The 86,959-nt window shown below is 41.6% G+C and carries 83 protein-coding genes and 2 tRNA genes; 36 read left to right on the top strand and 49 right to left on the bottom strand.

Annotation, left to right across the window (positions count from 1 at the left end; translation table 11 throughout):
- From U3A58_RS16140 to U3A58_RS16110, 7 genes are all read right to left on the bottom strand, one after another.
- A partial coding sequence (locus tag U3A58_RS16140) for a polymerase (protein ID WP_323825106.1) occupies positions 1-880 on the bottom strand: 880 nt, incomplete at its 3' end.
- Between the two features lie 346 nt (positions 881-1,226).
- Positions 1,227-2,012: a hypothetical protein gene (locus U3A58_RS16135; protein ID WP_323825104.1), complete on the bottom strand. Its 786-nt coding sequence runs from the start codon at positions 2,010-2,012 to the stop codon at positions 1,227-1,229.
- Between the two features lie 127 nt (positions 2,013-2,139).
- Positions 2,140-3,531, bottom strand: a complete 1,392-nt coding sequence (locus U3A58_RS16130; RefSeq protein ID WP_323825102.1) for a mercuric reductase — start codon at positions 3,529-3,531, stop codon at positions 2,140-2,142.
- Between the two features lie 120 nt (positions 3,532-3,651).
- On the bottom strand, positions 3,652-4,233 hold the full coding sequence (locus tag U3A58_RS16125; RefSeq protein ID WP_323825100.1) for a hypothetical protein: 582 nt from the start codon (positions 4,231-4,233) through the stop codon (positions 3,652-3,654).
- 176 nt (positions 4,234-4,409) lie between these two features.
- Positions 4,410-7,343 carry a S9 family peptidase gene (locus U3A58_RS16120; protein WP_323825098.1) on the bottom strand — a complete coding sequence of 978 codons (2,934 nt, stop codon included), beginning with the start codon at positions 7,341-7,343 and terminating at the stop codon, positions 4,410-4,412.
- Positions 7,344-7,981: 638 nt separating this feature from the next.
- The gene (locus tag U3A58_RS16115; protein ID WP_323825096.1) at positions 7,982-9,715 is read right to left on the bottom strand and encodes an amidohydrolase; all 1,734 of its coding nucleotides are present in this window, start codon (positions 9,713-9,715) and stop codon (positions 7,982-7,984) included.
- Between the two features lie 153 nt (positions 9,716-9,868).
- Positions 9,869-11,956: an FG-GAP-like repeat-containing protein gene (locus tag U3A58_RS16110; protein ID WP_323825094.1), complete on the bottom strand. Its 2,088-nt coding sequence runs from the start codon at positions 11,954-11,956 to the stop codon at positions 9,869-9,871.
- Positions 11,957-12,049: 93 nt separating this feature from the next.
- On the opposite strand from U3A58_RS16110, the gene U3A58_RS16105 reads away from it, so the two are divergent.
- Both U3A58_RS16105 and U3A58_RS16100 read left to right on the top strand, forming a co-directional pair.
- On the top strand, positions 12,050-13,345 hold the full coding sequence (locus tag U3A58_RS16105) for a UDP-N-acetylmuramoyl-tripeptide--D-alanyl-D-alanine ligase (RefSeq protein WP_323825092.1): 1,296 nt from the start codon (positions 12,050-12,052) through the stop codon (positions 13,343-13,345).
- Positions 13,346-13,660: 315 nt separating this feature from the next.
- Entirely contained in the window at positions 13,661-14,338 is a 678-nt protein-coding gene (locus U3A58_RS16100; protein ID WP_323825090.1) for a DUF2461 domain-containing protein, read from the top strand.
- Between the two features lie 73 nt (positions 14,339-14,411).
- Here the strand turns inward: U3A58_RS16100 and U3A58_RS16095 are convergent, their stop codons facing one another.
- The 7 genes from U3A58_RS16095 to U3A58_RS16065 form a co-directional block, all read right to left on the bottom strand.
- Complete coding sequence (locus U3A58_RS16095) at positions 14,412-15,248, bottom strand: Cof-type HAD-IIB family hydrolase (RefSeq protein ID WP_323825088.1); 837 nt, start codon at positions 15,246-15,248, stop codon at positions 14,412-14,414.
- The gene (locus tag U3A58_RS16090) at positions 15,248-15,520 is read right to left on the bottom strand and encodes a hypothetical protein (RefSeq protein ID WP_323825086.1); all 273 of its coding nucleotides are present in this window, start codon (positions 15,518-15,520) and stop codon (positions 15,248-15,250) included. Before U3A58_RS16090 ends, U3A58_RS16095 begins: the two co-directional genes overlap by 1 nt.
- Positions 15,521-15,536: 16 nt before the next feature.
- On the bottom strand, positions 15,537-15,959 hold the full coding sequence (locus tag U3A58_RS16085; protein ID WP_323825084.1) for a hypothetical protein: 423 nt from the start codon (positions 15,957-15,959) through the stop codon (positions 15,537-15,539).
- A gap of 43 nt (positions 15,960-16,002) precedes the next feature.
- A complete protein-coding gene (locus tag U3A58_RS16080; RefSeq protein ID WP_323825082.1) occupies positions 16,003-16,422 on the bottom strand; it encodes a hypothetical protein in 420 nt (139 codons plus the stop codon).
- A 138-nt stretch (positions 16,423-16,560) separates the two neighbouring features.
- Positions 16,561-16,634: transfer RNA gene (locus U3A58_RS16075), tRNA-Ala, on the bottom strand.
- A 48-nt stretch (positions 16,635-16,682) separates the two neighbouring features.
- Positions 16,683-17,303 carry a recombination mediator RecR gene (gene recR / locus U3A58_RS16070; protein ID WP_323825080.1) on the bottom strand — a complete coding sequence of 207 codons (621 nt, stop codon included), beginning with the start codon at positions 17,301-17,303 and terminating at the stop codon, positions 16,683-16,685.
- 12 nt (positions 17,304-17,315) lie between these two features.
- Entirely contained in the window at positions 17,316-17,609 is a 294-nt protein-coding gene (locus U3A58_RS16065) for an ATP-dependent Clp protease adaptor ClpS (RefSeq protein ID WP_323825078.1), read from the bottom strand.
- Positions 17,610-17,662: 53 nt separating this feature from the next.
- Between U3A58_RS16065 and U3A58_RS16060 the strand changes: the two genes are divergently transcribed.
- The gene (locus tag U3A58_RS16060) at positions 17,663-19,105 is read left to right on the top strand and encodes a sodium:solute symporter (protein ID WP_323825076.1); all 1,443 of its coding nucleotides are present in this window, start codon (positions 17,663-17,665) and stop codon (positions 19,103-19,105) included.
- Here U3A58_RS16060 and U3A58_RS16055 read toward each other — a convergent pair whose 3' ends face one another.
- The gene (locus tag U3A58_RS16055; protein ID WP_323825074.1) at positions 19,106-19,444 is read right to left on the bottom strand and encodes an MGMT family protein; all 339 of its coding nucleotides are present in this window, start codon (positions 19,442-19,444) and stop codon (positions 19,106-19,108) included.
- Positions 19,425-20,318 carry a mechanosensitive ion channel family protein gene (locus tag U3A58_RS16050; RefSeq protein ID WP_323825072.1) on the bottom strand — a complete coding sequence of 298 codons (894 nt, stop codon included), beginning with the start codon at positions 20,316-20,318 and terminating at the stop codon, positions 19,425-19,427. The genes U3A58_RS16055 and U3A58_RS16050 overlap by 20 nt, the downstream gene beginning before the upstream one ends.
- A gap of 59 nt (positions 20,319-20,377) precedes the next feature.
- Between U3A58_RS16050 and U3A58_RS16045 the strand changes: the two genes are divergently transcribed.
- Genes U3A58_RS16045 through U3A58_RS16035 form a run of 3 tightly spaced genes read left to right on the top strand, consistent with a single transcriptional unit; the run spans position 20,378 to position 21,985 of the window.
- The gene (locus U3A58_RS16045; RefSeq protein ID WP_323825070.1) at positions 20,378-21,055 is read left to right on the top strand and encodes an SDR family NAD(P)-dependent oxidoreductase; all 678 of its coding nucleotides are present in this window, start codon (positions 20,378-20,380) and stop codon (positions 21,053-21,055) included.
- Positions 21,056-21,064: 9 nt separating this feature from the next.
- On the top strand, positions 21,065-21,523 hold the full coding sequence (locus U3A58_RS16040; protein ID WP_323825068.1) for a nuclear transport factor 2 family protein: 459 nt from the start codon (positions 21,065-21,067) through the stop codon (positions 21,521-21,523).
- A 6-nt stretch (positions 21,524-21,529) separates the two neighbouring features.
- Entirely contained in the window at positions 21,530-21,985 is a 456-nt protein-coding gene (locus U3A58_RS16035; RefSeq protein WP_323825066.1) for a hypothetical protein, read from the top strand.
- 7 nt (positions 21,986-21,992) lie between these two features.
- On the opposite strand, the gene U3A58_RS16030 is transcribed toward U3A58_RS16035, so the two are convergent.
- Positions 21,993-22,415 (bottom strand): META domain-containing protein, encoded by a 423-nt coding sequence (locus U3A58_RS16030; protein WP_323825064.1) that lies wholly within the window; start codon positions 22,413-22,415, stop codon positions 21,993-21,995.
- A gap of 419 nt (positions 22,416-22,834) precedes the next feature.
- On the opposite strand from U3A58_RS16030, the gene U3A58_RS16025 reads away from it, so the two are divergent.
- The 4 genes from U3A58_RS16025 to thrC are packed head-to-tail and all read left to right on the top strand — an operon-like array spanning position 22,835 to position 27,648.
- Positions 22,835-22,957: a hypothetical protein gene (locus U3A58_RS16025; protein ID WP_323825062.1), complete on the top strand. Its 123-nt coding sequence runs from the start codon at positions 22,835-22,837 to the stop codon at positions 22,955-22,957.
- Positions 22,954-25,404 (top strand): bifunctional aspartate kinase/homoserine dehydrogenase I, encoded by a 2,451-nt coding sequence (gene thrA, locus U3A58_RS16020; RefSeq protein WP_323825060.1) that lies wholly within the window; start codon positions 22,954-22,956, stop codon positions 25,402-25,404. The genes U3A58_RS16025 and thrA overlap by 4 nt, the downstream gene beginning before the upstream one ends.
- Positions 25,404-26,342, top strand: coding sequence for a homoserine kinase (locus tag U3A58_RS16015; protein ID WP_323825058.1), 939 nt, complete (start codon positions 25,404-25,406; stop codon positions 26,340-26,342). Before thrA ends, U3A58_RS16015 begins: the two co-directional genes overlap by 1 nt.
- A 4-nt stretch (positions 26,343-26,346) precedes the next feature.
- The gene (thrC, locus tag U3A58_RS16010) at positions 26,347-27,648 is read left to right on the top strand and encodes a threonine synthase (protein WP_323825056.1); all 1,302 of its coding nucleotides are present in this window, start codon (positions 26,347-26,349) and stop codon (positions 27,646-27,648) included.
- 41 nt (positions 27,649-27,689) lie between these two features.
- Here the strand turns inward: thrC and U3A58_RS16005 are convergent, their stop codons facing one another.
- Entirely contained in the window at positions 27,690-28,664 is a 975-nt protein-coding gene (locus U3A58_RS16005) for a polyprenyl synthetase family protein (protein ID WP_323825054.1), read from the bottom strand.
- A gap of 291 nt (positions 28,665-28,955) precedes the next feature.
- Here U3A58_RS16005 and U3A58_RS16000 point away from each other — a divergent pair, with 291 nt between their 5' ends.
- The 5 genes from U3A58_RS16000 (at position 28,956) to U3A58_RS15980 (ending at position 32,978) form a co-directional block, all read left to right on the top strand.
- Entirely contained in the window at positions 28,956-29,459 is a 504-nt protein-coding gene (locus U3A58_RS16000; RefSeq protein WP_323825052.1) for a DUF4199 domain-containing protein, read from the top strand.
- A gap of 63 nt (positions 29,460-29,522) precedes the next feature.
- A complete protein-coding gene (locus tag U3A58_RS15995; protein ID WP_323825112.1) occupies positions 29,523-31,220 on the top strand; it encodes a 1-acyl-sn-glycerol-3-phosphate acyltransferase in 1,698 nt (565 codons plus the stop codon).
- Positions 31,198-32,256: an NAD(P)H-dependent glycerol-3-phosphate dehydrogenase gene (locus U3A58_RS15990; RefSeq protein WP_323825050.1), complete on the top strand. Its 1,059-nt coding sequence runs from the start codon at positions 31,198-31,200 to the stop codon at positions 32,254-32,256. Before U3A58_RS15995 ends, U3A58_RS15990 begins: the two co-directional genes overlap by 23 nt.
- Before the next feature lie 75 nt (positions 32,257-32,331).
- Positions 32,332-32,505, top strand: coding sequence for a hypothetical protein (locus U3A58_RS15985; protein ID WP_323825048.1), 174 nt, complete (start codon positions 32,332-32,334; stop codon positions 32,503-32,505).
- On the top strand, positions 32,502-32,978 hold the full coding sequence (locus U3A58_RS15980; protein ID WP_323825046.1) for a nucleotidyl transferase AbiEii/AbiGii toxin family protein: 477 nt from the start codon (positions 32,502-32,504) through the stop codon (positions 32,976-32,978). The genes U3A58_RS15985 and U3A58_RS15980 overlap by 4 nt, the downstream gene beginning before the upstream one ends.
- A 39-nt stretch (positions 32,979-33,017) precedes the next feature.
- On the opposite strand, the gene U3A58_RS15975 is transcribed toward U3A58_RS15980, so the two are convergent.
- Both U3A58_RS15975 and fbp read right to left on the bottom strand, forming a co-directional pair.
- Complete coding sequence (locus tag U3A58_RS15975) at positions 33,018-34,181, bottom strand: PQQ-dependent sugar dehydrogenase (RefSeq protein ID WP_323825044.1); 1,164 nt, start codon at positions 34,179-34,181, stop codon at positions 33,018-33,020.
- 68 nt (positions 34,182-34,249) lie between these two features.
- On the bottom strand, positions 34,250-35,287 hold the full coding sequence (fbp, locus tag U3A58_RS15970; RefSeq protein ID WP_323825042.1) for a class 1 fructose-bisphosphatase: 1,038 nt from the start codon (positions 35,285-35,287) through the stop codon (positions 34,250-34,252).
- A gap of 57 nt (positions 35,288-35,344) precedes the next feature.
- Here fbp and U3A58_RS15965 point away from each other — a divergent pair, with 57 nt between their 5' ends.
- The gene (locus tag U3A58_RS15965) at positions 35,345-36,613 is read left to right on the top strand and encodes an aspartate kinase (RefSeq protein ID WP_323825040.1); all 1,269 of its coding nucleotides are present in this window, start codon (positions 35,345-35,347) and stop codon (positions 36,611-36,613) included.
- Between the two features lie 92 nt (positions 36,614-36,705).
- Complete coding sequence (locus U3A58_RS15960; protein WP_323825038.1) at positions 36,706-37,830, top strand: Gfo/Idh/MocA family protein; 1,125 nt, start codon at positions 36,706-36,708, stop codon at positions 37,828-37,830.
- 21 nt (positions 37,831-37,851) lie between these two features.
- Here the strand turns inward: U3A58_RS15960 and U3A58_RS15955 are convergent, their stop codons facing one another.
- Together U3A58_RS15955 and U3A58_RS15950 are read right to left on the bottom strand one after the other, a co-directional pair.
- Positions 37,852-38,727, bottom strand: a complete 876-nt coding sequence (locus U3A58_RS15955; protein WP_323825036.1) for a fructosamine kinase family protein — start codon at positions 38,725-38,727, stop codon at positions 37,852-37,854.
- Positions 38,720-39,205: a low molecular weight protein-tyrosine-phosphatase gene (locus U3A58_RS15950; RefSeq protein ID WP_323825034.1), complete on the bottom strand. Its 486-nt coding sequence runs from the start codon at positions 39,203-39,205 to the stop codon at positions 38,720-38,722. The genes U3A58_RS15955 and U3A58_RS15950 overlap by 8 nt, the downstream gene beginning before the upstream one ends.
- A gap of 278 nt (positions 39,206-39,483) precedes the next feature.
- Here U3A58_RS15950 and U3A58_RS15945 point away from each other — a divergent pair, with 278 nt between their 5' ends.
- The 4 genes from U3A58_RS15945 (at position 39,484) to panB (ending at position 43,090) form a co-directional block, all read left to right on the top strand.
- A complete protein-coding gene (locus U3A58_RS15945; RefSeq protein WP_323825032.1) occupies positions 39,484-40,641 on the top strand; it encodes a 3-deoxy-D-manno-octulosonic acid transferase in 1,158 nt (385 codons plus the stop codon).
- Positions 40,642-40,787: 146 nt separating this feature from the next.
- Positions 40,788-41,711, top strand: a complete 924-nt coding sequence (gene rsgA, locus U3A58_RS15940) for a ribosome small subunit-dependent GTPase A (RefSeq protein ID WP_323825031.1) — start codon at positions 40,788-40,790, stop codon at positions 41,709-41,711.
- A 61-nt stretch (positions 41,712-41,772) separates the two neighbouring features.
- Positions 41,773-42,264, top strand: a complete 492-nt coding sequence (locus U3A58_RS15935; protein ID WP_323825028.1) for a phosphoribosyltransferase family protein — start codon at positions 41,773-41,775, stop codon at positions 42,262-42,264.
- 4 nt (positions 42,265-42,268) lie between these two features.
- Positions 42,269-43,090, top strand: coding sequence for a 3-methyl-2-oxobutanoate hydroxymethyltransferase (gene panB, locus U3A58_RS15930; RefSeq protein ID WP_323825026.1), 822 nt, complete (start codon positions 42,269-42,271; stop codon positions 43,088-43,090).
- A gap of 60 nt (positions 43,091-43,150) precedes the next feature.
- On the opposite strand, the gene U3A58_RS15925 is transcribed toward panB, so the two are convergent.
- From U3A58_RS15925 to U3A58_RS15895, 7 genes are all read right to left on the bottom strand, one after another.
- Positions 43,151-44,182 (bottom strand): hypothetical protein, encoded by a 1,032-nt coding sequence (locus U3A58_RS15925; protein WP_323825024.1) that lies wholly within the window; start codon positions 44,180-44,182, stop codon positions 43,151-43,153.
- A 470-nt stretch (positions 44,183-44,652) separates the two neighbouring features.
- Positions 44,653-45,852 (bottom strand): glycoside hydrolase family 57 protein, encoded by a 1,200-nt coding sequence (locus tag U3A58_RS15920; protein WP_323825022.1) that lies wholly within the window; start codon positions 45,850-45,852, stop codon positions 44,653-44,655.
- Positions 45,849-47,135 (bottom strand): glycosyltransferase family 4 protein, encoded by a 1,287-nt coding sequence (locus tag U3A58_RS15915; RefSeq protein ID WP_323825020.1) that lies wholly within the window; start codon positions 47,133-47,135, stop codon positions 45,849-45,851. Before U3A58_RS15915 ends, U3A58_RS15920 begins: the two co-directional genes overlap by 4 nt.
- A 9-nt stretch (positions 47,136-47,144) precedes the next feature.
- The gene (locus tag U3A58_RS15910) at positions 47,145-49,061 is read right to left on the bottom strand and encodes an amylo-alpha-1,6-glucosidase (RefSeq protein ID WP_323825018.1); all 1,917 of its coding nucleotides are present in this window, start codon (positions 49,059-49,061) and stop codon (positions 47,145-47,147) included.
- Between the two features lie 109 nt (positions 49,062-49,170).
- Positions 49,171-49,311: a hypothetical protein gene (locus U3A58_RS15905; protein ID WP_170124565.1), complete on the bottom strand. Its 141-nt coding sequence runs from the start codon at positions 49,309-49,311 to the stop codon at positions 49,171-49,173.
- A 105-nt stretch (positions 49,312-49,416) separates the two neighbouring features.
- A tRNA-His gene (locus U3A58_RS15900) sits at positions 49,417-49,492 on the bottom strand.
- A gap of 76 nt (positions 49,493-49,568) precedes the next feature.
- Positions 49,569-50,912: a dihydroorotase gene (locus U3A58_RS15895; protein WP_323825016.1), complete on the bottom strand. Its 1,344-nt coding sequence runs from the start codon at positions 50,910-50,912 to the stop codon at positions 49,569-49,571.
- A gap of 47 nt (positions 50,913-50,959) precedes the next feature.
- On the opposite strand from U3A58_RS15895, the gene U3A58_RS15890 reads away from it, so the two are divergent.
- The gene (locus U3A58_RS15890; protein ID WP_323825014.1) at positions 50,960-52,333 is read left to right on the top strand and encodes a DEAD/DEAH box helicase; all 1,374 of its coding nucleotides are present in this window, start codon (positions 50,960-50,962) and stop codon (positions 52,331-52,333) included.
- Between the two features lie 106 nt (positions 52,334-52,439).
- On the opposite strand, the gene U3A58_RS15885 is transcribed toward U3A58_RS15890, so the two are convergent.
- Positions 52,440-53,741, bottom strand: a complete 1,302-nt coding sequence (locus U3A58_RS15885) for an amidohydrolase (protein WP_323825012.1) — start codon at positions 53,739-53,741, stop codon at positions 52,440-52,442.
- Positions 53,742-53,892: 151 nt separating this feature from the next.
- Here U3A58_RS15885 and U3A58_RS15880 point away from each other — a divergent pair, with 151 nt between their 5' ends.
- Both U3A58_RS15880 and U3A58_RS15875 read left to right on the top strand, forming a co-directional pair.
- Positions 53,893-54,591 (top strand): SDR family oxidoreductase, encoded by a 699-nt coding sequence (locus U3A58_RS15880; RefSeq protein ID WP_323825010.1) that lies wholly within the window; start codon positions 53,893-53,895, stop codon positions 54,589-54,591.
- A gap of 266 nt (positions 54,592-54,857) precedes the next feature.
- The gene (locus U3A58_RS15875; RefSeq protein WP_323825008.1) at positions 54,858-55,382 is read left to right on the top strand and encodes a peroxiredoxin family protein; all 525 of its coding nucleotides are present in this window, start codon (positions 54,858-54,860) and stop codon (positions 55,380-55,382) included.
- Here the strand turns inward: U3A58_RS15875 and U3A58_RS15870 are convergent.
- Complete coding sequence (locus U3A58_RS15870) at positions 55,379-56,590, bottom strand: ATP-binding protein (protein ID WP_323825006.1); 1,212 nt, start codon at positions 56,588-56,590, stop codon at positions 55,379-55,381. The two genes, U3A58_RS15875 and U3A58_RS15870, sit on opposite strands and share 4 nt — an antisense overlap.
- A 194-nt stretch (positions 56,591-56,784) precedes the next feature.
- Between U3A58_RS15870 and gldA the strand changes: the two genes are divergently transcribed.
- The 5 genes from gldA (at position 56,785) to dnaN (ending at position 61,494) form a co-directional block, all read left to right on the top strand.
- Positions 56,785-57,693 (top strand): gliding motility-associated ABC transporter ATP-binding subunit GldA, encoded by a 909-nt coding sequence (gene gldA / locus U3A58_RS15865; protein ID WP_323825004.1) that lies wholly within the window; start codon positions 56,785-56,787, stop codon positions 57,691-57,693.
- Between the two features lie 2 nt (positions 57,694-57,695).
- The gene (locus U3A58_RS15860) at positions 57,696-57,848 is read left to right on the top strand and encodes a hypothetical protein (RefSeq protein WP_323825002.1); all 153 of its coding nucleotides are present in this window, start codon (positions 57,696-57,698) and stop codon (positions 57,846-57,848) included.
- Positions 57,845-58,564: a gliding motility-associated ABC transporter permease subunit GldF gene (gldF, locus tag U3A58_RS15855; protein ID WP_323825000.1), complete on the top strand. Its 720-nt coding sequence runs from the start codon at positions 57,845-57,847 to the stop codon at positions 58,562-58,564. Before U3A58_RS15860 ends, gldF begins: the two co-directional genes overlap by 4 nt.
- 5 nt (positions 58,565-58,569) lie before the next feature.
- The gene (gene gldG, locus U3A58_RS15850; RefSeq protein WP_323824998.1) at positions 58,570-60,261 is read left to right on the top strand and encodes a gliding motility-associated ABC transporter substrate-binding protein GldG; all 1,692 of its coding nucleotides are present in this window, start codon (positions 58,570-58,572) and stop codon (positions 60,259-60,261) included.
- Between the two features lie 108 nt (positions 60,262-60,369).
- Positions 60,370-61,494 carry a DNA polymerase III subunit beta gene (dnaN, locus tag U3A58_RS15845; protein WP_323824996.1) on the top strand — a complete coding sequence of 375 codons (1,125 nt, stop codon included), beginning with the start codon at positions 60,370-60,372 and terminating at the stop codon, positions 61,492-61,494.
- Between the two features lie 214 nt (positions 61,495-61,708).
- Here dnaN and U3A58_RS15840 read toward each other — a convergent pair whose 3' ends face one another.
- The 4 genes from U3A58_RS15840 to U3A58_RS15825 all read right to left on the bottom strand — a co-directional run bounded on the left by U3A58_RS15840 (position 61,709) and on the right by U3A58_RS15825 (position 65,103).
- Positions 61,709-61,939, bottom strand: a complete 231-nt coding sequence (locus U3A58_RS15840) for a VF530 family protein (RefSeq protein ID WP_323824994.1) — start codon at positions 61,937-61,939, stop codon at positions 61,709-61,711.
- A 54-nt stretch (positions 61,940-61,993) separates the two neighbouring features.
- Complete coding sequence (locus U3A58_RS15835) at positions 61,994-62,380, bottom strand: VOC family protein (protein ID WP_323824992.1); 387 nt, start codon at positions 62,378-62,380, stop codon at positions 61,994-61,996.
- Between the two features lie 166 nt (positions 62,381-62,546).
- Entirely contained in the window at positions 62,547-63,494 is a 948-nt protein-coding gene (locus U3A58_RS15830) for a TIM barrel protein (protein ID WP_323824990.1), read from the bottom strand.
- Positions 63,495-63,588: 94 nt separating this feature from the next.
- Positions 63,589-65,103 (bottom strand): Gfo/Idh/MocA family protein, encoded by a 1,515-nt coding sequence (locus U3A58_RS15825; protein ID WP_323824988.1) that lies wholly within the window; start codon positions 65,101-65,103, stop codon positions 63,589-63,591.
- A 177-nt stretch (positions 65,104-65,280) separates the two neighbouring features.
- Here U3A58_RS15825 and U3A58_RS15820 point away from each other — a divergent pair, with 177 nt between their 5' ends.
- The gene (locus tag U3A58_RS15820) at positions 65,281-66,912 is read left to right on the top strand and encodes a sulfatase family protein (RefSeq protein WP_323824986.1); all 1,632 of its coding nucleotides are present in this window, start codon (positions 65,281-65,283) and stop codon (positions 66,910-66,912) included.
- Between the two features lie 144 nt (positions 66,913-67,056).
- Here U3A58_RS15820 and U3A58_RS15815 read toward each other — a convergent pair whose 3' ends face one another.
- The gene (locus U3A58_RS15815) at positions 67,057-67,815 is read right to left on the bottom strand and encodes an SDR family NAD(P)-dependent oxidoreductase (RefSeq protein ID WP_323824984.1); all 759 of its coding nucleotides are present in this window, start codon (positions 67,813-67,815) and stop codon (positions 67,057-67,059) included.
- Positions 67,816-68,207: 392 nt separating this feature from the next.
- Here U3A58_RS15815 and U3A58_RS15810 point away from each other — a divergent pair, with 392 nt between their 5' ends.
- Entirely contained in the window at positions 68,208-68,936 is a 729-nt protein-coding gene (locus tag U3A58_RS15810) for a lysophospholipid acyltransferase family protein (protein ID WP_323824982.1), read from the top strand.
- Here U3A58_RS15810 and U3A58_RS15805 read toward each other — a convergent pair.
- From U3A58_RS15805 to U3A58_RS15765, 9 genes are all read right to left on the bottom strand, one after another.
- A complete protein-coding gene (locus tag U3A58_RS15805; protein WP_323824980.1) occupies positions 68,923-69,576 on the bottom strand; it encodes a hypothetical protein in 654 nt (217 codons plus the stop codon). The genes U3A58_RS15810 and U3A58_RS15805 overlap by 14 nt on opposite strands.
- A 9-nt stretch (positions 69,577-69,585) precedes the next feature.
- Positions 69,586-70,953, bottom strand: coding sequence for a pyridoxal-phosphate dependent enzyme (locus U3A58_RS15800; RefSeq protein WP_323824978.1), 1,368 nt, complete (start codon positions 70,951-70,953; stop codon positions 69,586-69,588).
- Positions 70,954-71,373: 420 nt separating this feature from the next.
- The gene (locus U3A58_RS15795; RefSeq protein WP_323824976.1) at positions 71,374-73,014 is read right to left on the bottom strand and encodes a putative ABC exporter domain-containing protein; all 1,641 of its coding nucleotides are present in this window, start codon (positions 73,012-73,014) and stop codon (positions 71,374-71,376) included.
- A complete protein-coding gene (locus U3A58_RS15790) occupies positions 73,007-73,723 on the bottom strand; it encodes an ABC transporter ATP-binding protein (protein WP_323824974.1) in 717 nt (238 codons plus the stop codon). Before U3A58_RS15790 ends, U3A58_RS15795 begins: the two co-directional genes overlap by 8 nt.
- Before the next feature lie 66 nt (positions 73,724-73,789).
- Positions 73,790-74,716: an aspartate carbamoyltransferase catalytic subunit gene (locus U3A58_RS15785; protein ID WP_323824973.1), complete on the bottom strand. Its 927-nt coding sequence runs from the start codon at positions 74,714-74,716 to the stop codon at positions 73,790-73,792.
- 2 nt (positions 74,717-74,718) lie between these two features.
- Positions 74,719-75,267 (bottom strand): bifunctional pyr operon transcriptional regulator/uracil phosphoribosyltransferase PyrR, encoded by a 549-nt coding sequence (gene pyrR / locus U3A58_RS15780; protein WP_323824971.1) that lies wholly within the window; start codon positions 75,265-75,267, stop codon positions 74,719-74,721.
- A 34-nt stretch (positions 75,268-75,301) separates the two neighbouring features.
- Positions 75,302-76,924, bottom strand: a complete 1,623-nt coding sequence (locus tag U3A58_RS15775; protein WP_323824969.1) for a transcriptional regulator — start codon at positions 76,922-76,924, stop codon at positions 75,302-75,304.
- Positions 76,925-77,103: 179 nt separating this feature from the next.
- Positions 77,104-77,313, bottom strand: a complete 210-nt coding sequence (locus U3A58_RS15770; protein WP_323824967.1) for an EVE domain-containing protein — start codon at positions 77,311-77,313, stop codon at positions 77,104-77,106.
- Positions 77,314-77,347: 34 nt separating this feature from the next.
- Entirely contained in the window at positions 77,348-77,503 is a 156-nt protein-coding gene (locus U3A58_RS15765) for an EVE domain-containing protein (RefSeq protein ID WP_323824965.1), read from the bottom strand.
- Positions 77,504-77,728: 225 nt separating this feature from the next.
- Between U3A58_RS15765 and U3A58_RS15760 the strand changes: the two genes are divergently transcribed.
- Both U3A58_RS15760 and U3A58_RS15755 read left to right on the top strand, forming a co-directional pair.
- Complete coding sequence (locus U3A58_RS15760) at positions 77,729-79,441, top strand: helix-hairpin-helix domain-containing protein (RefSeq protein ID WP_465038361.1); 1,713 nt, start codon at positions 77,729-77,731, stop codon at positions 79,439-79,441.
- A gap of 69 nt (positions 79,442-79,510) precedes the next feature.
- A complete protein-coding gene (locus tag U3A58_RS15755) occupies positions 79,511-79,798 on the top strand; it encodes a hypothetical protein (protein ID WP_323824963.1) in 288 nt (95 codons plus the stop codon).
- Positions 79,799-79,906: 108 nt separating this feature from the next.
- Here the strand turns inward: U3A58_RS15755 and U3A58_RS15750 are convergent, their stop codons facing one another.
- From U3A58_RS15750 to U3A58_RS15735, 4 genes are all read right to left on the bottom strand, one after another.
- The gene (locus tag U3A58_RS15750; protein WP_323824961.1) at positions 79,907-82,432 is read right to left on the bottom strand and encodes an ATP-dependent Clp protease ATP-binding subunit; all 2,526 of its coding nucleotides are present in this window, start codon (positions 82,430-82,432) and stop codon (positions 79,907-79,909) included.
- An 81-nt stretch (positions 82,433-82,513) separates the two neighbouring features.
- On the bottom strand, positions 82,514-83,140 hold the full coding sequence (locus tag U3A58_RS15745; protein ID WP_323824959.1) for a WbqC family protein: 627 nt from the start codon (positions 83,138-83,140) through the stop codon (positions 82,514-82,516).
- Between the two features lies 1 nt (position 83,141).
- Positions 83,142-83,771 (bottom strand): L-threonylcarbamoyladenylate synthase, encoded by a 630-nt coding sequence (locus tag U3A58_RS15740; RefSeq protein WP_323824957.1) that lies wholly within the window; start codon positions 83,769-83,771, stop codon positions 83,142-83,144.
- A gap of 3 nt (positions 83,772-83,774) precedes the next feature.
- Positions 83,775-84,209 (bottom strand): (deoxy)nucleoside triphosphate pyrophosphohydrolase, encoded by a 435-nt coding sequence (locus U3A58_RS15735; RefSeq protein ID WP_323824955.1) that lies wholly within the window; start codon positions 84,207-84,209, stop codon positions 83,775-83,777.
- 86 nt (positions 84,210-84,295) lie between these two features.
- Here U3A58_RS15735 and mltG point away from each other — a divergent pair, with 86 nt between their 5' ends.
- Genes mltG through U3A58_RS15720 form a run of 3 tightly spaced genes read left to right on the top strand, consistent with a single transcriptional unit; the run spans position 84,296 to position 86,746 of the window.
- Positions 84,296-85,339 (top strand): endolytic transglycosylase MltG, encoded by a 1,044-nt coding sequence (mltG, locus tag U3A58_RS15730; RefSeq protein WP_323824953.1) that lies wholly within the window; start codon positions 84,296-84,298, stop codon positions 85,337-85,339.
- A gap of 2 nt (positions 85,340-85,341) precedes the next feature.
- A complete protein-coding gene (locus U3A58_RS15725) occupies positions 85,342-85,758 on the top strand; it encodes an acyl-CoA thioesterase (RefSeq protein WP_323824951.1) in 417 nt (138 codons plus the stop codon).
- A gap of 4 nt (positions 85,759-85,762) precedes the next feature.
- Entirely contained in the window at positions 85,763-86,746 is a 984-nt protein-coding gene (locus U3A58_RS15720) for a YihY/virulence factor BrkB family protein (protein ID WP_323825108.1), read from the top strand.
- Positions 86,747-86,959: the final 213 nt, after the last annotated feature.

Genomic DNA, 86,959 nt, shown 5'->3' with positions numbered 1-86,959 from the left:
GACACTTGTCCATGTGATCTGGAGTGCCATCACCATCAGAATCCAAAGTCATACCTGCAGAGTTTACTCTTGCTCCAGCTGGAGTGTTAGGCTCTTTATCTAGGTAATCAGGAACGCCGTCACCATCAGAATCTTTCAGCATATCTTTGATACCGTTGATCTGTGTAGCAAGTTCTTCTTTGGTAGCATATTTGTCAGCTGCGATGTACCAGTCAGCATGCTCCTGATTCTTGCCTAAATAGAAATTCAGACCAAGAGTCCCTGTCCACCAAGTTCCGGTAGCATGAACCATTGGGTTTGAGTTAGGCAGAATAGGCTGGACTGGGGCATTATATTGATTTCCATCGAAGGTGTACGTTTGTCTTCCATTGATAATCATGGAAATATCCCCAGTAAGTGCTACGCGGTTTCCTAGCTTTAATTGGCCAGTCAGGCCCGTAATAAAGTTATAAACGTAATCGGGTTGTGTATTGAGGATAGTGTGCTCGTAGCTTAGTCTTCCTGCTCCGGCTCCAAAATGGCCAAGAAATCCTATACTTCTTGTGAATGATTCAAAGTTCATGATCCTACCCAGGTTGGCAACAACCTGAAGATCGCCTCTGAAATAGTTTGTAGTGAAAGTCGGACTATGGTCTTTAGCTTCAGAAAAGGAACCAAATCCTGCATCAGCTTTCAATCCGAATTTTTCATTGAACATATAGCGCACACCGAAATCAAGATGTCCTATATTCAATGTTGGAGATAGAAAACCGGGAGTTAGGGGAGCCATAGATTTATTGAAACCTGCATTCGTTTCAAGTGACCAGCGATTGAAATCATTTTGCGCTAAAACTACATTGGTAAGAGCTAAAAAGATTAGGGTAAGTAACTGTTTTTTCATTTGAGATAAAGGTGATTTTGATGATTTGGCACAACGGTGCAAAATCTGTGCTTATTATAAGGGACAAGTTTGGGAATAAAAAAGCCCAGANTGAGATAAAGGTGATTTTGATGATTTGGCACAACGGTGCAAAATCTGTGCTTATTATAAGGGACAAGTTTGGGAATAAAAAAGCCCAGAGTTTCCGGGCTTTAAGTGGTATGTCACGGCTCTTGAGCGTTGATACTGTTTAGATAGTGGAGGGTCGTTTTTATTCTGCTCATTTAAATCCCCTAAACTTCAAAAATCCCCCGGCATTGCAAGGGTTAATTTTTCAGAACTTTTTAAAATTCTCATGCTCGTAGGTTTAGTTAAATTTAAATGGAGCCGTTGTCCTGTTTTGATAGCCATGGTAACTGATGGCGATGAATAGGACGATGGCTCCGATTAGTGCCGTCCATTGTAACGTCGGGATATTTTCCCAATGTCTTACTGAAATGGCGATCAATGCCCAAACACCTACTGATGCAAATTCCCGCAGGTTTCGAGTAGCGATCATAAAAAGATTTAGGATGACTGCCACGATGATCATTACTATGGCCCAAGTGACCTCAGAAGCACCACCCGTCCAGCCAGCTTTTGTTAGATAGGCTGAGATATTTGCGATAGTCGCCACAGCGATCCATCCACTATAAAGCGCAATAGGCCACCATAGCCAAAAGATAATTGGCCGTGGTGCGTCCCATCTTTCCATATTCGTATTCAAAATGATGATGACGAGACTAGCTAAAATACCTAGCATCACGATGACGCTGATGCCTGTATATTCCATAAGCCACATATAAATCCAAAGTCCGTTTCCGATATTTGCCATGATCAGATAGGGGCCGATTTGGGATAGAAAATCTGAATCTTTGACAGGACTAAATGCCCTCGAAATAAAGAAAATAGCTTGGGCAAAAAGCGCCAAAAATATCAGTCCCCAGATGGAGAAAGCATATCCGGCTGGAGTGAAAAGGTTTTCGTAGTCCGTACTTAAGGAACTAACCGTATTGCCATTTAATCCTTTTGCATTCACCCAGTAATTCCAAAAGATCACTATGATCAGCACGATCAGATTCAGGATAGCATATACTTTATGTGAATTTTTCATGTGTTTATAATTTGTTTTTATAGGTCACATAGCCTGTCCCGTCCCGATAGTTATCGGGATCGATTCGGGAGAATCTCGCATGGTTGATAATCTTGTCACTGCGTGACGCTTGAGTCATGCTCGAGGCCTATTTATTAAGTGGCTTGAGTTGTTGCAAGAGTGTTGGGATTAATTCAGTGACTGTTGGGTGGGTTTGTACGGAATTCATCAGGGATTTATAACTCATTTTGCCATACATGGCTGTCAAAAATGTCCCGATGATTTCATCTCCTCCTGTACCAAACACAGTTGCTCCGAGGATTTTTTCGGAGTCTGCATCCACGATCACCTCCATTTTTCCTTGGGTTTCCCCCTTTTCTTTTGCCCTGGAAATAGCATTCATGGGCATACGGGCAAAGAGTAAATTTTTGCCAGATTCTTTTGCTTGAGAAAGCGTTAGCCCAGCCCGTCCCAATGGGGGATCGATGTATAAAGCATAATTGGTGATCCGATCATCCAGCGTTCTTTTCCGATCTCCAAATAGCTGATCAGCCATAATCTCATAGTCATTATAGGAAGTATGGGTAAAAGCACCTTTACCATTGCAATCACCCAAAGCGTAAATTCCTTCAATATTGGTTTCCAGTTTTGCATTTACCTCTAAGTATCCCCTATCGGTAAGTACTAAACCTGCTTTTTCTGGCTTGAGTAAATCGGAATTTGGGACTCTTCCTGTGGCAATTAAAACTTGAGAGCCACTGATTTTCTTGTCCTTCCCATCTTTTTGGAAGGAAACGGTCACTCCATCTGATTTTTTGTTTTTCCCTTTAAGACAATTGGCTCCGCAGATTACTTTTATCCCTTCGTTTTCCAGTACTTCCCGGACTAATTCTGAAGTATCTTGATCTTCTTTGGAAACCAGATAATCGCCCATTTCCAAAACGGTAACCTTAGAACCCAAACGTTTGAAAATCTGGGCGAATTCTAGCCCTATATAACTCCCTCCAATAATAATGAGGCTGTCTGGTACCTTCTCAAGTTGAAGAATTGAAGTGTTGCTGAGGTAATCCACCTCTTCAAAACCTTCCGGAATTCTGGTTCTAGCACCTACGTTAAGGAATATTTTGTATGACTTAAGAATTCTAGACCCGACTTTCAGCCTGGTTTTATCTATAAATGTGGCAGTACCGCGGATCATCGAGATTTGAGGTGAATCACTCAATGATTTTCGAATACCTATCCTGGATTGGTTGACCAGTTTGTCTTTTCTTTTTTTTATGGCTTTTAAATTTACTTTGGGCTGTTTGGGTACTTCGATTCCCAAGGTATGCGCGTTCGAAATTGCCCAAGCAGCTCTAGCACTTGCTACATAGGCTTTGGTGGGCGTACACCCTGTATTGACACAGGTGCCTCCCAGCGCGGCTTTTTCCACTATGGCCACTTTCCATTTTTCTCTGGCTAAGGCTAGTGCAAGAGGATTTCCAGCTTGCCCGGAACCAATAATTATGGCGTCAAAAGTTTCTACTCTGTCTTCAATCATATTCAAAAAAGGTTTATTGGGAGGACTTCATTTCTCTAAAAGTTACAAACAGAAAGCCAAACACAAAAGAAGGAGCCTGATATCCAGACTCCTTCTTTAAGTATTTACCAAATCATGTGTTTAATTTCTTGAAGCTATCCAGTTCCGCACATTTCCATGAAACTCATTGATGGCTTTGGTATGAAAATATGGATAGATGATTTTGTCTCTTAACCAGGACCCGCTACGGTAAAATGTCTTATGTGAAACCTCGGTCTTTCCATTTGAAAGTGAAGTGAATCGGATGAATTGTGAACCCTCAGATTTGGAGTTTTCCAGATAGCAGATTCGGATTAGCCCTTTGCTTTTATCAATTTCCATCACTTCATGACCTACTTGAAGTTTGATAGTGCCTTTGAAAACATGAAGGTTTAGAATAAGCAGCTGACCTTTGCCCATTCCTCCTGAATAGATTTGCCCCGGAAAGACTTCTTCTCCAGTTTGCCTTGAGTACAGGCGATGGAAATGAATCATCCGACCACTCCATGCTTTTTCAGGAGAAATATTGACATAGCCATCCCAGACGTTGTCGAAATCCTCATCGTAAAGGTAAGTTTCCAGATGCTGGTGATAATTGGGATCGGTATCCTGGTAACAGATGGAGCTTAGCTTTCCGAAATCAATTGGTGAATTAACAGGCTTTTCTTTGTTGGGTTCTTGCATGGATTGTAAAGATTCGCTTTTGCGAAATGAGAGTTAAAGAAAGTCAAAGTGAGTCTATTCCCAAATCACATGGTGATAATAGGGATACTTCGTGCTAGGGAAATCTATGATTAAATTCTTTACAAAGCACATTAAAGCAAAAAGAGGAGCCTTTTATAGCTCCCCTTTGGCTTTGATTAAAATGCTCTGTTTTCCAGATGTTTTTCCAGATCAATTTTGTCAATACCTTTTGACATCCATTCTGGAGCATCTGCCCCTTTGAGATGATGGTCAAAGAACTCCATCATTCTTACCGAGTAATCTTTCCGGTTTTCTAGTTTGCCCAAGCCATGGTTTTCTCCTTTGTACTGAACCAAAATTACTGGCTTTTTCAATCGTCTTAACGCGGAGTAATATTCTATTCCTTGAGTGAAGTCCACAGCTCCGTCCTTATCATTATGTAGCATCAGAAGTGGTGTAGTTACATTTTTCACATGGTACACCGGGCTATTTCGCTCATAAGCATCCCAGTCTTCCCAAGGACCGCCAGTAAATCTACCCTGAGATGCTTCGAAGATCGACATGTTTCCTCCTCCCGAATTCCAATAGATCAAATCGTACATGGAAATCAGATTAGTCAAAGGTGCACCTGCAGCGGCTGCTTTGAACATGTCTGTCTGAGTGATCAAGAATGAGGTCTGATAACCTCCCCAAGAGTGGCCGTGGATTCCGATGTTGTCTTCATCGATTACCCCTGTTTCAATTGCAGCTTTTACACCAGGAATTACACACCATACTGCGGACATTCCTGGGTCATCCATGGTATAGACAATGTCTGGAATAAAGACAGCATACCCATTGCTGGTATATAGGTTAGGGTTCCAGCCTGTGCCGCTGAAGCCAGGGTTTACCCAGTTGTGACGGGTTTGAGAAAGTTTTTCATAATAGTAAACTAACGTTGGATATTTTTCTCCTTCTACATAATTGGCTGGAAGGAAAAGCGCACCTTGAAGTGTATCGCCCTTGTCAGATACATAGTCAACCAGTCTTGTCCCTGATGACCAAGCATAATTTCCTGCGTCAGGAGCATTTTCGGTCACTTGTGTAGGTGAGGAAAGGGATGCGTCTGATACATAAATCTGATCAGGCTCATTGAATTTCTCCTTGTTGAAGAAATACACCTCAGTATTCTCAGCTTTTTTCAAAGAGCCAACGCTGGCATCCTCCCAGATTAGAGGCTTAGCCCCAGGCTCTAGTCCCTTTTTAGAAGAGCTTATCAGCGAAATACCACTTTTTTTAGTCCATTCGCCATAAGCTCGGATATATAGCGGCTTACTGAGATTTATGCCTTTTTCATCTGGATCAAGAGAAAAGCGGTATTGATATCTGATTTTTTCTGCTCTACCATTTTGGGTCAAATTCACGGCTTTGACTTTTCCGGTCACCGGCACTTGCCAGATATCCCAGCCGTCATTTAGCAACACATACTGACTATCACTACTCCAGCCAAGCGAGCCTTGCAGTGGCTTTGTTACATTGTGATCATCATCTTCATTCACGAAAGTAACTGGCAAACTGCCCGTAAGATTCGTTTTTTCTCCAGCGGCAATATCATAACTATAATAGTCGCCATCGTATCCGTAAATCAACTTCGTGCCGTCTGGGGAGCCACGGGGATAGGAAGTATAGCCTGGAAGATAAAAGTTAGTGAAAAGCGTCTTTTTATCTCCTGTTTTGAGATCTACAATATAGAAATCTCGATAGTTCTGTCCATCCAAATTGCTTTGTAATTCATAGGCTTGATTGTCAGAACCAATAGCATATTTTTCTTTGTCAAGAATGCTCAGATCCCTCATGGTACTATCCTGAAGCTGTATATGCTTGCCGACAGCCACATCATATAGGGCATAGAAGCTGTAATTTTTATCCTGATTTTCCAGCACTTGCTGACGGGATTGAAGACGGCTGTCTTTCCAGTGCCAGATAGTCATGTCGGGTTTGTCTGCATCATTATCTTTTGGACTTACTTTTCCAGAGTCCAGTTTCGAAAGTGCTTTCTTTAGGTCAGCAATGGAATTCAATGAAGTATCGGCCATGATTTTTTTCATGACTTCAGTCTCTGCAAGCTTCACCGAATCTTTGTCCAATTCCTTTTTTACCTCTTCCTTTTTTTCTAAAACCAATGGATGAATACCGTAGAAAAGTCTAGTCAAATCTTCTGACCACATAGGTTTGCGATTTGGACTGATTGTATATTCTTTCGAAAATCCAGTAGAATCTTTAGCCGGATCATAGACTGTCACCTGAGGACTTGGTAAATTTTTTACACCAACTAATTTGCCCTGATCCTGCTTGTACTTTTTGTCTTTGACCATTTTCAGAGCTGCGAAAGCATCCCCCTTTTCCGTCCAGTTGATTGATTTGTAGGTGGCCTTGTCGGAGTCGAGTACAGTTGTGCTACTGTTGGTCAGGTTCATTAGATAAATTCCATTTCCTGATTGATTGGCTGCATCTACCGTATATGCCAGGTAATTTCCACTTTTGTTGAAAGAGAATTCTGCCACATTACCGATATTTTGAGCTTTTTCTGAGTTGAGGTTGTAAATCAGGAGATCTGAACCTTTAGCATCACCGCCACCATCTTTGGTCAGATTCACTGCCAGGTGAGTGGCTGCTTCTCCATTGAAGGAGAAATTGCTGACGTTTTCAAAAGTTTTCTTATCGTCATTATCGTCTGAGCCAAGTTTTATAAGCGTAACCTTATCGTGAAGAGACTTTCCTTTAGATTTTTCATTGTCTTCCTTTTCCTTAAAAGTCGGGTATTCTTTGAATGCGATCCACTTGCTATCCTCGCTGAATTCAATGGAAGGGTAGGAAGTGAATCCAATTTTGAAAGTCTGAGTGGAATCTGGATCACTTACATACTTTAGAATCACTTCTCCATCAGCTTCCAGCGCTACCATCCCGTAGGCGATCCATTTGCCGTCTGGTGAGATTTTGAAAGTTCCACTGTTCATGTATTTCCAGGTAGGAATGTCTTTCCAAGTCATCGGCTTGGCCGCTTCATCTTGGGCAATTGCCAGATTACTGATCAGGCAAAAAATCCAAAAAAAGTTAAAGAGTCTTTTCATGTGATTATAGTTTAATTTTCAAAGGTCATAACCTGTCCCGTGACGAAGGAAACGGGATGGAATCTCGCATGGTTGATAATTATCCCAGCGTGTGCCACTTTGGGTCATGCTCGATTTCCTAGTTGTTTCAGTTTAGGATTGTAAAATAAGTTTTTTTGAAAGAACTCGGGGGTCAATTTGATGGAAGACTACTCAAATGGGATGAAAAGATAGATTCAGGGTTTAGCAAAAAGCAAAAAGTTTCAGATATTAGGATCTTAGTCCTCTGGGATAATTTTAAAGGTTCAATAATAGGCTAATGGTCAAATCCTGTTGCTCGCCAATACCAATAACCTCCTATCAAAAAAAACAATATGCATGTCACTGATAAATAATAGAGAATGTCCCACAATTTAATTGACCCTTTAAACTGAATGTTTTTAATACCTACATAAAATGACAATACAAAAAAAATGAGTAGCATGGCATTGCTTAATACATAACTTAGAACACTTTCTGAATTCCATCTCAAATTTGTTTCAATAAAACCTTGCGCAGTTCGGTAAGACTCGGGGTCAAATAGTATAGCAATAGTATCAAACAACAATAGAGAAGAATATAATCCTACAATTACTATAAAAAGGTAATTTAGTATTTGCTCAATAGTTCTCACTCCTTGACCCATTTTCAGTTTTGCTATAAACAATATTCCCTCCAACCACGGTCATCGCTACTTTAGTATCAAGTATTTTATCCTCAGCAATTTCCATAATATTTTGATCAAAAACAGTAAAGTCAGCTGCTTTTCCAACCTCAATTGAGCCTTTAAAATCCTCTTCAAATTCTGCAAAAGCCCCATCCAAAGTATACGATTTCAATGCTTGCGCTCGGGTCATTTTCTGATCTCCTTCGTAGCCGCCTTCAGGAAGTCCTTGCAAAGTCCTGCGGGTAACGGATGCATAAAAGGAAGGGATAGGATCAACAGGCTCTACCGGCGCGTCTGTTCCGTTGGTGACTACAGCGCCGGATTGTATCAATTTCTGCCACACGTAGGCGCCATCGATAATCCGCTTTTCACCCAATCTGTCAATCGCCCAAGGACGGTCAGAGCTCAGGTGAATAGCCTGCATAGCAGCAATGACTCCTAATTCTCCAAATCTGGGAATGTCGTCCGGATGGATATGTTGTGCATGTTCGATTCGGAATCTCAGCGCTTTTGAATCAGAGTGATTAGCGAATGCAGCTTCATATCGATCAAGAATTTCCTGATTTGCCCGATCCCCGATAGCATGGGCACAAACTTGAAAGCCAGCTGGGATCGCTTTAGCAGATACTTCGGAAACTACTTCCATTGGCAAGGTCTCATGGCCACGATGACCTGGACGATCTGAATAATCTTCCAACAACCAAGCGCCTCTTGATCCCAGCGCACCGTCACAGTTAAGTTTAATTGATCGGACTGTCAGCATGTGATCGGCAGTATCTATCATCGGCCCTTTTTTATACCATTCTTCCAAAAGAGCTGGTTGAGTGCCTGTAAGCATTACGTATTGACGGATAGTAAGCTTTCCTTCGTTTTTGAATTTTTGGATTAGGTCAATGGTTTTTTGACCTGCACCAGCGTCGTGGAAACTTGTAATTCCCTTTTCATTCAATTCTTTCAGTGCCAAAGTCAATGCCTCCTCAGCTCTCTCTGGAGTCTCAGCTGGAATCAATCTTCCGACAAGTCCCGCCGCTCTTTCAGAGAGTATTCCTGTAGGATTTCCCAATTCGTCGAGAATGATTTCCCCACCTTCTACTTCACCTGGTCTTTCTCCTTTCAGGTTACTGATCCCAGCAAGTTCTAGTGCTTTGCCATTGGCAAAAGCTGCATGGCCACTTGCGTGGGATAGGTAAACAGGATTGTCGGGAGACACTTTATTCAGTTGGTCATTAGTCTGAAAGCCTTTTACCATTTTTTCAGGCTTTTCGATCCATTTGTCTTGATGCCAGCCACGACCTGTGATCCAGTCTCCTGGTTTTGCTTTGGCTATAGCCTCAGCTACTTTTTCTACCAGTTCGTCATAGGTATTCACATACATCAGATCCAGTTCTAGCTTATTGTAGCCAATTCCCATTAAGTGTGCATGAGATTCGATGATCCCGGGAGTCATGGTATTTCCTTGCAGATCGATTACTTCGGTAGATTCAGTCTTGTGCTTTTCAATCTCTGCTACAGATCCCACGGCTAGGATCATTCCGTTTTTTACAGCCACGGCTTCCACTATGGGCAGCGCTTCATTGACGGTGTAAATAATGCCATTGGTAAAAATCAAATCGGCAGGTTCATCCTTTTCAGAAGAGCAAGAAAGGAGTAATATCCCTAAGATTGCGAGTAAGTAGAAGTTTTTCATGTGTTTATAATTGATTTTTATTGGACACATGGAATCTCGCATATTTGATAATCTTCCCTCTGTGCGACGCTTGAGTCATGCTCGATTTCATGGATTTATATTTCAACCCGAAACCTACCTCATTTCAAACAATCCAAAAAGCTAGTCCTGTAATTAGCGCATCAAGATTTTAGCTGACCGGGTTACTTTTCCATCAATTTCCAGAAATAAAATATATAAGCCTGGAGTTAAAAAGCCTGCTTGAATCTCCACAGCCTGATTTGCAGGCACATCAATTTCACTTAGTATAACTTGCCCCAGTGAGTTGATAAGTTGAGCTTTTGCGGTAGCGTTTACGATGACTTTGATCGGGCCATCTGTGGGATTAGGGTATATTTTGAATTGATATTCCCCAGCAGGAATATCAGCAGAATCAGTTGCGGTTAGGTAAATCAAGCCTCCGGCACGAGTGCCAAGTACTAAATCACCGGATCCTCCAAAAGGTGAATCGACTAAGGTGATCCATGTATTTCTTCCGAGTCGGGTAGGGATTCTTTCCTCACCAATTTGAACTAGCACTTCAGTACGTGTGTCCGAATTCATGAAGTCGGTAATTTTCACAAGTAGGCCATTTTGATCAATCGCATATAGATTGGGGCTGGATGAATTTTCTACTGCTACTGACAGATTTCTAGTTGCAGGATTATCTACAAATCCCAAAAAGTTGGATTCCTCCAGGCTTGCAGTGTAGGAAGTAAAATCAAAAGCATATAGGTCAAGGCTACCATTTTGTGCAGCAACCAACATATAATCCTCTTGCTGGTAATTAAAAAATTGCAGATAATCTCCCCTTTGAGGGGAGTATCCAGCTATCGAAATAGGATCGGAGGCTTCTTTCAAAAGATCGTAAATCAGCTGAGATGGAATGTTGTTTTGATACACAATTCCTGAGGCTAATAAATTTGTTTTTCCAGCCTTATCTCTATAACTGATGTACTGTGCGTCCAAAAGATTAAGTGAGGATAGTTTTACGTTTTCAACTGCCTGTTTGGTCAATTTTCCATCGACCATTCCAAACGAAGTTAACCTAGACTTCACCAGTCCCTTTTCTGAATGGATATTCGATGTAACCAGAAGCTCACCCAGACTTTTATTCCCCAAAAAAACAGGCCTTGCGTTCTCCCCCAAATCAATCATCTGGTCTTGTAAGAATTTATAGTCAGCATTACCCTGATTATCAATTTTCACGATTGAATGGGAGAAATCAATACCGAAATTGAAGGCGGTTTCGCTGGTGTTTAAACTAACGATTAAGTCATCTCCAATCAGCTGACCTACATGAAAAATTGGAAACTCCGGAAAGTTACCGTATCCGGGAAGGGTATTGGTAAAACTAGTGAAAACCGGATTGCTCGAACTCCCTGAATTAGGTAGAAAATAAAGGACATTGCACTCGTCACGTCCCAAGACTAAATCTTCTATTCCATCACCGTCAAAATCCTGATATAGAATAGAATGTCCGCCGGCATGCAAAATCCGGTTGCCATCATACAGTTCTTTTCTGGAATTCAGATCTTGGCCTTCACAGGTTTTTCCAAAGGAAATTTCACCACATCCACAGAATTCAAAGTTTCCCCAGTGATCCAGCCCAAAAGCAAAACCATCAATATCCGCAGTTCCTTTACGCTCCATGCTGGTGTTTTTGTAAAATTCCATGTAATCACCTCCGGCAAAATTAAACAGTACCAGATCCAGATCTCCGTCACCGTCCAAATCCTGGATCAAAGGAATGTCCAGATTATTCGTTTGAATATTGCCTGAACCGTCTAATTTGAGGAAGTTTTGAGCGAGCTCCCACGAAATGATTTTGCCTGTGGATGTGTTTCTATAAGCTTTAATTCCAAGGGCGGTAGAGGTGAAAAGATCCTTTTTCCCATCCCCATCGAAATCTGCCAACACCAGAAACCCATTGATGTCCGCTGGAAGTAAGTAGCTTAATTCTGGTAAGTGATTTACCTTTTCTCCGTTTTTTTCGAAAACCAGCAGTTGTCTAGAATTGATGTCCCAAGTCACCCATTCCTCTATTCCATCTGACGTAAGATCTATAGTTTGAATCTGTGCAGAATTAATCCCGCCGGTAAAAGGAGCCGGGCGTAGAGCGCCTTCGATTTCCACTTCTGGGTGCTGGTCAATTCTAAAAATTTCTTGCGCGTTCATCTGAATGCTGATGATGAGAAAAATGAAAATCCAGAATTTGCGCATGGAATGGTAAAAGGTAAGACAAATTAATACGGCAGTCTCAGTTCAAAGATGTGAATGATTCCTTTATTTTGGGAATTAATTCCTTCCAAAACGATGAATATTTCCATTTTATATACGCTATTCAAAAATAGTACAGGAGTCAGTACAGACACTCGAAAGATTGAAAAGGGTAATTTGTTTTTTGCGCTGAAAGGGCCAAATTTCGATGCTAATTCTTTCGCACCTGAGGCGTTGGAAATGGGCGCGTCAGTAGTAGTGATCGATGAGGTCAAACATTTTGTGGAGGACGATGAGCGTTATTTTTTGGCAGAAGATGCGCTGAAGATGCTTCAGGATTTAGCCAATTATCATAGAAATCAACTAAAGATTCCAATTATTGGCTTGACCGGTTCAAATGGGAAAACTACCACCAAAGAGCTGATGAAGGCTGTTTTGAGTAAAAAATTCAAAACTGCAGCGACAGTCGGGAATCTAAATAATCATATTGGCGTGCCATTGACTTTGCTTGCTATAGGAGAGGATGATGAAATCGCAATCGTGGAAATGGGCGCTAACAAGCCCGGTGATATAGCCGAGCTTTGTCAGATTGCCGAGCCTACCCATGGCGTCATTACTAATATAGGGCGGGCACATCTGGAAGGCATGGGTGGTCCGGAGGGAGTATTGAAAACCAAAACGGAATTGTTCCAGTTTTTAAGGGAAAATGAGGGGACTGTGTTTATTAATTCACAGGATACTGTTTTGATAAACGTTGCTAAGCGATTTGAGAAACCTGTACTTTACCCTTCGAAAGGTGATTTCTGTGAAGTAAGATTCGAAGAGGCAAATCCCTTTGTCAAATTCTCAACAGAAGGAAGCGAGCAGGTATTTCAGAGTCATTTGATTGGAGCGTATAATTTTGGGAATATTGCAACGGCACTGACTATCGGGAAATTTTTTGGAGTAGATATTAATACGGCCGCTCAGGCAATTGTGACTTATCGCCCTTCTAATATGCGTTCTCAATTGATCGAGAAACGCAGCAATCTGATTATTCTGGATGCTTACAATGCCAATCCATCCAGCATGGAAGTAGCTATCCGGACTTTTGGACAGATGACTGGGAAGAAGCATAAAATGTTGATTATCGGAGATATGTTCGAATTGGGAGAGCATACTGAAGCCGAACATGCGCGACTGGGAGAAATCATCAGCGAATACGAAATTGATAAGGTTTGTTTTACCGGTCAGTTGATAGTGTCTGCTTTAGCGAAGTATCCAAAAGCATTGTATTTTCCTGATCCTTTTTCATTTAGAAATTGGCTTGAAGACAGTCATCTGGAAGATTTTATGATATTAATTAAAGGCAGTAGAGGAATGAAATTGGAGGGATTGGTCGATTTTATCTGACAATGTCATGGAAGTTTATAGGTAGGGGTTCTGGGCCATATAGAATTGTTTCACAGACTATAGAGCTTTCACTCTAGGTATTTTCTATAACCTGATTGCTGTTAAACCTGTTACTAGCTATTGCCCTTGCTCTTACTTTTTTGCTGTTCAGTCAAGTGTTTCGACGATGTGTAGTGAAAGCGTTTTAGTCTTGACTACTGGGTTTTTCAAGTTAATTTAAGAAGAATTCCTTCATTGTTGAAATCAATTTTGCTTCAATAAAGTTTACTTTCAAGTCTGCCTACAAATCTCACCACTCACCATAATACATTTAAAATGCGTCCTTACTTGCCTTTCCTCGCCGCCCTCGCCGAACATAATTCCAAAGAATGGATGGATGCCAATAAGAAATGGTACCAGGAAACTAAGTTAGAATTTTTAGAAGATGTTGCCGTGCTACTCAAAGGAATTGGGGAATGGGAACCAGAGCTTTTGGTATTCAAACCCAAAGACTGCGTCTTTAGGCAAAATCGAGATATCCGCTTTTCGGCTAATAAAATGCCTTACAAAAATAATTTTGGAGCCTATTTTTCACCCAAAGGGAAGAAATCAGAAGGGCCAGGTTATTATCTGCAGATTCAGCCTGACAATTCATTTGTGGCTGGGGGAATCTGGATGCCAGTGGCTGAAACATTAAAGAAAATTAGAAAAGAAATTGATTACTCAGGAGCCGAACTCGAGAAAATTGAAAGTGATTCAGCTTTCAAGTCATTATTTGGGAAAATAGAAGGGGAAAAACTCAAGACCAGTCCCCGGGATTATGAGGCTGATCATGAGTTTATTGAGTATCTGAGATTGAAGAGTTTTACGGTGTCTTCGAAAATTTCAAATCGGGACATTGAATCAGGAAACTTCATCAATATCGCATTGGATGGCTTTCAGAAAATGAGACCTCTACAGGTCTTTTTGACGCAGGCTATCGATGAGGTGGAAGATGGATCTGGCCTTTTATAGATTTTAGTAGCTAGTATCAAGAAGCTAGAGGGGAGAATGTAGAATTAAGAACCACGCGTTTAGAGCAAATACCTTATAAATAAGAATTAATCTCGAATCTCGAATCTCTGATTTTCTCTAAGGTTGCGGCGACTCCATCTTCTTTGTTATGGTGCGTGATTTCGTTAGCGACAGCCTGTACTTCCATTCGGGCATTTTCTACAGCCACACCCCATCCTACAGATTGAATCAGATCGATGTCATTATAATTATCTCCAAAAGCGACCACTGATTCTAACCCAAAGTCATAGGCATGCTCGAGAATTTTCTTTAAGCCAGTAGCTTTGGATATGGCCTTCGGGGCAATCTCCAGATAGGTATCACTGGAGCGATAGAGGTGCAAGTCAAGGGAATGTTCAAAATGTAATTCTCCGAAAAGCCAGGATATTTCTTCATTGGTTCCCATGCACATCACTTTATGTGCACCTGAATTACCTTTTGACCAGAGATTTACCACATCCTGACCTGGTAGCCAAGTACATTCAACTTTTGTATTTCTAACTTCTCGCTGGGACCAGTAATCATCTTTTTCCTCATACCAATTTTCACCCTGATACAAACTAACATGGATATCAGTTTTATGAGTGAGTTGAAGGATTTTGGTAACCAAATCCACCGGAATGCTTACATCTTCCAAGACTTCACCTTCGGCACTCAATACATAACCACCGTTGTAACTGATCAAGGGCTGAGGAAATCGATTCATATCATGAAGCAGATGCCGCATAGCATCAGGCATACGGGAACTGGCAAGAATCACTGGAAAGCCCTCGGGTAAGTCCGCAACCACGGCTTTGAGACGAGGCGATAGATCACGCACTGAATTGAGGAGTGTCCCGTCAATGTCGGAGCAAAAAGCTTTTATCTTCATTAGTCGAAGTCAGACCAGTTTACATCATTTGCAAAATTGGCGAATACACCAAAGCCAATCACAGCAATAAAAATTATGACTGCGGCAAAAATAATGAGCTTAACAATTAATTCAGCCTTAGCCCAAGTTGCCTTTTCTGGATCAGTGTTTTTGTCTGTAGCCCAAATTATGAGCATGATCAGACCGATCAAAGGAAGGCGTTTGACGAGCACTGCAATTATCCATTCTCCCAAAGAGGTTGGCGGGTTTTTGTATTCGTTTGGTATTTCCATGAGTAAATAGGGTTAGTTAAAAGTCTTTTGTGTCAAACATATACTCCTGCATAGCAACATTCTCAGGATTAGTAGGATCCGTTTGGATAAACTGAACAGTAATTTGTTGATATTCTTCAGCATTTTCAAAATCACGAAGGTAAAGTTCTGCGCATTTACGGGCAAGGATTTCTGGTTGATTTCCTAGGATCAGCGGATCGCCATTTTCCAGTTTAAGATAAATGGTAGAAGTGGTGGTGTCATTCGAAGTTGATTTGCTGAGATTAACATTCATTCCTTGGAATTTACCCAGCATTCGAATTTCCTCTGATGGCATAAACCCTTCTCCCATCATTGCTTCCATCCCCTTGAAAGCAAATTTTGCAATGTTTTCAGGATTACATGAGCAGGAACTTATAGTTGAAAGTAAAAAGAGTAGGATAAAAATACGGTTTCGCATGATGATTCCAGTTAGGATTTAGGTCAGGCGAATTTAAACATTCTTAAGTAGATCTTTTCGAAATGACTAAAATGACGCGTTTGTCTTCGGTTTTATGAGGGTTATTTAGATCCGGATAAGGGATGGCATCGATCAGTTTTGCCCTGTATTCTGAGGTAGAGAACTCATCTGGAAATCCACTTGCATTTTCATTGGTGCTAAGTTGCAAGTCCAGGTTCTTTCCATCGATTTTAAGCTGTGCGTCAATGATGATCATTCCAGCCCAAATGCATTGCGCTCCGTTAGGACATCGAGAATCCTGAATGTCTAAAAGTGTGATGGAAATGTTTTTAGGACAGTTTTCGAGCGTTTCATTGATTGCTATTTCAAATTCTTGTCCAACGTCAAATCCATTGCAGGCAATCTTATCATCACAAGAGAAAAGTAAGGAAACTGATAGAAATAGAATCAATAGGTTACGCATCGCGATTCGATTAAGTATTAGCTCAAAAGTATAGCGTATACGGATATTAGGATGGGAGCGCTACAAATCATTCTGTATTAAAAGTGAAGGTGGGTTATAAATACAAAAAGCTCCACATTTCTGTGAAGCTTTTGAAAGTGGAGAATAACGGATTCGAACCGTTGACCCCTACACTGCCAGCGTAGTGCTCTAGCCAACTGAGCTAATCCCCCTTTTGGTTTGCAAATATAGACCTAGGTTTTTGCTGTGCAAAGGAAATTTTACTCGGTAGCGTAATTAATTCGAGTCATGATACTGCGGCCAAGTGTGACTTCATCAGTGAATTCTAATTCTCCTCCTACAGGTATTCCCCTAGAGATAGAGCTTACCTGAATGCCTTTTTCCTTCAGTTTCTTTGCAAGATAGAAAGAGGTGGTATCGCCTTCCATGGTAGCACTCAGTGCTAAAATCACTTCTTGAATAGGTTCCTTTTGTGCAGCAAAATCTACTCTGGTCAACAAAGATTCGATCTTCAATTCTTCTGGCCCAATCCCCTGGATTGGTGAAATTACTCCTCCTAGCACATGGTATTTTCCCTGAAACTGGTTTGTATTCTCTATTGCTAAAACATCACGAATATCCTCGACCACGCAAAGAATAGAACCGTCTCTTCTATGACTTAGGCAAATGCTGCATTCTTCTGCATCAGAAATATTGTGACAGGTTTTGCAATACTGGATGTCAGTTCGCATACGGGTAATCGCCAATGCCAAGGCTTCAGTATTTGCTTCGTGCTGCTTCAGAAGGTGAAGCGCAAGTCGAAGTGCAGTTTTCTTACCGATTCCAGGAAGTCTGGATATTTCAGTGACAGCATCTTCTATCAGTTTGGAAGGAAAATTCAATTCTATGTGGATTTAAACTATTGCGGCTTGTATTCCGGCATCTAATATAGCTTCACACATAGGTTTTAGCTCTGTAATACTGCCTTTTTTTACCGCGCATTTTCCCTTGTAATGGATGGTGATTGTGCATTGCTCGGCCTGCTCTATGCTGTGCTTGCAGACTTTCATGAGAATCTTGGTCACATGATCGAATGTGTTGAATTCGTCATTGTACACAATCAGGTCATTGGATTCGATATCTATCAATTCCTCCACCAGAACTTCTGATTCTTCGATATACGGAAGTGGCTCGTTTGAATGATTCATTTTGCAAAATTAAGAATATTGGACAACTTAGCGAACCCACTTCAATACGATTTATGAATTCACAATTGGTCCTACTGGTAATCTGTTGTTATTTTTTACTGCTATTTCTTATTTCCTGGTTTACTTCCCGCAAGGTTTCCGCCGATACCTTCTTTACAGGAGATCGCCAATCACCTTGGTTTTTGGTGGCTTTCGGGATGATAGGCGCATCTCTTTCGGGGGTTACCTTTATTTCTGTTCCTGGTGAAGTCGGCAATACTAACTTCTTTTACTTCCAAGTTGTTTTGGGTTATACGCTAGGCTATTTCACCATAGCCAAGGTACTTCTCCCGCTTTACTATCGATTGAATTTAGTATCCATCTATTCTTACTTGGATGACAGATTTGGCTTTTGGTCTTATAAGACTGGGGCCTTTTTCTTTATTCTCTCAAGAACTTTGGGTTCATCCATCCGAGTGTTTTTGGTTGCGAGTGTCTTACAGTTGATCCTTTTTGATTCCTTAGGCATTCCGTTTTGGCTTTCTGTGCTGATTACGGTTGGCTTGATCTGGCTTTATACCCACCGTGGAGGCATCAAAACGGTCGTGTGGACGGATACCTTGCAAACGTTCTTTATGCTAGCCGCTGTGGTGGTTTGCGTGATTATGGTGGGAAATGAATTGAACTATGACGGGGTGAGTGATTACTTCAAAGCTGTTTCCAATGATCCTCGATCCCAAATTTTCAATTGGGACTGGAAAGCCGGTACCAATTTCTTTAAGCAGTTTATCTCCGGAGCATTTATTACTATCGTGATGACAGGGCTGGATCAGGATATGATGCAGAAGAATTTGACCTGTAAGAATATTGGCGATGCGCAGAAGAACATGTTCTGGTTTACGACTATTTTAGTCTTTGTGAATTTGCTTTTCTTGGCTTTGGGCGTGTTGCTTTACCTCTATGCGGAGACTCAGGGAGTACAGCTTCCAACTAAAACGGATGAACTTTTCCCCCTGTTAGCCACTCAATATTTCTCACCCTTTGCGGGAATTGTGTTTGTGCTGGGTATTACGGCGGCGGCTTATTCCAGTGCCGATTCTACGCTTACAGCTTTGACTACCTCATTTTGCATAGATTTTCTTGAAATAGAGAAAAGATATCCTGCGGAAAAGCGCGTGTCAGTTCGAAAGAAGGTGCACCTAGTATTCACCTTTGTGATGTTTTTGGTGATTATGGCTTTTTACTGGATCAATAATCAGAGTGTAATTAATTCTGTATTTGTGATAGCGGGATATACTTATGGTCCTTTGCTTGGACTGTATGCTTTTGGATTATTTACCAAGTGGCAGATTAAAGATAAATTCGTTCCTTACCTCGCTGTGTTTGCACCCGCGTTGACCTTCGCTATAGCCTACAATTCAGAGAGATTGTTTTGGGGTTACAAATTCGGTTTCGAAGCGCTAATCTTGAATGGGCTGATTATGTTTGTTGGGTTGTATTTGTTAAGAAGGAAATAATCAAAGCGCCAGCTCTACCTCTGGATTCCAGAAGACTTTCTCGAAGTTCTGAACTTTGTCTTTCACTATTTTCACACCTTCCTTTTCGAGCAATTCCTGCATCTCAGTAGCTGTGGAAAAATGCCCTTTTCCAGTCAATAATCCCTGACTATTTACCACACGATGGGCAGGCACATCAGCCATCGTATGGGCAGCATTCATGGCATATCCCACCATTCTGGCACCACTTTTTATCCCAAGATAATGTGCAATGGCTCCGTAGTTGGTGACTCTTCCGTTCGGAATCAAACGGACCACCTGATAGACTAAATCGAAATAATTAGGCTTTTCGGGTTTCATTAGACCAGTTGATCAAGGCTTGGTTGATTACTTTTCTTACGTTGGATTCAGTAGTCTTTTCGCCAGACTTAATTGGGAATTGGTAGCGGACAATGATACTTTCTGGCTTTCTTTCGATCACATTCAGCTGGGCACCATCTACAAAGACAAGCTCCGAAAAATCAGCTAAAGAGTGGTTGAGTTGGCTTTCTAATTCATTCAATTCAATTTTGGTGTAGAAGGGTAATTCCGAGTCGAAGATCATTTGATGTGAATTGTTTTTGGAGTAATTCACCACTTCTGAGGTCAAGGCTAGGGTATTTGGGACAATGATTAGCTCGCCCGTCTCACTTTTGAGCACCATATTGATCAGCGTGATATCGCGAATAAAACCCACGTTTTTCCCAATCAAGATCTTATCTCCTATCTCCAGCTGATCTGAAAACATGATGATCAAGCCATTCACAATATTGGTGATGTAATCCTTGGTGAGTAGGGCTATTGCAGCTGCGACTATGGTGATGCTGGTGAGGAATTTTAATGGCTCAACTCCAAAAAGCAACATCAGTCCTACCAAGATGACTATTACGTTCATCAAGGTAGCAAGTCGATCAATACCTATCACGAAGTTTGGTTGCACTCTTGATTCTTCGGTTCTTTTAAGATAAAACTGAAGCGTGATAATGCGGGCAAGGGAGATGATGAGGTTTCCACTGAGGAGAAAAATCAACGCGCGAACCACATTAGCGATGATTGCATACCGCTCAAAAAGTGGTGTAAGCCAAGTATTTGATTCAAAACCCACAATTAAAATCAAAAGTAAAACCAGCTTTAATAGGAAGTTTCTTCTTCGCTTGTTTTCCTGACTCTTAATGATGCTTTTGAGTTGATTCATATCGTTTTTGAAAAATTAAGCCTAATTTTAACAAATATCAGAAAGAATTTTGGAGTAGTATGAGCAGAAATATCATTATCACAGGAGCAGGAGGAAATCTGGGTTCAGCAGTTGTAGAGAAGTTTGCGCGCGAAGGATACCACATCATTGCATTGGTTCAGCCAGGCAAAGACTATGATTTGGAAGATGCTGATGATATCTACGAAGTGGATGTAACCGATGAAAAGGCCGTTTCTGAATTCATTAAGGAGTACCATTTGCAATATGGAAGTGTGGATGCATTGGCATTTTTGGTCGGTGGTTTTGCTATGGGAGGAATAGCAGAAACTACCCATTCAGACTTAGAGAAAATGTTTATGCTGAATTTTTTCTCAGCGTTTCATTTAGTAAAAGGCTTTTTGCCAGTCATGAAAAAGCAAGGCAAAGGCACCCTGCTTTTTGTAGGAGCAAGACAAGCACTGCAATTGGAGGATGCTGGGGTTGCTTTGGCCTATTCCCTGAGTAAAAAGCTTGTAATCTCTCTAGCTGAAATAGTGGGAGAAGAAACCAAGAATACACCGATCAGATCACATGTTTTTGTCCCTAGTATTATAGATACTCCTCCTAATCGCGAGTCAATGCCAGAGGCTGACTTTAGCAAATGGGTTCATGCAGATGAGATCGCAGAAACAATGCACTATGCAGTAAATACCCATGCGCTTCGCAATATGACATTCAAACTTTATGGAGAAGTTTAAGCTGCACTTATGAAAATAAAATCTTTTTTACTCACGTTATTCGCCTTCTTGATGGCAATTCCTGCTTTTTCGCAGTCAGAAGAAAATGCTGTAAAAACCGTAATCGAATCTCTTTTTGATGGGATGAGAGCCAAAAATGGGGATCAAATTGCTTCAGCTTTTTCAGAAAATGCAATCATGCAGACCATAGAGACAACTGGCGATACTGGTGTGGTAAAAGCAGGTTCAGTTGCTGATTTCGTCAATGGCATAGGAAGTCTTCCTACAGAGGCGAAGCTTGACGAGCGAATCACCGACTACCAAATCAATATTGACGGCCCGATGGCGACAGCCTGGACACCGTACGAGTTTTATTTCAATGACAAATTCAGCCATTGCGGCGTGAATTCCTTTCAATTAGTAAAAATGGCCGAAGGCTGGAAAATTATTTACATCATCGATACTCGCCGAAACGACGGCTGCTCCTGATAATTTATGAATACGTTTAAAGAAAAAGTTTATCAAACTGCGATTGCGCAGGTGAAAGAGAAAATCAACCTATTGAAAGCTGAGCGCAAGGCGATCAATGATGGAATCTTGGAGGACACAAAAAGTAGCGCAGGGGATAAGTTTGAGACTGGCAGAGAAACGATGTCCCGTGATCTCATGACTGTGGAGAATCAGCTTAAGCAAGCGAATTTCGAATTCGACGAACTGTGCAGATTCCAAGCCATCAAAGAGCCATCGGCTACCGTGCAAGAAGGCAGTCTAGTTCAATTAGGAATTGATAACTATCTGATTTCCATTAGTCTAGGTCAATTGACTGTGGATGGCCAAAAGCTTTTTATGCTGAGTAAAAACTCACCGCTTGGAGAGGTTTTAGTCGGGCGAAAAAAAAATGAGCAGGTAGAATTCCGCGGAAAATCTATTCTTATCACTGAAATACTGTAATCCTCACTTAGTCCCTTCTGGGTACAAAACTCATCAACTCGGTGGATCCATCGAAAAGGGTGAGTTTGTCCTGCCCTATTTTCAAATCTCCTACTTTGTCCAAAGCTGAGAGGAAGTCTTGCTCTCCAGTGCCGGGGCACAGTTTTTTGGTCTTAGCGCCAGGGTCAAGCTTGATACCAGTGCCCTCTAATGAGAAATTCCCCGAGAAATTATTACAACCTGTGAATCCAGCGAGTTTCCCGTCAGCCAGAAAGCTCAAAGTAGGAATGCCACCAGCAAACTGGTTCATATTTAGTCCAGTGCCCCTAAGGGATGAAAGAGCCCAATTGTTTTCAGTCAGTAAGCCTAGCGGGTTAATGGGCTTGGTACTTCCACAGCTCACGAAAAGCAAGAAAAGAAGTCCAAAGGATATGGTTTTAATAGCTTTCATTTTTACCAAGGGTTAATGTTCAACTAAATTAAGTGATTTGATTCCAAATTCAATTTTGTCTTTGGTTCTCACGGACAATGATTCTATTCGATCGTCAGGTTTTGGTGAAATTGTTGAGTTATTTCTAATAGAGTTTCCGTTTTTTTCGAAAAACTCTAATGGTTTGTTTGGCTAATAGAAATTTTGGCAGTAAGATTGTCTTGTCAATTGTCCAGTTATGGTATTTGCAGCAAAAATCTCTTTAGACATCAATCTACTTCCAGCCATGGAAGCGAGAGCCTGCACCACTTTTTCTATGACGACATGGATGGGTACCACTATTACGGGGTGATCCCGTTTCAATTTATAAAGTATCCGCCCCCGAGGCCTTTAGTAGGTCTATTTTAATTTCCCAGTAATTAATTCCAGAAGTATTATTTATGAAATCGAGCATGACTGAAGCGTCACACAGAAGTATGATTATCAACTATGCGAGATTCCATCCCGTTTCCTTCATCACGGGACAGGTTATGACCTTTGAAAAGAAAATTATCAACATATGAAAATCATCAAGTTCGGTGGCTCGTCCGTAGCGAACCCAGAAAATATACAGCGAGTATTCTCCATCATTCAGGACAAACTCAAAGAGCACGAAATCGCCATTGTTTTTTCCGCTTTTGGTGGAGTCACAGAGAGTTTGCTAAAGATTGCTCAGTTGGCCAGAGAAGGAGATGAGGCGTATAGGGACGTGCTTCAAACGCTTGAAGAGAAGCATTTGACGATTGTGCGTCAACTCATTTCTGTTCAGAGCCAATCCACGGTGATGACTTTTGTGAAGGTGAGATTCAAAGAACTTGAAGATCTATTCCACGGTATCTACCTGATCAAAGAGAACTCGCCTCGCACGTTGGATTATGTGGCGAGTTTTGGGGAACGGCTGGCGGCATTTATCCTGGCAGAGTCTATGCAGGGTCAGGGGTTGAAAACCCAGTTTCTCGACGCCAGAGACGTTATTCGCACTAATGATAGATTTGGACAGGCAAAAGTTGATTTTGAAGTCACTAATGCTGCGATCAAAAATTATTTTGACAAACATGAGGGAATCAAGGTCGTTACTGGATTTATAGCTTCCACAGCTAAAGGCGAGACGACTACGCTTGGTAGATCAGGGTCTGACTACACCGCAGCGATTTTGGCGGCAGCGCTGGATGCAGAGAATCTTGAGATATGGACTGATGTCTCAGGAGTGCTAACTTCAGATCCGAAGTTGGTTTACACTGCATTTACCATTCCTCAGCTGAGCTACAACGAGGCGATGGAGCTATCGCATTTTGGGGCAAAAGTGATTTTCCCCGCGACCATGCAGCCTGCTATGCGCAGAAGTATCCCGATTTACATCAAAAATACCTTTGAACCAGAAAATCCCGGTACCCTCATCAACGGTGATGTGAGTCCAGGAGCTTTGATCAAAGGAATAAGCTCTATACCAAACGTGTCTATTGTGACTGTACAAGGAGCTGGAATGTTGGATTCAGTAGTCGGTACAAGTCGCGTCTTCAAAGCATTGGCAGAGGCCAAAGTTAATATTTTGCTGATCTCACAAGCCTCTTCGGAGCATAGCATTTGCCTAGCAATCAAGACTCAAGAATCTTATTTGGCAAAGGAGGCAGTAGAAAAAGAGTTTTACTACGAAATCAAGTCAGGTGAAATGGATCAGGTAATCTTGCTGCATGACTTGGCTACCGTAGCAGTAGTCGGTGAAAACATGAAACACAACCCAGGTGCTTCGGGACGAATGTTCCGCGCATTGGGTAGAAACAACATTAACGTAGGTGCAATTGCACAGGGAAGCTCGGAGTTGAATATCTCAGCGGTGATTCCTCAGCCTGATTTGCAAAAAGCGCTGAATGCACTTCACGAGGCATTTTTCCTCTCTGAGAACAAAGTGCTTCACGTATTCTTAGTGGGTACAGGACTGATTGGTCAGGCTTTGATCAAAATGATTGCCAATCAGCAGCAGAAACTACGTGGGGACAATGAGCTGGATATCCAAATTCACGGGCTTGCAAACAGCCGATTTATGGCATTCCATGAGGATGGCTTTGATCTTAGCAACCCATACGAATTGAGTGATTCAGACACGAAAACTGACCTCAGCAAATTCATCAAAACCATGGAAGAGATGAATTTCTCCAATTCGGTATTTGTGGATTGTACTGCAAGTCAAGATGTGGCTGGGCTTTATACTCAAATCCTGGAAGCTAAAGTGGCTATTGTCACTCCAAATAAAAAAGCTAATTCTGGCTCCATGGAGCAGTATAGATCGTTAAAGAAATTGGCGAAAAAACGAGGTGTAAAATTCCTGTATGAAACCAACGTGGCAGCCGGTCTACCTGTAATCAATACACTTCAAGACTTGATGCTAAGTGGAGATAAGGTGATCCGTATAGAAGCGGTACTTTCCGGTTCTATGAATTATATTTTCTCTGAACTTGAAAAAGGTGACCCTTTCTCTGAAGTGGTGAAAAAAGCAAAGGAACTGGGATTTACTGAGCCAGACCCAAGAGATGATTTGAGCGGAATGGATGTGGCTAGAAAGATCTTGATATTAGGCCGCGAAGCAGAACAAGATTTGGAGTTTGATTCCATAGACATTCAAAGCATGGTGCCGGATGATTGTCAGGATTTAGGTTCTGTTCCTGAGTTTTTTGAAGTACTGAAAACGCACGATAAAGATTTTGCAGCAATGCTTAAAACTGCTGAAGAGAAGGGAGAAAAGCTTCGCTTTATGGCGACTTTGGAGAATGGTAAAGCTAAAGTTGGATTGAATTCACTTCCTATTTCACATCCATTCAGTGGATTGGGAGGAAGCGATAATATGATTCTATTGACTACTGATAGATATCGTGATAGACCCATGATCATCAGAGGTCCAGGTGCTGGTGCAGACGTAACTGCTGCAGGAGTATTTGCAGATGTGATTCGTATCGGTAACTACACTAGAGAATAATGTTGCGCTCCGTCAAAGCTTATGCCCCTGCAACTGTCGCCAATGTGTCCTGTGGATTTGATATCCTTGGTTTTGCGATTGATGCGATGGGCGATACAGTAGAACTGGTTCTGAAAGATGAGCCGGGATTAGTTGTCGTTTCCATAGAAGGAGACGGCGGGAAACTTCCACTGGAAGCAGAGAAAAACACCTGTGCGGTGGCTATTCAAGCCATGTTGGAAGAATTGGATTCCAAGGTGGGTATGAATATTTACCTGACAAAGGGTTTGCCTTTAGGTTCAGGAATGGGTTCAAGCGCGGCAAGTGCAGTAGCGGCATTAGCAGCTGCCAACCGGCTGTTGGGGGATCCATTTGAGAAGAAAGAGCTTTTACCCTTTGCGATAGCGGCTGAAAAAGTAGCTTGTGGAGCAGGGCACGCGGATAATGTCGCCCCAAGTTTATTGGGAGGTTTTGTTCTGATTCGCGATTACCATCCGCTGGATGTGATCAAGCTTCCAGTTCCAAATGGTCTTTATTGTACGTTGTTGCACCCACATTTTGAGCTGAAAACGGCAGATTCCAGGTCAGTGTTGAGAGATCAGATCCCTATGAAGTATGCGACGATTCAGTCAGGAAATGTGGCGGGATTAATTGCGGGATTATATGAAAGTGATTTTGAATTGATTTCAAGATCGCTTAGGGATGTGATCGCAGAACCTTATCGTGCAGTTTTGCTTCCAGGTTTTTACGAAGTCAAAGAAGCTTTGAAAGCAGCCGGAGCGCTCGGTATGGGCATTTCTGGCTCAGGACCTACACTATTCGCTCTTTCCAGGGGAAAAGAAACAGCAATTGCGTTAGCTAAAGCAGCTGAAAAAATCTATCAAGGAATTGGCTTGGGCGTAGATGTGTATTTCTCTGAAATCAACACCAAAGGCGCTTACGTTATTGAAGAAAAATAAACTTATGAAGTTTTTTAGTACGAATAATCCTGCACATCAAGTCAATCTTGCCGAAGCGGTGATCAAAGGTCTGGCACCAGATCAGGGGCTTTATATACCTTTGGAAATCCCTGTTTTACCAAAAGAGCTTTTGGATAAATTTCCAGAAATGAGTTTTCAGGAAATAGGCTATGAAGTAATTGGAGCTTTGTTTTCGACTGCCTTAAGCGAAGAGCAGATGAAGGAGTTAGTAGATCATACGCTGACCTTCGATGCGCCTCTGGTGAAGGTGGAGGAAGATGTGTATAGCTTAGAGCTTTTTCATGGCCCGACGCTGGCATTTAAGGATTTTGGAGCGCGATTCTGTTCCAAATTGATGAGTATGTTGATGGCTAAGTCCGATCAGAAAGTAAGGGTGCTTGTCGCTACTTCAGGAGATACGGGAAGCGCAGTAGCCAATGGGTTTTTGGGAGTGGACGGAGTAGAAGTGATCATCCTTTTTCCGAAGGGAAAAGTAAGTGAGCTCCAGGAAAAACAATTTACTACCTTAGGACAAAATATAACGGCACTGGAAGTAGATGGCGTTTTTGACGATTGCCAAAAGTTGGTGAAGGACGCATTTTTGGATGCGGATTTGAATACTAAACTTTTGCTAACTTCAGCAAATTCTATCAATGTAGCACGTTGGATTCCGCAATGCTTGTACTATTTCTATGCTTTTTCCAGGCTGCCAAAAAACGATAAAAAAGTAGTGTTCGCTGTTCCGTCGGGAAATTTCGGGAATTTAGCTGCTGGGATTTTAGCACAAAAAATGGGCTTGCCTATTGATCAATTTGTAGCTGCAACAAATGTGAACAAAGTAGTTCCAGACTATTTGAATGGAGCCGATTTTCTTAAGATGTCCTCGATTGCTACGATAAGCAATAGTATGGACGTCGGGAATCCGAGCAATTTCCCTAGGTTATTGGCCTTGTATGGAGATGATGCCAACGTATTGAAGGATAATGTGAAGGGTTTTTTCTACTCCGACGAAGAAACAGTTGAAGTGATGCAGGCTGTCAAAAAAATGGGTTACACGCTCGACCCTCACGGAGCGGTTGGATACATAGGTTTGAAGGATTTTATGACTGCCAATGCTGGGTTCCAAGGCGTATTTTTGGAAACTGCACATCCAGGTAAATTCCGGGAAACTGTAGAGAAGGCACTGGACTTAAAGTTGGCTTTGCCAGAACGACTTGCAGCGTTTATGGACGGAGAGAAAAAAGTGGAAGCTTTGGAAAATGACTTTGAGGAGTTTAAGGTGTATTTGGAGGGCTTAGAAGCTTAAAGTCAGCCGCTTAACTAGTGAAAGGGAAAGGGACTAGATTTCTATTTCTTCCTTTCAATAGTGTAGCTGACCAGTCCCACCAAGGATGTTTTGTAGGATGATTCTGGAAAAGTATTCAAGATATCGAGGGCTTCCCTGTAAAACCTGTCCATGATGGTTTTTGCGTATTCAAGACCACCGCTTTTCTTCACAAAGCTGATCACTTGGTTTACTGCTTTTTTATCTTCGCTGCGACTGCGGATGAGGTGGATGATTTTCTTTTTCTCTAACCAGTCTGCCTTTTGCAAAGCAAAAATAAGAGGAAGCGTCATCTTCTTCTCTTTAATATCTATGCCGACAGGTTTGCCGATTTCATCTTCACCGTAGTCAAAAAGATCGTCTTTGATCTGAAAAGCCATACCGACTTTCTCACCGAATTCCCGCATTTTGACTATAGTTTCCTCATTGCTTTCGGTGCTGGATGCACCTACAGCACAGCAAGAGGCCAACAGGCTGGCTGTCTTTTGACGGATGATGTCGTAGTAAACTTCCTCTGTAATATCGAGTTTTCTGGCTTTGGCAATTTGAAGAAGTTCGCCTTCAGACATCTCTTTAACGGCATTAGAGACTATTTTTAGCAGTTTAAAGTCGCCATTGTCCACACTCAACAGCAAACCCCTGGATAGGAGGTAGTCACCTACGAGCACTGCGATTTTATTTTTCCAGAGGGCATTTATCGAGAAAAACCCACGCCGGTAATTTGCATCATCGACTACATCATCATGTACGAGAGTAGCCGTGTGCAGCAGCTCAATAAGAGCGGCACCTCTATGGGTAGAATCGTTTATTCCTCCACACACACCTGCACTCAAGAAAACAAACATGGGGCGCATCTGCTTGCCTTTGCGCTTAACAATGTAATTAGTAATGTGGTCGAGTAGCTTGACCTTACTTTTCATGGAGTCCCGAAATTTCAGTTCAAACTGAGCCATTTCGTTCTCTATTGGTACTTGTATTTGCTTAAGGTCTGGTTTCATCCGGTCTTTGATGCTGTAAAAATAATACCCTTTCTCTCATGGGCAAGGGATTCATAGCCTAGGTGTAGCAATCAATTGAAAATGACGTTGATTTTAGGAAATCGAGCATGACGCAGGCGCACAGGGAGGAATGATTGTCGAACATGACGCAAGCGTCACACAGAGTGATGATTATAACCTGCGAGGTTCCACCTGCCAGACGGCAGTCAGGTGTGACAATAGAAACAAAATATAAACTCATAAAATTATGTATTTTGGATTCCTAATTATGAACCCTGAAGCCAAGAAACTATGAAAAACATTAAGATTGAAATCAAATGGGCATTGATCTTTGTAGTCATGATGCTTGCCTGGATGGTGATGGAAAAGTCCCTAGGCTGGCATGATGAAAAAATAGCAGATCATGCCGTGTTGACCAACTTGGTGGCCATACCCTCTATTGCGATCTATATTTTTGCACTGTTGGACAAAAGAAAGAATTTCTATCACGGTGTGATTAGTTATTATCAGGGCTTTATGGCAGGTTTGGTGATTACTCTCATTGTGGCGATTTTGAGCCCGCTTGTTCAATACATCACAAGCGAATTTATTACTCCTAATTTTTTCACCAATGTTATTAATTATTCTGTGAGTATAGGCGAAATGACTCAGGATAAAGCTGAATCCTACTTTAATTTGCAAAGCTACATGATCATGTCCGTAGTAGGAGCTTTAATTATGGGGATAGCTACCTCAGCTGTTGTGGCTGTTCTTGTAAAGTCGAAGTCAAAACCTTCTGCTTTTTCTCCCAAGTGATCAGTCGTAGTAAAAAGGGCTTTTTCACTATCTTTGATTAGATTTTTAACAAAAACCAGCCACTTGGAGGAGAAATACATCAAACATAAATACGAGCCGATTCACCCCAGCAAAGAGGAATGGCCTGTAGTGAAGCTGGCGAGAGAACGGAAGGAATTTGTGAAGAAAGTGGCGGATCTATCAGAAGACAGAATTCTCAACCTCACTGGCAACCATCCTGAAATTCTCAAGGAAGAGTTAGAAACGACATTATACCGGGAAAAGCTCCGAATCAAGCAGAATCCTTGGGTAGTAGATCCTGATGATGATGGGTCTTTTTGGAGTGGAGTAAAATCTTCCTTGGTGCAAATCAGTACTGAAACTGTAAGAAGTAAAATTAAAAGCTTTCAGGCTTATAAAGCAGTTTTGAATAGTATTACAGCTCGCTATGCAGAGGAGATTGCTAGTAATTTCAAGGCGACGCATTATAAATTCACTCGCTCAGTAGTTACTTACGGCTTTTCTAGGTTGCTGAATGCGGCCAGAGTGAAAGGTTTTAAATCTATTTTCAGTAATCAGTACACGCTTCAGGATAAAATCCAGATTACTGGCGAAACAGATCAGTTGCGTGATCTGGCGACTAAAGGGACTGTGGTGATGGTTCCTACTCACTTCAGTAACCTAGATAGTATTTTAATAGGCTGGGTAATATCAGTGTTGGGTTTGCCTCCATTTATTTATGGAGCAGGATTGAATCTCTTCAATATTTCCATTTTCGCTTACTTCATGAATTCACTTGGAGCTTACAAAGTGGATAGAAGAAAGAAAAATCTGATGTATCTGGAGACGCTGAAGACTTATTCCAAGGAAGCTATTCAGTTCGGTTGCCACTCTTTATTTTTTCCTGGAGGTACCAGATCCCGAAGCGGGATGATTGAATCGAAGCTCAAGCTGGGACTTCTAAGTACTGCGATAGAAGCACAGCGGGCAAATTTTGAGAATGGGGTAAATAATATTTCAGGAAAGATTTTTATCGTACCGGTTACGATCAATTATCACTTTGTGCTGGAGGCTCCAAGTTTGATCCGTGATCATCTCAGTATCACAGGACAAGAACGATATTATAAGGAGAATGATGAATTTTCTAATTCATACAAAATCTCAAAATTTCTGATCAAGTTTTTTACTAAAGGGTCTGATATCTCTGTTTCTGTAGGGAAAGCTATGGATGTGCTGGGTAACTATGTAGATGAGGACGGAAGAAGTCTGGACAAGCATGGTAGAATAATTAATACGCGGGATTATTTTATTTCTGACGGGAAAGTCTCAGTGGATAATCAGCGGGAGGAAGAGTACACCAATATGCTTGGCAAGCGCATCGTAGAGGAATTCCATAAAATCAACCGCGTATTTAATTCGCATTTGGTGGCTTTTGTGGCTTTTGAAATGATCAAAAAGCAAAACAGAAAGCTAGATTTGTTTGATTTGTTAAGACTTCCCGAGGAAGAGATTTCCATTCCATACGAGGACTTCAAGGCGAGTTGTCAGCTCGTTTTGGACAAAATCAATGAGTTGAAGTCTCAAGGTCATATCAATACTGCGCCGCATCTTTATCTTGATATGGACGAAATCGTCAAGCGAGGCATGGAAAACGTAGGAATGTACCATGCCAAACGCCCAATTATTCAAGATAAAAATGGAGATATAGGCACGGATGATATGAGCTTACTTTATTTTTATCATAACAGATTAGCAGGATATGGACTCGAAAAACTCTACTAAATCTAAGTACATCGGTGTAATCGGAGTGGGAAGCTTTGGGGCAGTAATTGCAAATATTCTGGCTGCCAAAAATCCAGTGATGGTTTATGCGCGAAAGCAGGAAGTGGTGGAGGAAATCAATACCACTCATACTGCTCAGGGAAAAGCACTGAGTGACAATGTAATTGCTTCAAATGACCCGGAGCAACTTTGCAATAGCTGTGATGTGCTCTTTTTCATGGTTCCATCAGCTGGATTCCAGAATGTGGTGAGAACTTTCTCTCCTTTTCTTTTTCCATATCATTTGATTATTCATGGAACAAAAGGTCTTTGTCTAAATCTCAAAACAGGAGAAACGCTAGAGACTGTCAAGAGAATCAAACGAAGCCAAATCTTAACTATGAGCGAAGTGATCCTTCAGGAAACTGTCGCTGTACGTGTGGGATGCCTAGCTGGCCCTAATCTTTCTAAAGAACTATCCCAAGGCCAACCCGCGGCTACTGTGATCGCTAGTAAATACAATGAGGTGATCTTGGAGGGACAGAGTCTGTTGAGATCCGAGAAATTCCAGGTTTATGGGAATTCGGATATTATCGGAGTGGAGATCAGCGGAGTGTTGAAAAACATCATAGCGATTGCCTCTGGAGCATTGGCTGGATTAGGATTGGGTGAAAATGCCAAAGGACTTCTGATCAGCCGAGGAATGGTGGAAATGATTCACTTGGGCAATGCACTCGGTGGCAGTATCAAATCTGTGATGGGCCTAGCAGGCATAGGTGATTTGGTGGCTACCTGCAATTCGGTTCATTCCAGGAATTTCACCGTAGGATATAGGCTTGCCAAAGGAGATTCGCTGGACACGATTCTGGGGGATATGGAAGAGGTAGCAGAAGGGATTAATACCGTGAGGATCATCAAGGCTTTTTTGGAGACAGCAGATCTTCGGGCACCGATCACAGAGAATCTTTATCGGGTTCTTTTTGAAGATTTGGAGATTGAAGAGGCGCTTCAGTTTTTGATGAAATATCCTTTTAATGTGGATGTGGATTTTGTGTAAAAAAGTAAGATGATAAAGTATGCTGTTTCATTTCAGATTTTCATTTGATATCTTAAAGTGATGGAAATTAGATTTTTGACAAAAGAGGAAAGCAACGGATTTAGGAAGAAGGAGTTTTTAGCCCTTTCTGGTGCTGAGCGTTTTAAAGCATTTTTAGCGCTGAGCAGAAAAATAAATCTGTTGTTTCCTTCAAAGTCTTCTTTCAAAGAACGCACGAAAGGCAATTTCATTCTTGAAAGAAAAAAATGAATCAAATTTGGCAAGAAAATATTAGCGGATTTATTGAGCTAGCAAATAAGCATGAAGTGAAAATGTTACTTGTAGGTGGAGGTGCTGTTAATTTTCATGGATATCAAAGACACTCGGCTGATGTAGATTTTTGGATTAAAACTGATCAAGAAAACCTTGCAAAACTGGTTGCAACCTTTAATGAAATGGGATTTGAGATTGAAGAATTCCCAGTAGAAGTGAGGGATCAAATGAAGAATATTTCCGTGAAGTTTACACCGGAAGATCTGGACTTGGAATTGATTACAAGATTTGAAATTGGTAAAACTTTCGATGAAGCCTATGAGAGTGCCGATGAAGTTGACATTGTTGGCTTCCCTTTAAAAATGTGGAAGGTGCTAAACTATGAAGATTTAATTGAAAGTAAATTGAGGGCTGCTCGGGCTAAAGATTTATTGGATATTGATCAGTTAAAAAAAAACAAAGCTCTCTGAAACTTCAGAGAGCTTTGTGCTTATTTACTCATTAGGAGACTATCTAATCGGGATAAGCTTCACCATCAATCCAGTAGCTTGAGTGATTGCATAGATATAACCTTCTGGACTTTGAGATACCTGACGTACCCGACCAAAATCCTGAAGCATTATTTCCTGTTCACCAGCGGAAGATCCGTCCATGTCCACTCTATTGATATGCATTTTGGCTAGTGCTCCAATCAGGATATCACCTTTCCAGGCAGGGTATTTATCTGAAGTGACCATAGTCATTCCAGCTGTAGCAATAGATGGAACATAATAAGTCAAAGGCTGCACCATTCCTTCTTTTTCCTGAATATCCGAGATTGGCGTATCATCGTAGTCAATACCCCAAGTAATTACTGGCCAGCCGTAATTATTTCCTTTTTCGATCAGGTTTAGCTCATCGCCTCCTTGAGGGCCATGCTCGGTTGCATACAATTTGTTGTTCTCCTTATCGAAGTACATTCCTTGAGGATTTCTGTTTCCATAAGTCCAAATAGAGGCAACAGCTCCTTCAGTACCTACAAACGGATTGTCAGTCGGGATTTTTCCGTCGTCATGAATACGGTGAATTTTGCCATGAGAATTGGTTAGATCCTGTGCGTTAGTAGGCATGTCTCCACGCTCTCCGCTGGAGTAGTAAAGGTATCCGTCATTGTCAAAAACTATTCGGCTTCCCAAGTGTCTGCCACCTTTCCAAGCCGGCAGAGATTGAATAAGTTCTTCTTGATTAGTTGCGGTATTGCCTTCCAATTTAAACCTCATGATCGTAGTAGACGAAGTGCTATCAGGCATTGGTTTTCCGTAGGAAATATATATCCAGCCGTTTTCATCATAATTCGGATGAGCTGTTATATCCAAAAGTCCAGATTGGCTTACTGTCCAAACTTCTGGAAGTCCTTGGATTTTTTCTCCGGTATATTTGTCGTCTTTGAATATAAGTACTTCTCCTTTTTTCTCAGTGACTAGCATCCTGCCATCAGGAAGCCAGGTCATGCCCCAAGGATTTTCAAATTCTGTATAAAGGGTGTCAACATTGATCAACATTTTCTCAGTTTGCACTGCATAAGTTTCGTCGATTGGCTCGACAACTTCCTCTTTTTTGGGTGAGCAAGATGCCCATATAGAGACGGTCGCAACCATGAGAGCAATAGGTAGGTGGGGTTTGATATTTTTCATAGTCAGTTATTTAATCCCGCAAGATAAAAGACATCTTTCGAATCCTGAACCTTTTTTACACGAAGTAATTAAGAAATAGTCTTTTCCGCAAAGGAGGACAAGAAGGATTCCGCCTCTTTTACCATATCAGAAGAACCTATTAGAAGTGGAGTTCTTTGATGAAGCGAGGACGGCTGGATCTCCAAAATCCGTTGAGTTCCATCCGTCGCCATTGCTCCAGCCTGTTCGGCAATAAGTGCCAGAGCATTTGCTTCATACAACAAGCGTAACTTACCAGAGGGATTCTTTTTGGTGGCAGGATATAAGTAAATACCTCCTTTCAGCAGGTTTCTGTGAAAGTCTGCGACTAAAGAGCCTATGTATCTTGCAGAGTATCTTCTTTCCTTACATTTTTCTATATAAGCCTTAAACCCGTCTTCCCAGTCCTTCTGAGTTCCTTCATTTACCGAATAAATTTCTCCGTTCTTTGGAGCCTGAATAGCAGGGTGGGAAAGAAAAAATTCGCCCAAAGACTGTTCGTAAGTAAATCCATTTACTCCGCATCCAGTAGTATAGACCAGCATAGTGGACGATCCATAAAGCACATAGCCCGCCGCTACCTGCTCGGTACCTGCCTGCATGATGTCTTCCTTTTGGATTGGACTGCCTGCAGGAGTTTTTCTTCTATAAATTGAGAAAATCGTCCCAATACTGATATTCACATCGATATTTGAACTGCCGTCTAAGGGATCAATTGCCACTACATATTTACCGGAGCTATTCTGCAAATCAATCACAGCATCTTCCTCTTCAGAAACTATGGCACAGACTTCGCCACCTTTACTCAAGGCACGCATAAATCTGATATTTGCGATTACATCTAGTTTCTGTTGCTCTTCACCTTGTACATTGACTTGACCAAAAGCTCCTCCGATATTTGAGAGTCCAGCACGGGTAGTTTCTCTATTTACTATCTTGGCGGCTAGTGCGATATCGCGTAGTAGCTGGGATAGTTCGCCTGAGGCAAATGGGAAATCACTCTGTTTGAGTTTGATGAATCGGTCTAAAGTAGTACCGACAGCGTAAGCCAAGCCACTTTGGTCAGGCTGGTAGGGTAGGATTTTCATATATTGGAATAGTTCAATTGGTGATTTATTACTTTTGAAAAGTAAGTAAATATTTTCATGACAGAAACTCAAATTTATAAATTTGGAGGGGCATCCGTGAAAGATGCGTCTGCAGTTAAAAACCTAGCTATTATTCTGCGTAATCGATTGCGGATTAATTTTGTGATTGTGGTTTCGGCCATGGGGAAAACCACTAATCACTTGGAAGGAATTCTTTCACTCAAATTAGCCCAGGAGGATTATTCTAGGAATAGTTCAATTTTAAAAAGCTTTCATTTAGCTATTTGTTTGGTGTTATTTCCAGTGGGACATGTTATTTTTGCTAAAATCGAGAATTACTTTATCCAGCTCCATCACGAACTGAACCGACCTCTTTCCAAGGAGAATTACGATGAGTTTTATGATCGGATTATCGGTTTTGGCGAGCTACTTTCTTCGAGGATTGTAATGGAGTATTTGTGTGCTCAAAATTTGCTAGTGCTTTGGCAAGATGTCCGGGAGCTGATATGTACGGACAGTGATTTCCGCTTTGCAAAAGTAGATTGGGATAAAACGAGAAAAAATTGCCAGTCCCAACTGAAGCCAAAACTTGAACAATACTCCGTTTTGACTCAGGGCTTTATAGGAGCCGATAGTGCAGGCAGACCTACTACGTTGGGACGAGAAGGGTCAGATTTTACTGCTGCGATTTTGGCTGCCAGTCTGGATGCAGGATCAGTGACTATCTGGAAAGATGTGCCCGGTGTATTAAATGCAGATCCAAAGATTTTTAGCGACACCACTCTTTTTACGGAGCTGGATTATCAACAAGCTGCGCAAATGACTTTCTATGGCGCGTCTGTTATTCATCCCAAGACGATCAAGCCATTGGCAAATACCGGGATTCCGCTTTTTGTCAAATCTTTTCTTAATCCCGATGAGCCTGGGACGAAGATCTATTCTGCAGCTAAGGCGATAGCTGTACCTTGTTTTATCCTAAAGAAGGATCAAATTCTGGTCAGCTTTAAGGTGACTGACTTTACATTTATAGAGGAGAAGCACATGCATCAAGTATATGAACAATTGCAGAAGCTAAAGCTACGAGTGAATATGCTACAGACTTCAGCGATTACCATTTCTATAGTGATCGACTCCCAGTCATTCAAGCTGGAGCAGTTGCTTTCTGAACTTAAGGGAGATTTTGAGATTAGGTATAATGAAGGACTAGAGTTACTCACTGTCCTTCATCCGGATTTGGATTCTATACCAAGTTTATTGGTAGGCCATGAGGTTTTGCTGGAGCAAAGTACCCGAAACACAGTTCAGATCGTCCGAAGGATAAAATAGGCTTTATGGAAGTCATTTGTAAAATAACGAGGGTATTTGGTCAAAAATCAATATTTTCAGGATATCCAAACTCAATAACCTAAACCTTACCTATGAAAACAAGAAGATTATTTTTGCAAAAAGCCAGCCTTTCTGCTATGGCATTATCAATCCCTGCCTTTAACCCCCTTTCCGCTATGACCAACCCTACAAGCTTACATTCCAAAGATTCCAAAACACTCCGGGTAGCCATCATGGGACTTGGAAGCTATGGCACTCGGGTAGCAGAAGCGATTCAGGATTGCAAAAGAACCAAGTTGGTAGGAGTGATAAGTGGTACCCCATCCAAAGTGGTGGCTTGGCGGGAGAAATATGACATTCCAGAGAAGAATTGCTACAACTATGAAAATTTCGATGCGATAAAAGATAACCCAGACATTGACGCAGTCTATGTCATCACCCCAAATGGCTTGCACAAAGATCAGGTAATCCGGGTAGCGAAAGCTGGAAAGCATGCGATCAGTGAAAAGCCTATGGCAGTCAACGCGGAAGATGGACAAGCTATGGTAGATGCTTGTAAAGCAGCAGGGGTACAGCTTTTGGTTGGATATAGAATGCACTTTGAGCCAAATACCTTGGAGGTGATACGAATGCGCAAAGCAGGTGAATTGGGAGAAATTCGATTTTTCCAAGGCTTGAGTGGCTTTGTGATTGGAGATCCAAACCAGTGGCGATTAAACCCTGTTTTATCGGGTGGAGGAGCCATGATGGATATAGGTATTTATTCGATAAATGGTGCCAGATATATGATAGGCGATGAGCCGACGTGGGTGACAGCTCAAGAAGTAAAAACCAATCCTGTAAAATTTAAAGAAGGGATAGACGAGACCATCACGTTCCAGCTTGGTTTTCCAAATGGAGTTGTTGCTTCATGTCTATCAACTTACAATATGAATAATCTGGATCGGTTTTACCTAAATGGGAGTAAGGGTTGGGCAGAGATGCAGCCTTCCACCGGCTATGGTCCTATCAAAGGAACAACTCATAAAGGGCCTCTTTCACAGCCGATAGTAACTCATCAGACTGTGCAGATGGATGAAATGGCGGCTATTATTTTTGATGGGAAAAAGCCTGAAGTGCCTGTAAATGGAGAAGAGGGCGTGAAGGATATGAAGATTATCGATGCGATTTTCAAAGCGGCCAAAACAGGGGAGAAGGTATCGCTGAGACTGGGTTGAAATCATTGATGGCGGAATGGCCTATCTTACAAATCGATTGATTGTTCGTTCGATTCCTGGAAGGTAGGCCGTGCCAAATAGATTTAAATGTACCAGCAGCGGGTACAGATTATACAGGCCTATTCTGTTTTCAAAATCCGGTTCTAATGGGAGGATTGATTCATAAGAATCATAAAATTTGGAGTCAAACCCTCCGAAAAGACGACTGAAAGCCAGATCCATTTCCCTATGTCCAAAATAAACAGCCGGATCAATTAAGCAGGGCTGGCCATCTGCTGTGCTTATTACGTTCCCTGACCACAAATCTCCATGGACTAAAGATGGTTTTTCTTTGGGGATGTTTGCTTCCAGTTTAGGGTAGATTTCCTGAAATCTCCTTAAAAATTCTAAAGGAATCAGCCGGTCAAAATATGCTTTTCCCAGCATAGGCTCTAGTCGCTGCTCAATATAGAAGTCAACCCAATTACCTGTTTGGAGATTTTTTTGATGAAGTGAGGCAATGTAGTTATCATTTCCTAGCCCGAATTCATTGTGATGTGTCAGGTGGAGATGGGCTATGCCCAAACCGAGATTCTCCCAATAGTCGAGTTTATACCTACCAGCAGAGACAAATTCTGACAGTAAGAAATTGTAATCTCCTATTCTACCGCATCCATACGTTTCGGGAACTTTCAATAAGGTGGCATTACGTAGTAAATCTAATCCTTCCGACTCTTTCAGGAGAATATCTCTTTCGTGATCGAGATTCATCTTTAGGAAAAAAATCCCCTCACTACATTCAATTCGTACACCTTGATTATGATTTCCGGCAGCAACCAGCGAGGCTGATTTTAATTCTGCCCTAGCGCCTAGGCTTTCAAAAAGTATGTGTTGGTAGATCTCGCTCTGCTCATGCATAGGGCTGATGAGTAGCTTTGACCTGAGCTAGGAAGCAGTCAAGCGCCTTGTCCAAAATCTGATATATTTCCTCAAATCCTTCTTCTCCCCCGTAATATGGATCAGGAACAGGCATTCCCTGTGTTTCAGCTACAAAATCACGCATTAAATGAATTTCTTTGTCCTCAAACCCGTATCGGATTTTTAAATTATTTAGATTTCGCAAGTTGTTTTCATCCATTGCCAGTATATATTCGAAATCTCTGAAATCCGTGCGATTCACTTGTCTTCCACGATGATTTAAAGGGAGATTGTACTTTCCGGCGCATTGTATAGTTCGCTCATCGGGTAATTCACCAATATGAAAATCAGAAGTCCCGGCACTATCACATTTGAATTGTGCCTGCATGCCTGCTTGCTTGACCTTACTATTAAAAATAGCTTCAGCAAGTGGAGATCTGCAAATATTACCCAGACAAACAAATAAAACTCTAATCATATTATTTTAACTCTGAACTTAAAAAGTTTATAAAAAACGAGGGTTTTGAAAGTACCTAATTTTCAGGAAAAATGCACGGCGTAGTTTGTGTTTTTTTATGAAACACCTTCAAACCTGTATTTTTATTTATCCTTTGCCAGGGAATTACATGCGAATGAGACTATTTCCAGTCAAATGGCTACTTTTGACAAATGAAATGGATTTATAGAATCGGGATAATTTTTGCGAGGATCCTTCTGCTGCTAGGCGGACTCTTTATCCCCAAAATTAGCCATTTCTTGACAAGCAGAAAAAATCTATTTCAGGGACTTTTAGCATTTAGGAAAAAAAATCCAGGTAGTCTGGCTTGGTTTCATGTAGCATCTTTAGGTGAGTACGAGCAGGCTAGGCCTGTGCTCGCTGAGCTTAAGCGAGTTCAACCTGCTCAGTTAGTGGTCGTTAGTTTTTTCAGTCCTTCGGGGTATGATAATGTGATCAAAAAACCACAAACAAATGTGGATTTTATCACTTATTTGCCACTGGACGGTAAGACTTTGGCTACACGATTTGTAGAAACCCTACAGCCTAGTCTAGCTTTTTTTGTCAAATACGACCTGTGGTATCATCATATCATGGCGCTGAAAGTGAGAGAGATACCCCTCTTTCTTTTCTCGGCATCTTTTCGTCCAGATCAGATTTATTTTATGCGAGATGGCTTTTTCAGAAAGATCCTATTTCAATTCGACCATATTTTTACCCAAAACAAGAGTTCTCTTGACTTACTAAAATCAATCAATTATCAACAGACCAGTATAGCTGGGGACACTCGCTATGACCGAGTGGCGGAGACGGCGAAGAATTATAGGGAGTTCCCGGCATTGGCTAGCTGGGTCGGTGAAAGACCTACTATTGTAGCTGGCTCGGTGTGGCAGGAGGATATGGATATGCTGATTCCTTTGATAAATGCACATCCAGAATATCGATGGCTCATTGCTCCGCACGATTTGAATCCAGAGCCGATGAATCGATGGGCGGATCAGTTATCTTTAGCTGCTGCTAGGTATTCTCAATGGGATTCGGAACAGTCTCCAGAGGTGCTTTTTATTGATAGTATTGGGATGCTAAGTTCATTATATCAATTTGCCAAGGTAGCTTATGTGGGAGGTGCATGCGGTAAAGGGCTTCATAATATCTTGGAGCCACTGGGGTTCGGGGTTCCTGTGATTTTTGGCAAATTGGTAAAGTCTGAAAAATTTCCTGAGGCATCAGAAAGTCAGGCCAAAGGATGTGGATTTGAAGTCAGCGATGCAGAAAGTTTGAAGGTGGTTTTTGCTAAATTGGAAAAGCCAGACTTTTATCAATACAGTGCAGATTCAGCCCGGGATTGGGTGCAAATGAATCGTGGCGCAGCAGCGAAAATTATAAGAAAAGTGGGGAAACTAGTTTCAGAGGTATGAAATTGAGCAGGACAAATAGGCTCACACAGTGCGATGATTATAAAAACCTGTGAGATTCTCCCGATCCGCCGCGGCGGACGGGACAGGCTATCCCGTTTCCTTCGTCACGGGACAGGTTATGACCAATAAAAATCAATTATAAACACATGAAAGGAAGAGTGATAAAATCTACCGGTAGCTGGTATTTGGTTCAGACCGATGGAGAAGTCGTTTCTTCCAGATTAAAGGGGAAATTCAAGCAAGACGATCTTAAGCTGACCAATCCTATTGCTGTGGGAGATTGGGTAGAATTGGCAAAGGAAGAGAATCAGGAGACTGCTGTGATTTCGGATATTTTACCCCGTGAAAATTATGTGATCCGGAAGTCCACTCGAAATCAGCATTTTTCTCACATCATCGCCAGTAATCTAGATCAAGCAATTCTTGTAATTACCATGAAAAGTCCACGGACATCCTTGGGTTTTATTGATCGGTTTTTGGTCAGTACAGAAAGTTTTAGAATTCCTGCCATTTTGGTAGTGAACAAAATGGATCAAATGTCCGGTGAAAAGGCGGAGGACTGGCTACTGGATATTCATGAGATCTATGAGCCTTTGGGCTACCAGGTATTGGAAGCGTCGGCATTGAAAGAGGAGAATTTGAAAGAAAAATTCAACCCAGTTCTAGCTGGAAAATCCACCTTGATTGCAGGACATTCAGGAGTGGGGAAATCAACTATGCTTAATGCGTTGGTTCCCCAAGCTGCACAGCATACCAAAGAAGTTTCCGGATTTACATCCAAAGGTGTACATACTACTACTTTTGCAGAACTTTTTTCCTTGGAGAATGGTGGTGATTTGATCGATACACCCGGAATCAAGGAGTTTGGGATACTAGATATAGATGACAATGAGCTGTCACATTATTTCCCTGAAATGAGAAATTGCCTCGGACAATGCAAATACAATAATTGCCAGCATGTAAATGAACCGGGGTGTGTAGTGCTGGAGAAGGTAGAGTCTGGATATATCCATCCTTACCGCTACGAAAGCTATTTGAATATCCTCAATGAAGAAGATGACTACAGATAAGCTGTTCACTCGATTTTGAATCCAAGTAGAATTGACCTAATTTTCATTTTTGAAAAAAACCATGAGCGAAGTACTCAATCACCAGCAGATAAAGAAGAAAATCACCCGGATGGCCTATGAGATTTACGAAAGAAATCTCAATTCAAAGGCCGTTGTATTTGCAGGGATTTCTGGAATGGGGGAAACTCTAGCCGACCTTCTTGCTACCGAGCTAAGAGCAATTTCTCCTCTTACTATCGAGCAAATTAAAATCATTATAGACAAAGTTCACGTTGCTTCAGAAGAGGTGAAGCTTTCGACTGCAATAGATTTGCAGGGGAAAACCCTGATTTTGGTGGACGATGTACTCAATACCGGCAAGACCTTGGTATATGCCATGAAGCCTTTTTTGGATGAAGAACTGTACAAGATGGAAATAGCTGTGCTAGTCAATCGCAGCCACGGTCTCTTTCCTATTCGAGCTGATTACACAGGGTTTGAGCTTTCTACCACACTCAATGAACATATCAAAGTAGATTTCTCTGGAGATAACTACTTCGTTTATCTACACTAAAACTATGTCAGTACATTCCTCTGCCAATGTAAAAAGAATCACTACGCACATTCTCCAGGAGATGAAAGATCGTGGTGAGAAAATCTCCATGCTCACTGCCTATGATTTTTCTATGGCCAAAATCGTGGATGCTGCCGGGATTGATATCATTCTCGTAGGAGATTCGGCTTCCAATGTGATGGCTGGTCATGAAACTACCTTGCCGATTACCTTGGATCAAATGATTTACCATGCTTCTTCTGTAGTGAGAGCAGTGAATAGAGCTTTTGTAGTAGTTGACATTCCTTTTGGTAGCTATCAGGGTAATAGCTCTGAGGCATTGCGATCTACTATTCGAATCATGAAAGAATCAGGAGCCCATGCTATAAAAGTGGAGGGTGGTTCTGAAATCAAAGAATCAGTCGCTAGGATTCTTAGTGCTGGAGTTCCAGTTATGGGCCATTTGGGATTGACTCCCCAATCGATATATAAGTTTGGTACTTACACCGTCAGGGCCAAAGAAGGTGCGGAAGCAGCCAAACTACTGGAGGATGCGAAGCTTTTGGAAGAATTGGGATGCTTTGCAATAGTGGTGGAAAAAATCCCGGCGGAATTAGCGAAGAAAGTGGCTGAATCAGTATCCATTCCAATTATCGGCATAGGTGCTGGAGGTGGCGTGGATGGCCAAGTCTTGGTGGTTCACGATATGCTCGGAATCACTCAGGAATTCAAACCAAGATTTTTAAGACAATACGCTGACCTAGAAGGGATAATGATGGGGGCCTTTGGGCAATATATCAAAGACGTGAAGAGTAAAGACTTTCCAAACGAAAAGGAGAGTTATTGAGACCCAAGCAATACTAAGAGCAGCTTTGCGAAGCTGCTCTTAGTATTAGAAAGTATCTCATTAATAATTACTAGTATATTCTGTCAAGTGGTAGGTAAGAAATTTGTGGCCTGCATGGTAAAGTCCTTCAGCATACTTGGCAGGATCTACATCCACCCATTTTGTATCTTTTGCATAGCTTGGCCCTGCGATTACCACGGGGGTGAAGGAAGTAGTGGTCGCAGAGCTTTGTTTGGAATAGACCACCATTTTCTCTTTTTTGATGATTCCTTCAATTTCTAAAGCTTCTTTTAATGAGCCTTGGTATTGAATCTCAGCTCCTGCTCCCATTTTTCCTTGGACAACTTTGATCATTGAAGAGATTTTGTCAAAGGATTCGGATCCTTTTAACCCCTTTTCTTTTGGGGCGCGTACCATATATTCTCCGGCAAGTCTGTAATTGGTCAGCATTTTGACTTCAGCACCATTGCTTGGCAGCCAACTATCTCCATCTTCGGAATACATAAAGTATAGATTGACAGTAGCGACAGCTGCATCATCCAATTCGCTAGAGAGTTTTTGTGCCGCATTTAGGTTCGCCAATGGCCCTTCTTTGCCACTATCGTAAAAGGAATATCCGCTAGGTACACTCACCATGAGACCAGGGAGTGGTGATTCTATTACATAAGGGCCTGTCGCTTTTTCCCAGCCTTTATAAATCTCGGTGGCTCCGGCAAGCGCTGGATCGACAATTTCGAATTCTTCTGCTTTCAGACTCTCAATAAATTCCTTATATAATTGATCGGTTTTTTCCTGAATTTTCGCCTGATCCAGTCCGGTGAGCCCAATTGCCCCTCTTGCTGTAGCTTCCCCTTTTACATTTCCACCAAAACCTGCTCCTCCTTTTTTATAATCTATAGCTTCTTTGTACACTTCAAAGTTGATATTGAAAGCAGCGATATAGATTTTTTTCGGTTTTTTGCTTAGCTTTTTTAAGCCGTAAGACATATCATCTGAGGGGGAGAATTTACTTAATGTTTGGGCTGATAGTTCTGAGAAGATGTTTATTACAAAAAGTGGAATTATTGCTAGTGTTATGTGTTTTAGTTTCATGTTGATGTGGGGTTTGTTTGAATTGCCAATTTGTTTACAAATCCACTTTCAATAAATACGGCGTATGACCTATTTTTCAATACTCCCCAAACTTGAAACTTGCCAAAAAAAGGGCGTGTTATTATGCCGGAGAATTTGCCATATGGCCAGCTACAAATCGGACTCAGGAAAAGAACGTTTCCTGGCTGGAGGTAGTGGCAAATTATTTGATCAATGAAGTAAGACAAGTCTGCTCATTATCTTGAGCGCCCTTTGTGGTAGCTAATTGCAAATTGATATCTTCTTTTACTTTTGAGGACGCGTAATTGGCAAAACTGGTGAAGCTTGATCCAAATTCACAAATGGGAAAATAAAGGTAGCCACTGCTACATAGACATCCCCTAAAGCTTTGGAGAGCTTGGAGCTAGTATTTGTAAATGTGCCTTTTTCGTGACCGCTATTAGCTACGCCTTTTACCCAATAATCTTATTCTAAAGGATTTTTTGTTTTTCCTTTACTCTGATCATGAAATCACTCAGCACATTCATGAAATTAATAAAAGCATCATAGGGAGAATCATAAGGGCTAAAATAGGAGTGGATGTCTCCGTCAGAAAAGAACTTGGTACACATATAATAGAAATGATCAGAAGTTTGTAAGTATCTCCAGTCACGCTGAATCTCCTCATCGTCAATGGTGTTGACTAATTTCTCCAAATCATATAGCCGATCAAAAGCCTCATCCTGCAAGTCATTTCCAAGCCATGCGGTCAAATCCCTTTCTTCATCAGCCCAAGAAATAGGTATAGGGACATGGATTTTGCCGACTGGGGAGATTTTTGAAGCAATTTCTGAGGGTGTAGAAAAACCGAAATTAGTTTTTGTGAAGACTGCCTCAGGAAGGTGTCTCATGAAGTCAAATATTCCAGTTTCAGCCCATTGATGCTCGCCGAAGGTCTCATAATCCATAAAAAGATTAAGCGTCTCTTCTTCACTTGGAATAGCATTGATCCAGTCGATAAATTTATCGGTAGTCAATGGATAATCATTCCAGGCTTTATTCCCAAATCTAAATGCAATGTCATCGCTCAATTGGAAATTCTTCAACAGGATTTTCAATTTTGGTTCAATGCTATTTACATAGACATAGTTGGGGCTTTTCCATCCAAGGATATGTTTAGCTCCTTCTGTCAGCATGGCATCGTACCCCATTTCGGCTACTAAGGCTCCTATCTGGTCAGAATAAATTAACTCTGTATTTCGAAAGACTTTTGGTGTATATCCATTGAAAAGCTCTTTGATTTTTGCCTGATGCTTATAGACAAGATCTTTGAACTCGTCCTTGCTTTTAAGCGAGGCTAGTGAATGGGAAAAAGTTTCATTTAATAACTCTACATGTCCCGTTGCGACTAGCTTCTGGAAACTCTCTAAAACATCAGGAGCATAAGCCTGTATTTGATCCATGAAGGTTCCAGAGATTGAAAAGCTAACTTTAAACTCTCCGTTATACTTATTTATGAGTTCTAGTAGTAATGCATTCATAGGTAAATAACACTTTTGTGCTACTTTCCTCATGATACTACGATTGGAGAAATCGTCCCAATAATGGTGGTCCTCGCCAATGTCAAAAAAGCGATAAGGTTTCAGACGGTAAGGCTGATGAACCTGAAAGTAAAAGCATATGGTTCTCATGGTATCTGGTGTAATGTTTTTTGGTAAACTGTGACGAGTTTCTCGGCCACATGTTCCCATTTCAATTTTTTCAATTCTTCAGTTCCCAGCTCTTTAAACATTCTGGAAATACCATCATAGTGAAGCAGCGCGAATATGGCATCTGCCATGGAATCAATATCCCAAAAGTCAATTTTGATGGCATTATTGAGGACTTCCGCAACCCCGGATTGTTTGGAAATTATCACGGGCGTATTATGCCTTACTGCCTCCAGAGGTGATATTCCAAAAGGTTCGGATACAGACGGCATCACATACACGTCTGAAATTGCGTACATGTGATCTACATCATCACCTTTAAGAAATCCAGTAAAGTGAAACTTGGTACCCATTCTCAGCTCTGCCACACGATCAATCATTCGATTCAATAAGTCTCCATTACCCGCCATGACAAAACGTACATTGGGGTCTCGCTCGATGACTTTTTTGGCGGCTTCCACGAAATATTCTGGGCCTTTTTGAAAAGTAATTCTTCCTAAGAAGGTCACGATTTTTTCAGGTACTTTTTTCTGGTAGCTAGACTTGATTATACTTGCATCCAAGACAGCATTGTGAAGGACAGTTATCTTGCTCGCCTGAACTCCATATTTTCTGACGATAATGTTTTTGGTCAATTGGCTCACAGCGACGATATGATCTGCGGCGTGCATTCCAGCTCTTTCGATATCATAGACCACCTGATTGACGGATTCCCCGGAGCGATCAAACTCTGTGGCATGGACATGCGCCACCATCGGTTTGCCACTGATTTCCTTTGCTGCTATCCCCGCGGGGAAGGAAAGCCAATCATGGGCATGGATGATGTCGTGTTCCTTATTTTTAGAGATATGAGCAGCGACCAAGGCATAGCGTGAAACCTCCATCATCAAGTCTTTGCCATATTTACCGCTGAATTCAAATTTATTTGAAAACACACTTTCATCTACATCAGTCCTATCGTGGATAGAGTAGTCCGTGTACTTTTTGAATTCATCCGGCCCCAGGTAAGGAACCAAAAAACTACTCACCTCCAAATAGGTGAGGTTTTTCCAGAATTTTTTAAACCTTTTTTCGCGGTAATCTATGGTGATGTCACTTGCATTGACAAAATCTGCCAATGGCTCCTCGTCACCCCAAAGTTTAGGTACAACAAATATGATGTCTTGATTATGATGAGCCATCCCCTTGACTAAACCATAGCACGCAGTCCCAAGACCTCCAGAAATATGTGGTGGGAATTCCCACCCAAACATTAGCACCTTCATAAAAGTCTTTTATATCTTCTTGACTAAATCCATCATTCTAAGCAATTCTGATACGCTCCAAGCCTGCGATATCGCTCCTTTCGGGCGATGCGGTGGATCTCCATCGTATATTTCTGCTACTGCACCCACACCGTATTGCGTCATTACTCCGTCAAAACCTTTTACGATTTTTCGGATAAAATTAGCTCCTGACTTCCCATGAAGCTTAATATATCCTTCGACAAAATGCCCAAGCGGCCAAACCCATACAGTTCCATTATGATACGCTTCGTCTCTGCTGATCTGATCCCCAAAGTAATAGCCCTTGTATGCGGGGTCATCTGGAGAAAGTGAGCGCACCCCTCTTGTGGTAAGGAGCTTTGCTTTGGCTGTCTCAAGAACTTGATCACATTTATCATCACTGAGCATAAGGTAAGGCAATGAGGTCGCAAAAATCATATTTGGTCTGATAGACCAGTCTTTTTCTTCCCCATTCACACAATCTGCCAAATGGCCATATTCATCTGACCAAAACGTTTTCTCGAAAGTTTCCTTGATCTTTGTAGCATAATCTACTGCCTTTTCATCACCGGTCAATTCATGGTAAAAGCAAAGTGCGTTGTACCAAAGAGCCTGAATTTCCACCGGGCAACCAGCTCGCTGGGTAACAGGCCCGTCGGGAGTCACCGCATCCATCCAGGTAAGTGCCTTCCCTTCCTCGCCTCCGAAGACTAGTCCATTTTCCTGGACATGGATATTGAAGTCTGTGCCAGCGATATAGCCATCGATGATTCCCTTCATTTTTCCGAGGTATCGATCTTTAATCGTTTTACTGTCTCCAGTATAGATTACATATTGTTGTAATGCCCAGAAATACCATAATGGGGCGTCAATAGAATTCATATTAGTAGTCACTCCGCTTCCCACATTAGGAAAAAGAGGGCCTCGAAGGTCACGGGACATCGTGTCCATGATATCCAAGAAGGTTTTGGGATTGCCAGTGGCAAGTGTAAGGCCTGGAGCTGCCACAAAGGTGTCTCTTCCCCACCAGCCAAACCATGGGTACCCGGCTATAACTCTTGTGTCTCCATCACGCTGCCTAATAAATTGACCAGCCGAGTTTTTGAGACAGTTTATAAAATTACTTCTTGGAATTCTCCTTGCGATTTCTTTCTCAAAAGCACTTTGACGTGTTTTCGGGTCAGCCTCTGTCAGTCCAGCTGAAAATATGACAGATTCGCCTTTTTCAATCTCAAACTCGAAATATCCCGGAACATACAAGTCTTCTTGATAATTATAGCCTCGCTCCCGCTCCAAGATATATTCTATATTATAATACCAATCGGGGGCTGGGACAAATTCTACTTTCTTAGATACCTGTAAATAAAGCGGGTCGTATTTTTCGTAAAGATGGAAAACAGCTCCATTTGAAGCCTTCTTGTATTTCTTATTTATATCTGTGTTTGCTTTACAGAGGTCATGATATCCTCTAAATGCCAAAAAAGGTTGGATCCGTATTTTAGTGGGTGAATGTGCATCCAGCAGCGTGTATCGAATCATGAGGCGATCTCGGTTGGTATCCAAGATCAATTCTTTTTGCAAGAGTACTCCCCCCACACGATAGGTCAGTTTTGGGATGGGTTCAGAATCAAAATCCTCTAGGTATTTATGGCCTCTTGGAGAATAGTTTCCCGGGAATTTACTGATACCCAAATTAAAACTTGCCCCATGCTGGATCACTGTTTCGTGAACTGTGGATAGCATGACATGGCTTTGGGAGTCGATTTGAGGCTGAGGTACCACTAGCAATCCGTGGTATTTGCGGGTGTTGCAGCAAATGATCGAAGTACTGGTGTATGCCCCAGAACGATTGGATCTGATGATCTCTCTTTCGAGGGAATAGTTCAGATTGATTAATTGTGTTTTATCAAAATGGATATAACTCATGCGGGAAAAATTCTATGTCGTTAAAAATAGAGTTTTGCACCGACAAGAAAAATGAAATGGAAAAAAATAAAGGTTATGTTTCCATAACCTTTATTTTTTGTAGTGATATTCAAGAATGAATCGCCTCTTTTTGGATTTCTTCGAAATTTCTTAGCGATTCTTCGAATTTCATCAAGTAGCTTTTTGCCATTCTGATATTGATAGGTTTTACTTGAGGAAATTTGGGAGAAGTTTTGAACAAAGTAAACATCTGAAGTTGGTTTAGTTCTGGCAGGGTTTATCAAATGCTGTGCCAACAGAAGCTCAAGTAATACGCTGTTAATAACAAAGCCCCTCAACAAGGAGGGGCTGTTTTGGGTGAAAGACCGGGTTCGAACCGGCGACCTCTGGATCCACAAACCAGCGCTCTAACCAGCTGAGCTACAATCACCATTTATACATCTGGACTGGTTTCTTCCAAACGGTCTGCAAAAGTAATAATTAAGCTGAATCAGCGCAAGATGATTATTAAAATTTTATAGAAAAATTAAGTCGCTCACCTTTTTTCTCTTCATGGAATGTACCGTTTTCGTACGCTAAATGTCCAGAAACGACTGTGTGTGTGACTTTTGACTGGAATATATGTCCTTCGAAAGGAGACCAGCCACATTTAGATAAAATATTTTCTTTGGCAACTTTCCATGGATTAGTTAAGTCCACTAATACCAAATCGGCATAATAACCCTCTCTTATGAATCCTCTTTCCTTGATATGAAATAATGTCGCTACGTTATGACACATTTTCAGCGCAATTTTCTCTAAGCTGATTTTACCTTGGTGATAGAAGTCAAGCATGGCGACCAAGCTGTGTTGATTTAATGGGCCACCGGATGGAGCTTTGGTGTAAATCTGAGCCTTCTCTTCTAATGTATGAGGGGCATGATCTGTGGCGACTACATCGATGGTGCCGTCAAGCATTGCATTAAAAATGGCCTCCCGGTCTTTAGCTGTTTTTACCGCAGGATTCCATTTGATCAGGTTTCCTTTAGTTTCATAATCTGACTCAGAAAACCACATATGGTGGATACAGGCTTCAGCAGTTACTTTCTTTTCTTCCAATGGAATAGTATTGGTGAAAAGCTCCAATTCTTTTGCGGTACTGATATGAAGGATGTGAAGGCGAGTGCCGTATTTTTTTGCCATTGCCACGGCTCTGCTGGAAGCGTCGTAGCATGCCTCCTCGGATCTGATTTTTGGGTGAAATTTCACTGGGATATCATCTCCATAGATAGATTTGAACTCATCTAGATTGGCTTTGATGATGTTGTCGTTTTCGCTATGGATGGCAATGATCGCTTTGCACTGTTTAAATATTTCTTCTAAGGATTCAATGTTGTCCACCACCATGTTTCCAGTGGAAGAGCCTTGGAAAATCTTTAAACCACACACTTCTTCGAAATCAACCTTCATGATCTCATCTAAGTTGCTGTTTGTCGCCCCCATGAAAAAAGAATAGTTGGCCAAAGAAACTTCTGATGCTCTGGCGTATTTCTGCTCTAGAAGTTCTACGGTAGTTGCCTGCGGAATAGTATTTGGCATTTCCATATAGGATGTAGTGCCGCCAGCCACGCCAGCTTTGGACTCTGTGTAGATCTCAGCTTTGTGGGTAAGACCTGGCTCTCTGAAGTGTACCTGATCATCAATTAATCCCGGGAAAAGATGTTTTCCTTTTGCATTGATATATGTGTCAGCCTTCTCCCCACTGAGATCTTTCCCCAGTTTTGAAATTCTTCCATTTTCTACTAACACATCACCCGGACTTATCCGGCCTTCATTGACTATATTTGCACCGGTGATCAGAATACTTTTCATCTTTACTCCTTTTAGGATTTTACTAGTTCAACCAAAATTAACGAATCATGAGCAATGAGGCCTCAACTTTTGAAGCATTTAAGCTAAATCGACAGCTATTGAATGCCGTGGCGGATGCGGGCTATGTTCATCCTACGCCTATTCAGGAAAAGGCTATCCCACTTGCACTTGCCGGTCATGATGTATTAGGGATAGCTCAGACAGGAACAGGAAAGACCGCTGCTTATGTGTTGCCTCTTCTCATGAAGGTAAAGTATGCGCAAGGTGATCATGCGAGAGCTGTGATTTTAGCACCTACTCGTGAACTGGTGATGCAGATCGAAGAGGTAGTGCTGCAAATGGCAGCAAATACCGATTTGAGGATGGTTGCCCTATATGGTGGTTTGGGGCCAAAAACTCAGATTGAAATTCTGGAGAAAGGTGTTGATATTATTGTTTCTACACCGGGAAGATTTCTGGATATCTATAGAAAAGGTAAAATCCTGACCAAGGAAATTAAAACCTTGGTCTTGGATGAAGCCGACAAAATGATGGATATGGGCTTTATGCCTCAGATCAGGTCGATCTTGGAAATTATCCCTATCAAGAGGCAGAATTTACTTTTTTCAGCCACGTTTGGAGAACGCATCGACAGATTTGCTGCGGAATTTCTTGAGTTTCCGGAGCGGGTAGAAGTGACTCCACAGGCTACTACTGCTGAGACAATTGGGCAACTGAAATACTTGGTGCCAAATATCCGGACCAAACTCAACCTTCTTGCGCATCTGTTTAAAAATGAGGAGGTTAATAGAGCTATTATTTTTACCAGATCAAGAAGAAATGCGGAAGAGGTTTTTGCATTTTTAAATAATCGGAACTTCGGCGAAGTCAGAGTAATTCATGCCAATAAGGGGCAGAATACTAGAATCAATTCCATCGAAGATTTCAAAGGAGGAGATGTTCGGATTCTTGTTGCTACGGATGTAGCTTCCAGAGGATTGGATGTGACGATGGTTTCTCACGTGATCAACTTTGATGTGCCGCTTATCTATGAGGATTATGTTCATAGAATAGGCAGAACGGGCAGAGCTGAGAAAGAAGGCAAGGCAATCAGTTTTGTCAACCCTGCAGAAACCTATCACTTCGATAAGATCGAGGAGATCATCCGAATGAAAGTGGAGGAAGCAGAAATACCTTCCGAAGTGGATGTGACGGCAACACCTTTTGAGGAGAAGCAAGCTTATGCACGAGAACTTGATCGTTTGCTGCAAAAAGATAATCCTGATTATAAGGGAGCATTTCATGAGAAGAAAGAGTTTAAAAAACCGAATGCACACCTAGAGCAACAGGAGAAAGAGAAAAAGCGTGGAAATAAAAACTCCAAAGCCAAAACCAATAGAAATCAGCTGAAGACAAAGCACCAGAAGAATAAAGGTAAATAAGCTTAAAATTCATAGAGCCTTACTCTTGCTTACTGCATAAAATGAAAAACCCGATTCATGACGAATCGGGTTTTTCTATATCAAGCTACAGATGTCTAGCTACTCGCTACTTATTTTGTCCCATAAAATCGACCACAAAGTAGCTCATCACGCGTACGCCTAAAACAAATCCACTTTCATCAATATAAAAGCCTGGCGTGTGGTGAGATGGAGTGGTAATTGGATCGCCGCCTTTTTTCATTCCTCCAAGTCTGATAAATAGGCCTGGCTTTTCTCTCTGGAAGAAGCTGAAATCTTCCGCTCCTGTCACTGGATCCATATAAATCACATTCTCTTTGCCTGCAGCAGCCTCTAATGTTGGAATCATATCTTTGGTCAGTTCAGTGTCATTTACTGTAGAAGGATAAAGTTTCTCGATTTTCAGATCTACTGTAGCTCCAGCACTTGCTGCGATATTTGTTACTATCTCCGTGATACGCTTTTCTACTAAGGCTTGCTGCTCATTACCAAAAGTTCTTACAGTACCTATCATCTTTACTTCCTCTGGGATAATATTATGACGAATACCGCCATGAATAGCGCCTATTGTTACTACAGCCGGGTTTTGAGTGACATTTACACTTCTGGAAAGAATGGTCTGCAATCCCATGATGATCTGCGAGCTGGTCACTATTGGGTCCACGCTAGACCAAGGGTAAGCTCCATGGGCTTGTACTCCTTTTACCGTAATCTCTAAATTATCGACTGCCGCCATCGCAGGGCCAGTACGATAGCCTATCTTTCCGACTTCCATTTGCGAAGCGATATGTAAGCCAAAAACAGCATCTACATCGTCCATCACGCCCTCTTTTACCATAAGTTCAGCGCCAGCTATTTCAGCGTCATATACGCCTTCCTCAGCTGGTTGGAAAATGAACTTCACAGTGCCTTCCAGGTCATTCTTCATGCTGGCGAGAACTTCCGCCACTCCCATAAGGATAGCTATATGTGAATCGTGACCACAGGCATGCATTACACCTGTTTCCTGGCCATTGTAAGTAGCGGTGTTTATAGATTTGAATGGTAGGTCATTTCGTTCGGTTACTGGAAGCGCATCCATATCTGCGCGAAGTGCTACGGTAGGGCCAGGCTTTCCGCCTTTCAAAATGCCAACTACTCCTGTAACTGCTACGTTTTCAGTTACTTCTATTCCAAGCGAGCGAAGATGATCTGCGACTTTCTTTGCTGTACGAAATTCCTGATTTCCCAACTCTGGATGCATATGAAAGTCTCGGCGCCACTCGATCACCTTAGGTTCTATTGAATTTGCCTTGGAGTCGATAGCTGGACGGAGTTCGGATTGAGCGAAAAGCGTTGCTGTACCTATAAGCATAGCAACAAGTAGTAGGGGTAGAAAAAGTTTTTTCATGGTTGGTGGTTTTGTCATGTTGTTATTCAAATTTAGAAAATTGTGTTAATGCTCAAGCTTTTTTTGGTGGGAATAGAAAGTAAACACTTTGCGTAAAAGAACTTTTTCACCTCAAATGCTTTTGTACTGTAAATCATTTGAACAAGTATCTATGAAACTTAATAATCAAATCGCAGTAGTAACTGGCGTGAGTAAAGGAATAGGGCTGGAAGTAGTCAAATTGTTAATTGAAAAAGGAACGATTGTCGCGGGATGGGGGAGAAATGCTCCGGATTTTCAGCATGATAATTTCCACTTTTTCACCTGTGACGTTTCTAAGGAAGATTCTGTGGAAAAAGCTTTTCAGCAAACTACGAGTAAATTAGGTTCGGATATTAGAGTACTTATCAATAATGCTGGTTTTGGAGTTTCGGGTAAATTCGAAGAAATGTCTTCGGAAGATTGGAAATCCATGTTTGACACGAATGTTCATGGATTGTTTTATGTGAGCAAAAGACTTATTCCTGCTATGAAAGCTGCTGACGAAGGACATATTTTAAATATCGCATCAATCGCTGGATTGAATGGAGTAGCCAATTTTGCAGGATACGTAGGGACAAAGCACGCTATACGCGGGATTTCCCATTCCATGTATATGGAGCTTAGAGATTTTGGAATCAAAGTTTCGACTATTTATCCGGGTTCTACACAGACTAATTTCTTCGATGATATAGAAGGCGCCAATGCGAATGAAAATATGATGCGACCTCAGGATGTGGCTCAGACTATTGTCCAAACATTAGAAACTCACCCGAATTATTTCGTGGCAGACGTGGAATGCAGACCTCTGAGACCGAAAGGCAAGAAGTAAGAAAATCCTCTTTTGAAAATGTAATCCATAGCATCTATAAGTCATAATTTGAGCCTTATAGGTATTTTATTTTGGAAGCGTCTCATCATTTTCTATAACGGTGATGATCTTTTAGCAGGTTTTCAACTTGTTTTGACTGAGTTAAGTGTTTTCTTTAAAATCGAGCATGACTCAAAGCGACACACAGTGGGATGATTATAATCCATGCGAGATTCCACCTGCTTGACGGCAGTCAGGTGTGACCATTAAAAATCAATTATAAACACATGAAAAAAACAAATTTGATTATTCTTCTTACCGTGTTAATAGGTGGTGCGGTGTATATGGGTTATTTGTCTCAAATGGGCAATTCCGTTGAAGCTGCAACATTTACAGCCCCAAGTACTCTTCCTGACTTTACGTTGAATGATGTAAATGGAGAGTCAAAGTCAATTCATCAGTTGGCAGGAAAAAAGCCCACGCTATTCATCTATTTCAATTCCACCTGTCATTTATGTCAAGATGAATTGGGTTCTATTTCGAAGAGAATAGATGAGTTTAAGGACTATAACATCATTTTAACTACTGTGCAGCCTAGGGAGGAAATGATAGGATTTGTAGATGGGCTAGGGATTAAAAATAAAGACAACGTTCATTTTTTACTTGATTCGGAAATGCAGGTTGCTTCTTTCTACCAAATTAGAAGCTTACCTTCTATCTTTTGTTACAATGCTGAAAAGCAGTTGATAGCAGAATACGTAGGGATTACCGAAATAGATCTTTTGCTTGAGAAATTGGCGCAAGTAAATTAGGCTTTGAAGTAGTACTTAGATTGGTGTAAAAACCATTTCCAAGCTGGTATCACAGAAATTTCTTCGAAACTGTCTTCCTGATTATATGTGATGATGAAGCCGGAGCTAAGTCCTGTTTCCTTCATCGCGTCTTTGATGCCCTTAACTTCCCTATCGAGGTTGTCCGGAGTTAATTCCCAGCAGACCTGAACTGCACCGATTATTTCTTCATTCCATTTGATGAGAAAATCACATTCAGAGTTTTTGGATTTGTAATAATGAATTGTATTGAATGATCTTCGCAGATGTAAATACACGAAATTCTCAAGCCTTCTTCCCAAATCCTTACTAAAGGAGAGGGAATTTGCGGAAGCCAGTGCCGGATCAACGCAAAAGGCTTTTTTTGGATTAGCTACTTGCTTTCGGATGGATTTAGAATACATCGGGATCAAGTCAAATAGGTAACTTTCTTCTAGGTAATCACAGTAATTAATCAGTGTTCGCACAGATTTGATTTCCAGCAGTTGTGCCATTTTAGAATAACTGAATTCCTTTGCTACGTTGGATGCTAGGAAAACTCCCAATCGAATCAGTTGAGTTTCATTGGAGATATTTCTTCTGACAGCCACATCCCGAGTCAAGATATCCCGCATCAATGTTCTCAAGTATTCCTGATCTAAGCTTTGCAAATATTCAGGAAATCCTCCTAGCTGGAAGTAGGATTCGAAACTTGCTTCTTCCGGCACCAACCCTTTATAGCTTAAAAACTCTGTATAGCTGAAAGGGAACAGCTCTATTTGTTTGTATCTGCCGGTAAGTCTTGTTCCTAGTTCTCGGCTGAGCATGCTGGCATTGGACCCTGTGATGTAAAGCGGCTGACCTTTTTCATGTAGCGAACGTGCAAAAACCTCCCAGCCTACTATCCATTGAAGTTCATCTAAGAGTATGATAGTTTTTCCAAACTCATTTCTTAACTCTTCAAGCTTTGGGAAATCGGTTGGCTCAAAGTCTACCAGTCTAGGATCCTCAAAATTCAGATAAAGTCCAGATTGGTTTTCGGAAAAGGTATTCCGTATCAAAATACTTTTTCCACAGCGTCTTACCCCGCTTACTATCATGATTTGATTCGTGTAATCGGGTAGGCTTTCCTCTCTTGCTATCAGTGACTTTTGAAGAAAATTCTCATTTTGATCTAAGATTATTTCTCCAAGTGTTTGCTTTTGTACCATTTAAGTATCTGTAAATCAATGTAAATATAATATCTTGTATTTATAATACAAGATATCGTGTATTCTAAATACAAGATATTCTAAAAAAGGATGGGGTTGGAAAGAGAATTGTCGAAGATGTAATCACTTCCAAAAGCGATTCAACTAATGAAAACTCTATTTTTTCCTTACTTTTGATTGACTAAAAAAGCCACATGTCACTCGAAGTATCCAAACTCACCAAACTGTACGGAAATCAAAAAGCACTTGATGACGTGTCTTTTTTTACTACTCCCGGAAGGATTCTTGGATTCTTGGGGCCAAATGGTGCAGGGAAATCCACGATGATGAAAATCATTACCGGGTTTTTGTCAGCAGATTCCGGGGATGTGAAAGTGATGGGGAAGGACCCGATACATTTTCCCACGGAAGTGAGTCGATTGATAGGATACTTACCGGAGCACAATCCCCTTTATCTCGATATGTTTGTACGGGAATTTTTGGAATTCTCTGGAGGACTGTATGGGTTGTCAGGGCAAATATTAAAATTGAGAACCAGGGAAATGCTTAATCGCACCGGCCTTGAGCCAGAGCAGCACAAGAAAATAGGGCAGCTTTCCAAGGGATATCGGCAGCGGGTAGGTTTGGCTAGAGCGTTGATTCATGATCCCCAAGTGATTATTCTGGATGAACCGACCACCGGTCTTGACCCTAATCAGTTGGTGGATATCAGAAGCCTGATTCAAGAAGTTGCTAAAGACAAAACGCTGATTCTTTCCACACACATTATGCAGGAAGTAGAGGCAATTTGCCATGATGTAGTCATCATCAATAAGGGCAAGATTCTAGCTTCAGATTCGCTTTCAAATTTGAAGTCGAATGCGAATGAGACTATTTTAATACTGGAAACTGAGGAAGATTTGGAGCTTGAGTGGTTCGTAAATGTAGGTCAAGTTGATTTTGGTGCAAAAGGACAAATCGAATTGCTTATTTCCGCAGCAGATCCTGCTATAGCTAGAAAAGCCATCATTCAGATTCTACATGAGCGCTCACTGAACTTGGTCAGTCTCAATCAAAGTAAAAAAACGCTGGAATTAATTTTCCGGGAAATCACCAACGCCTAACTATGAAAATGAGCATGTCGAATTCGACACACGGAGTGATGATTATCCGTAATGCGAGATTCTCCCGATCCGCCGCGGCGGACGGGACGGGCTATCCCGTTTCCTTCGTCACGGGACAGGTTATGGCCTTAGAAAAACAAATTATAGACACATGAAAAGCCTCTTTCTAAAAGAAATAAATGCCTTTTTCGGAAGCCTTTTAGGTTACCTCGTTTTAGCGTTGTTTCTAGTAGCGATAGGTCTGATCGTCTGGGTTTTTCCAGAAAGCAGCGTGCTCGAATATGGCTTTGCGGATCTGGAAGCACTGTTTACTTATACTCCTTATGTATTTACGTTTCTTGTTCCAGCGCTTTCCATGCGAGCAATTGCTGATGAGCGGAAAACCGGAACCTGGGAACTGCTAAGAACTTCACCACTTTCTTTGGTGCAAATCGTTCTGGCCAAATACTCCGCCTTGCTTTGTCTGGTTCTCGTGGCACTTCTGCCTACGCTACTCTATTTCTACAGCATCATACAGCTTGGCAATCCAATTGGCAACCTAGATCAGGCAGGCTTTTTTGGCTCTTGGATAGGCTTGCTTATGATCGGAGCAGTTTTCGCGGCAGTAGGCTTGTTTGCAAGTTCTCTGACGTCCCAGCAGGTTGTAGCTTTCGTGTTAGGTGTATTTCTATGCTTTATTCTTTATTTTGGATTCTCTGCTTTGGCGGACATGCAGCTTGGCAGTATTTCCTATTGGGCAGAAGATCTTAGCCTTAGTTATCATTATATCAATCTGAGCAGGGGAGTTATTTATTCAGCAGATTTATTTTTTTTATTCGGCATGATTTGGTTGTTTTTGGGTGGGTCGATTTTGGTTTTGAGAAATAAATGAAAAACATGGCCTTACATATCGCAAAGCCTTGGTTATTCTTTTTTGGGGGAATTCTACTGTTTGTATTGTTGGCTCACTTCCTCGATTTCCGAATTGACCTTACGGAGGAAAAACGCTATTCTCTTCATCCTGCAACTGAGAAAGTGCTTTCTGAAATCACCGAGCCTCTTCATGTGGAGATTCTTTTGGTGGGAGAAAATCTTCCGGGTGGCATGCGGCGTTTGCAAAAATCCATTGAAGAAACAGTTCGGACGTTCAATGCCTATAGTCCTGAAAAAATAACCTATTCTTATTTTGATCCTTTGAGTTTGCCAGAAAGCGAGGGTGGTGATTTTATTTTGTTATTGTCAGAATATGGGATTAATCCGACAAATTTGTCCGTGCTGAGAAGTTCTGGCCAACAAGAGCAGCTGATTTTCCCTGGGATTTTGGTCAGCAATGCCGAATATGAAACAGGTGCCTTAGTACTGAGCGGTGAACGAGGAATGGGGCAGGATCAGATTCTCAATCAGTCAATAGAAAACCTAGAATTTGAGCTCAGCAATGCTATTCGAAAGTTAATTTCTCCTGAGTCATCATCCATCGCAATGATCATGGGGCACGGGGAAATGGGGTCAGATGAAGGGTTCGGAATGGTCGAAGCGTTGGACGGAGAATTTGAGCTTTTCAAAGTACCACTAGAGCAAGCCAATACTCCTGCAGACTTGGCTGGGTTTAAGATGGTTTTTATCCTAGGACCAAAAGAAAGTTATACTGAGCGGGAGGTTTACTTGCTGGATCAGTATGTGATGGGCGGAGGGAATCTAGTGGTATTATTAGACGGAGTGGCGGTGGAAATAGAGAATGCGGGTGGGGAAGGAACTTTGGCTATGCCTGTTGAATTGGGCTTGGACAACATGCTATTCCGTTATGGAATCCGTGTAAATAAGGATCTGATTCAGGATTTGAGCTTTGGCTACATTCCTGTGATGGGCGGAAACTTTGGAGATCAGCAACAAATGGTTCCGCTGCCTTGGCCCTTTTATATCCTGGCAGGAAGGATGCAGGAGCATGCCATTACCAAGGGATTAGATGTGGTCGAATTTCGTTTTGCGAGCAGCTTGGATACTGTCAAGGCCGAAGGTATCATCAAAACTCCATTGATCTTCAGCTCAGATTTGACACGGATATTGCCTGCTCCCGCCCGTGTAGCTTTTGTAGATATGGAACAGAAGCCCGATGTGACGCAGTTTGGATTGAAAAATCTGCCCCTTGCATATTTGTTGGAGGGGGAATTTACTTCCTTATTTAAGAACCGTTTTTTACCGGATGGCTTTGTACAAACAGATTTTAAAGATTCAGGTAATGGAAAAGTGGTTGTGATCGGAGATGGGGATGTATTTCAATCTCAGACCAGCTTGGAGAGCGGTGCGCCTTTGGAATTGGGAGAAGATCCATTTAGTCAAACGACTTTTGCGAATAAACTTTTTCTGAAAAATCTAGTCCAGTATCTTGCTGATCCAGAGGGTATCATTGCATCTCGTACGCGTACATTCCAGATTCGCCCATTGAATAAGGTGAAGATTGCCCAGGAAAAGACCTTTTGGCAAGGATTAAATGTAGTGGTTCCGATTATTGTATTGGTGATTTTTGGAGGGATGGTCTGGTGGATTCGTAAGAATAAATACAGCAAAAAAATAAACCAGCCTAAAAAATAGCATCTATTTCAATAATTTTCCAGAGAATCATTTATACGGGGGTTCGAATTAGAATTTATTTATAAATTTACCCCCATTCAAAAGTAAAAATAAAATAAGCCCTACGATATGAAATTTATTGTTTCCTCTTCTGCCTTATTAAAGCAGCTTTCGGCTATCAACGGTGTGGTGACAACCAATCCCGTAGTGCCAATTTTAGAAAATTTTCTTTTTGAGATCAAAGAAAGTCTATTGACCATTACCGCATCTGACTTGCAGACTTCCATGATTACAGAAATCGGCGTGGAGGCTAAAGAAGATGGCAATATCGCGGTGCCAGCAAAGATTTTGATGGAGACCTTGAAAAATCTTCCTGAGCAGCCAGTTACATTCAGCATTGACCACGACACCTATGCTGTTGAAATCAGCTCTGACAATGGGCGCTACAGATTGGCAGGTGAGAATGCTACTGATTTTCCGAAAATCCCGACCGTAAGCAACGCTACTTCTGTGGATATGTCCACTGAGGTGCTTTCTTCCGCTGTTTCTAATACCATCTTTGCCACTAGTTCAGACGAACTTCGCCCTGCGATGACGGGTGTTTACATCAATCTAAGTCCAACCAATACTACTTTCGTAGCTACTGACGGACATAGACTGGTGCGGTACAGAAGAGTGGATATTGCATCTCAGGAGGCGGCTACATTGATCATCCCTCGTAAGGCGTTGAACTTGTTGAAGTCAACTTTGCCTTCTGAAAACCTTCCGGTGACTGTAGAATTCAATCAGTCTAATGCTTACTTCAACTTCAATAACATCAAGATGATTTGTCGTCTGATCGATGAGCGTTTCCCTGATTACGAAAATGTGATCCCTGCGGAAAACCCTAATGTGATGACTATTGACCGTCAGGAATTGTTAAGCTCACTTCGTCGTATTGCAATCTATGCGAACAAAACTACCCATCAGGTGAGGTTGAAATTGACAGGTAGTGAATTGATGATTTCTGCAGAAGATCTTGATTTCTCCAACGAAGCAAATGAGCGGCTTTCCTGTGACCACGACGGAGAGGATATCGAAATTGGTTTCAATGCAAAATTCTTGGTAGAAATGCTTAATAACCTTTCTTGCAAAGAGGTTAGCTTGAAGTTCTCCGCACCCAACCGTGCGGGTTTGATCCTTCCTGCTGAGCAAGACGAAAACGAAGACATCCTCATGCTGGTGATGCCAGTAATGTTAAATAATTACGTATAACAACCACAAACTATAAAACGAAAAGCCCGGGAGATTTCTTCGGGCTTTTTTTTGTGAAATAGCCGCAAAGAGCACGAAGAAGGCACAAAGAAAAATGAGATACATTTAGAGTTCTTTGGAAAAAAATATTTGCGGAGTCTGGCAGTCTGAGGTAGTCTAGGACTGTAAAAATTTGGATAAACCTTCGTGCCTTCTTTGTGGCTATATTAACAACTCACTTCTTGTTCGCGTCACGTAGCGACTTTAAGTATAATCCTTCTACCCGCTCTCTGGCCCAAGGCGTTTTTCGAAGAAATTTCAAGCTGGAATTCACCGAAGGATCATGTGTGAAGCAACGGATAGTAATGCGCTCACCGAGTTCTTCCCAGCCGTAAAATTCAACTAGATGCTCGACTATAGCTGCGAGTTTGATTCCGTGAAGAGGATTATTGGGTTGGGGTTCCAAAATGGAATATAAAATGAGTGAATTTAAAATTATGAATTCTTTATTACTTGTTAATTATTTCCTCTCTATAAAATCCCAGAGATTTCCATATAAATCCTTAAAAACTGATACCGTTCCAAATGCTTCCTCAGAGGGTTCTCGGATGAATTCTACGCCTTTTGCAGTGTAATTATGATAATCTCTGTAGAAATTGTCGGTGTACAAAAAGAGAAAAACTCTTCCTCCAGATTGAAAGCCAATTTGATTTCGCTGGAGTTCATCAGTAGCTTTTGCCAGTAATAATTGGCAGGATGAACCTGGGGGACAGACTCGTATCCAGCGTTTTGTATCGCTGAGATGTGTGTCTTCTACCAATTCAAATCCCAAGGTTTGTGTATAATATTCTATTGCCTCATCGTAATCCCTAACCAAAATTGCGATTTGTCCGAGTTGTTGTTTCATGTGTTTATAATTGACTTTCAAGGGCCATAACCTGTCCCGTGACGAAGGAAACGGGATGGATTTGGCATTATGGATAATCATCCCAATGCGTGTCGCCTTTGATATGCTCGATTTCTTAAAAGTAAATAAAAACCGCCCCACAGAATCAGTTGGTCCAAGCAGTATATTAACCTTCGTTTTGGAGCTGGTTCCTTACCTTCTCCAGGACAATTTTAATATCTTCTATACTTTCCCACTCCCGACCTTCATCACCATGTTCTATGCCTACATATTCATGAAAATCATGTGCTAGTATAAGCTTCATCATTTTAGGATAATCCAATGGGTATTGATTGCCTTTGTCATCCCAAACTGTGGGCTTCAGACTTACTCCTTTAGCACTTGGCATCAATTCATCCACACCAAGGTAGGAGTCATAGGAAATGTCCTTCCCGTCCACATTGGTGATTCTGAAATTGCCGAAATCAGGCAGTGTTCCCGCTCGGGGATGATTAGTTTTAGCAATCATTTCTGCCAGCCATTTTCCATTGCTTGAGAATCCGCCGTGATTCTCGATCAAAACATTGATATCAAAGTCATCTGCAAATTCACAAAGTTCATGCAAGCCTGCACTGGCAAGATCACTGGACGATTTGTAATCTTGTTCAGACGTACTCCATGGGATAGACGAGTAGGCATTTACCCGGATTGAATGACATCCTAAGAACTTGGCCGCTTCTACCCACTTTTTGTGATTCTCCACAGTTTGTGCCCGCTCTTCAGCTGTCGCCGCACCCAGCATACCTTCCCCATCACACATGATCAGAACAGACCGTATCCCTTCGCCATCGGCACGGGTTTTCATTTCCTTCAGATAGGCCATGTCTTGGGCTTTGTCTTTGAAAAACTGATTGACATATTCTATGGCTTCGATTCCAGCTTTTTTGGTGAGTATGGGGAAGTCCAAGTGATCCATTTTTCCAGCGAAAAGCTGCTTGTTCAGAGACCATTCCGCAAGGGATATCTTAAAAAGATGATCGGCTTTACCTGATGAAAAAGCCATTTGTGGCATTCCTAGGCCAATTGCAGCAGTAGCAAGCCCAGCTGATTTGAGAAAATTTCTTCTGTTATTCATGGTGATTTTTTGTGAAAGGGTAAATTGGATTTTATGGTTGACAGGAGACTCTATTTCATTGTTCTAACAGGAAATACGGGGATTGAATACGCTCTTAAATCTCCCAGCCTTTTCTATATTCTCTTGTTAGGAATTTATTTGCTTCTATATCATTGGTAATCTCCAAAGTAGAAGCATCAAAATCCACCTTTTTTCTTGCTCTTAAAGCTACTGCGCCAAGATTGATGGTATCTGTGATGGTCTGCGCACGGATGAAGCTACCTGGGGTTTGCTTTCCTGCTTGGATTGCTTCCACCCATGCCGAAGTATTCCGCTCTACATTGTCAGAATCGATTCGCTCAGATGCTGGCCTGTCGGCCATTTTGCTTTCTGGAAGTAGCACAGGGTTTTCTCCTCTGAATCCTCCTAATATTTTGCCCTTCGTTCCCACAATCATTAAGCCTTCCTCAGGCGTGTCTTTGCCGTCCACTTCCAGTTCCTCTGGGGCAAATGGCTTCATGCCTCCATCATACCAGATTAGATCAAAAGCAGGTAGAGAAGCTTGCTGAGGGAATTGCCATTTGATCATACAGCTGGCAGGAAAAGCCACATCATTGTCAACCCATTGATAGACTCCATTTATTTCTTCCCGGGTGGTAGTTCCGTATGCTTTGGCGTTTAGAGGAGATTTAGTGATGCCCAGAGTTTCAAAAAGCGGAAAGAGACTATAATGTCCCATATCTGCTACCGAACCCCCGCCGAAGTCATACCAGCCCCGAAAAACATTGTGTGTGTAATTTTTGTGGTAATCCATATCAGGAACAGGACCCAGCCAAAGATTCCAATTGAATCCCTCAGGGATGGTTTCTATGCCTGTCGGCCGCTTGGTCCATTGCTGCCAAACTGGTCTATAAGACCAATTGTGTATCTCTTTCAGTTCACCGATTAACCCGGCATCCAGCCAAGCTTTGATCTGACGATATTCAGGACGATCCGACCAAGCAAGCAAGTGCGTAATCACTCCGCTTGATTTCGCTTTTTCTATCACTTTTCTTCCTTCAAGTAGTCTATTGGAAATAGGCTTATGCGTCACCACGTGTATTCCTTGGTTCATAGCTGCTATGGCGATGGAAGCATGGGTATGATCGGGAGTCATTATTTTGACTGCGTCAATTCCTTTTTCCTTTGCAAAAAGCTCTTGAAAATCCTCGTAGGACGCACAGTCTTTGTATGTTCCCGAGGGGTTGTTTTTTGAATAATATTTTTCCACATAGGCCTGGCCCACGTCTCTTCCACCGGCAATTCCATTTGTATTGCTCCACCAAGTATCATCACCAAGTGTGTTGCGGATATCATCCCGGATCCCAAAAGGTGACCAGTCAATGTAATTTTCCGAGTATTTATTTGCATCGCACACAGCAACTACCCGAACTTTTGGGTTTTGTAAAAGACCCCCCATTTCTCGAAGACCCTGCGTACCACAACCAATATTGGCAACGGTGATTTGGTCGGAGGGAGGAATCTTTCCTAGGCCTGCAATGACATTGGATGGTACGATGGATATGGATGCAGCAACGGTGGCTGCTGAACCAAGAAACTCTCTTCTGTTCAAATTCTTAATGGGAGCCATATATTGGATTTATGGAGTTTGGCTTTTAAGTTACCAAAGCTAGCTTTCATTCCAAAGAACTTTGCTTTCATAAGTAATAATGGAAAATTATCTATGGTTATTGGTCAAGATCATATACAGAAGGTTTTAATTTTTGGGTTAAATAGAATATCTTGGGTTGTTCAAATCCATCTATATATGAAGTATTTACTATCTTTTTCGCTTCTTTCATTTCTGTTTTTTTCCTGCCAAAAGGAGTCGAATTCTGATGTGGTAATAGAATATCCTGAGCGTCCTAATATCCTTTGGATTGTGAATGAGGATATGTCGCCAGAGCATTTGGGCGTATATGGAGGTACTGGCGGGCATACGCCCGTTTTGGACACGCTGGCTAAGGCTGGAGTTCTCTTTACAAATGCCTTTTCTACTGCAGGGGTGTGTGCACCAAGTCGTGCAGCACTTATTACAGGTGCATATCAAACATCGATTGGTGCAATGCATATGCGTACTCTTTCTTTTTCGGCTGCAGGCGGGGATAATTACCCTCCGGATCATAAATCCTATTCAGCAGTGATTCCTGAAGGAATGCATGGATTTCCTGAATACCTACGCATGGCTGGCTATTATACCAGCAACAATGTGAAGGAGGATTACCAGTTTGTCGCGCCTGGTACGATGTGGGATGAGAGTAGTAATACCGCTCATTGGAGAAATCGTAAAGATCCAGGCCAACCATTTTTCTCAATTTTCAATTATACCACGACTCATGAATCTCAAGTATGGGCAAGGGAAAATGAGGATTTGCTGATTGATCCGGCAGGTGTGACGGTGCCGCCAGTGTATCCTGATGATTCCATTACACGAAGGACCTTAGCAAGATTCATCACCAATGTGATGCGCTTTGATGCACAGGTGGGTGAGCTTTTGCAACAGCTAAAAGATGATGGGTTGTATGAAAACACGATTATTTTCTATTATTCAGATCATGGGGATGGCATGCCTTATTATAAGCGGGAGTTGTATGATAGAGGCTTGCGAGTACCTCTTTTTATAAAGGCGCCTTTTATCGACCCAGGAACAGTGGATGATCAGTTGGTAAGCTTTTTGGATTTTGGCCCTACTGTACTTGCGCTAGCAGGAGTGAAAATTCCAAATAACATGCAGGGACAGGCATTTATGGGGAATCAAAAGTCCGCTCCGAGACAATACATCTATGCTGCACGGGATCGAATGGATTCTGAGGTAGACCGGGTTCGGGCAGTGAGTGATGGTCGATATAAATACATTAAAAACTATATGCCTGATAAGCCCAACTATCAGCATATACGCTACCGATTAAGTAATCCTCTGATGGTTCACTTGCTGGAATTACACAAAGAAGGGAAATTGGATGAAAACCAAGAACGCTGGTTTGACGACACTAAGCCAGAGGAGGAATTATATGATACACAGTCAGATCCTTATGAGTTTACTAATCTGGCAGGAAATCCTGATTATGCAGATAAGCTCTCTGAGCTTCGTAGCGCTCATTTAAAATGGGTGGATGAGTTTGGGGATCTTGGTGCAATGCCTGAAATGGAAATGGTACACCAATGGTGGAGTGGGGCAGATGAAGCACCGACTACAGAACCGGGAGAAGTGCATTTTGAGGATGGAATGGTTTCAATTTCCACTGAGACAAAAGGGGCTTCAATTGGCTTCAAGAAAAGTGCTAAAGACGTTTGGTCTGTTTATCAGATTCCATTTGAGATGAATGCAGGAGATTCATTGTTTGTGTTGGCACATCGAATTGGGTATGAACCCTCGACTGATGCGATAGTGGTGAAATAATCGCTGCTCAGAATGTGCAATTCCGAGTTCTTAATTATTGGAATTGGATTTTAAATCCGTTTGGAAATAGAGGATTGCAAATCCTTTGATAGAGCTTCGAGATTACAAATCTCGAAGCTCTGAAAGCTTTTTAAATCGCAGTGCCTATTTAACTAAAATTCCCCCATCTATCGTGTAAGCTGATCCTGTAATCCAGGATGCTTCATCAGAAACCAGAAACAGGGCCAGTGAAGCAATATCTTCCGGATGTCCAAGACGCTTCATCAACGTATTATTGGCTGTTTGCTGTACGATGGTATCAGGGTCATCAAAAGCTTTGGCTGAATCCCAAATTAATGGAGTATCGACAGGGCCGGGACAAATGGTATTCACCCGGATGGTGGGTCCATAATCTAACGCCATCTCTTTCACCAACGCAACAAGCGCAGCCTTGCTGGCACAATAGGCTGCATGATTGGGGAAACTCTTAAACGCTGCAATCGAACTATTTGCGAGGATGACGCCCTTGCCATTTTTCTGCATCTCAGGAATCGCAAACCGACTCAAGTAAAACACTGAATTTAGATTGGCATTGATGGTTTCATTCCATTCTTCAAAAGAAATATCCGTCACAGATCCCAAACCTAACTTTCCGGCATTGGTTACAACGATATCCAGTTTTCCGAAATTGTGAATCGCTTCTTGAACGAGCGTTTTATTTACAGCTATAGTAGAAATATCCCCAGCAACAAAAACTGCCTTTCCGCCATGCTGAATCAGCTTTTTCTCCAATGCTTTGCCTCGAAGCTCATCCCGACCACTTAAAATAACAGACACTCCTTCGTTGGCAAACCGCTCTGACATGGCTTTTCCCATGCCACTTGTAGCTCCGGTAATGATGGCTGTCTTTCCTTGCAATCTCATGTTTTTGGGTCTAGTAGAAAATGACTTTTTATCTGGAATATGTTGGGTAACATGCGCTTTAGTTTCGCACTATGGGTTTAATTTAGTTCTATTTCTCGTTAAACCTTATGTCGGTTCAGGTCTTACTCAATCTTCTTTTCGAAAGTGTAATTTCGAGGACTTACCTAAGGATTTTTAATCTGTTTTGGGATGTAGGATTGCGTATTCTTTGGTAGAGTTTCGAGATTACAAATCTCGAAGAGCTGAGAAATTCAGCTGCTGGCCAGATTTTTATAAGCTGACTTCCATTAAATTCGTGGTAGTACCAAAAAACAGAGCCCCCGAACGCTCGGAGGCTCCTGCAAGCAAAGAGTGAAGATTAAATTTATACCCAAAATTACCATTTCCTCCGAATGATAAAAATCATCCAAGCATTATTTACCATTTACTCCATTGTGCTTTTCTTCACACTGCTCCTGATGCTAGGGCTTTTTATCGTCATCCCTATGAGCATTAGTCCAGCAGGAGGTAAACTGTCTTTTTTATTTATTCGAATTTGGGCTCGAGTTTGGTCTTTTGGATCGGGAATTCGATACGAGTTCCATGGCAGGGAAATCATTGATCGCAGGCAATCATACATTTACATTTTCAACCATCGTTCATTCTTAGATGCAGCAATAATCCCGCTTGCCATTCCTCAGCCAGTTAGAGCTTTGGGAAAGAAAGAATTATCCAAAATCCCATTTTTCGGGTGGGTAGTGGGTAAAGTAGCGATCTGGGTAGATAGAACAGATGTCGAATCAAGAAGAAAAAGTATAGATCGGTTGGTGATATTTCTCAATCAAGGAATCTCTGCTGTCGTTGCTCCCGAGGGAACACGAAATGATAGTGAAACCGCTCTCCTTCCTTTCAAATCCGGCGCATTTCGACTTGCTGTTGAAACAGGTATTCCTATGATTCCTATAGCCGTAATCGGGGCTAATAAAATCATGAAAAAAGGATCGCTTTTGATAAGTCCAGGCAAAGTCAACATCTACTATTCCAAGCCCATTAATCCTCCTTCACCATCTGAAACAGCAGTAAGTGAACTCTCTGAGAAATGTAGATCACGACTGCAAGCTATGATTCTTACACATGAATGATAGTATCTTCTGGATCCACCACCGCGTCTATAGTCAGCTCTTCAAAAAGAATATAAACAGCTAGATAAGTCATCGGAACCGTGATGAGGAGCCCGACTATCAGACAAAGAAAACCAGCTAGATTTAGCGCTAATAGTGCTAGACCAAAAACAAAAAACTTCACCCAGTTCGTATGAACTAGTTTACGACTCAGCTCCATAGAAGTCCAGAAATCAAAGCCTCCAAAAATCACAAACAGGAGACAAAACATGTATCCGATGAGTAAATAAATCCCTGGTACCACAAAGCATATAATCCCGAGTACTATCACAATGGAGCTAATGAGGTTAGCTGACATTAGATTCCACCAATATTTGAAACCATCAAAGTAATTCTGAAAATCAATGTATTCTTTTTGACTTTGGCGGTTTGCCACTAAGTAAAATCCACAGACTAGTGGCGGAGCCAAAAAGATACTGTAGAGAAAAGTGAAATCCTTCAAATATAGAGCGAACCCTGCCTGAATAGCCCCAATCAATACCATATATCCTACATGAAACAAAGCCCGGGATTTGAACATCTCCCAGGCTTTTGTAAGTATCTCCTTGATATCAAAATCTACTCCCGAATCAATGATTCGTTGAATTTTACCTTGATCCATTTAATTAATTTACTTCGTGAAAGCTTCTAAGATATCGTGCTTAGTAATGATATGAATCTGATTTTGCACATCACGCACGAGTACCGCCTTTTGTTTTTCTACCATAGAAGAAAGCACGTCCAGCGTACTATCCAGTGCCACAAAATGCATGGAATCTTCCATTACATCAGCAACATTCGCATCTTTCAGAGAGGGATTTTCTATGATTCTGGCCAGCAATTTATTATCTGTGAGACTTCCTACTACTTCACCATTTTCCATCACGGGGATCTGGGAAACACTTGTCCTATTCATCAAGCCGATTGCGTCCTTCACTGTGTCGGTTTTCAACGATGAAACCAACGTATATGCTCCATTCCGCTGCGCAATGATATCTCTTGCCGTAGAGAAAGTCTTGTCTTCCAAGAAACCGTGATTTCTCATCCACTCGTCGTTATAAACCTTGCCCAAATAGCGAGTGCCATGATCAGGAAGAATAATTACCATCTGATCGCCTTCCTTCATATTGTCCTTTGCCCACTCCAAGGCTCCATGTACAGCAGATCCACAAGACCAACCTACAAATAAGCCTTCTTCCCTGGCCAATCGGCGCGTCATCACGGCAGAGTCCTTGTCTGTCACTTTCACAAAGTGATCGATCATATCAAAGTCCACATTCTTTGGAAGAATGTCCTCACCTATCCCTTCAGTCAGGTAGGGATAGACTTCTTTATCGTCAAAAATGCCAGTCTCTTTATACTTTTTGAAAACCGAACCGTAAGTATCAATTCCCACAGTCACCACATTTGAATTCTGCTCTTTCAAATATTTCGCTACTCCGCACATAGATCCGCCGGTTCCTACACCGGCTGCATAATGGGTGATTTTGCCATCAGTATCATTCCAGATTTCAGGTCCAGTCGTCTCGTAGTGAGCGGCTGTATTGGATAGGTTGTCGTATTGATTTGGGTAAAAAGAATTAGGAATATCCTGATTCAATTTCATTGCAATGGAATAATAGGACCGTGGATCATCTGGGGAAACGTTTGTCGGACAAACGATCACTTCTGCCCCCACAGCCTTGAGAATGTCGATTTTCTCTTTGGACTGTTTATCCGCCATGGTAAAAATACACTTGTAGCCTTTGGCTATTGCCGCCAGTGCCAAACCCATCCCAGTATTTCCAGAAGTCCCTTCTATGATCGTACCTCCTGGCTTCAGCAATCCTGCCTTCTCAGCATCCTCCACCATTTTGATCGCCATACGGTCTTTCATGGAATTCCCAGGATTGAAGTATTCTACCTTAACCAAAACCTCTCCTTTGACGTGTTTGGCGAGTTTATTCAAGCGGATCATCGGCGTGTTTCCGATGGTATCGATTATTGAGTTGTAGATCATAGTCGGTTAGATTTGGTATTCAAAATTACAGGAATTTTCTTGCTGAAGCGATCACGGGAAAGTTAAAACAGAATAAAATTCGGCTTTTTCGAAAGTAAAAGCTAAGTAAATCCAATCCAATTTTACGGTTTTGTCTAGGCACTGCGACTTGTCTGGCTCAAGACTTCAGTCTTGGACCTAGCTCAACGCAGTCCTCAGACTGCGATAGAAAACCCTTCCTAAAGATCGACTTCTTGGCTGGAGGGGCGTCCTGACCTCCTTTTATCGGCTACACAGGGGGAAGAAAATGCAAATCAGATTCAGCTTCTGGAGAAGCAGGATAACATTGAATTTTGCTAAAAAAAATTCTCAATATCGCCACAAAGTGCACTCTGCGTTAAGCTCCGTGCACTTTGTGGTTAAAAAAATTGCTGGCTTCTTCTATATCTCCTTGAATTCCAGCCGCTTCAAAACATCCAGCGTCACGTGCATCAAGATAGCAGCCACGAAAAACATCCCAAAGGATCCGCCAAACAGCGCCCAGACGAATTGCTGTGAAACCACAAACGCAACAATACTAAAAACAAATGCCGGCACAAACCCAAAAAGAACTATACCTCCTATCATAAATGGCTTGATCAATTTCCTGTCCCAGCCTTCATCTAAAGCTATTTGGGGGATTATATTGATCCCAAAACCAATCAAGTAAACTTCTATAGTTGCAAATAAGAAGAGTGGAACTATAAACCAGTTTAATCCAGCTATCAATACAGAAGGAACAATCAATGCAACGCAAAACAAGGTAATCTGAAGAATGTCCAGCTTAATCACATTCCAGAACTTAGCGGTCCAAGTAGCGGGCACAAGAATGAAAAAAGGCTTTTTCAGGTCTCCTACATTTGCTCTGCCTATCCCGGCAAAGAAATATAGAAACAACATGATCAGCAGATAGCCATATAAGAAGTAATGCGAAAACCAGTCGAATAAAGAAAGTACTGCCAGGACTATTCCTATACCCACCATAATCAGAGAATACAATCCAAAAAGCGGATGGAAATCCTGCCGTGAACTGTGGACGTAATTTCTCCAATAAAAGGCCTTGGCACCAGTTCCGAAGTCAGGAAGAGCAAGTTTCTTTTTAGTGTTCAGACTGTAGGAGCTCTCACCGACTTGTTTTTTGCCTTTTACTTTCTCCAGCTTTTCTTCATTAGACTTGGTCGCCTCCAGCACGTCTTCGTAATAATAGCCCGCAAAGCGAATGACCAATTTCAAAATCGCGAAATACGCAATGCCGTAGAGTGCTATAAAACCAATTGATAGTATCGCATTTTCATGGGAAAGATAACTTGCAATTCCCCGGCTCCATCCCACAATAGGAAAGAAATCAAACCATGGAGAAGTAATCCAAGCAAACATCCCCTGCCAGAATTTCTCGGCCAGCAAACCGGGAATAATTACCAGACCCGAGAGCAAAATAGCCAAAATGATGACGCCTGTTCGGATATATTCCATCACATCGTATTTGGTATTTAGTGTATAAACCAGGAATTTGATTGGAGAAACAATAAAAAAGAACAAGGCAAAAGCTAGTATCAGGAAAATGAAATTCGCAACAGTCATTTCAAAAGTGTCTATAGCTTGGCTAGCTCCATAAACCACAAAGAGGATCGCACCTCCCAAAGAAGGTAAAATGGATCTGGCCATGTAGTAAATCAGGATATTCTCCGGCTTGACAGGCGCTGTAAAAAGTAGATTGACATCCGCCATTTTGAAAAAACTGACATTATTTTTTGTCGCTCGATAGAGCTGATAGATTAGAATAACCAAGGCTAGTAGCGTAACTGCTCCAATTATATTCTGCATCGCAAAATTCACTTCAGGTATGCCATTAATATCCAATGCTGGCATTTCCTGAGTAGATGCATCCTCATCTCTGGTCTGCAAACGCAGATAATACATAAAAAAGATATAGCCTAGAATTCCTGCATAGGGCAAAAGCCGAAGTGGATTTCTAAGTATGAGCTTGATATTATTGATCAGGATGAGAATATCCTTCCTGAAAAGCAGTCGGATTTCATACATCTTTGGTCATTTCTAAAAATAGATCTTCCAAAGTGGTGCCTTCTTCCTGTACAAATTGCTGCTTAAGATTAGAAATCGTGTCATTGCCGACAATATTACCATCTTTCAGAATCATCACTCTGTCGGCAATAGACTCTACACTATCGATCAAATGTGTGCTTACCAGAATAGTCTTTCCTGCTTCCTTAAGCTCTCTGAATACTCTTTTGGTATTTTTAATTGCCTTTGGATCCAACCCAATCATGGGCTCATCGAAGAACAATACCTGAGGATCTGGAAGCAAGGCACAGCAAATCGATACTTTTTGGCGCATGCCTTTGGATAAATCTCGCCCAAGTTTGTCTCTTTTATCCGCCAACTCAAATAGCTCCAAATATTCATCAGCTTTCTCCTTCCACACTTTTACTCCATAAGCCTGAGCTACAAACTGCATATGTTCATGTACCGTGAGTAGATCATACACATAAGGCGTCTCTGGAATATAACTGAAGAGTCGCTTTGCCTCCACACTCAGATGATCGTGTCCGCCTAAGGTAATTTCTCCGGAAGTTTTGCGAAGCAAGCCTACGATACACTTCATCGTCGTACTTTTTCCAGCTCCATTTGGACCTAGCAGCCCTACTACTTCTCCTCCCCGAAGTTCGAATGATATATCGTTGACAGCGTTCTGCTTGCCATAGGTTTTCACGAGATTAGTTACGCTTAGCATAAAGGTAAATTTGAGATTTAAATGGAAATGGACTTCAAATTTGAGCGTGTTAATCTCAAATTAATCCTACCCTCTTGCCCCTGCAAGCAAGTAAAGAACAGCCATTCGTACCGCTACGCCATTTTGCACCTGCTCAAGGATAATAGAATGCTCCGAATCAGCCACATCTGAGCTCAGTTCTACACCACGGTTGATCGGTCCCGGATGCATGATGACGATCTCCTTATCTAACTGGCTCAATAGTTTTTTATTGATCCCATAATAAAGTGAATATTCGCGCAAGCTGGGGAAATACTTGATCTGCTGTCTTTCTAGCTGAATTCTTAGGACGTTAGCCACATCGCACCATTGCAGTGCTTTTTTCACATCCAATTCTACTTTCACGCCAAGACTGGCGATATATTTTGGCAGCAAGGTAATAGGTCCACAGACCATCACTTCAGCGCCTAGTTTTTGTAGGCAAAAAATGTTGGAAAGCGCTACTCTTGAGTGCAAAATATCCCCAATGATGGCGACCTTTTTTCCGGCCACATCCCCTAACTTTTCCTTGATAGAGAATGCATCAAGTAATGCCTGAGTCGGGTGCTCATGAGTACCATCCCCGGCATTCACAATATTCGCTTTTACATTTCGCGCAAGGAAATGAGGTGCTCCAGGGCTAGAATGTCTCATCACTACCATATCCACTTTCATGGACAGGATGTTGTTCACTGTATCTACCAGTGTTTCACCCTTCTTCACTGAACTGTTGGAAGAGGAAAAATTCACCACATCTGCAGATAACCTTTTTTCAGCGAGCTCAAAAGAAAGTCTGGTGCGCGTAGAATTCTCAAAAAACACGTTGGCAATCGTGATATCACGAAGAGAAGGTACTTTTTTGATCGGGCGATTGATCACTTCTTTGAAATTTGCCGCTGTGTCAAGAATAAGCTGGAGATCATCCTCCGTGAGGTTTTTGATTCCAAGTAAATGTTTCGTGCTGAGTTGCGACATGGTTAAGGGTTAACTTTCTCTGTGATCCAAATTGCGTCTTTTTCATTCCCCTGAGCAGCCCATTCCACAAGCACATATTGGCTTTCCAGCGTATGCACACGAATACCATAATAATCAGGCATGATAGGATAATCCCGGGTGAGCTTACGATCTACAAGCACCATAAGCTCTACTTTCTGCGGTCTGCCAAAGGCAATCATCGCATCCATAGCTGCTCGCACTGACCTTCCTTTATAAAGCACGTCATCGACTAGAATCACTTTTTTGCCTTCGACTAGAAAGTTGATTTTGGTTTCGTTTGCTTTGAGTGGGAGATCTCTCCTGCGAAAATCATCTCTGTGAAATGTAGCATCGAGATATCCTGAAGGAACTTTCACTCCAGAAATTTCTTCAAGAAGTTTTACGATTTTGTCCAACAAAATTGGGCCTCTAGGCTGCAAGCCCAACAGTACCGTATTGTCAAAATCATCGTGATTTTCGATCAGTTGATGACAGAAGCGCCTGAGTATGATCCCAATCTGTCCTTCGTCTAAGACTAGCCTTTTTTGCATGGGGTAGATTTGCGGGTAAATATAAAAATAAAAACTAGTCCGGGAGGTCTTCTGGCTTATACAAATCCCCATCCACCACTATTTTGGTGAGAAAGTAAACCTCTCTAACCTCATCAGTACCTGCCTCATTCAAGAATCGAATTCGCTGAGTACCCGAAAGCAAATAGTATCTGTCGTACCAATATATCAATCGCAAGCTTTCCAGATTGGTGTCCCGAATCCTTTCATGCTCATTGACCAAGCCCAATTCAAATTCCTGGTTTTCGAATATTTTTTCTCCATTTCTGAAGAAACTAAGCTTAATCGTCTGGTTTTCTACAAACATGTGGTACAAATCCTCTCCCACCACAGCCACTTCGCCGAAAGCATCAGGATAGGTAGTTACCATTTCATTGTATGAACTTGCATTATCCCACAGCACTTGACCTGTCTTAGCGACTTTAGCAAAATGTGCCGAAATATATCGGTACTCAGGGACAGACTGATAACTACTCGACATCGGGAAGCGGTTTGTCAAATAAGGGTCATTTAAGATAGTAGTCCCCATCCTGCTCCATCTGTCGTATCGGTAGCCTCCCGTAGGGGAATACGCCCCGTTTTGATATCCAGAGCGACTATTGGACACCGTATATTGGTCGAAGTACACGTAGTAAGCATTTGGAGTTTGTCGTATATCACGAATAGAATACAGACTATTAATGACGGGAATCTTTTCTCTATCCAATTCCTTTTGGACTGCATTATCTTTTTTTCCTTTGGCCTTTTCGTTGAGGTAATTGTAGAAATTCGGAAAATCCTTCAAGGTGTACAATTTGAAATCAAATTCTCCAAATTCATTGATATCCATAATATACATACCTTGATAGGCATTTCTACGCTCCAATCCGAAAGCTCCTATCATAGCTTCTTGGTAATTGCCTGTAGAGAGTAGAATTCCGTCCATAATCTCTTGACCTGGATCGGAAAAATGATCCACCTTAACCTCTTGAATGACATTCCCGGTCATATCGTAGGTATTAATCAGCAAGTCACGATTTCTATAGGAGCCCTTCCTGCTCAGCACTACTTCTAGTGAGCGTGTCTCTGGCATTTTTCGAATTTGAAGGATTTGAGTATCATTCCCATATATTCCTTGAAGCGTATGGACACTCTTAGTAACCAAATCATGAATCTGCAAAACCGGCCTGGTATCTGAAGTCCCCATGAAAATAGCTTTTTGATCTTGGACCAAAAACTCCACCAGCTCCATATCCAGCACATTATTTACGTCAAATTCTATTCCTTGCTTGGTCTCCAAATTCACTTGTAGCAGATACTTGTCTGAACTTATAAGGTACCCTTTAGAGAAAAGTATAAACAACTGGCTATTGTCGGTATCATATCCCAACATATCAAATCCTTCCTTCACTGGAAATTCTATCATGCCTTGGGTAGTATTCAGCGAGGAGTCCACAATAAAATATTGAAAAACTCTCCTCAAATTCATCCCTTTCTCCGGTAGAGTCCGCATAGAAACCAAACCGGATTCTGAGTCAATCATCTCAAACAATGGATCATTCAACTCAGAAGGTACTTCATAGCGCTCAATGAATCTAAGCTGCGCCATCGATTGCTGCCCGAGGATAAAAAGAAAAAGGAATAGAACTGAATTTTTCATATGATTATAATTTTTTCTTTAAGGCCATATGGAATCTCGCATGCATTATAATCATCCCAGTGTGTGACTTTCTAGTCATGCTCGATTTCATGTGTTTATAATTTGTTTTTTAAAGGCCACATCGAATCTCGCAGGTTTGATAATCATCCGGCTGTGTGTCTTCTACGACATGCTCGATTTCATGAACCCATTTTTAGAAGTAAGTCAAACTCTGCTTGTGTGACAGGCAAGACTGACAAGCGGGATTGCTTTAGCATAGGCAAGTCAGACAATCTATCCTCTGCTTTGATTGAAGACAAGGAAATTGACGATTTCAACGGTCTTTTCACTTTCAATTTTACAGCCGTCCACGCTTCATCCGCAGGATCAGGAAACTGTTCCTGACTCACTTCTGCTATACCTACGATGGCTTTGTCATTTCCGCTATGGTAAAAAAAACACCAGATCTCCCTGTTGCATTTCCTGTAGATAATTCCTCGCTTGGTAATTTCTCACACCATCCCAAACATCTTCATCTTTTTCTACGAAATCATCCCAGGAATAAGATCCAGGCTCAGACTTAACTATCCAGTATCTCATTGTTTTATTCATAGAAAGTAAATAGGCAATTGATTCTCATAAGGTAATTACATTCTCTCGATTCAAAAGCAACAGAAATAAGAATGAATGCTACTCCATTCCAGCAGGTTGCAGTGCTCAGCATGTAGAAACTCAAATTTCAATTTTAAGTTAAGCTATAGCCCTTTAAATTGAAACATTATTTAAAGACATTTGTCTAGAGACTTTCACATAAAACGAGATATTTTGGATCACAAGACTCTTCTGAAAAAAATTAAACTCAGCATTCAGCTGATGGAACTTCACGATGAAAACCCTTTCAAAATCCGCAGCTATCAAAGTGCCTTGATTTCCTTGGAACGAGGAGATCAGGACATCATGGGATTGAGCGAAGGAGAGCTTGCAACCATCCAAGGTGTGGGAAAGAGTATGGTGGAAGCAATCCAACAGCTTAAAGAAACAGATACGTTTCCCTTTCTCGAAGAATTATTGGCAAAAACTCCCGAGGGAATTCTGGAAGTTCTTCAGATCAAAGGCCTAGGTCCCAAGAAGGTAAAAACCCTCTGGGAAGAACTTGGCATTACCTCCACCCATGAACTCATGGAGGCTTGTCAATCCGGTAAAGTAGCCAAAATCAAAGGTTTCGGAGAAAAAACGCAAGACACTATTATCCAAAATTTAGAGTTCAAAGCTTCCAATTCTGGAAAATGGCTCTATGCAGACCTAGAGGAAACTGTAATGAAACTTCAGGAAACATTTCGTGGAATTGCTCCAAAAGCCGATTTGACAATCGTAGGTGATTTTGCAAGAAAGATGGAAATCATCACAGAAACTGAGTTTCTAATTTCTTCTGATGAATTACCTAGTGTAAAATCCAAGATTAAAGCAATGGACTCCATCGATTGGATTTTGCTCGAATCAGGCCCCAGAACATTAAGAGGAAAATTGAAAGAAATCGAACTGCGGGTGAGCGTGCACTTCTGCTCCAAGGAGGATTTCCTCTGGAAGAAGCTCTCACTAATAGCTTCACCGCTCCACTTGGAATCACTCGTGGATGAAAAGGAAAGCGTATCCCAAAAGCTTCAAAAAAGGGATTATTCAAGCGAAGTTGAGTTTTTCAGCATCAATAAGCTCCAATTTATTCCTGCTGAAATGCGTGAAGGATTTGGGGAAGTAGCCCTAGCTAAGGAAAACAAAATTCCAGAACTGCTTACTGAGAAAGAGCTGAAGGGGATTCTTCACAATCACTCCACCTACAGTGACGGTAAGCATAGCCTGAGGCAAATGGCCGAGTATTGCGAAGAACTAGGCTATGAATACCTGGGGATCTCCGATCATAGCAAAACGGCTTTTTATGCCGGAGGACTGGAAGTCGAAAAGATCCTAAAGCAACATCAAGAAATTGATGAACTGAACAAGAAAATGGCTCCATTCAGAATTTTCAAAGGAATAGAAAGTGACATACTTTCTGACGGAAAACTGGATTACGAGGATGCTGTGTTGGCAAGTTTTGACTTTATCGTTTCCTCTGTTCACTCCATTCTGAATATGGACATCAAGCGAGCGACAAGTAGGCTGATCAGGGCGATTGAGAATCCTTTTACCACTATTTTGGGTCATCCTACTGGAAGGCTTCTTCTTCGCCGCCAAGGATACCCAATTGATCATAAGGCTGTCATAGATGCCTGCGCTACAAATAATGTAGTGATTGAAATCAATGCAAATCCCTGGAGACTTGATCTGGATTGGAGATGGGTAAGATACGCCATGGATCAGGGGGTGATGCTTTCTATCAATCCTGATGCGCACGAAATGGAGGGCTATGCCGATATGAAATATGGGGTACTGGTGGGCAGGAAAGGCGGACTTACGAAAGAAATGACGCTCAATGCGATGACTTTAAATGAAATAGGTAACTATTTCGATACAAGACGGGCAAAGCAGGAAGTTAAAAAGTGAAAGCTTGCTTGAGGTAAGGCCAGTAGTTGGAAGTCTTGTATCTTGCCGCCAAATCTAGAATCAGAAAAAATGAAATGGACTGAGCATTCAAATAAGACATTACTTCAGCGTTCCTTTTTATTTGGGATTACAGGTATTGTGTTGTGTACGCTTTCGCTTTTGAATACGTACTTTCAGGTTCTATCTGCACCGATGGAGCCCTTGAACGGCGTTGGGCTTGCATTACAATTAGTTGGGTTGAGCTTGGCTGTGTTGGTGATTCGCAAGCGAAAATTATCCGCTGAGATCAAAGAGAAGGCAAAAAAGATGATATTGGTGCTTAGCGTAGCTTTACTATTTTTCATTTTGACTCTTTGATTTTTCGACTTTATAAAGGTTTATAACATAGACTTGACTCGTCCTGAATGAAAAAAGCCCCGAACTCTTTGCTCGGGGCTTTCAAACTCTAGATAAAACAGCTAAGCTTTAATCAGCTTTTTCCTTCTTTTTCACAGCAATGGTAAGCTCGGTGCCTTCACCAAGATAATCCGCTGTAATGACATCACCATCGGAAAGATCTCCCTTCAGGATTTCCTCGGCAATTGCATCCTCCAGATACTTTTGGATAGCTCTATTCAGAGGTCTTGCACCATATTGCTGGTCATAGCCTTTCTCAGCTAAGAATTCCTTCGCTTTTTCGGTTAGTTCAATTTTGTATCCAAGATCTGTGATTCTAGCAAATAACTTCCCTAAGCTGATATCAATAATCTTAAAGATATGTTCCCTGGTTAGTGAGTTGAATACCACCACATCATCTAATCTATTCAAGAATTCCGGGCTAAATGCCTTTTTCAACGCAGATTGAATAGTTGACTTCATCACTTCGTCCATATTGTCAGATTTGGTTTGACTGGCAAAACCAATTCCTGCTCCGAAATCCTTCAAGTCACGCACTCCTATATTCGAGGTCATGATGATGATGGTGTTTCTGAAATCCACTTTTCTACCCAAACCATCCGTCAGGATACCGTCATCCAACACCTGAAGAAGAATGTTAAACACATCCGGGTGAGCTTTTTCGATTTCATCTAGCAAGACTACAGAGTATGGTTTCCTTCTGACTTTCTCGGTCAGCTGTCCGCCTTCTTCGTAACCCACATAGCCGGGAGGGGCTCCTACCAATCTGGATACGGAGAATTTTTCCATATACTCTGACATATCAATTCTGATCAAGGAATCATCTTTGTCGAAAAGATAAGTAGCCAACATCTTGGCCAATTCCGTCTTACCAACACCCGTAGGGCCTAGGAAAATAAATGAACCAATTGGCTTTTTAGGATCTTTCAATCCCACTCTAGTTCTCTGAATTGCCTTAGTCAGTTTCTTTATCGCTTCATCCTGACCGATTACTTTGCCTGATAAATCCCCACTCATATTCAAAAGCTTTGCACCTTCTTTCTGAGCGATTCTCTTAGCAGGTATTCCAGTCATCATCGCGATCACTTCAGCTACATTATCTTCTTCTACCGTGAATCGTTTAGACTTACTTTCTTCTTCCCATCTATTTTTAGCTGTTTCCAATTGCTCTAACAATTTTTTCTCCTTATCTCTGAGTTGCGCAGCTTCTTCATATTTCTGAGATTTCACTACCCGGTTCTTCTCAGTTTTGATGTCTTCTACTTCAGCTTCTAATTTCAGAATATCTTCTGGCACATGAATATTATTGATATGGACTCTGGCGCCTGCCTCATCCAATATATCTATTGCCTTATCCGGTAAGAATCTATCGGAAATGTATCGATCGGAAAGTTTCACACAGGCAATTATAGCTTCTTCAGTATAATTGACATTATGGTGATCCTCGTACTTGTCTTTGATATTATTAAGGATCTGTATAGTTTCTTCAGGCGTAGTAGCATCTACCAGCACCATTTGGAATCTACGTGCCAAAGCGCCATCCTTCTCGATGTACTGGCGATACTCATCCAGCGTAGTAGCACCTATACATTGAATTTCTCCTCGTGCCAAAGCTGGTTTGAACATATTGGACGCATCCAAAGAACCGGAAGCACCACCGGCTCCTACTATGGTATGAAGCTCATCGATAAAGAGGATTACGTTTGGAGATTTCTCCAGCTCGTTCATAACGGCTTTCATTCTCTCCTCAAACTGTCCTCTATATTTCGTGCCAGCTACCAAAGAAGCCAGATCCAAAGTCACCACACGCTTATTGAAAAGTACACGGGATACTTTTTTCTGAATAATTCTTAGTGCTAAACCTTCGGCAATAGCTGTCTTACCTACACCTGGTTCACCGATCAAAATCGGATTGTTTTTCTTTCTTCTGGAAAGAATCTGTGCAACCCGTTCGATTTCTTTCTCACGACCGATAATTGGATCAAGCTTATCATCCTCGGCCATTTTAGTCAGATCCCGTCCGAAATTATCCAAAACGGGAGTTCTTGACTTCTCTGCTCCAGGCTTAGATGCACCAGAACCACTTCCAGTAGAACCGAAAAGCTTAGATCCATCATCATCTCCGTCTTCCGCCTCAGCTTTAGAACGAGGAGGAGTATCGGATGAAATTTCCAGCATTTCTTTTACCGAATCATAATTGATTTCAAATTTATTAAGTATCTGAGTAGCTATATTGTCTTCATCTCTCAAAATTGATAGGAGCAAATGCTCAGTACCAATCAATTGACTTTTAAAGATTTTTGCCTCCAAATAAGTAATTTTCAACACCTTCTCTGACTGTCTGGTCAGAGGGATATTTGCCATATTCTTCACGTTGTGATTGGCTGTGCCTTTTACAGCGCGTTCGATTGCATTCCGCAATTCGTCCATTGGCACTCCCAATTTCTTAAGAATGGAAACAGCAACACCTTCACCTTCGCGAATCATCCCCAGCAAGAGGTGCTCTGTGCCAATGTAATCATGTCCTAGGCGAAGAGCTTCTTCGCGGCTAAGAGAGATCACCTCTTTGACTCTGTTCGAAAATTTTGCTTCCATTGAATTCCTATCTGATTGTTTAATAATCCTGTACGTATGTTACCGAATTTGTTTTGAAAACACAATCCTTTTGCAGATTGTTCATCGTTTTTTTACAGACTTTAAGACTATACTAGTAGATGCGGGGCCTTCACAAAACAACAAATCCAGAATGCTAAGGTTTGGATCAAAGTCTAAGCCAAAAAGTTGGTAATAAAGCTCAGGCTGATAGTATTCCCGCTCCCAAAAAGGCTCTGAAGGCATCAGTTGCCCTCTAATATCATCTGTCCAACTTTGCTCCAGACTATTATCCTGTATACGCATCTTGACAGACAAGCCCAGTAACTTGAGACAGATTGTCAGCATTTGCCAGTTCAGCTCCCACAAACTCTCCAGGTTCTTCTGGTAAACTTTTTCGAAATAAGGGAAATAGTACTCGTAAAAAGCTGCCTTCCCATACGCACTCTGAATTCCTCTTAAATGAATATTTACCCAATTTTGAGTAGTATCAATTTTTATGTCTTTTAGGGAAATCCTTGGCCTCCTGCCTTGAATAGGCACAGACAATGTCCCAACCTTGTTAGCTAGACGGATTTGAGTACGGTTAAAAAAGGATTGTCTCTGGTAGGTTTCTTCAGGAAAAAACACTAATTCATCAGCATCTGCTATAGCTGCAAAAAACTCAAGGTTTGGAAAATAGTGCAGATCTACCGCTATGCTCTTTGTCATCCTACTCTAAATCCTCCAGTTTGCCCAAGCCTTCTCTAAGTACTTCCACCACGTCTCCAGTACAGTCTAATACGGTGGAAGCGATATTCTGCCCATATCCTCCGTCTATAACGATATCCACGAGATGCTGATATTTCTCGAAAATCAACTCTGGATCTGTGCTGTATTCTATCACTTCATCTTCATCATTGATAGAGGTAGTGAGGATGGGATGCCCCAATTCTTCCACCAGCATACGCGGCACATTATGAGCAGGTACTCTGATTCCGAGAGTTTTCTTTTTGCTATGTAAGATCTTCGGCACTTGATTACTTGCTTCCAATATAAACGTAAAGGGGCCAGGCAACCCTTTTTTCATCATCTTAAAAACTGACTTGCTGATTACCTTGGTGAAATGAGAAATATTGCTCAAATCAGCACAAATGATAGAGAAATTATGTTTTTTGGGATTGATGCCCTTGATTTTGCAAATACGCTCCACTGCACGCAAATTCATGATATCACAGCCCATCCCATAGACAGTGTCTGTAGGATAAATCACTACACCTCCATCACGAAGCGTGGCGGCAATCTGCCTGATCTTATCTGGATCAGGATTTTCCTCATATAATCGAATCAATTCAGCGGGCATACCTTAAATTTCTGTACTATAATCAACTAGTAGTTTCTGAATATTGTTCCAATTCTCCAAAAGGTGATCAACTATTGGTATATCAGCAGGAGCCCAATTCAAAGATTTTAATGCACCTTTTGGCAGCCATTTTACCTCTTGATGCTCCAGTAAAATAAGCTCTCCGCTTTCCCATCTGCAAATAAACGGCATCAACTGGATCATTATCCCTGCTGAATAAGAAGGTTCTTGTGGTCTCAAAGAGCTGATTACCTTGATAGAAATGGCTAATTCCTCTTGGATCTCACGGATTAGACAGGCTTCCGGTGTTTCCTTCTTCTCAATTTTCCCACCTGGAAACTCCCATAACCTTGGAAGTGACATTTTCTCAGAACGTTGAGCACAAAGAACTTTTTCATCCAAAAATATTAGCGCACAGGTGACTAAAACAACTTCCATGAAAAACAATTTTCAACAGAAAGATATAATTACCTTACCTGAAGCACAAACTCCACCTTAGATTTTTCCCTATTTTTGACACCTATATGCTAAGTGAAAAAAGAAAGAACATCTACCTCGTCCTAGTCATTGGCTTCTCAGTGATGGCTATCTCTTTGAGTTTCTATTTCTACCAGATTTTTTTCAGTCCAAATGTGCTGATAGAATCCGACCAGAAATATATGTTGAAAATTGGGAGCAATGACACTTTCAAGACCGTTTCCAACAAGTTGTATGACGATTATGTGGTAAATGACTTGGTAAGTTTTGGCTTTCTGGCCAAAATCATGGACTATCAAGAAAACGTAAAACCGGGACTTTACACCATTGAGCCGAAAATGACTAATCTTGAATTGGTCAGATTACTTCGCTCAGGAAAGCAAACGCCCATTCGGGTCACATTTAATAATGTGAGGACAAAGGAAGATTTGGCTGAAAAAATCACCTCCAATATGGAGATTTCAAAAGATCAATTTTTAGAGCTTGTTCAAGACTCAGTCTATATCCGCAAGTTTGATTTTGACGAGGAAACGATCATGAGCATGTTCATACCAAATACCTATGAATTTTGGTGGAATACCAGCGCAGAAGCACTTTTTGACAGGATGCATCGAGAATATAAAAGTTTCTGGACGGAGGAGCGAAAGCAGAAAGCAAGTTTACTTGGGCTAAGTCCAAAAGAAGTAAGCACCTTAGCGAGTATTGTGCAAGCCGAGAGTCAGAAGGCGGATGAACGTCCGAAAATCGCAGGAGTTTATTTGAATAGACTTAAGTTAGGTATGCCCCTTCAAGCTGACCCAACTTTGGTTTTCGCGTTGGGAGATTTCGAATTGAAACGAGTGCTGAATGTTCACAAAGAAACCGACAGCCCATACAACACTTATATGTACGCAGGGCTTCCCCCGGGTCCAATTAACCTTCCAGACATCAACTCATTGGATGCCGTACTGAATGCAGAAGACCATGAGTATCTATACTTCTGTGCCAAGGAAGATTTCTCGGGCTATCATTCTTTTGCCACCAATTTGGCCCAGCACAATGCAAATGCTCGAAGGTATCAGGCTGCGCTTAATGCCGCGAAGATCTATTAAGCATGTTTAGAGCAGAAACCCAAATCAGAGTTCGATACGCTGAAACTGACCAGATGAGTTATGTCTATTATGGCAACTACGCGATGTACTTCGAAGTAGCCAGAGTGGAGGCGATGCGAAGTATTGGGTTTTCGTACAAGGAAATGGAAGATGAGGGCGTGATGATGCCGGTACTGGAAAGTCATTTCCGCTATTTAAGGCCAGGAAAATACGATGAATTGCTCACCATCAAGACTACTATCCCTAACCTTCCAGGCGTCAGGATTCGATTTGAATACGAGGTCTTTAACGCACAAGCGGAATTGATTACAGAAGGCTGGACAGTTCTGACTTTTCTCAAAAAAGACAGCCATCGTCCGACCAGACCTCCGCATAATTTATTAGCTTTATTGAAAGCTTATTTTCAAGAAGTAGGATAAAGTGATCAAAACAAGAATCCTTAGGTTAGAAGTCAGGTTACTTTGGCAAGCTCGAAAGCTTAAGAAAATTCATTTCGGAGATCCAGACAAAAACCTCTACGATCTTGGGAGGATTTTTTTGATACAGCTGCAAAAGGACGATATCTTAGAGCGGGCTGGATCTATGGCATTTAGCTACACCATTGCCCTATTCCCGATGATACTTTTTCTGCTGAACCTTATTCCATATTTGCAGGATATTTTTCCATACATCACCACTCAAAACATCCTCACCTTCACCCAAGAAATCCTTCCTGAGGAGATTTACACCCAATCCGAGGGAACCATCATGGATATCGTGTCCAAACCAAGGCAAAGCTTGCTTTCTCTGGGTTTTTTCTTCGCCTTGTTTGCCTCTACCCAAGGGGTGGTGTCGATGATGAATTCGTTTAACTCAGTCTATCAGACCAAGGATAATAGGAGCTTTTTTCAAAGTCGAGGTATTGCAGTCAGCATAGTTTTGATTCTCGCACTGACGGTGATCACTGCTAGTTTGGTCATGATTTTGGGAGAGATAATTATTCGTCGATTGGATGAGATGCAGGTATTCAATTCAGGTTTTATGATTTTCTTGTTCACTAGTCTGAAATTCCTCATTTTACTTTTCATGTTCTATATCACTACAGCCTTCATTTTCAGGTTTGCCCCCGCAGTTCATGACAAGTGGAAGTTTTTTTCGGCAGGGGCAAAGCTAGCAGGACTACTTACCACTTTTGGCTTTTATGGCTTTACGTATTACCTGAATAATTTCGCTAGCTACAATAGACTCTATGGTTCCATCGGGACCTTGATTGCGTTGATGCTATGGCTTCTTATCACCTCTATCATCATCCTCGTGTGTTTTGAAGTGAATGTGAGTTTGGATTTGGTGGAGGAGAATAAAAAGCGAAACAGAAATACAGAAGTTGAGGATATTTTAGCGAAGGAGAAAAAAGAACTAGCGAAATAAGGCTGGATTTCTGTTTATCACCAAGAAGATCTAAGTTGATGTTTTAATTTTAATCAGCAGTTAACCATTCGCTTGTTGCTTTTGGAAGGGATAATTAAACCCGGATTATGCATTAGAATAATTAAAAGGGGGGCTTAGATTCTGAATTTGGGAGAAGATGCCATCCATCCAGGGTCTTTTTTTGACTGGTAAAGAGATTTTCAAGACCTGTTT

This window comes from Algoriphagus persicinus, assembly GCF_035156415.1.
Lineage (GTDB): Bacteria > Bacteroidota > Bacteroidia > Cytophagales > Cyclobacteriaceae > Algoriphagus > Algoriphagus persicinus.
Note: the sequence above shows the minus strand (reverse complement) of the source record. Positions and strands in the feature narration are given on the sequence as shown.

Bases quoted from the DNA above. Each gene is read 5' to 3' on its own strand.
- thrC (WP_323825056.1), top strand. From the start codon at position 26,347: ATGAAGTTTTTTAGTACGAATAATCCTGCACATCAAGTCAATCTTGCC.
- U3A58_RS15740 (WP_323824957.1), bottom strand. From the start codon at position 83,771: ATGCCCGCTGAATTGATTCGATTATATGAGGAAAATCCTGATCCAGAT.
- fbp (WP_323825042.1), bottom strand. From the start codon at position 35,287: ATGAAAATCCTACCCTACCAGCCTGACCAAAGTGGCTTGGCTTACGCT.
- U3A58_RS15750 (WP_323824961.1), bottom strand. From the start codon at position 82,432: ATGGAAGCAAAATTTTCGAACAGAGTCAAAGAGGTGATCTCTCTTAGC.
- U3A58_RS15960 (WP_323825038.1), top strand. From the start codon at position 36,706: ATGAAAACAAGAAGATTATTTTTGCAAAAAGCCAGCCTTTCTGCTATG.
- U3A58_RS15870 (WP_323825006.1), bottom strand. From the start codon at position 56,590: ATGGTACAAAAGCAAACACTTGGAGAAATAATCTTAGATCAAAATGAG.
- U3A58_RS15805 (WP_323824980.1), bottom strand. From the start codon at position 69,576: ATGGATCAAGGTAAAATTCAACGAATCATTGATTCGGGAGTAGATTTT.
- U3A58_RS15860 (WP_323825002.1), top strand. From the start codon at position 57,696: ATGAAAATGAGCATGTCGAATTCGACACACGGAGTGATGATTATCCGT.
- U3A58_RS15745 (WP_323824959.1), bottom strand. From the start codon at position 83,140: ATGACAAAGAGCATAGCGGTAGATCTGCACTATTTTCCAAACCTTGAG.
- U3A58_RS16000 (WP_323825052.1), top strand. From the start codon at position 28,956: ATGAAAAACATTAAGATTGAAATCAAATGGGCATTGATCTTTGTAGTC.
- U3A58_RS15765 (WP_323824965.1), bottom strand. From the start codon at position 77,503: ATGAGATACTGGATAGTTAAGTCTGAGCCTGGATCTTATTCCTGGGAT.
- U3A58_RS15890 (WP_323825014.1), top strand. From the start codon at position 50,960: ATGAGCAATGAGGCCTCAACTTTTGAAGCATTTAAGCTAAATCGACAG.
- gldA (WP_323825004.1), top strand. From the start codon at position 56,785: ATGTCACTCGAAGTATCCAAACTCACCAAACTGTACGGAAATCAAAAA.
- U3A58_RS15980 (WP_323825046.1), top strand. From the start codon at position 32,502: ATGAATCAAATTTGGCAAGAAAATATTAGCGGATTTATTGAGCTAGCA.
- panB (WP_323825026.1), top strand. From the start codon at position 42,269: ATGTCAGTACATTCCTCTGCCAATGTAAAAAGAATCACTACGCACATT.
- U3A58_RS16040 (WP_323825068.1), top strand. From the start codon at position 21,065: ATGAAAATAAAATCTTTTTTACTCACGTTATTCGCCTTCTTGATGGCA.
- U3A58_RS16025 (WP_323825062.1), top strand. From the start codon at position 22,835: ATGAAATCGAGCATGACTGAAGCGTCACACAGAAGTATGATTATCAAC.
- gldG (WP_323824998.1), top strand. From the start codon at position 58,570: ATGGCCTTACATATCGCAAAGCCTTGGTTATTCTTTTTTGGGGGAATT.
- U3A58_RS16065 (WP_323825078.1), bottom strand. From the start codon at position 17,609: ATGAATCATTCAAACGAGCCACTTCCGTATATCGAAGAATCAGAAGTT.
- U3A58_RS15955 (WP_323825036.1), bottom strand. From the start codon at position 38,727: ATGCATGAGCAGAGCGAGATCTACCAACACATACTTTTTGAAAGCCTA.
- U3A58_RS15895 (WP_323825016.1), bottom strand. From the start codon at position 50,912: ATGAAAAGTATTCTGATCACCGGTGCAAATATAGTCAATGAAGGCCGG.
- U3A58_RS15830 (WP_323824990.1), bottom strand. From the start codon at position 63,494: ATGAATAACAGAAGAAATTTTCTCAAATCAGCTGGGCTTGCTACTGCT.
- U3A58_RS15920 (WP_323825022.1), bottom strand. From the start codon at position 45,852: ATGAGAACCATATGCTTTTACTTTCAGGTTCATCAGCCTTACCGTCTG.
- U3A58_RS15815 (WP_323824984.1), bottom strand. From the start codon at position 67,815: ATGAGATTGCAAGGAAAGACAGCCATCATTACCGGAGCTACAAGTGGC.
- U3A58_RS15800 (WP_323824978.1), bottom strand. From the start codon at position 70,953: ATGATCTACAACTCAATAATCGATACCATCGGAAACACGCCGATGATC.
- U3A58_RS15880 (WP_323825010.1), top strand. From the start codon at position 53,893: ATGAAACTTAATAATCAAATCGCAGTAGTAACTGGCGTGAGTAAAGGA.
- U3A58_RS16120 (WP_323825098.1), bottom strand. From the start codon at position 7,343: ATGAAAAGACTCTTTAACTTTTTTTGGATTTTTTGCCTGATCAGTAAT.
- U3A58_RS15820 (WP_323824986.1), top strand. From the start codon at position 65,281: ATGAAGTATTTACTATCTTTTTCGCTTCTTTCATTTCTGTTTTTTTCC.
- U3A58_RS16015 (WP_323825058.1), top strand. From the start codon at position 25,404: ATGTTGCGCTCCGTCAAAGCTTATGCCCCTGCAACTGTCGCCAATGTG.
- U3A58_RS15755 (WP_323824963.1), top strand. From the start codon at position 79,511: ATGAAATGGACTGAGCATTCAAATAAGACATTACTTCAGCGTTCCTTT.
- U3A58_RS16050 (WP_323825072.1), bottom strand. From the start codon at position 20,318: ATGAATCAACTCAAAAGCATCATTAAGAGTCAGGAAAACAAGCGAAGA.
- U3A58_RS15905 (WP_170124565.1), bottom strand. From the start codon at position 49,311: ATGTTTACTTTGTTCAAAACTTCTCCCAAATTTCCTCAAGTAAAACCT.
- U3A58_RS16055 (WP_323825074.1), bottom strand. From the start codon at position 19,444: ATGAAACCCGAAAAGCCTAATTATTTCGATTTAGTCTATCAGGTGGTC.
- U3A58_RS16125 (WP_323825100.1), bottom strand. From the start codon at position 4,233: ATGCAAGAACCCAACAAAGAAAAGCCTGTTAATTCACCAATTGATTTC.
- U3A58_RS15835 (WP_323824992.1), bottom strand. From the start codon at position 62,380: ATGAAACAACAACTCGGACAAATCGCAATTTTGGTTAGGGATTACGAT.
- U3A58_RS15775 (WP_323824969.1), bottom strand. From the start codon at position 76,924: ATGAAAAATTCAGTTCTATTCCTTTTTCTTTTTATCCTCGGGCAGCAA.
- U3A58_RS16100 (WP_323825090.1), top strand. From the start codon at position 13,661: ATGCGTCCTTACTTGCCTTTCCTCGCCGCCCTCGCCGAACATAATTCC.
- U3A58_RS15915 (WP_323825020.1), bottom strand. From the start codon at position 47,135: ATGAAGGTGCTAATGTTTGGGTGGGAATTCCCACCACATATTTCTGGA.
- U3A58_RS15990 (WP_323825050.1), top strand. From the start codon at position 31,198: ATGGACTCGAAAAACTCTACTAAATCTAAGTACATCGGTGTAATCGGA.
- U3A58_RS15910 (WP_323825018.1), bottom strand. From the start codon at position 49,061: ATGAGTTATATCCATTTTGATAAAACACAATTAATCAATCTGAACTAT.
- rsgA (WP_323825031.1), top strand. From the start codon at position 40,788: ATGAAAGGAAGAGTGATAAAATCTACCGGTAGCTGGTATTTGGTTCAG.
- U3A58_RS15725 (WP_323824951.1), top strand. From the start codon at position 85,342: ATGTTTAGAGCAGAAACCCAAATCAGAGTTCGATACGCTGAAACTGAC.
- U3A58_RS15825 (WP_323824988.1), bottom strand. From the start codon at position 65,103: ATGGCTCCCATTAAGAATTTGAACAGAAGAGAGTTTCTTGGTTCAGCA.
- U3A58_RS16005 (WP_323825054.1), bottom strand. From the start codon at position 28,664: ATGAAACCAGACCTTAAGCAAATACAAGTACCAATAGAGAACGAAATG.
- gldF (WP_323825000.1), top strand. From the start codon at position 57,845: ATGAAAAGCCTCTTTCTAAAAGAAATAAATGCCTTTTTCGGAAGCCTT.
- U3A58_RS16090 (WP_323825086.1), bottom strand. From the start codon at position 15,520: ATGGAAATACCAAACGAATACAAAAACCCGCCAACCTCTTTGGGAGAA.
- U3A58_RS16135 (WP_323825104.1), bottom strand. From the start codon at position 2,012: ATGAAAAATTCACATAAAGTATATGCTATCCTGAATCTGATCGTGCTG.
- U3A58_RS16110 (WP_323825094.1), bottom strand. From the start codon at position 11,956: ATGCGCAAATTCTGGATTTTCATTTTTCTCATCATCAGCATTCAGATG.
- U3A58_RS15875 (WP_323825008.1), top strand. From the start codon at position 54,858: ATGAAAAAAACAAATTTGATTATTCTTCTTACCGTGTTAATAGGTGGT.
- mltG (WP_323824953.1), top strand. From the start codon at position 84,296: ATGCTAAGTGAAAAAAGAAAGAACATCTACCTCGTCCTAGTCATTGGC.
- U3A58_RS15975 (WP_323825044.1), bottom strand. From the start codon at position 34,181: ATGAAAAATATCAAACCCCACCTACCTATTGCTCTCATGGTTGCGACC.
- U3A58_RS15935 (WP_323825028.1), top strand. From the start codon at position 41,773: ATGAGCGAAGTACTCAATCACCAGCAGATAAAGAAGAAAATCACCCGG.
- U3A58_RS16085 (WP_323825084.1), bottom strand. From the start codon at position 15,959: ATGCGAAACCGTATTTTTATCCTACTCTTTTTACTTTCAACTATAAGT.
- U3A58_RS15925 (WP_323825024.1), bottom strand. From the start codon at position 44,182: ATGAAACTAAAACACATAACACTAGCAATAATTCCACTTTTTGTAATA.
- dnaN (WP_323824996.1), top strand. From the start codon at position 60,370: ATGAAATTTATTGTTTCCTCTTCTGCCTTATTAAAGCAGCTTTCGGCT.
- U3A58_RS16095 (WP_323825088.1), bottom strand. From the start codon at position 15,248: ATGAAGATAAAAGCTTTTTGCTCCGACATTGACGGGACACTCCTCAAT.
- U3A58_RS16130 (WP_323825102.1), bottom strand. From the start codon at position 3,531: ATGATTGAAGACAGAGTAGAAACTTTTGACGCCATAATTATTGGTTCC.
- U3A58_RS16030 (WP_323825064.1), bottom strand. From the start codon at position 22,415: ATGAAAGCTATTAAAACCATATCCTTTGGACTTCTTTTCTTGCTTTTC.
- U3A58_RS16115 (WP_323825096.1), bottom strand. From the start codon at position 9,715: ATGAAAAACTTCTACTTACTCGCAATCTTAGGGATATTACTCCTTTCT.
- U3A58_RS16045 (WP_323825070.1), top strand. From the start codon at position 20,378: ATGAGCAGAAATATCATTATCACAGGAGCAGGAGGAAATCTGGGTTCA.
- U3A58_RS15810 (WP_323824982.1), top strand. From the start codon at position 68,208: ATGATAAAAATCATCCAAGCATTATTTACCATTTACTCCATTGTGCTT.
- U3A58_RS16060 (WP_323825076.1), top strand. From the start codon at position 17,663: ATGAATTCACAATTGGTCCTACTGGTAATCTGTTGTTATTTTTTACTG.
- U3A58_RS15735 (WP_323824955.1), bottom strand. From the start codon at position 84,209: ATGGAAGTTGTTTTAGTCACCTGTGCGCTAATATTTTTGGATGAAAAA.
- U3A58_RS15950 (WP_323825034.1), bottom strand. From the start codon at position 39,205: ATGATTAGAGTTTTATTTGTTTGTCTGGGTAATATTTGCAGATCTCCA.
- thrA (WP_323825060.1), top strand. From the start codon at position 22,954: ATGAAAATCATCAAGTTCGGTGGCTCGTCCGTAGCGAACCCAGAAAAT.
- U3A58_RS15965 (WP_323825040.1), top strand. From the start codon at position 35,345: ATGACAGAAACTCAAATTTATAAATTTGGAGGGGCATCCGTGAAAGAT.
- U3A58_RS15885 (WP_323825012.1), bottom strand. From the start codon at position 53,741: ATGAAAAAACTTTTTCTACCCCTACTACTTGTTGCTATGCTTATAGGT.
- U3A58_RS16105 (WP_323825092.1), top strand. From the start codon at position 12,050: ATGAATATTTCCATTTTATATACGCTATTCAAAAATAGTACAGGAGTC.
- pyrR (WP_323824971.1), bottom strand. From the start codon at position 75,267: ATGCAAAAAAGGCTAGTCTTAGACGAAGGACAGATTGGGATCATACTC.
- U3A58_RS16035 (WP_323825066.1), top strand. From the start codon at position 21,530: ATGAATACGTTTAAAGAAAAAGTTTATCAAACTGCGATTGCGCAGGTG.
- U3A58_RS15785 (WP_323824973.1), bottom strand. From the start codon at position 74,716: ATGTCGCAACTCAGCACGAAACATTTACTTGGAATCAAAAACCTCACG.
- U3A58_RS16080 (WP_323825082.1), bottom strand. From the start codon at position 16,422: ATGCGTAACCTATTGATTCTATTTCTATCAGTTTCCTTACTTTTCTCT.
- U3A58_RS15795 (WP_323824976.1), bottom strand. From the start codon at position 73,014: ATGTATGAAATCCGACTGCTTTTCAGGAAGGATATTCTCATCCTGATC.
- U3A58_RS15790 (WP_323824974.1), bottom strand. From the start codon at position 73,723: ATGCTAAGCGTAACTAATCTCGTGAAAACCTATGGCAAGCAGAACGCT.